This is a genomic window from Paraburkholderia sp. J76 (assembly GCF_905220295.1).
Classification (GTDB): domain Bacteria; phylum Pseudomonadota; class Gammaproteobacteria; order Burkholderiales; family Burkholderiaceae; genus Paraburkholderia.
Window position 1 is genome coordinate 56,669 of sequence record NZ_CAJMZJ010000011.1, and the last position, 112,815, is coordinate 169,483.

Consider the following 112,815-nt stretch of genomic DNA (forward strand, 5'->3'; position numbering starts at 1 on the left):
TGATCGACACGCACACGATGCCGGGCCGCAACTGCGCGAGCGCTTCAGGCGTGAAGCCGCGCGCCGCGAGCGCGCCCGGGCGGTAGCCTTGCACGAACACATCGGCGCCCCGAACCAGCGCGCGCAACTGCTCGCACGCGGCTTCGTCGCGCAGGTCGAGCGTGGCCGAGCGCTTGCTGCGGCCGTTGTCGATCACGAGCGGCGCAATGTTCGGCAAATGCGGGCCGTTGATGAGCAGCACGTCCGCGCCATGTTGCCCGAGCGTGCGCCCCGCCACCGGCCCCGCGATGATGCGCGTGAGGTCCAGCACGCGCACGCCTTCCAGAGGGCGCTCGCCCGCTGGCGGCGCTTCGGCGCTCGCATCGCCGATACGCTCGATCTCGAAAAGCGGCAGGCTCGCCACCGCCCCGGCCTGTTCGTGCGCGGCCCATTCGCGCGGCGTGCGCACGAGCGCGGCGCACAGGCCCGCTTGCGCGAGCGCGTCGTCGAGCGCCACGCCTTCCCAGCCGAGGATCGCGCGCGCCACGGCGTCGCGGTCGTCGGCGCACTGGAGCACGCGCAGGATGCCGGCGAGGTGATGGGGGAAGTTCGCGTGTAGTTGAACCCAGCGGCCGTCGCCGGTCGGAAAGTGGCCCGTCACCGGGTGACGCAGTTCCGTGGGCGGCTTGCCGTCCACGCTCAAATAACGCTCGCTGCGAAACGCGGCCAGCGCCCGGCGCACGTCGATCGCCACGCGTTGCGTGCGGCCCGTGCGCAACGCGTGCAGTTGCGCGGCCGCGAGGCCCGCCGCGCCTATGCTCGCCGCCGCGAGCGTACCCACGCGAAAGATCGACGGCAAACCCGGATCGCGGCCTTGCATGTCGAGCCAGTCGAGCGCGGACGGATCGCAGCCCGCCAGCATCCAGAGGTGTTCGAGGGCGTCGCGTGGCGTCATGGCGTGAAGTCCTTGTGCGAGAGAAGTGATGTCACGAATCCTCGCGCCGCTCGAATCCGGGATCAATCTTGATTATCATGATCAACATAGATTGATTTCTCCGGTTCCGGGAGGCGAGCCACCATGTCCAGCTATATGAACGCGCAGGAAGCCGCCGCCGAACTCGGCATCAGCCGGGCCACGCTTTACGCGTATGTGAGTCGCGGACTCATCGCTTCGGCGCCCTCGCCCCATGGCCGCCACAACCGCTACGACGCCGCCGAAGTAAGGCGTCTCGCGCGCCGCAAGGCCGATGGCAAGCGCGCGGGCAAGGTTGCGCAGAAAGTGCTCGACTGGGGCGTGCCCGTGCTCGAATCGTCGATCACGCTAATCGCCGACGGCAAGCTCTTCTATCGCGGGGAGGACGCCATCGCGCTCGCGCGCGAGGCCTCGCTTGAAGAAGTCGCGGCGCGACTCTGGCAATGCACGCCGCGCCGCGTGCTGCAGGCGCCCGAAGCGCCCATCGCGGCCGCTCAATGGTCGGCATGGCTGAAGATCTGGAGCGGACACACGCCGCTCGAACGCGCGCTCGTGCTGTTGCCCGCCGCAGCCGCGCAAATGCCGCGCATCTGGGCGCAAGGCCGCGACGCGCAAATCGATACCGGTGCGATGCTCATGCGCCTGCTCGCGGCGGCGCTCGTTTCGGCCGCGCCGTCGAGCGAGCCGCTGCACCGCCAGCTAGGCGAGGCGTGGGGCGTGCGCTCGCGCGCGCAGACCGACCTGCTGCGCGCGGCGCTCGTGCTGTGCGCGGACCACGAACTGAACGCCTCGACTTTCACGGTGCGCTGCATCACCTCGACCGGCACGCATCTGTTCGGCGCGGCAACGGGCGGCCTGGCCGCGCTGGCCGGGCCGCGCCACGGCGGCGAGACCATGCGCGTGGCCGCGCTCTTCGACGAAGCCGCGCGCGCCGACGACCTGCATCGCTATCTGGCCAGCCGTCTCGCGCCCGACGAACTCGGCGCGGCTGTGCCGCTGTCCGGCTTCGGCCATCCGCTTTATCCCGATGGCGACCCGCGCGCGCGTCTGTTGCTGGACCTGCTGGCGCAACGCGCGCCCGCGCGCTCGCCGATGGACGAAGTCGACGCGCTCGCCCAGGCCGTGGCCGAAACGAGCGGCGCGCGTCCGACGCTCGACTACGCACTCGCAGCGATCGAGCGCGTGCTGGGGCTGCCGCGCGGCGCGGCGTTTACGCTGTTCGCCGCGGGCCGCGTGACGGGCTGGATTGCGCACGCGCTGGAACAGACCGCCGATGGGCGGCTCATACGCCCGCGCGCTCGCTACGTGGGAGAAACGGCGGGCGATATGCGCAACGGTGCGAGGCACCTCGCCTAACACGAGCAGCAAGCTCAACTCGCCGCTCGCGCACCCCACTGCCCGCGCTGCGCCCACCCGCGCAACGCCTCGGCAACGCGCACCGCAACGCCGCTCGCCCCCGCCGCGCGTACGCGTTCCACGTCGACTGGCGCGATCGTCCACGCCGGCGCATCGGCGGTTGCGCCGCCCAGCGCCAGCACGAAACGCGCACCGTCGCGGCCCGCGCTCACGTGCACGCGCACGCCCGCCGCGAGCCCGATCGACTCGCCGGCGCGCAGCCAGTAGTCGCCCGCGTCGCCTGCGATCGTGAGCCAGAGTTCACCCTCGCTCACGTGCAATTGCATTGCCTGAGCGAGCCGCCAGGTTTCGACGGGCTCGCCGTGTTCCAGTTCGAAGATTCGGATTTCGCGCATGGCCGTGCTCCTTGCAGACTGGCCGCCGATCACCCCGGACGGCCGCCGGAAGGCTCGCTGCCAAGGACTTGAAGCGACTTCCCGGTAAGCGCATTATTGCGGTCAGTAAAGGACGGTCCCATGCACAGTTCCGAACAGTTCATCTGGAACTGTGCAGTGAAAAAACCGGACAGTCACCCGCCGCTTCAGCAAGACACCAGCGAGCCCATATGAAACTCGAACTCGACCGCGCGAGCGACGTGCCGCTCACCGACCAGATCGTCACCGGCGTGCAAACCTGGATCCGTTCGCGCGCGGCGCACGCGGGCTCGCGCCTGCCGTCTATCCGCCAGTTCGCCGCCGATTACGCTATCAGCCGCTTTCCCGTAATCGAGGCCTACGACCGGCTCGTCTCGCTCGGCTATCTCGACTCGCGCCACGGCTCGGGCTTCTACGTGAGCGAGCACGCGCGCGCGGGGCTGTCCGGCATGGGCACGTGCGACCTTACGAACGCCGCCGACGAATCCGGACATCTGCTCAACCAGCTCGAACGCGCGGACGAATCGCTCCAGCTCGACAGCGGCTCGATCCCCCAGGCGTGGCGCGATATCGACGCGCTCGGCCAGGCCATTCGCCACGTATCGCGCAGCGACCCGGCGAGCCTAGTCGACTACGGCACGCCAACGGGGGACGCCACGCTGCGCGAGCATTTGCGCAACCGGCTCGCGCCGCTCGGCATCGTCGCCGGGACGCAGCAGATTCTGGTTACCGAAGGCGCGAGCGAGGGCCTCGACCTGCTCATGCGCTACATGCTCAAGCCCGGCGATACGGCGTTCGTCGAAGACCCCGGCTATTACAACCTGTACGGGCTGCTCAAGCTGCACGGCGTGCGCCTCGTGGGCATCCGCCGCACGGCGAGCGGCCCCGATCTCGACCATCTGCACGCGATGCTCGCCGAACACCGCCCGCGCGCGTTCTTCGTCAACACGGTGTTCCACAACCCGACCGGCTCGACGATCTCGCCGCCCGTGGCGTTCCGCTTGCTGCAGCTTGCGCGGGAGCACCGCTTCACGATCGTCGAAGACGACATCTACGCCGATTTCCAGGCCGATCCCACCGACCGCCTCGCGGCGCTCGACCAGTTCGAACACGTCGTGTACGTGGGAGGCCTCTCGAAGACGCTCTCCTCGGCGCTGCGCGTGGGCTACGTGGTGGCCAGCCCGGCGATCGTGCGCGATCTCGCGGCCATCAAGGCGCTGACCACCATCAGCGGCTCGCGCTTCACGCAGGCCGTCGCCGCCACGCTGCTGGAACGGGGCGCGTACCGCAAATACCTGGAGCGGCTGCGACGGCGCATCGCCGAGGCGCAAGGGTCGGCCACGCGCACGCTCGAAGCGCATGGGTGGGAACTGTTCGGGGGCCCGGTGTCGGCGGCACCGGCGGCGCGCGGGTATGCGCAGACGGGCGGCAAGTTCGTCTGGGCGCGCGTGCCGCACGTGGAGGATTCCACGCGGCTCGCGGCCTGCGGCGAGCCGCTCGGCGTGGCGGTGTCGCCGGGCAGCCACTTCCGCCCGCACGGCGAGGCGAGCCCGTGGATCCGTATCAACGTGGCGCTCACGCTCGATCCGCGCGCCCAGGCGTTCTTCGCGGCGGCAACGCGTCTCGGCGAATAGCACACTAGCGCGGCGGGCGCGGTGGACAGGCTGCGCCCCGTGCCGTGCCGTCTGCGCGCGCACGCCATTTTCCCTACAATGGCGCTTGCCTGCGCGCCCCTCTCCTGCCCCATGTCCGAATCCATCGCTGCGTCCAGCAACGCCCCGTCGCCCCGCTCGTTGTCCGTGATGCTGTGGCTCGTCGCCACCGGCTTCTTCATGCAGACCCTCGATTCGACCATCGTCAATACGGCGCTGCCGGCAATGGCGAAGAGTCTTGGCGAATTGCCGTTGCGCATGCAATCGGTCGTGATCGCGTACTCGCTCACGATGGCCGTGATGATTCCCGTATCGGGCTGGCTCGCGGACAAACTCGGCACCCGGCGCGTATTTCTCGGCGCGATTTTCGTGTTCGCGCTCGGCTCGCTCCTGTGCGCGAGCGCGCATACGCTGAATCAGCTCGTGGCCTCGCGCGTCGCGCAGGGCGTGGGCGGCGCGATGCTGCTGCCGGTCGGGCGGCTCGCCGTGCTGCGCACGTTTCCCGCCGAGCGCTATCTGCCCGCACTCTCGTTCGTGGCGATTCCAGGGCTGATCGGCCCGCTCATCGGCCCGACGCTCGGCGGCTGGCTCGTGCAGATCGCCTCGTGGCACTGGATCTTTCTCATCAACGTGCCGGTGGGCGTGGTGGGCTGCATCGCCACCTTCATCTTCATGCCCGACAGCCGCAACCCCGACACGCCGCGCTTCGACCTGCCGGGCTACCTGCTGCTCGTCATCGGCATGCTCGCCATTTCGTTCGCGCTCGACGGGCGCAGCGAATTCGGCATCCAGCACGCCACCGTGCTCGTGCTTTTCATCCTCTCGCTCGCCGCGTTCGTGGCCTACGGATTGCACGCGGTGCGCACGCCGCAGCCGATCTTTTCGCTCGATCTCTTCAAGATCCACACCTTCAGCGTGGGACTGCTCGGCAACCTGTTCGCGCGCATCGGCAGCGGCGCGATGCCGTATCTGATTCCGCTGCTTTTGCAGGTGGCGCTCGGCTACACCGCCTTCCAGGCCGGCCTCATGATGCTGCCCACGGCCGCGGCGGGCATGTTCTCCAAGCGGCTCGTCACCTATCTCATCATGCGCTACGGCTACCGCAGCGTGCTGGTCGCGAACACGGTGCTCGTGGGCCTCATGATGGCGAGCTTCGCGCTCTCCACACCGGGCGAGCCGCTGTGGATGCGCATCGCGCAACTGGCGATTTTCGGCGCGGTGAACTCGATGCAATTCACGGCGATGAACACGCTCACGCTCAAGGATCTCGGCACGGGCGGCGCGAGCAGCGGCAACAGCCTCTTCTCGCTCGTGCAGATGCTTTCGATGAGTCTCGGCGTGACCGTCGCGGGCGCGCTGCTCACCACCTTCACGGGCATCATGAGTCACAAGACCGGCGAGAACGTGATTCCGTCGTTCCATGCGACGTTCATTTGCGTGGGCATCATCACGGCGGGGTCGTCGTGGATCTTCGCGCAGCTTTCTTCGGATGTGCGGCGCACGGCGAAGAAAACCGACCCGTCCGAGCGCACCTGACAAACCCGAGACTGCACTGAGCCTGCGCCGCTGCCGCGCGCACCGCGACGGTGCGGCGCGCCTCGCGGCCGTGCGTCGCCGGCGTTCGCGCCGGGTTTCAGGCACCAAGCCGGCACCCTCGCGGCACCCTCGCCGCTCCGTCCTGAAATAGCGCAGGCGCCAGCCCGCGGCGCTTTCGCCACGGGGCCTGGACTCGCATACTTTTTGCTGTCCTATCCTGTAAACTTGACGCTCACGCGTTCCGCCCGTCACGTCCGTCCCGCGCGCCATCGAAACGAAATGACCAGCATGATCGACATCGATCCTCCCGGCTTCCAGTCGCGCCCCATCGCGGGCGAAGAAGGCGCCCGCCGCACCGTGCTGTACGGCGGCTACACCGTCTTCAGCGTGTTCCAGCCCGTGTTTTCGGTCGCGCACCGGCGCGCGATCGGCTATCACGCCTCGCTGCGCGCGCACGATGAACAGGGTCAGCAGGCGCCGTCGCAGGAGGTGTTCACGCAGGCGGCGCGGCGCGGCGACCTGCTCGAACTGGGGCGTCTCGCGGAATCGCTGCATCTGGGCAACTTCAACGCGTTCGATTCGCATGACGAATGGCTCTTTCTGAGCCTGCATCCGGCCGCGCTGATGGACACGAGCTACGGCGACGCCCTGCTCGCCGGGCTCAAGGCGCTCGGCCTGCAGCCGCAGCGCGTGGTGCTCGAAGTGTCGGAGCAGGCGGGCGGCGAGAATTCGCGCTTCGCGGAGATCATCGACGGATTGCGCAAGGCGGGCTTCGTGATCGCGCTCGACGGCTTCGGCGCGAAGCATTCGAACATCGACCGCGTGTGGCAGCTACGGCCCGACATCGTCACGCTCGACCGCAGCCTGCTCGCCCAGGCGAGCCGCCACGCGCACATCGAGCGGGTGCTGCCGGGGCTCGTCTCGATGCTGCACGAGTCGGGGCAACTCGTGCTCGTGGGCGGTCTCTCGACCGAGCGCGACGCGCTGATCGCGCTGGAAAGCAACGCCGACTTCGTGCAGGGCGCGTATTTCGCGCGGCCCGACGTCGAGCCGGTGCCCCCGGCCAAGGCCGCGCAGCTCATGGACGATCTATCGGCGCGCCTGCGCGAGCGCGTGGCCGCGCGCGAGCGCTCGCAGTCCGCGCGCCTCGCGCCGTACGTGAGCGCCATCGAAGCGGCGGCAAAGCAGCTTGCCGAAGGCGTGAACATGAACGACGCCACACTGCCGCTGCTCGGTCTCGACGATACGGCGCGCTGCTTTCTGCTCGATGCGTCGGGCCGCCAGATCGGCGACAACGTGCTGCCCGACGGCCGCACGTCGCAACGCGCCAAGCGCTTCCGGCCGCTCCTGCATTCGGAAGGCGCAAGCTGGGAGCGGCGGCCGTACTTCATCGGCGCGATGAAAGCGCCGGGCCGCGTGCAGTTCACGCCTCCTTATCTGTCGATCAACGAGGCGCACCTGTGCGTCACGGCGTCGGCGGCCGTGCAGACGGAACACGGCGTGCACGTGCTGTGCGTCGACATCAACTGGGATGCGGCCTTGCGCGGCTAACGTTCAAGCCAGTACGAGCGGTTGCGCAAGCATCGTCGTGTAGTCGTGCGCGCTGGACGCGCGAGCGCTGACGGAAAGCGTGGAGACGCACGCCGCGCCGTCGCTCGCCGCAAGCCGGGCGAGCAGCTTGCGCACCGCTTCGCCGCCGAAAGCCGCATTGGCCGCCTGTAGCGCGCTACCCTCCTGCATTGCCGCCACGCAAACGACCGGCTCGGGCGAGCCGTCACGGTCGTCGCGCACATGCAGCCAGGCCGCCAGCACGCCATTCTGCGCGACAAGCGCCACGCCGGGCTGGCCGTCCAGCGCCAGCGCCTCGGCGCGCAGCGCACGCGCGGTTGGCGCTTCCCGTGTCGCGCGAGCAGGGTCCGCGGCTTCGGCCATGCTCGCCACGACCAGCGCCGTTGCCGTCACGCCCAGCAAATCCATCAATCCCGCGCGGTCCTGCGCATGCAGCACGTCGCGCAACCGCTCGACGGTACGCGCGTGCCGCGCCTTGTCCGCGGGAGCCGCTTGCGTCGCGGCCTCGCGGGCGAGCCGCACTCGGGCGCGCCGCACGATCTGGCGGCAATGTTCGCTCGTGCAACCGGTGAGCGCGCCGATCTGCGCGTAGTCGCACTCAAACGCCTCGCGCAGCACGAACACGGCCTGCTCGAGCGGCCCCAGCCTTTCGAGCAGGAGCAGCAACGCGTCCGAGAAGCGGCGCCCGCGCAAGCCGGCCTCTTCCGCCGAGGGCGCCGCGTCGTCGAGCCACGCCGCCTCGCTCGCCGCCCCGCTTGCCACCTCGTTGGCGCCCGCATTCTCGCGGCGCAAACGCCGCAGCCGGTCGATTGCGAGACGCACCGTGACCGTGGCGAGCCACGCCTGGGGCGCGCGCAAGGCTGGCGCGTCGGCGTCGCGCCAGCGGAACCACGCGTCCTGCACGACGTCCTCCGCCTCCGCGCGGCTGCCCAGCACGCGCGCGGCCAGCGCAATGAGCCGCCCGCGCGCCTCGCCGAAGGCGGCGGCGCGGCGCGCGTCCGTCCACGCCGCTTCTGCGCGCCCGGCATCCGCCGGACTGGCTGCTTCGATTGTGTCGATTTTGTCGATCGCGTGCGTCATTCGCTTCGCTCCTTCGCCATGCGTTCGCGTGCGTCCTTTCCCTCATGACGTTCGGCACGAGGCCGACGTGACAGCCCTGCGCAAAAATATTTTCGTCACGCGGCGCACGCGCCGGCCGTCATGGCAGGAGCGGCGCAATCGCGCCGCCAACGAGAAAACATCGAGGACACTCATGCCATCTTTCGCACACCATCATGCAGCAATGCCGCCGAGCGCGCTCAATCTCGTCCCGACCGTGATCGAAACCTCGGGGCGCGGCGAGCGCGCCTACGACATCTACTCGCGCCTGCTGCGCGAGCGCATCGTGTTCCTTGTCGGGCCGGTGACCGAGCAGAGTGCGAGCCTCGTGGTCGCGCAACTGCTCTTTCTCGAAGCGGAAAACGCCGACAAGGACATCAGCCTCTATATCAACTCGCCGGGCGGTTCGGTCTACGATGGACTCGCTATTTACGACACGATGCAATTCATCAAGCCCGACGTCTCCACGCTATGCACCGGCTTCGCGGCCAGCATGGGTTCGTTTCTGCTCGCTGCGGGCGCGCATGGAAAACGCTTCGCACTGCCAAACGCACGCATCATGATCCATCAGCCTTCGGGTGGCAGCCAGGGCACCGCCGCCGATGTCGAACTGCAGGCGCGCGAAATCCTTTATCTGCGCGAGCGCCTGAACGCGATGCTCGCCGCTCGCACCGGACGCAGCATCGAGCAGATCGCGCAGGACAGCGACCGCGACAACTTCATGTCGGCGCGGGCCGCGGCGGAATATGGCTTGATCGACCGCGTGATCGAGTCGCGCGAAGAACCGCTGCTGCGCTAGGGCCTGTTCACGCTCGTCACAGGCCCTAAGCGAGCCGCACCGCGAGCCAGGCTGCCAGCACGCCCTTGTACTCGGCGACCAGCAGCTTGCGCTCCTTCGGTTTCGCTGCGGCGTAGAGCGGATTGAGGCTCTTGATGACTTGCAGCATGACTTCGGCCACGCGATAGGCGTCGTCGGGCGAAAGCGCAGGCTGATAGCGCAAAAAGAGCGCCGTGAAACGCTGGCGCAGCAGATTGCGCACGGCCGCATCGCGCCTGAAGCCGAGCGGCACGGAAAGCAGGGGCAAATATGCGGGATAGTGGTGCATCAGATCGACCATCAGGTCGAACAGGCGCTCGACCAGCTCCGCGAGCGGCAGCTTGCCGGCATCGTCGTGCGCGGCGATGAGCGCGCTCCAGCGCGCGTCCATTTCGTCGCCGTAACGCTTGCGCAGCGCCAGCGCCAGCGCCTCCTTGTTCGGAAAGTACTGGTACGCCGCGCCCACCGAAACGCCCGCTTGCTGCGCGATCTGCGTCATCGTCGCCGCTTCGAAGCCGCGTTCGGCGAAGGCTTCGCCTGCGGCTTCGAGCAGCGCCTCAACCGTGCGCGCCGCGCGTTCCTGGCGCGGCACGCGCCGTGCGTTTTCGCGCGGATCCTCTTTTTGCGCCTCCTTGCGCGCGAGCGGGTCTGCCGCCATATCTGAAGCCTCCTTCATATTCGTGTATGATTATGTGAAGCCATCCTCACATACAGGTGAACCATGACGCAAGCACTTTCACTGAACGCGCGCACCACGGCGCTCGTGATGATCGACCTTCAGCACGGCATCGTGAGCCGCCCGGTCGCGCCCTATAGCGGCGCGCAGGTCGTGGCCAACGCCCGGCCGCTCGCCGACGCATTGCGCGCCAGGGGCGCCACCGTGGTCTGGGTTCACGTGCTCCTGAACGAACTGCTCGCCCTGCCCGCCGACGCACCAGGCCGCACGCCCGACACGCCGCGCGCCCCGGACGAAGCGTCGGAACTCGTGCCGGAGATCGGCGTGCAAGCCGGCGACGTGATCATCGCGAAGCGCCAATGGGGCGCGTTCTACGGCACCAATCTCGAACAGCAACTGCGCCGCCGCGGCATCGACACTATCGTGATCGGCGGTATCGCGACGAACTTCGGCGTCGAGTCCACCGCGCGCGCGGCGTTCGATCTCGGCTTCAGGCTCGTGTTCGTCGAGGACGCCACTTCCGGCCTGAACGAAGAGATGCATCACTTCTCGTTCAACAAGCTGTTCCCGCACATGGGTCACGTGCGCACGACGCAGGACACCATCGCGGCCTTTGCGTAAAACCGCTTTTGCACTAAAGCTTCGCGCCAAAACAAAAAGCCCTCGATTCGCATCGAGGGCTTTTTTGCATGCGCCGCAGCGAGTGCGGCGTACAACACAGGCTTCGTATTACGCGAAGTTTTGCGCTGCGAAGTCCCAGTTTGCGATGTTCCAGAACGCTTCGACGAACTTCGGACGCGCGTTGCGGTAATCGATGTAGTAAGCGTGTTCCCACACGTCGATCGTGAGGAGCGCCTTCGCGTCGGTCGTGAGCGGCGTGGCGGCGTTGCTGGTCGACACGATGTCGAGCGAGCCGTCTGCCTTCTTCACGAGCCACGTCCAGCCCGAGCCGAAGTTGCCCACGGCAGCCTTCGTAAAGGCTTCCTTGAACGCGTCATAGGAACCCCACTTCGCGTTGATCGCGTCGCCGAGCGCGCCCGACGGTGCGCCGCCGCCTTGCGGCGAGAGGCAGTTCCAGAAGAAGGTGTGATTCCAGACTTGCGCCGAGTTGTTGAACACGCCACCCGACGACTTCTTGACGATTTCTTCGAGCGAAAGCTTTTCGAATTCGGTGCCCGGAATCAGGTTGTTCAGATTCGTGACGTAAGCCTGGTGATGCTTGCCGTAGTGGTAATCAAGCGTCTCTTCCGACATATGCGGAGCGAGGGCATTCTTCGCGAACGGCAGCGGCGGGAGCGTAAATGACATGATGCGGTTCCTTCGTCGTGTTATGGGGAGTTCTGCGTGAAGTTCTACATAGTCGCCGGCATGGAGCACTCGATTGTAGGCGAGTTGGAATAACCCCGCAAACGCGCGGCCTTTATGGCGGATATCGTTTGGGCGGGGCTTTTGCGGATGAACCGCAATGCGGTTTTCGCCGATGCAATGGCGCTCGGGCAACGCATTCCATGCAATGCAACAACGATCGTTCGCTGCCGCGCTTTTTTCGTCGGGCAGCGAGCGATCGTGCGTTTGAGCCGGTGCTTTCGTGCAGCAAGCAGCGCGCCTGACTGCGCGCGCCTTTCAGAAACCGTCGGCGAGACGCGGCTGGACGTCGGCGAGCGAAACGTCGGCGCTGCCTTGGGCAAGGTGCACGGTGAGGCGCTTGCCGGGCTTGAGCGTGGCGGGCGAGCGCACGGCCGCGCCGCTTTGCGCGTCGAGCAGCGCCGCATAGCCGCGCTCGAACGTGCGTTGCGGGCTCAGCACTTCGAGCCGCGCCGTGAGTTCCGAAACGCGCGCCGCCTCGCGCTCGCGCTGGCGCGCGAAAGCGCCATCCAGGCGCCGTTCGAGCGACTCCAACCGGGCGCGCTGAGCGGCGGCGTCGGGCCGCGCGCGCTGCCAGCGCATCCGCACGACGTTCAGGCGCGCGCGCGCCTCCGCGCTGGCACGCGAGCCCGCCGACGCGAGCCGTATCGTCAACTGGCGCAAGTGCGTGCGCTGCTGCGCAAGCCGCTCGACGGGCGACACGAGCCGGCGCGCCAGCCAGTCGAGCTGCTGCGCGCGCCGTTCGAGCAGACGGCCGAAATCGCGCGCGAGCGCGGTATGGCGCTGGTCGAGGTCGCGCAGCAACAGCGTGCGTTGCGGACTGACGAGTTCGGCCGCGCCCGTGGGAGTTGGCGCGCGCACGTCGGCGGCGAAATCGGCGATCGTGAAATCGGTTTCGTGGCCCACGCCGCTCACCACGGGAATGGCGCTCGTGGTGATCGCGCGTGCCAGCGCTTCGTCGTTGAACGACCAGAGGTCCTCGATCGAGCCGCCTCCACGGCATAGCACGAGCACGTCCACTTCGTTGCGCGCGTTCGCGGTTTCCAGCATCGCCGTGAGCTTTTCCGCGGAGCCCGCGCCCTGCACCGGCGCCGGATAAATGATCACCGGCACGTGCGGCGCGCGGCGGCACAGCGTGGTGAGCACGTCGCGCAGCGCGGCGGCCTGCATCGACGTAATCACGCCGATGGCGCGCGGATGCGAGGGCAGCGCGCGCTTGCGCCCGGGGTCGAAGAGCCCTTCGGATTCGAGTTGCGCCTTCAGTCGCAAGAAGGCTTCATAGAGGCGGCCCTGACCGGTGCGCCGCACGGCCTCGACGTTGAGCTGGAGTTCGCCGCGCGGCTCGTACATCGTGACGAGCGCGCGCACTTCGATGCGGTCGCCTTCGCGCGGCGTGAATTCGGCGTATTGCGCGCGGCCGCGGAACATCACGCAGCGAATCTGCGCCTGGGCGTCCTTGATCGAGAAATACCAGTGGCCGCTCGCGGCGCGCGTAAAGTTGGACACTTCGCCGGAAATCCATGCAAGCGGGAACGTGCGCTCGAGCATCGAGGCGATCGCCCGGTTGAGGGCGGAGACCGGCACGACGACGTCGCCCGATGGCGCGGAGGAAGCGGAGAAGCGGTCGGATAGCATGCGAAAGGGTGTGGAGAAACATCAGCCGGACAGACGATAGACCGTTCGGGGGGCGGTAGTCCAGCACGAATGAGACCTGGCCCGCAAGTCCCGCGAAGTGTCCACATCGGCGCTGTCATGCGTCAAGATGACCGCACGCCGCCCGCAAACGCAGGAAAAACAGCCCATCTCTTTGATTTTTATACGATTTTTATCTCCATAATATACCGATAGGCCGATGGAGAGGCCGGATAACGGGGCTTTCAGCCTTCCCGGCACTGACTTCTCCACAAAGTTATCCACAAGCGGCGGTTTTTCGCGCGTTTCACGCGTTTCGCGCGGTTTGCGCGCAGCCGGCAAGGACGCCGGGCCCGGCAACTTGCCGCGCGGCGCCTACCCGCGCTAGAGTGCCGGGTTCCCTTGTCGCTCACCTGGAACCGGAGAACCGACCCGATGGCCGCCTTGCCTGTCTGCTTCCCGCATGCCGCGTGCGGCGCTTTGCCCGCAGTTCACCCCGCAGTTCGCCCCGCCATTCGCCCCGCCGTTCGCCGCGCAATTAACCGCGCAGCTAACCGATGAGCGGCCCCGTCTCCGGTCTGAAGGAACGCCTCGAAGCGCGGTTTGCGCACGCCTGGCAACGCCGTGGCCCGCTCGCCTGGGCGCTCACGCCGCTCGCCGCTGTGTTCGCCGCCGTAAGCGGCGCGCGGCGCGCCGCCTTTGCGGCGGGCTGGCTCAAGAGCGTGCGCGTGGGCGTGCCGGTGGTGGTGGTCGGCAACGTGACCGTGGGCGGCACGGGCAAGACGCCCACGGTAATCGCGCTCGTCGAGGCGCTGCGCGCGGCGGGCTTCTCGCCCGGCGTGGTGTCGCGCGGCTACGGCGCGAAAATCGCCCGCCCCACGCCCGTCACGGCGGATACGCCCGCGCGCCTGTGCGGCGATGAACCTCTGCTGATCGCCCGCCGCACCGGCGTGCCCGTCTGGGTTTCGCCCGACCGCGTAGCCGCGGCCACGGCCTTGTGCGGCGCCCATGCCGACGTCGACGTGATCGTGAGCGACGACGGGCTGCAACATTACCGCCTCGTGCGCGACGTCGAGATCGTGGTATTCGACCATCGCCTCGGCGGCAATGGCTTTCTGCTGCCCGCGGGCCCGCTGCGCGAACCGCTTTCGCGCCGGCGCGACGCCACGCTCGTCAACAATCCGTTCGAGCGCACGCTGCCGCCCTGGCCCGATACGTTCGCGCTCAAACTCGAACCCGGCGATGCCTGGCATCTAGCCAATCCGGCGCTGCGCCGTCCGCTCGCGCAGTTCGCCGCGGGCGCGGCCGCGCCGGGGCAAAGCCCCGGCGCGCAAGGATCGCAGGCCGCGCTGCGCCTCGTGGCGGCGGCGGGCATCGGTTCGCCGGAGCGTTTTTTCGCGACGCTGCGCGCGGCCGGCCTCGCGCCGCACACCCTGCCGCTGCCGGACCACTACGCCTATGCCACCAACCCGTTCGCCGACGTCACCGCCGACGCGATCCTGGTCACCGAAAAGGATGCAGTAAAATTGGGGGCCTGGAACGACGCGCGCATCTGGGTCGTCCCCGTGGAAGCCGCGCTCGATCATCGCCTCATTACCCTGGTTGTGGAGAAACTCCGTGGACGCTCGTCTGCTTGAAATCCTGGTCTGCCCGATCTGCAAGGGCCCGCTCAGCTATGACCGCGCCGCGCAGGAGCTGATCTGCAACGCCGACAAGCTCGCCTACCCGATCCGCGACGGCATTCCGGTCATGCTCGTCGACGAAGCGCGTCAAACCGTGGAAGGCACGCCGGTCGATCCGCACGGACCGGGCGCTGCGTAAGGCCATGACCGCTCCCGTGCAACCCTTCATCGCCGTCGTCCCGGCGCGCCTCGCGTCCACGCGGCTGCCCAACAAACCGCTCGCCGACATCGGCGGCAAGCCCATGGTGGTGCGCGTGGCCGAGCGCGCGCGCGACTCGGGCGCGCAGAAGGTGCTGATCGCCTCCGACGCCCAAACGGTGCTCGACGCCGCCCGCGAGCACGGTTTCGAAGCCGTGCTCACGCGCGCCGATCATCCGTCCGGCACCGACCGCCTCGCTGAAGTGGCCGGGCACTACGGCTGGAGCGACGACACGATCGTGGTCAACGTCCAGGGCGACGAGCCGCTGATCGACCCCGCGCTCGTGTGCGACGTTGCGTCGCACCTCGCCGCCCACCCCGAATGCGCCATCGCCACGGCGGCGCATCCCATCGCGGCGCCGGACGAAATCTTCAGCCCGAACGTCGTGAAGGTCGTGCTCGACGCGCGGGGCATGGCGCTCTACTTCTCGCGCGCGCCCATTCCCTGGGCGCGCGACGCGTGGCAGCCGCACTGGTCGCCGGCGCGCCTCGATCTCGGCGCAATGCCCGCCCCGCCGGCTCCCGCGACCGTTTATCGCCATATCGGCCTGTATGCGTATCGCGCGAAATTCCTGCGCAGCTACCCCTCGCTCGCGCATTCGCCGCTCGAGCAGGTCGAGGCGCTCGAGCAGCTTCGCGCGATGTGGCACGGCGAGCGCATTGCGGTGCTCGTGACGGCCGAAGCACCCGCGCCGGGCGTCGACACGCCCGCCGACCTCGCTCGTGTGCAGGCGTTATACCGGCCTTAATTCCGTCCGTGGGGCAAAAATCCCATGGCATAATCAATTGTTTGCGCGAGCCGTCTAAAGCCTTTGTGCGTCGGGGTTTCCCCGCTTTTCGGCACCATCCCGCAGCGCCGCCGCGTGTCCCGTGAGAATCGTGGACACCGGGCGAAAGCCGCGCGGGACGGGCCGTCGCCCCGCCAGCACTGCCCTCGACGGCCGTGAGCAAACCGGCGAGGAGACGCACGACGCTGACGACGCCGCCCCGCCGCGTGTGCAGGGGCCGCCGCCGCGCCGCAAGAATTCACACAGATCGGAGATTGTTCACATGCGTTTGATCCTGTTGGGCGCCCCGGGCGCGGGCAAGGGAACCCAGGCAAGCTTCATCAAGGAAAAGTTCGGCATTCCGCAAATCTCGACGGGCGACATGCTGCGCGCGGCCGTCAAGGCCGGTACGCCGCTTGGCCTGGAAGCAAAGCGATTCATGGACGCGGGCGAACTCGTGACCGACGAACTCATCATCAATCTCGTGAAGGAACGCCTTCAGGAGCCCGACTGCAAGAACGGCTACCTGTTCGACGGTTTCCCGCGCACGCTGCCGCAAGCCGAAGCGATGAAGCAGGCGGGCGTCGCCATCGACTACGTGCTCGAGATCGACGTGCCGTTCGACGAGATCATCACGCGCATGAGCGGCCGCCGCATGCACCCGGCTTCGGGCCGCACGTATCACGTCAAGTTCAATCCGCCCAAGGTCGAGATGACGGACGACGTCACGGGCGAACCGCTCGTTCAGCGCGACGACGACAAGGAAGAAACGGTGCGCAAGCGTCTGGACGTGTACGTTGCCCAGACCAAGCCGCTCATCGCTTATTACAGCGACTGGGCGAAGCGCGGCGAGGAAAACGGCCTGAAGGCGCCGCAGTATCGCGCGATCTCGGGCCTCGGCAGCGTGGACGAGATTCGCGAGCGCGCATTCGAAGCGCTCAAGTAAGCGATTCGACTTCCGGCTAAAAACACGATTCGAAGCCGCTTTCGGCTTCCTTGCTGGTTTGCCTGCGGGCCGGCTGGCGCCGCACTCCCGAGGCCGCTCGGGGCGCGACGTCAGCCGGCCCGCTTTGTTTTTGCGTAGCCTTGCGCGGGCGTGCGCTCCGCGCAAGGCATAGCCACAACGACAGGAGACGAAACATGCAGATCCGCGACACCGTATTTCTCATCACCGGCGGCGCGTCGGGGCTCGGCGCGGCCAGCGCGCGGCTGATCGCGGGCGAAGGCGGCAAGGTCGTCATCGCCGACCTCAACGAGGACGCCGGCAACGCGCTCGCGAAGGAACTGGGCGGCGTGTTCGTGAAGTGCAACGTTGCCAGCGAAGAGGACGGCGCGCGCGCCGTAGCCGCGGCGACGGGGCTCGGCACGCTGCGCGGCCTCGTGAACTGCGCGGGCATCGCGCCAGCCATCAAGACCGTGGGCAAGGACGGCCCGCACCCGCTCGACGCGTTCTCGAAAACCATCTCGGTGAACCTGATCGGCACCTTCAACATGATCCGCCTCGCGGCGGCCGCCATCGCCCAGACTGCGCCAGACGTTGGCGGCGAGCGCGGCGTGATCGTCAACACGGCTTCGGTGGCCGCTTACGACGGCCAGATCGGCCAGGCGGCCTACGCCGCGTCGAAGGGCGGCGTTGTCGCGATGACGCTGCCGATCGCGCGCGACCTTTCGCGCAGCGGCATCCGCGTGATGACGATCGCGCCCGGCATCTTCGAAACGCCGATGCTGCTCGGCATGCCCAAAGAGGTGCAGGATGCGCTGGGCGCGATGGTCCCGTTCCCGCCGCGCCTCGGCAAGCCCGACGAGTACGCGATGCTCGTCAAGCAAATCGTGGAGAATCCTATGCTCAACGGCGAAGTGATTCGCCTGGACGGCGCGATCCGCATGCAGCCGAAGTAACGGCGCGCCCTTTTCCGTGCGATAAAAAAGCCCGCGCAGTGAACTGCAGCGGGCTTTTTCGTCTGGGCGTTCAGTCGTTGTCGAGCGTGCGCTGGCGCAGCTCATGCAACTGCGACTCGACGACGGTCGCGTCTTCCGCGTCGGGACGCTCGTCGAGATAGTGTTCGAGGTCTTCGAGCGCCGGGCGCAGATAGTCGAGCCGCGCGTAGGCGAATCCGCGATCGCGTATTTCCTCGATATTTTCCGGCAGCAGGATCACGAGCCGCTGCTGGATGGCCAGCAGGCGCTGCCAGCGCTCGGTCTGCAAATACACCGATTTCAGGTTGCGCAGCATGCGCGCGACGATCTCGCGGCGCGTGGCCGGTTCGAGCAGCATGCGCAGCGCGCGCGCCACGGAGTCGCCCGCGTTGGCCACGAAGGGTTCGAGCATCTCCACCATGTCGGACTCGGTGAGCGTGCGGCCCGTGGTCGGGTCGACCATCTCGTCGCCTTCGGGCAGCGCGACGCGCAGCAGAAAATGCCCGGGAAACGACACGCCTTTCACCGGCAGCCCGAGCTGGGTCGCCATCTCCAGATACAGCACCGCGAGCGAGATGGGAATACCGCGCCGGCGCTTGAGCACGACGTTCAGATGACTGTTTTCGGGGTCGAGAAAATCGTTGAGGTTGGCCGCGAAGCCCATTTCGCGAAAGAAACAGCGATTGAGCACGGCCACCTGCTGGCGCACGTCCGCCCCTTCGGGCATGCGGCGACGCACGCGCAACGCGAGTTCGTCGATCTCGGCGAGCGTGCCTTGCAGATCGAGATCGGGATACGCGTCCTGCGCGATGGCGAGCGCCGCCTCGGTGAGCGGCAGGCTCTCGTCGTCGGCCACGAGCGCGCTGAAATAATCCAGAACTCGCGTAGTCATCGGTGTCACTTCGTCCGCCTCTTGAAGTACGCGTATTTGAAGCCCATGAGCCAAAGCATACCGAAATATAGCGCCGCGAACAGGACGAGGCACGCGCCGAGCAACGCGATGCGCGCAAGCGGTTCATGCCGCAGCGCGATCCAGTCGTAGCTGATCGCGCACCAGTGCATTGCCCCGGCCAGCACGAGACATGCCCCGAGCAACTGCACGAAGAACGTCGTCCAGCCCGCGGACGGCATGTAGATGCCGCGGCGGCGCAGCCCGATGAAAAGCAGCAGCGCGTTCATGCAGGCGCCAAGGCCGACGGAGAGCGTCAGGCCCGCGTGCGAGAAGATCGGCACGAAGACGTAGTTGCTGATCTGCGTGGCGATCAGCACGCCCACGCCGATCTTCACCGGCGTCTTGATGTCCTGGCGCGCGTAGAAGCCCGGCGCAAGAATCTTGATGAGGATGAGGCCGACGAGCCCCACCCCGTACGCCGCGAGCGCGCGGCCCGTCATGACGACGGAGGTCGCGTCGAACTTGCCATAGTGAAAGAGCGTGGCCGTGAGCGGCTCGGCGAAGAAAAAGAGCGCGACGGCCGAAGGCGCGGCGAGCAGGAACGTCACGCGCAGGCCCCAGTCGAGCAGCGCCGAATACTCGTGCGGATCGGCATCGACGTGTGCTTTCGAGAGGCTCGGCAGCAGGATCGTACCGAGCGCCACGCCAAGCAGCGCGGTGGGAAACTCCATCAGGCGGTCGGCGTAGTTGATCCACGACACCGCGCCCGGGCCGAGACGCGAGGCGATATTGGTATTGATGATGAGGCTGATCTGCGCGACCGAGACGGCGAACATGGCGGGCACCATTTTCGCGAGCACGCGCTTGACGCCCCGATGCGCAAGCGCCTTGAGCGGATTCAAGCCGATGCGCGGCATCATGTCGATGCGCTTGAGTCCCGGCAGTTGCACGATGAACTGCAGCACGCCGCCCACGATCACGGCCCAGGCGAGCGCGTAGACGGGTTGCTTCATGTGCGGCGCGAAGACCACGGCCGCCGTGATGAACGCGACGTTGAGCAGAACCGGCGCGAACGCGGGCAGCGAGAACTGCTTGTACGTGTTGAGCACGCCGGACGCGAGCGACGTCAGCGAGATGAACACGATGTACGGGAACATGATGCGCGTCATCGTGACGGCGAGCGGGAACGCCTGCCCGTCGCTCTTCAAGCCCGAAGCGACCACGATCACGACGAACGACGCGCCGAAAATGCCGAGCAGCGAGAGGATCGCGAGCGCCCAGGCGAGTACGGTTGAAGTCGCGTCGACGAGCGCGCGCGTGGCGTCGTGGCCCTGCTGGTTCTTGAATTCCGCGAGAATCGGCACGAACGCCTGCGAAAAGGCGCCTTCCGCCGAGATGCGGCGCAGCAGATTGGGAATGCGAAACGCGACGTAAAAGGCGTCGGTGTACTGGCTCGCGCCAAAGGCGCGCGCAATCAGCGTTTCTCGGGCCAGACCGGTCACGCGCGACAGCAGCGTGAAGCCGCTGACTGTCAGCAGGGCTCGGAATAGATTCATGGGGCGGCTATTATACGGGTGCCTTCCGCTTCATCGCGGATGCGCGGCGCGACAGCCGGCGCGAAACACCCCGCGAGGGCGCCTGCGCGCGGAAGGCCAGGACGAAGGGCGCTGATTGTGACCCCATCGCGTTAAAGGCGTTCACCTCCACGTGCGATTGTCATCCTGCTGATTCTGTTGCTATAATCTTCGATTCGAGTTCTCAATGAGGGCTCGAACGCGTCTTGGAAAGGGAGCAGGAACCCGCTCTGGCACAAAAGGCGCGGCCAGCTTCGAAAAACGCGAACTGGCAAATACCGTTTTGAACTGCTCCGCTCACGCGGGCGGCAGTTCAAATCCAGGCAAAGAGCGTCGGCAGGTCCGCGCTCCGCAATCACAAGGAATCGCAATGGCAAACTCCGCACAAGCACGCAAGCGCGCCCGTCAGGCCGCGAAGGCAAACTCGCACAACTCGGCACTGCGCTCGAAGTTCCGCACCGCCATCAAGGCTGTTCGCAAGGCAATCGACGCCGGCGACCAGGCCAAGGCCGCTGAAGTTCTGAAGGCTTCGGGCAAGACGCTCGACATCATCGCCGACAAGAAGATCGTTCACAAGAACAAGGCCGCTCGCCATAAGAGCCGCCTGGCTGCTGCCGTCAAGGCAATGCAAGCCGCGCAGTAAAGAGACTCCGACTGCCGGCCACGGCTGGCAGCGCTCTCTTTGAGCCGCACGACAAAAAACCCGCTTCGGCGGGTTTTTTGTTTCCGCTCCCCTGATCAGCACAGAAAAGGCACAAAAAAACCCGCCGAAGCGGGTCCATTCGTTGCCGCGCCTGCGGCCACCTAGCGCACAGCCGTTTGCTGCGTGGCGTGATCGTGCGGCAGCTCGCACGCCTCCGTCACCACGAGGTCGTTGTCCTTCGCGAAGTTCATCACGAAGTTGAAGGCCATCGGCTCGATATCTTTCAGACGCGAGTCCAGCACGACAACCTTGAGGTCGCCGATCATCGTCGGGCGCACATAGAGCGAGTAGCGCAGATAGGCGTTGGGGCCGCGAGCATTGGCCGACGCCTTCGGACCGAAGCTCGACATCACCCCGGCGAGGCGCTCCGACCAGTCGCTCGGACGAAACTTCTTCCCCGCGCTCGTGATGCCTTGAATGAAGTATTCGGTTGGAGCTTCGTCGGCCATGCAGGATTACCTGTGTGTGGGGCTGCAGGGTGTGTTTGCAGCATGTAACGGCGGCACGAGCGCGGCTGCCGCACCACGCCCCCGCCTGTATCTCGCGGGACCGCGGAACGCCGGCCGCGGGGATCGCCCGCCGCCACGCGCTTGTGGACAGTCCGATAGCCAGGAAAGGCCTGGAAGCGGCTGCCGCGCACCCCGCCTGGCGTCCAGTCTCGAAAATCGCCGCCGCACGTCACAAGCGGATCTTGCAATGGGAGCGACGGGACGATTTCGCGGCGCACTGCCAGTTGGCGCTCAGGGTTCCGCAGACCTGCCTGCCGTGGTTGCGAAGCGTTGCCGCCGCACGTTCAGGGGCCGCTTGTCGTGCCTAAGAAATCTCCGAGATTATAGCGCACCGACCGTTTTGACGCAGTGCACACAAGGCACCCGAAAGGGTGAATGCGGGACCGGACGATGCCGTCGAAACGGTCACGAAAGCCATTGCAAAAGCGCCCCGCGCCGCACGCCAGAGCGCGCTGCCCGATTTTTAGGCAACTCGTCAAATTGCGCAAAATCCTTTATGCTGCTTTGACTTACCACCAACCGCAGCGGCGTCGCCGGCCCAATCCTGCAGTTCGAGGCCGGATCGGGCGCCGTTTTTGTTTCATGACCTCCCGGACCATACGCCATTACCTGCAGTTCAAGGATTTCTCCCTTGACGAATATGAATATGTGCTGGAGCGCGCCCGCATCCTGAAGCGCAAGTTCAAGAACTACGAGACTTATCATCCGCTGCACGACCGCACGCTGGCGATGATCTTCGAGAAGAGTTCCACGCGCACGCGCCTCTCGTTCGAAGCCGGCATCTTCCAGTTGGGCGGCCACGCCGTGTTCATGAACACGCGCGACACGCAGCTCGGCCGCGGCGAGCCGATCGAGGATTCGGCGCAGGTCATCTCGCGCATGGTCGACATCATCATGATCCGCACATTCGGCCAGGACATCCTCCAGCGCTTTGCCGAAAGCTCGCGCGTGCCGGTCATCAACGGCCTCACGAACGAATACCACCCTTGCCAGGTGCTGGCCGACATCTTCACGTACTACGAGCATCGCGGCCCGATCCGCGGCAAGACCGTGGCGTGGATCGGCGACGCCAACAACATGCTCTACACGTGGATCGAAGCCGCGCAGATCCTCGGCTTCAAGCTGCGCATTTCCACGCCGCCGGGCTATCCGCTCGATCCAGCGCTGGTCGCACCGGAAAGCAAGCCGTTCCATGAAGTGTTCGAGGACCCGCACGACGCCTGCGAAGGCGCCGACCTCGTGACGACCGACGTCTGGACCAGCATGGGCTTCGAAGCCGAAAACGAAGCCCGCAAGACGGCGTTCGCCGACTGGTGCGTGGACGCGCCGATGATGGCTCGCGCCAACGCCGACGCCCTCTTCATGCACTGTCTGCCCGCGCACCGCGGCGAAGAAGTGAGCGCGGAAGTGATCGACGGCCCACAAAGCGTGGTGTGGGACGAGGCGGAAAACCGCCTGCACGTGCAGAAGGCGCTCATGGAGTTCCTGCTGCTCGGCCGCTTGAACCACTGAGCTTCGCGCACGTCCGCACGCCATCGCGGAAAAGCCGACCCCAAGCCGACCCCAAGGTCGGCTTTTTTGCGCCCGCTGCGGCTCGCGCGTCAGACCGTTTCGCCAAGACGCCGCGCCAGCGACTTCAGGAGCGGCGCCACGCGCTCGCGAAACACCTCGGGCCCCATCGACGAAGCCGGCCCGCTACAGCTAAGCACGAGCCAGCGACGCTCGCGCAGCTCGCGAAACGGCACCGCGACGGCATTGACGTCTTCGTGCCAATCGCGAAACGAATAGCAGCACCCTTCCCTGCCGAACACTTCGATCTCGCGCTTCGCGGCCTCCACGAGCGCCGGCCCTTCGGCGCCCGCCGCCTTCTCCAGTTCCGCGAAGAGCGCCATGCGCACGTCGATCGGCTGCACGGCGAGGTACGCGCGGCCCATCGAACTCGTGAGCATCGACAGGCGCGAGCCCGAGGCGAGGCCCAGCGTGAGCGCCGTCTCGCTGCGGATCGTCTCCAGATAGATCACGTCCATGCCGTCGCGGCACCCAAGCGACACCGCTGCGCCCACCTCGCGCGCGAACGCGCGCATATGCGGGCGCGCCAGTTCGAGCGTGTCCGTGCCCGACAACAGCGCAAAGCCGAGTGACAGCACCCCGGCGTCGAGCGCATATTTCCCGAGCGATTCGTCAAAACGCAGATAGCCAAGCACGGTGAGCGTGTACGCGAGCCGGTTCACGGTCGCCTTCGGCAAACCCGTGCGCTCCACGAAATCGCGGTTGCCGAGCAGCGTTTCGCCAGGGCGGAACGCCCGCAGCAGGTCGAGCCCGCGCGCCAGCGCCACGACGAACTTGCGCTCGTCGATCGGACCCTCGGCCAGCGCCGAAGAAAAAGAAGAAGTTGTCGTCGTTGCGGATGCAGACATGGGCGCCCTGGTGCTACACTAAGGTCAATTTGCAAAACATTGTTCCGCATAGCGGAACTCAAGTCAAGCGCAAATTCGCCCGTTCAAGGATTTGAGAAAGGAGAGACACCATGGCCGCACACGCCCAGTTCCATTGGGAAGACCCGCTTCTGCTCGACCAGCAGCTCACCGAGGAGGAGCGCATGGTGCGCGACGCCGCCGCCGCGTACGCCCAGGACAAGCTCGCGCCGCGCGTGATCGAAGCGTTCCGCCACGAGAAGACGGACGCCTCGATCTTTCGCGAGATGGGCGAAGTCGGCCTGCTGGGCCCGACGATTCCCGAGCAATACGGCGGCCCCGGCCTCAATTACGTCGCGTACGGTCTGATCGCGCGTGAAGTGGAGCGCGTGGATTCGGGCTATCGCTCGATGATGTCGGTGCAGTCGTCGCTCGTGATGGTGCCGATTTTCGAATTCGGCTCGGAAGCGCAAAAGCAGAAGTACCTGCCGAAGCTCGCGAGCGGCGAATGGATCGGCTGCTTCGGCCTCACGGAGCCGAACCACGGCTCGGACCCGGGCAGCATGGTCACGCGCGCGAAGAAGGTGAACGGCGGCTATTCGCTCTCGGGCGCGAAGATGTGGATCACGAATTCGCCTATCGCCGACGTGTTCGTTGTCTGGGCGAAGCTCGAGGAAGACGGCAAGGACGACATCCGCGGCTTCATTCTGGAGAAGGGCTGGAAGGGTCTCTCGGCGCCGGCCATCCACGGCAAGGTGGGCTTGCGCGCGTCGATCACGGGCGAAATCGTCATGGACGAAGTGTTCGTACCGGAAGAGAATCTCATGCCGGGCGTGAAGGGCCTGCGCGGTCCGTTCACGTGCCTGAATTCGGCGCGCTACGGCATCGCCTGGGGCGCGCTCGGCGCCGCGGAATCGTGCTGGCACACGGCGCGTCAGTACGTGCTCGACCGTAAGCAGTTCGGTCGCCCGCTCGCCGCGAACCAGCTCATCCAGAAGAAGCTCGCCGACATGCAAACGGAAATCACGCTCGGCCTGCAGGGTTGCCTGCGCCTTGGCCGCATGAAGGACGAAGGCACGGCGGCCGTCGAGATCACGTCGATCATGAAGCGCAACTCGTGCGGCAAGTCGCTCGACATCGCGCGTCTCGCCCGCGACATGCTGGGCGGCAACGGCATTTCGGACGAGTTCGGCGTGGCGCGTCACCTCGTGAACCTCGAAGTGGTGAACACGTACGAAGGCACGCACGACATCCACGCGCTGATCCTCGGCCGCGCGCAGACGGGCATCCAGGCGTTCTTCTGATCGCCGCCCTGCCCGGCATTGCCTGGGCATGAAAAAACGCCGCACGAATGGGTATCGTGCGGCGTTTTGCTTTGGCGCTGGCCGAACGGCTTACTTGTTCGGCTGCGGCGTCATGCGCAGATACGGACGCAGCGCTTTGTAGCCCTTCGGGAACTTCTGCTTGATCACTTCCTCGTCCTTCAGCGACGGGACGATCACCACGTCGTCGCCCTGCTTCCAGTTGCCGGGCGTGGCGACCTGGTAGTTGTCGGTGAGCTGCAGCGAGTCAATCACGCGCAGCACTTCGTCGAAGTTGCGGCCCGTACTCGCCGGATAGGTGATGATGAGGCGCACCTTCTTGTTCGGGTCGATCACGAAGAGCGAGCGCACGGTGAGCGTCTCGTTCGCGTTCGGGTGGATCATGTCGTAGAGCGTGGACACCTTGCGGTAGCCGTCCGCGAGAATCGGGAAACCGACGTTCGCCGCCTGCGTCTCGTTGATGTCCTTGATCCACTCGTTGTGCGACTGGGCGCTGTCCACCGAGAGCGCTATCGTCTTCACATTGCGCTTTTCGAATTCGTCCTTGAGCTTCGCCGTCAGGCCAAGTTCCGTCGTGCAGACCGGCGTGAAGTCGGCCGGATGCGAAAACAGCACGCCCCAGCTATTGCCGAGCCACTCATGAAACTTGATGCGGCCAATGCTCGAATCCTGCTCGAAGTCGGGTGCGATATCGCCAAGACGTAGACTCATGGTGCGGTTCCTTTGAACGAGATGAACGAAGTTGATCGAAACGGCGCGCGGCACGTTGATCCAGTGGACGTTTACAACGCTCAAGCATACAGGCCGCGGTTGTGCCCCGCGAACGAACATCGGCTCACACCGGTATGAGTTTTTGTAATTTTGAACCGGATGAGGGAAACTTTAGGTGCCGGACCAACTCAATGACTCTCTCACCCCGCGCTTTTTTGCGCGAAGTCCAACCCCGTCCATACGCGGTTTCGGGAACGGATCGTGCGAAGGCGGATGTCGAGGCGGCGCGTCACGCTTGCCAGCGCCCGTATCTTTGTTACGATTCACGCGTGATGTGACACGATGGGAGCCAGTCAATGTCAGAGGTCAATAAGGAGAGGCTAATGTCCGATATCAAAACCGTCCTCGCGGATGCAGAGGACCTGCTCAAGCAGGCTGCGAGCGCTACGGGCGAGCGCGCTTCGGAACTGCGCGAAACGGCACTCTCGCGTCTGAAACAGGCAAAAGAGAAGGCCGCCGACGTCCAGGTGGTCGTGGTCGAGAAAGGCAAGAAAGCGGCGCGCGCCACCGACGACTATGTTCACGAGCATCCGTGGGCGTCGATCGGCATCGCTGCCGGCGTGGGCGTGCTGGTCGGTCTCCTGATCAACCGCAAGTAACGCGGCGCTCACCGCGCCCCGGGCGGCTTCAGAGCCGCTCGCGCGGCGCGGCCGAACGCGCGGCCCAGCAGCCCCTGGCGGGGTGGTGTCCGACGACTTACGGGCCGCCCCGCCGCTCGATGTAAACGGGCGAAGCCGCCCGCGGTTTCCCTTGCGTTTTTCTTGCGCATTGTTCGGGCACACGCCTGCGCCACCTGCCATCGCCATGACGACAGATACCCACTCGCAGCGACACGAACACGGCCCCTTGCGCCGCCTGCTCGGCTCCGCGTCCGCGATGCTACAAACGCGGCTCGAACTGATCGGCATCGAACTCGCCGAGGAGAAGGACCGCCTGATCGGCGTGCTCTTCATTGGCCTCGCGGGGATGATGTTCGCGATGCTGGCGCTGATCGCGCTCACGGCGCTCGTGGCCATCGCCTTCTGGGACACCTACCGCTGGCAGGCGCTCGCCGGCCTGACGGTCGTCTATGCGCTCGCGGCGATTTTTTGCGGCCTGAAGGCGCGCCGCGGGCTGCACACCGCGCCGCTCGTGTTCCAGGCGACGCTCGAGGAATTCGAGAAAGACCGGGACGCCCTGCGCAACCCTTAGCCGCGAGCCGACGCCATGAACCAATCCCGAACGGACAACGCTTTTCGCCCGCGCCACGGTCGTGCGCACGACCTCTCGACGCCGCAACTGCGCGCGCTGCGCAAGGAACTGCTGCTGGTGCGAGCGAGCGTGGAGCGCGCCGAAATGGCCGAAGCGCTCATCGACATCCGCACGACCGTTACGAACTTTAGCTGGCTGCGCTTCGTCGTGCCCGGATTCGGCCGCATCGGCTCCGGCGGCGGCGTGGCTTCCGGACTCGGCAGCCTGCTTAAGGAATATCCACTGATCAGTTCGCTCGTCTCGCTCATTCTGGCGAAACCGCTGCGCACGACCATCGTTTCCGCCGCGCGCCCCGTCATCAAGTGGGGAGGCCTCGCCTTTACGGCGTGGGAGGCCTATCGCGTGTGGCAGCAGGTGCGGCGCCAGCGGGGCGCCTCCACGAACGCGCCAGCTCGCGCCAAGTCCGGCGAGGACGACCTCACAGGCTGATGGCCGGCCACGTTTCTGCCAGCCGTCTCGCCGTGCCGCGTCTCGCCGTGCCGGGAAGTTCATCGGTCCCTCCAGCACATTGATGTAGCCGCCGCGACCGCGCCGCCGTCCGCGGCGTGGTTGCTGCGCGCGCCGGTTGCATCGAGCACGAAAATACCGCACGCATCGCCGCGCATGGGCCCGGTTTCCACTGGATTCGCCGCGATGGCGTAGCCGCCATTGGATTCGTCTGCGGGCGTCAGGCGCAAGCGATAGACAGCCGCTCCCGTCGACGGCGCCTGGTCGAATCCCGCGGGTAGCGACGCTGCCGACGCGCCCTGCGTGTCGACAAGCTGCGCCGCGCGATAGAGCGCGGCCACGGCGTCGATGCGATGTCCCCGCGCAATGTGCGCGCTCCATCCCGGCAACGCGAAGACCGCGACGATAGCGGCTACCGCCAGCGCGATGACCAACTCGAGCAGCGTGAACGCGTTGTACCGATTGCTCCTCACCTCTCCTCCCGCTGGCTTCCTCAAAACGGCCTGGCGACGACATGACGCCAGTGATACTCGACGCGCGTCGCGTCACCCGGGGCTTCGAAAACCAACTGGTCCTGCAGCCAGCTTTGCGTGTCTTCCGAGGCGCCGAACCCTCGCGCCGTGACGAGATACGCGCGCACCCACGGGCGGCTCTCGATGCGCCAAGGCTCGACGACACATTGCGGCGGACGGCCGGACCCCGGCCACGAGGCAACGGGCACGATGGCCTGCCGCTCGAAGCTGTCCTGCCGCCGCCAGGCTTGCGGCTCGCCCGACTCGGCCGCGACAGTGGGCGGAATCAGCGAGCCATTCATAAGCGCCCGGGAGCACAGCACGAGCGCGGCGTCGGCGGCATGAAAGGACTGCAGATGATCGGCAACGGCATCAGCGTTGCGTCGCGCGAGCAGCGCTGCCTCGAACCACGCCGCCGAGGTCACGAGCATCATCGCGACGATGAGCAGCACGACCGGCAACGCGACACCGCGACGACGGGCGCATGGGCGACGCTTCACGCCGGGACTCGCTCTCATGACGCGACGGGCGCAACGACCGCCACAACGTTACGCAGCACAACGTGCCGCCAGAACGCCTGTCGCGCTCGCCCATCCGCGCCCACCACTTGCGCCCCCTCGCAATCGACGTAACGCACGCGCCGCGCAAAGACGGCCCCGCGCACCAGCACGCACAGATCGACCGCGACGACCGACGCCCACTGATCGCGCGCAATCGCCGAAGCCTCGACCGCCTGCGCCGCGCCCGCCTTCCAGTAGCGCACCCTTAACCGCTCGACGCCCTCGACGAGCGGTTGCGCTGTGCCGACTTTTCCGGAGCCCTCGCAGTAAAGCTCGGTCTCGCCGGTCGAACCGCTCACCTTGGCGTGATAGCGGTTCACGATTTCGACGCCCGCCGCGCCGATTGCCTGTCCAAGGCAATCGGTAACCTGGCCGTTCGCGGCGGCCCACGTCGATACGGCGTCGCCCTGGTAACGCACGGCAAGTCCATCGGAGCGGCTCGATAGCGACTCGCAGGTGAGCGCGGCGTCGGCGCCGCTCGGGCGTCCCGCCGCGCAGCCGAAGATCGCAGGGCCGGCTAGCGGCGAGCGTGCGTCCGCGGCTACAAAGCCGGCCATCTGGATCTGCTCGCCGATCAGCATCAACGCATTCATGCCGGCTTCGTGGATACGCGCGGCGTCGCTCGCCCGCGCATAGGCCTCACGCTGCGTGCGGTAAGCCGACAGCGCCCCGAGCGTCACCACGAGGCCGAGCGCGACGGCGATCGTCAGTTCGAGCAGTGTGTGGCCGGCCCGACGGTGCACATGGACAAGACGCGCGTTCATCGCAGGAACGCCAGAGCGATGCACGCGCGGCCGGAAGGCGCTGTGGCATCGATACACGGGGCGACACGGGAAACCGCTGCCGATGCCGACGCCGCGCCGAACGGTGCCGCCGCCCAACTGACGGACGCGATCGAGGCGTCGCCGCCCGCGCTCGACGTACTCAGCCGCGCATCCGGCACGACACTCGCCGTCAGCGCCTTCCATCGATCATTCGTGGCGCCCGTTGTGTCTGCCTCGCGTGCAGCTTCGGCAATCGCGTCGGCGGCAAACGCCGCGCGTTCGCGCGCCGCCGCCAGTTGCGCGTGTCGGCCCAAGCCGATCTGCGTGCTCATCAGACCGAGTCCGCACATCGCCATGACCCCGAGCGCGATAGCCACTTCGAGCAGCGTCGATCCGCGCACGCTTCGTCCGCTCGCCTGGCTCATGACGCCCCCGTGCATGCGCCGTCGCTGATGCGTGCCCGGCCGCCCGCCGCGATGCGTATGCAGCGCCGCCACCCCGCGCCGCGTTGCGCGGCCGACGTGATCCGCGGGCCGATCTCGAAGTTGCGCAAGCTGCCGATGGTCTGCCCCGCCGGCGGCGAAAACGCGATCGCGGTGAGCCCCGACGCCACACTGATTGCGTCGAGCGCAGGCTGGATGCGCAAGGGAATATACGCGCCGGCGCGCTCGATCATGACGGCCCAGCCGCACGACCAGTCGGCAACACCGGACGGACACGCCTTTGCCGCCGCAAGGCAGTTGCGCGCCGTATCGACGCGGCAAACGGTGATACGCGCCTTGCGCCGTATCGCCTCATTGCGCGCGTAAGCGAGCGTGCCGAGCATGGCGTTGGCGCGCGCGTCGACCTGATCGCGCACGCGCCACGCGGTGAAAACGGGCGTGGACACCGTCGCGCAGATCGCCAGCAAGGCGATTACGATCATGGTCTCGATAAGCGTGAATCCTTCGCACTTCATCAGCAATCCTTAATTTGAGCGGATTGCCATCAATCTACGGACGAAAGCGAAACGAAACAATTAGCCGAACGGCTAGCTGGTGCGCGCAGCGTCGGCTCGCGAAAATGCAAGCACTACGACAACGGCCAGGCAGGAGGGAAGAAAAATGCGAATGCGCTCAGCGCTTTTTCGTGGGGTTGTTGGCAGCACCCGCACGGCGGAATTCCTCGATCACGTCTTCGAATTCCGAGACGTCCTCGAAGCGTCGGTACACCGAAGCAAACCGCACGAACGCGACCTTGTCGAGTTCGCGCAATTCGCCCATTACGAGTTCGCCAAGGCGCTCGCTGCGCACTTCGCGCTCGCCGCTGCCGAGCAATTGATATTCGATACGGGCAACCGCCGCGTCGATCGCATCGGCCGCAACCGGACGCTTGCGCAGCGCCAGTTGCATGCTCGCCACGATCTTGCGGCGGTCGAATTCCGTGCGGCTGCCATCCTTCTTGACGATGGCCGGCATTGCCAGCTCCACCCGCTCGTACGTCGTGAAACGCTTGTCGCAGGCCGGGCAGCGGCGGCGGCGCCGGATCGCGGCGCCGTCTTCGGACACGCGCGAGTCGACGACCTGCGTGTCTTCATGCCGGCAAAAGGGGCAGCGCATGGCTTATCGCGCGGCTTAACGGTAAACCGGGAAACGCTTCGTCAGCTCGGCGACCTGCGCCTTCACGCGCTCGATCGTCGCGGCGTCTTCCGGATTGTCGAGCACGTCGGCAATCAGGTTGCCCACCTGCTCGGCTTCCTTCACGCCAAAGCCGCGCGTCGTCATCGCCGGCGAACCGAGACGGATGCCGCTCGTCACGAACGGCTTTTCCGGATCGTTGGGGATCGCGTTCTTGTTCACCGTGATGTGCGCGCTGCCCAGCACGGCTTCCGCCGCCTTGCCGGTAATGTTCTTGGCGCGCAGGTCCACGAGCATCACGTGGCTTTCCGTGCGGCCCGAAACGATACGCAGGCCACGCTTGACCAGCGTTTCCGCCAGCACGCGCGCATTCTCGACCACTTGTTGCTGATAGGTCTTGAATTCCGGCGCGAGCGCTTCCTTGAACGCGACCGCCTTGCCGGCGATCACGTGCATGAGCGGGCCGCCCTGGATGCCCGGGAAAATGGCCGAGTTGATCTGCTTCTCGAACTCCGCCTTCATCAGGATCACGCCGCCGCGCGGGCCGCGCAGGCTCTTGTGCGTGGTCGTGGTGACGAAGTCGGCGTGCGGAACCGGGTTCGGGTAGACGCCCGCGGCGATGAGGCCCGCGTAGTGGGCCATGTCGACCATGAAGTACGCGCCAACCGCCTTGGCCACCTTGGCGATGCGCTCGAAATCGATACGCAGTGCGAATGCCGACGCGCCAGCGATGATCAGCTTCGGCTTCGTTTCATGCGCGCGCTTTTCGAGCGCGTCGTAATCGATGTCTTCCTTCGCGTCCAGGCCGTAGCTCACGACGTTGAACCACTTGCCGCTCATGTTCAGCGCCATGCCGTGCGTGAGGTGGCCGCCTTCAGCGAGGCTCATGCCCATGATGGTGTCGCCCGGCTTGAGCACGGCGAAGAACACGCCCTGGTTGGCCTGCGAGCCCGAGTTCGGCTGAACGTTCGCGGCTTCGGCACCGAACAGTTGCTTGACGCGGTCGATCGCGAGCTGCTCGACGATATCCACGTTTTCGCAGCCGCCGTAATAGCGCTTACCGGGGTAGCCTTCGGCGTATTTGTTGGTGAGCTGCGAACCCTGCGCGGCCATGACGGCGGGCGAGGTGTAGTTTTCCGACGCGATAAGCTCGATGTGCTCTTCCTGGCGGCGGTTCTCGAGTTCGATCGCCTTGAAAAGTTCGGGATCGACGTTGGCGATGGTGCTTTCGGCTCTGTCAAACATACGGATTCCGTTAAGTGTGTTCAGGTTGACCAGGTCTCGCGCGGAACGCGTAGCGGGTACGCGGCGCTGCTGGCGAAGAGGCCAGCCTTGACGTGGCGGAAGGAGGCGCCGCACACGCGAGGCAGGACAGCCCCGGCAGCGCTAACGAAAGCGCGCGGAATCAGGCTGCCCAGGCGAACGGCAAAACGGCGCCCTGCGCTTCACGGTGGGTCGTTCCACCTTGAGTCCCCAATAGCGAGCGTGTTGCCGCCATGCCGGAACCCTATCGCCAGTCACGCAGGGATTGAGCGCGTTAGTGTATTGGAACGGCAGGGAATAGGCAACCGCCCGCGCCCGGGGCGTCCGGGCGCCACCTGCCTGTGGGCGCGGCGGCCAGGACCGCCGGCCATGCGGCCCGCGCGCGTACTGTCCCTTCCTTGTCGCAACGCAGCATTGCAAGTAGGCTTCCCTGTTTCCTCGCCTTCTACCGACCAGGGAGCCTCCATGATCGTTTTCGTCACCGGCGCGTCCGCAGGATTCGGCGCCGCCATTGCCCGGGCCTTCGTGAAGGGCGGCCATCGCGTCGTCGCCACGGCCCGCCGCAAGGACCGCCTCGACGCACTGGCCGCCGAACTCGGCGACGCCCTTCTGCCCCTCGAACTCGACGTACGCGACCGCGCGGCCGTCGAAGCCGCGCCCGGTGCGCTGCCGCCGGAGTTCGCCGCCGTCGACGTGCTCGTCAACAACGCCGGCCTCGCGCTCGGCGTGGAGCCGGCGCATAAGGCCGACCTCGACGAATGGGAAACCATGATCGAAACCAACTGCACGGGCCTCGTGCAAGTCACCCAGGCGTTCCTGCACGGCATGGTGGCGCGCAACCGCGGCCACATTTTCAACCTCGGGTCGGCGGCGGGCCGCTGGCCGTATGCGGGCGGCAACGTTTATGGGGCGACCAAGGCGTTCGTGCGCCAGTTCAGTCTGAATCTGCGCGCGGACCTCGCGGGCACCGCGCTGCGCGTGACCGACGTCGAACCGGGCCTGTGCGGGGGCACCGAGTTCTCGAACGTGCGCTTTCGCGGCGACGACACGAAGGCCGCCAACGTCTACAAGGACATGCAACCGCTCACGGCCGGGGACATCGCCGACTCGATCTACTGGATCGCTACGCGCCCCGCGCACGTCAACATCAACACCATCGAACTGATGCCCGTTGCCCAGACGTTTGCCGGTCTCAGCATCCATCGCGGCTAAAATTACCTTACAAATTTTATACTTACGTCAGTCGTACGAAAGACGTTGGGGGCGTGCGTTCCGGTAGAATGCGCGGCATGGAAAATTCCACCAGCAAGCCGGATGAGGCGTCAGCGCCGGCCGGGCGCGGTTTTACGTGGCCGGTACGCGTCTACTACGAGGACACCGACGCCGGTGGCATCGTGTTTTACGCGAATTACCTGAAGTTCTTCGAACGCGCGCGCACCGAATGGCTGCGCGCGTGCGGCGTCGATCAGCGTCGGCTCGCCGAGGAAACGGGCGTGCTCTTTGTCGTGCGCAGCACTGCGCTCGATTACCGCGCGCCCGCGCGCCTCGACGACGTCGTCACGACCGTGAGCCGCGTCGAGAAGCTGGGGCGCGCTTCGGTCGATTTCATGCAGGAAGCGTGGCGCGAGCACACGCTGCTCGCCACGGGCACCATTCGTGTCGCCTGCGTCGACGGCGCGGCCATGCGCCCCGCGCCAATTCCGGCCCGCGTTCATGAAGCATTGCAGCGTGGACCACAGAAAGACCTGTACGCCGTGTCAACGGCAGTGCAGTAATTACCGTTGATACGACGCCAGTGAACTCGCGCCGGTCAATGCAGGACCAAGCAGGGTTCGGCCGCGACGGCGCGAGAGCTTCCCAACCGCCTACAGGAAGCCTTGCGTTGTCTTGCAGCCGCTCGCCCCTTTCGGGACGTCACAACGAACCTATATGAACACTACACAAGATCTGTCGATCATTTCTCTCGTTCTTAATGCGAGCATACTGGCACAGGCGGTGATGGGGCTTCTTCTGCTCATGTCGCTGATTTCCTGGACTTTTATCTTCCGCAAGTGGTTTGCGATCCGCCGGGCGCGGTCCCAGACAGAGCGCTTCGAGCGCGACTTCTGGTCAGGCGGCGACCTGCAGGCGCTCTATCAAAGCGCAGCTAACAACCGTCACACGATCGGCGCGCTCGAGCGTATCTTCGAGTCGGGCATGCGCGAATTCCTGAAGGCGAAAGAGAAGCGCCTGAACGATCCGAGCCTGGTGCTCGACGGCGCCCGCCGCGCCATGCGCGCCGCGTTCCAGCGTGAAATGGATGCGCTCGAAGCGAACCTCTCGTTCCTCGCGTCCGTCGGCTCGGTGAGTCCGTACATCGGTCTTTTCGGCACGGTCTGGGGGATCATGAACGCGTTTCGCGGTCTCGCGAACGTGCAGCAGGCCACGCTCGCGAACGTCGCACCCGGCATTGCCGAAGCGCTGACGGCAACGGCAATCGGTCTGTTCGCCGCCATTCCGGCGGTCGTCGCTTACAACAGCTACGCGCACGACATCGACCGTCTGGCGATCCGCTTCGAAACCTTCATCGAAGAGTTTTCGAACATCCTGCAGCGTCAGGCCCACTAATCTTCACGAGCAAGGAGTCGAAGATGGGAGGCTCAGTCCGTTCGAGCATGCGAGGCAGCCGCTCGCGCCGTGCGATGGCCGACATCAACGTCGTGCCGTACATCGACGTGATGCTGGTATTGCTCGTGATCTTCATGGTGACCGCGCCGCTGGTCGCGCCGTCCATCGTCAATCTGCCGACCGTCGGCGGCGCGTCGCAGCAACAGCAGGTGCCACCCGTCGTTGTCAATATTCGCCCCGACGGCAATCTGAGCGTACGCTACAAGGATGACTCCGGCGCCACGCAGCAGGAAACCATGACGCGCGCCGATCTCAACGGCTTCGTCGCCGATCGCGAGCAAAGCCATCCCGACCAGCCCGTCGTGATCGCCGCCGACAAGTCCGTCAAATACGAGACGGTGATGAACGTGATGTCAGACCTGAAGTCGCATGGCGTCAAACGTGTCGGACTGCTCGTCAAATCGCAATGATCCGGAAGAACGATTCGTATCCGCTGCAGCCTCCGCGCGAGCGTGGCACGGGACGTGCTATCGCCCTCGCGGTGGTCATGCACGTGCTGCTCGGTCTGTTCCTCTATCACGGCATCCACTGGCAGAACAGCACGCCGGCGGGTGAGGAAGCAGAACTGTGGACCGAGGTGCCGGACCTGTCGACGCCGAAGCCGCTGCCGCCGCCCGCGCCGGTCGCCCCTGCTCCGCCGCCGCCTCAAACCGAGGACGCCGACATCGCGCTGCAACAGCAGAAGCGTAAGCAGCAGGAAGCGCAGCGCGAGGCGCAACTGGCCGAGCAGCAGCGTTTGAAGGCACAGCAGGAAGCCGATGCGAAGCGCCAGCAGCAGCTTGCGGCCCAGCAGGCTGCCCAGCTCGCCGCGCAGCAGAAGGCGGAAAAGCTCAAGCAGCAGCAGGAACAGCAACAAGCCGCGGCAGCGAAGCAAAAGCAGCAGCAACAGCAGGACGCGCTCAAGAAGCAGCAGCAGGAAGAGGACCAGCAGAAGCAGGCAAAGCTCGACGCACAGAAGAAGGCCGACGCCGAGAAGGCCGCGAAGGCGAAGGCGCAAGCCGACGCGCAGGCGAAGAAGCTCGACGCGGAACGCCGCGCCCGCATCGCGCAGATGCAAGGCTCGATGGGCGGCGGCGAAGGCACGAGCGGCAATGGTCTCGCGAAGAGCGGCACGGGCAGCGGCTCGGGCGGCAATGCGACGTCGCCGGGCTATGCGGACAAGGTGCGGCGCCGCGTGCGCCAGTTCATTGCATGGTCGGGCGAAACTTCGGGTCTTGAAACGGAAGTCTCCGTGCGATGCGCGCCGAGCGGCACACTGCTTTCGGCACAGATATCGCGGAGCAGCGGCAACCAGGCGTGGGATGACGCCGCGTTGCGCGCGGTTCAGCGCTCGGATCCGATGCCTGTCGATACCGACGGCAAGGCGCCTTCTAGCTTCAAGATCACCTTGCGTCCGGCGGGCTGACGGCGAGCGCAAGGCGCGGAAAGGTTGAGGAAAGCCGGCGCGCGGCAGTGGCCGACAAAGGAACGATTCGAACGTTTTCGGGTCAGTCTGCTGTTGCGCGTTATGACAAAATTGCTTTTTTCAGGAAATATCACAGCATGACATTGATGACGAAGCTTGGCCTGCGAACCCTCGTCGCGTCCTGCCTGATCACGGCGGGCGGCGCGGCGAACGCACAACTCAACGTCCTCGTCACCGGCGTGGGCTCCACCCAGTTCCCCATCGCCACGGCAAACTTTGCCGGTGAAGCGAATTCGCCCGAACAGGTCGCGGCCATCGTGCGCGCCGACCTGCAACGCAGCGGGAAATTCACCAACATCGACGCCGGCAGCGCGCCAGTCTCGGAAAACGACTCCGTCGACCTCGGTAGCTGGAAAGCCAAGGGCGCCAACGCGTTCGTTGCGGGCAGCGTGAACAAGCTCGGCAACGGCCAGTATGAAGTGCGCTTCAAGCTCTACGACACCGTGAAGGGCGAAAGCCTCGGCGGCCTTGTGCTCACGAGTCCGGCAAGCGGTCTGCGCATGAGCGCGCACAAGGTTGCGGACTACATCTATCAGAAGCTGCTCGGCGACCGCGGCGTGTTCGCCACGCGTCTTTCGTACGTGATCAAGACGGGCGGCCGCTTCCAGTTGCAGGTTTCGGACTCCGATGGACAAGACGCGCACATCGCGCTCTCCAGCCCCGAGCCGATCATCTCGCCGGCCTGGTCGCCCGACGGCACCAAGGTCGCTTACGTATCTTTCGAGAAGAAGAAGCCGATCGTCTACGTGCACGACCTGCCTACGGGTCGCCGCGTGATCATTTCGGACCAGAAGGGCAACAACTCGGCGCCGGCCTGGTCTCCTGACGGCCGCACGCTCGCGGTAGCACTGTCGCGCACGGGCAACACGCAGATCTTCGCCGTCAATGCCGACGGCTCCGGTCTGCATCGCCTCACGCAAGGCACGACGATCGACACCGAACCCAACTACTCTCCTGACGGACGCTGGATTTATTTCACGAGCGACCGCGGCGGCCAGCCTCAGGTTTACAAGATGCCGGCCCAGGGCGAAAGCGCCGGAGCGGCACAGCGTGTGACGTTCACCGGCAACTACAATACGAGCCCGAAGGTCAGCCCGGACGGCAAGCAACTGGCGTACATCTCACGCACGGGTGGCGGATTTAAGCTGTACATTCAGGATCTGCAATCCGGTGTCGCCACGGCGCTCACTGACACGACACATGACGAATCGCCCAGCTTCGCGGCGAACGGTCAGTACATTCTTTACGCCACACAGGTGAACGGCCGTGGCGTGCTGGCCGCTGTATCGACCGACGGTCGGACGCGGCAAATCCTGTCCGTTCAGGGCGGCAGCGTACGCGAGCCGTCCTGGGGTCCTTTTATGCAATAACACTTCAGGAGAGCAAAAATGATGTCGAAGAAAGTACGCCTGGCCTTGGCCGTTTTGATGATCGGTGCACTGGCAGCATGCAAATCGGGTGTCAAGGAAACGAACCCGAACGCCGGCGCGATGAACACCCAGCCGAACCCGAACGCGGTCGCCCAGGTGAACGTCGATGAGCTGAACAACCCGAACAGCCCGCTTGCCAAGCGCAGCGTGTACTTCGATTTCGACAGCTACGCCGTGAAGGACGACTACCAGTCGCTGCTGCAAGCTCACGCCCAGTACCTCAAGACGCATCCGGAACGTCACGTCCTGATCCAGGGCAACACCGACGAGCGCGGCACGAGCGAATACAACCTGGCGCTGGGTCAAAAGCGTGCTGAAGCAGTCCGTCGCGCCCTTTCGCTGATGGGCGTGCCCGATTCGCAAATGGAAGCTGTCAGCCTCGGTAAGGAAAAGCCGGTCGCAACGGGCCACGACGAAGCCTCGTGGGCGCAGAACCGCCGCGCTGACCTCGTGTATCAACAGTAATTGAGCATTGGATGAAGGGGCGTATGTCGCACCGTTTCTCCCCGCTGCGCGCAGCCGCAGCCGCCTGCGTGGCTGGCGTCGCCTTCGCGGCGCTGCCAGCCCACGCGGGTATCTTCGATGACGATCAGGCGCGCCAGGCGATCCTCGACCTGCGCGCGAAAACGGACAGTCTGTCGAGCCAGTTGTCCGCCGCTCAACGCACGATCCTCGACCAGTCCAACCGCCTCGACCAGCTCAACCAGCAGGTCGCGACGTTGCGCGGACAGAACGAGGACATGGCGAACCAGTTGGCGACCCTGCAGAAGCAACAGAAGGACTACTACACGGATCTCGACACGCGGCTCAAGAAGTTCGAGCCGCAGCAGGAGACCGTGGACGGCGTGCAGGGCACGGTTCAGCCGGGTGAGATGGACGCGTTCAACGCCGCTTCGCAGCAGTTCCGCAACGGCGACTTCAAGAACGCGGCGGCATCGTTCCGAAGCTTCATCGCGAAGTTCCCGCAGAGTCCTTACCAGCCGACCGCGCAGTACTGGCTCGGCAACGCGCTCTATGCGCTGAAGGACTACAAGGGGTCGACCGCGACTTGGCAGAACGTCGTCAGCAAGTACCCGCAGCATCCGCGCGCTCCCGAGGCGCTGCTGGCCATTGCGAACAATCAGATCGAGCAGGGGCAAAAGGCTGCGGCCAAGCGCACGCTCGAGCAGGTCGTTTCGCAATACGGCAGTTCGGATGTTGCCCAGACGGCGCAGAGCAAGCTTTCACAGCTCAAATAAGCGCTGCTGGCTGGTTTTGGCGTGATGTGGCGTTGGCGTATGCCGATGCCGCGAAATGCGCCTCTCGCGTACAGGAAAGCCCGGGGCACCGCGTGCCTCGGGCTCTTCCATCGGTTTTATGGCAGCAATGGTTGACGCTCTTGTCATTCATCGCTATAATCCCGCTTCTCTTTTGGGTCGTTAGCTCAGCTGGTAGAGCAGCGGACTTTTAATCCGTTGGTCACAGGTTCGAATCCCGTACGGCCTACCAAAGAATCAAACAGAAAGCCCAGTCTTCGGACTGGGCTTTTTGCGTTATGACATGCGCCCAGCATGTATACTCCCCGCTCCCCCGCCGTCCCATTCCCGCTGCACAGGCCAACGTCACCATGAAGTTCACGACCCTTGCCTGCGCTCTGCTCGCGCTTTTCTGGCTCAGTCTGCGCGTTCAGGCGCAAACCCAACCGCAACCCGAAGACTACGAATACCTGCGCCGCATTCGCGTGCCGGATGCCGTCGTCAACTGCGTTGCCGCGCTCGACCAATGGGTGCACAAGGCGCAGCGCTACGATTCGCTGCTCGTGCCCGATCGCCGTGCGCTTTCGGCGAAGATCGAGCAGCCCGTCAATGCCACGCCTGCGCCCGCCGCAAGCGAGCCACTCACGCCTGTCGCGTCGATCGACACGTTGATCCATCTGCACGCCTTCGCCAAGGTCCGCGGCAAGTACGCCTGGGTTCCGGTGAAGGCCACCTGCGGCATCTGGCATTCGCACGTCGTCGATGTCGCGTTGTCGCCGCGCGGCACGCACACAACGTCGCCGATCCACTGACGATACTTCGTCGTCCTTAGCGGCTTCAGCATAAAAAAGCGCGCACGCCAGGGGGCGCACGCGCTTTTTCGTATCGAGCGAGGCGCGGCCCATGCCGCGCGCAAACTCAGTCTGCCTTCACGCCTTCCACCTGGATCTGCAGCGTCGTGGCCGTCTTGAAGCCATACGACTGACCCCAGTTCACACCGTAATCCGCGCGGTCGAATTGCGCCGAGGCGTCCGCGCCGCACACTTCACGCTTGAGCATCGGGTTCTGGAAGCACTTGAACGAATCGATCTTCAGATTCAGCGGCTTCGTCACGCCGTGCAGCGTGAACGTGCCGATCACTTCCACCGGCTTGTCGCCGTCGAAGCGGATCGACGTGCCCTTATAGGTGGCCGTCGGATACTTCCCGGCGTCGAGGAATTCGGCCGAACTCACGTGCTTGTCGAGCTGCGCGTTGCCCGTGTCGATCGACGACGCGTCGATCGTCACGTCCACCGTGCCAGTCTTTGCCGCGCGGTCGAGCGTGACCGTGCCCGCGCTCTTCGTGAACTTGCCGCGCCACACCGACACGCCGCCGAAGTGATCGGCTTCGAAGCTCGGATAGGTGTGCGTCGGGTCGAGGTTGTAGGTCGTGGCGGCTGCGAGCGCCGGAGTGGCGACGAAAGCTGCGAGCGCGGCGGCGGTGGCCGCGGCGAAAATCGTGGTCTTCATGAATCGGTTCCTGGTGCGAGAGAAACTGGGTGAAAAAGCGATGCCGCGCGCGCGTCAGTGCGCGCCGGTCACGATGTGAAACTTGATCTGTACGTCGTCGGCGACGATCGAGGTGTCCTTCCACTCGCCCGAGCCGATGCCGTACGCGAGGCGCTTGATGGGCAACGTCCCGTCGAACACCTGGTTGGCGCCGTCCTTGCGGTACTGCACCGGTACGACGACGTCGGTCGTCTTGCCCTTGATGGTCAGCTTGCCGGCCACGCTGAACGCGCCGTTCGCGCCCGGTTTGATCTGCGTGGAGACGAAGGTCGCGTGCGGGAAATGCGCGGCGTCGAACCATTCGCCGCCGGCGACTTCCTGGTTATATTCCGGCGCGCCGATGTCGAAGCTCGCCACTTCCACGTCGAGCTTCGCGCTCGATGCCGCGACGTTCGCCGGATCGAAGCGCACGTCGGCGGTGAAGTGATTGAAGCGCCCTTCGACCGGCACGTTCATCTGCTTGAACACGGCAGTCACGGAGTTCTTCGCGGCTTCCGCCGCGGCGCTGGCGTTGGAAGCGAAAGTCGCGGTAAAAGCCGCGCCGGCGGCGAGCGCCGCGCCGAGCGTGACGACGGAAGCGGTATGGGCAAGACGCTGGATCATGGGCAGTCGGTCCAAGGTGGGAGGCATCGGGAAAGGGATACGACGCGTGCGCGCCGCGAAGTCAGTCGCGCGGCGTGCCGAACGGCAGCATGCGCGAGAGGATGTTCTGCCGGTCGATCAACTGATGCTTGACGACGGCGAGCACGTGCAGCACGACCACGATGAGCAACGTGTAGTTCAGCGAGATATGCACGACGCGCAGCACGCCCTTGAGCGCGGTGTCGGGGCCGATCAGCACGGGCAGCGGCCAGATGCCGAGGTACACGACCTGGATGCCCGCCGCCGAGCTATAGAGGTAGCCCGTCACCGGGATCGCGACCATCAGCACGTAGAGCGCGGCATGACCGAGGTGCGCGGCGAGCCGCTCCCAACCATGCATGGAGCGGGGCAGCGCGGGCGCGGCGTGCGTGACGCGCCAGAGAATGCGCACGAGCACGAGCGCGAGCACGGTCACGCCTATCCATTTGTGCCACGAGAAGTAGCGCAGCTTGGTGGGCGTGATGCCGGGAATGTCGGTCATGATCCAGCCGAGCGTGAAGCCCCAGACGATCAGCGCGGCGATCAGCCAGTGCAGCAGCATGGCGACGCCGCTGTAGCGGCCGGCGGGCTTGACGGTAGGATTCATCGGCATACGACTCCAATATTCGAGGTGTGCACTTTACCCGGCCAAACCTATTCAAACAATCGTCTAAAATGGATGGTTATCATCCACTTTTTCGATAGGTCGAAAAGGACCGCACCTCGTGGACCGCACCTCGGACCGCTCACCCAGCCTCGAACAATTGCGCGCGCTGATCGCTGTCGCCGAAACCGGCAGCTTCTCGGCGGCGGCGCGCCAGCTCGACCGCGCGCAGTCGGTGGTCAGCTATACGATCGCCAATCTCGAGGCGCTGCAGGGCGTCGCACTGTTCGAGCGGGGCAAGCGCAAGCCGGAACTCACGGCCGCGGGCCGCGCGATCCTCGCCGACGCGCGCCGCCTCGATCTGCTCATGGGTCAGCTTAACGCCAAGGCCGCTGGCCTGCAGAGGGGCCTCGAGGGCGAAGTTTCGCTCGCCGTCGACGTAATGTTTCCGTCGCAGCGCCTCGTCGAAGCGCTGCAGGCGTTCGCGTTCACGTTTCCCACCGTCGCGCTGAATCTCACCATGGAAGCGCTCGGCGGCGTGCTCAAGCTCGTGCTGGACGGCGACTGCGCCGTGGGCATCAGCGGGCCGAACCACAACTGGCCGCATGTGATCGAGGCGCAGTCCATCGGCACCGTTGAACTCGTGCTCGTGGCCGCGCCCTGCCATCCGCTCGCGAGGGCGGAGCACCCGGTGCGCATCTCGGATGCGCGCGAGCACACGCAACTGGTGCTCACCGACCGCAGCCGCCTCACCGAAGGCCAGAACTTCGGCGTGTACAGCAATCGGGCGTGGAAGCTCGGCGATCTTGGCGCCAAGCACCGGTTGCTGCTCGCGGGCCTCGGCTGGGGTTCGATGCCGAAGCACCTCGTGGAAGCCGATCTCGAAGCCGGGCGGCTCGTGCGCGTGGCGCTCGCGGACCGGCGCTCGGTGAGCTACAACATCTCGCTGATCCATCGCACCGACGCGGCCCGCGGCCCCGCCAGCGAGTGGCTCTGCCACTACCTGACGCAAGGCACGCCGCCCCAAGCGCCGCTGCCCGACGCCCGCTGAAATAGCGCCTCGGCGTTGCGCATGCGAGTTGTACGCATGCAACCCCGCGTACGCCTGACAATGCTTCACAATCCCGCGCGAACCGCGTCACGCGGGGCTCGCGCGAAGACAAGCGCCAAGCGGGCGCCTTCGGCCCTCACACGCCCGCATTTATCGAGATGGACCTCCGTGCCAGGATCGCGCCACCGCTCGCCCAGAACACCCGCGCGAGCTTTGCGTCACACGCCCGGTCACTTCGCATCATGGTCAACTTCGTCTGCTTTCTGCTCTGGAATCTCGCCTTGCTCTTCGCCGTGCGCGTGGGTTGCTGGCTCATTGGCTGTGCGCGGCCCGACGTCGCGCTCAATGGCACCCGCATCTTCGTCGGTTTGATGTCGATTGCACTCGCGTTCGACACGGCGGTCACCTTCCTCGTGTTCGCCGATGCCGGCGGCCCGTGGCAAGCGCACAACCCGAGCGAGACTTACCCCGAGCGCGCCTTCGCCTACGCGCTCGCCGCGTTGATGGCGCTGCTGATCGCGCGGCATGCGCGCCGGCAGGACTCACGCAAGGCGCGCAGTGAGCCGGCTGGCGAACAGGAAATCGAGACGTCTCCGTACAGCAAGTCGACGCTGCGGATGTAAGGCGCGCCGGCCGCTTTTGCTCTGTTTTTAACTCTTCCCCGCCTTGGCGGCCTTGCCCCCCTTGGGCGCCCTTGCAGCCTTGCCAGGCGCTTTGGCTGGCGCGGGAGGCAGCACGCCCGACCAGCCCGGCAGATAGCGCGCCTCGGGATCGTGTGCGTGCGAGAGCGCGTCGGCAAGCGCCGCGTCGAAGTCCTTGCGCAAGCGCGTTTCGGATACCTTGCGACGCAGATAATCGGCCCATAGAAATTCGCTGAACGGCGTCGTGTCCTTCGCATAGCCGCCCGACGTACGCAACTCGCCCGCGAGGCTGCGATACGGATCGTCGGCGAGGCCGAGGAGCTGCTTCGGCAACTGGTCGAATTCGCAGCGCTCGCCCGCGGCGTCGAACGGATGCACCCACTGGTTGTGCTCCATCATGCGCCAGAAGATGGTGGGCTCGAGCCACGAGAGATCCTTGAGCACGGTCACCCGCACGCTCTCCACCGATTCCTCGAGCCACGCCCGGCCAAGGTGGTGGTGGTCGACCACGTAGTAGCGCGACTTCGGCCCGAGCACGGCGGGAAACCAGTGCGAGTCGATGGCCGCCGCGCGGCCTTTCTTGTCGAGCGCCTGCCAGTGCGCGCGCTTCGCGCTCACTTCGCGAAAGCCCACGGTGATCTGCGTGGGGCGCAACTCGTCGAGCTTCACGGTAATGAGATGCAGATCGGTATTCTGAAGATTCATGGCGGGCCTCCTGTTTCGTTCCGGTACGTGCCAGTTTCGATCGCGCAACGATACAGCCGAACCGCCATGCATGCCGCATCAATCGAACGGGCGCAGCGCGCTGCGTGCGCAGGGTCAACCCCACGGCGCCCTGGGCACGTTGAATGCGCGCTTTTTCCACTTGGCCTATAAATGCTCCAGGTGACAAACCGGCGCCAGCCACGGCACAAGCGAGGGCATTGTGGATCTCGAAACCATCCGCGTATTCATCATGACCCGGGGCATCGACTTCGGGACGAAGGTCGTGGCGGCGATCGTCCTTTGGATCATCGGGCGCTGGGCCATCAGTCTCGTCGCCAGCTTGCTGCGCAAGGTGCTCGCGCGCAACGAGCGCGTCGATCCCACGCTCGCGCATTACCTCAGTTCAATTCTCGCCGCCATCCTGAACCTGCTGCTGGTTCTCGCAATCCTCCAGGTGTTCGGCGTGCAGACCACCTCGTTCGCCGCGCTCCTCGCCGGTCTCGGCCTTGCCATCGGTACGGCGTGGGGCGGCCTGCTCGCGCACTTCGCGGCGGGCGTGTTCATGCAGGTGCTGAGGCCGTTCAAGGTGGGCGACTTCGTGACGGCCGGGGGCGTGACGGGCACCGTGAAGGAACTCGGCATCTTCGGCACGACCATCATCTCGCCGGACAATGTGGTCAACATCGTCGGCAACAACAAGATCTTCTCGGACACTATTTCGAACTACAGCGCCACGTCCGTACGCCGCGTCGAGCTGACCGCGAAGATCGCCAACGGCGTGGATCCCGTCGATGCCGCCAGCCGCCTGCGCGCGGCCATCGCGAAAATACCCAACGTGTCGCAGGAACCGGCGCCCGACGTCGAGATCCTCTCGTTTACGCCCGAAGGCCCGCTGCTGGCCGTGCGGCCCTACACGAACAACGACACCTACTGGCAGGTCTACTTCGACACCAACCGCGCGATCGTCGAGACCTTCAAGGACGCGGGCTACCCCACGCCCGAAACGCCTTCGATCATTCGCCGCGTGGAGTCATAGCGCCGCGAGCCGGGTTCGACGCGCTCGACGCGCTCGCCAAAGCAAAACGGCATCGCCCTCGCAGGCGATGCCGTTTTTCATTGCGTTGCGGCGAGCAGGCGCCGCGCGCTCATCCGCGATTGGGCTTGCGCACGGCGGCGCCGCGCGACCCCTTGCGCAGCATCTTCCACAGCCCGCCGAGCAGGATCGGCACGATAGCCGCGCCGATGCCGATGAGCACGATCACGTTGAGGTACTGGCGAATGAACGGAATGTTGCCGAAGAAGTAGCCGAGCAGCACGAGCAGCAACACCCAGAACAGCGCGCCCGTGACGGTGAACAACTGAAAGCGTCGCATGCTCATTTGCGAGACGCCCGCGACGAACGGCGCAAACGTACGCACCACAGGGATGAAACGCGCGAGCACGATGGTCTTGCCGCCGTGGCGCTCGTAGAATTCGTGCGTTTTCTGCAGCGCGGCGCGATCGAGGAAGCGCTCGAGCACGGGAATATGCGAATTGAACACCTTCGGCCCGATGGCGCGCCCGATCAGATAGTTGACCGTATTGCCGAGGACCGCCGCCACGAGCAGCAGCACGATCAGCAGACCGAGATTCATCTCATGCGTAGCGGCAAACGCGCCGCCGATGAAGAGCAGCGAGTCGCCGGGCAGGAACGGCAGCACCACGAGACCGGTTTCGCAGAACACGATCAGGAACAGCACTGCGTAGACCCAGCCGCCGTACTGCTGGATGAAGACACCGAGAAACTTGTCGATGTGCAAGACAAGATTGACGAACTGCAGAAGCGTATCCAAAAGTGTCCCTTATTGATCGTGGGCCGCGCACCTGAAAAAGCGCGTTCGCCCTGTGTTGCGCGAGAAGCAAAATTGACCGCGCCATGATACCGAAAGTGCCCGGGCGTCACGAAAAATTCCCGCTAATTTCGGTGAATTCGCACACAAAGCGCGGCTAGATGGCGGTTTTAGGGGCGCACAAGCGCGTCGAGTCCGCGCGCGCCGACTCGCTATAATTGCGCGCATGTCTTCGAATTCCGAACCCACCGGCGCCGCGCCGGATTCCGCTCAAGCCGCCGCCGCTGCAAGTGCGGCCCGCGCCGCCCAACCCGCGCGCGCGATCCAGGCGCTGCCCGATCAGCTCATCAGCCAGATCGCCGCGGGCGAAGTGGTCGAGCGGCCCGCCTCGGTCGTCAAGGAACTGCTCGAAAACGCGCTCGATGCGGGCGCGAGCACGCTGCGCATCCTGCTCGACGAAGGCGGCGTGAAACGCATCTCCATCGCAGACGACGGCTGCGGCATTCCCGAAGCCGAACTGCCGCTCGCCCTCATGCGCCACGCCACGAGCAAGATCCGCTCGCTCGCGGAACTGGAAAGCGTCGCGACGCTCGGGTTTCGCGGCGAAGCGCTGGCGTCGATCGCCTCGGTGGCCGAGATGTCGATCACGAGCCGCAGCGCCGACGCACCGCACGCCGTGAAGATCGAGGGGCATACCGGCGCGGTCTCGCCGGCCGCGGGCGGCCAGGGCACCACCATCGAAGTGCGCGAGCTGTACTTCAACACGCCCGCGCGCCGCAAGTTTCTGAAGAGCGAGCAGACCGAACTGGGCCATTGCCTCGAGATGATCCGCCGCAGCGCGCTCGCGCGCCCGGACGTCGCGATCTCGGTGCTGCACAACGGCCGCGCGGTCGAGCACTGGAACGCGAGCGATCCGGCCACGCGCGTTTCGAAGATCCTCGGCGAAGTGTTCGCCACGGCGCACCTGCCGCTCGATGAGCGCGCCGGGCCGCTCGCCGTATACGGCTGCGCGGGTCTGCCCACAGCGAGCCGCAACCGCGCCGACCAGCAGTACTTCTTCGTGAACGGCCGCTTCGTGCGCGACAAGCTGCTCACGCACGCGGTGCGCTCGGCGTATGAGGACGTGCTGCACGGCGACCGCTATCCGTCGTACGTGCTGTTCCTCGACCTGCCGCCCGAAGCCGTCGACGTGAACGTGCATCCGTCGAAGATCGAAGTGCGTTTTCGCGATTCGCGCTCGATCCATCAGTTCGTGTTCCATGCCGTGCAGCGCGCGCTCGCGCGCCACGCGGGCGCGTCGCCCGAGACGACCTCGGGCGGCCACGCAGCCGCGCTCATCGAGCCGCGAGCGTTGCCGGGCGCAGGCGTGCTGGGCGCTTCGGTCGGGCTCGCATCGGGCGCGTCCGACCACGCGCGCTCAGGCGCCGCGTCCGGCGCCGCGGGCGGCTTCGGCGCGGACGGCAAGTTCGGCACCGCGAGCGTGGCGAGCAGCTTCGGCGGCGGCGCGGGCGGCGCGCTCTCGCGCGCTTCCGGCTTCGGCTCCGCAAACGCAGGCGGCGCCAACGCGAACAGCGGCAACACGTGGCTGCGCCAGTCGCGCATGACGCAAGGCAGCCTGCCCGTCGCGCAGCCGCTCGCGCTGTACGACGCGTTGTTCGGCCGCAAGGATGTCGGCGCGGGCACGGCGCAGGGTTCGACCGTGCCGCAGGCGCAGGACGGCGCCGCCGGCGCGTTCGCGGCCAGCACGCCGCACGCCGCGTTCCAGGCGGGCGAGGACCACCCGCTCGGCTTCGCGCTCGGCCAGGTGCACGGCATCTACGTGCTCGCGCAGAACGCGCGCGGCCTCGTGATCGTCGACATGCACGCCGCGCACGAGCGCATTCTCTACGAGCAGTTCAAGCAGGCGCTCGCCGAACGGTCGCTGGCCGTGCAGCCCTTGCTGATCCCGATTTCGATGCCGGCCGATCCTGTGGAAACCGGCACCGTCGAGGAAGAAAAGGCGACGCTCGAAGCGCTGGGCTTCGATCTCGCCGTCCTCTCGCCCACGTCCATCGCGATCCGCGCGGTTCCCGCGCTCCTTAAGGACGCCGATCTCCAGGCGCTCGCGCGCGCCGTGCTCGCCGATCTGCACGAGTACGGCGGCTCGCGCGTGCTGACCGAGCGCCAGCACGAGATGCTCGGCACGCTCGCCTGCCATCATGCGGTGCGCGCGAACCGGCGTCTCACGCTCGACGAGATGAACGCGCTCCTGCGCCAGATGGAAGCCACCGAGCGCGCCGACCAGTGCAACCACGGCCGGCCGACCTGGTATCAGCTCACGCTCGCCGATCTCGATCGGCTTTTCATGCGCGGTCAATGACGCAGTTCACGAAACACGAAGGCGGCGCGTTGCCGGTTGCCTGCCTGCTCGGCCCCACGGCCTCGGGAAAGACGGCGGCCGCGCTTGCGTATGCCGCGCAGGCGGCGGCTGGCGGGCGCACGGTGGAGATCGTGAGCGTCGATTCGGCGCTGGTGTATCGCGAGATGGACATCGGCACCGCGAAGCCGAGCGCCGCCGAGCGCGCGGCTGTGCCGCATCATCTGATCGATATCGTCGATCCTCTGGACGCGTGGTCCGCCGCCGACTTTCGCGCCGACGCGCTGCGCGTGACGGGCGAGATCGTCGCGCGCGGGAACGTGCCGCTGCTCGTAGGCGGGACGATGCTGTACTACAAGGCGCTCACGCAAGGTCTCAACGACCTGCCCTCGGCCGACCCGGCGGTGCGCGCGCAACTCGACGCGCAAGCCGCACGCGACGGCTGGCCCGCCATGCACGCCCGCCTCGCGCAAGTCGATCCGGCGACGGCCGCGCGCCTCGCCCCGAACGACTCGCAGCGCATTCAGCGCGCGCTCGAAATCTTCATGCTGAGCGGACAGCCGATGTCGGTGCTGCTCGCCACGCCCTCCACGCGCGAGGATGAAGCCGCGCGTTACCGCTTCGTGCCCGTTGCGCTGGAGCCGTCCGAGCGCGGCGTGCTGCACGCGCGCATCGAGGCGCGCTTCGACGCGATGCTCGCGGGCGGTCTCATCGACGAGGTGAAGGCGCTGCGCGCGCGCGGCGATCTGAATCCCAACCTGCCATCCATGCGATGCGTGGGCTACCGCCAGGTGTGGGAATACCTCGACGGCGACGTGGCTTACGACACCATGCGCGACAAGGGCGTGTTCGCCACGCGCCAGCTTTGCAAGCGCCAGCTCACATGGCTGCGCGCGATGCCGGAGCGCATCGTCGTGGATTGCTGCGCGCAAGACGCGACCGCGCAGGCAGTTGCGGCGATTGCGCGCATTGGCGGCTGACACCGCCGGCCCTTCTCGCCGCCGTCTCCTTTAGGGCGCTTTGTGCGCCACAACATCCCCAACAGCATTCACCCGACGCGCGTTCGACGATCGCGCGCGAGTCCTCCCCCGCCGCAGCGCGCCACCGAAAACGCCCTCGCCCGCTTGACTTTCGCTCGACCGGATACGATCATTCGTTCATCAATAGAGCAATTGCTCAGGCATGAGCCGATCACAAGCCAACCGGCCGCTTTGAGTAAGGAGACACCGAATGAACACCGAACGCAGCCAGGCGAACGTGATCCTGCACATCGGCGCCGGGTCGTTTCACCGGGCGCATCAGGCGTGGTACCTGCATCGCGTGAATCTCGCGCGCAAGCCCGACGAGCCCGCCTGGTCGCTCACTGTCGGCAACATCCGCTCCGACATGAACGCCGTGATGGACGCGCTGGCCGCGCAGAACGGCGCCTACACGCTCGAAACCGTCACGCCGCAGGGCGAGCGCGCCTACGAAACGATCCGCTCGATTACGCGCGTTCTGCCGTGGTCCGCCGATCTCGCCAACCTGATCGACGCGGGCGCCGATTCGAACTGCAAGATCATCGCGTTCACGGTGACCGAAGGCGGCTATTACCTCGACGAACACGACCGACTCGACACCGCGAATCCCGACCTCGCCGCCGACCTCCAAGGCGGCCGCACGACGATTTACGGTGCGCTCGCCGCGATCCTCGAAGCGCGCATGGCGCGCGACGGCGGCCCCGTCACGCTGCAAACCTGCGACAACCTGCGTAGCAACGGCAAGCGCTTTCATGCGGGCATGCGCGAGTTTCTCGCGCTGCGCGGCGCGATGGATCTGCGCGAATGGTTCGACGCGAACACGGCCTGCCCCGACTCCATGGTCGATCGCATCACGCCGCGTCCCACGCCCGACGTGCGCGAGCGCGTGAAAGCGGCGACCGGCGTGGACGATGCCTGCCCTGTGATGGGCGAGGCGTTCATCCAGTGGGTGATCGAGGATCACTTCTGCGCGGGACGGCCGGCCTGGGAGCGCGCGGGCGCGGAGATGGTCGAATCGGTGATGCCCTACGAGGAGGCGAAGATCCGCATTCTCAACGCCACGCATAGCTGCATTGCGTGGGCGGGCACGCTCGTCGGGCTCGACTTCATCCACGAGGGCACCAATGACGCCGACATCCGCACCTTCGCGCGCGAATACGTGAGCGAGGACGTGATTCCCTGCCTCACGCCCAGCCCGCTCGATCTCGCGAAGTATCGCGACGTCGTGCTCGAACGCTTCAGCAATCCCTACATCCAGGACACCAATCAGCGCGTGGCCGCCGACGGCTATTCGAAGATCCCCGGCTTCATCGCGCCCACGCTCGCGCAACGCATCGCCAGCGGCGCGACGCCCGCCGCCACGGCCATGCTGCCCGCGCTCTTCCTGCGCTTTCTGGAGCGCTGGCACAAGGGCACGCTGCCCTACACCTACCAGGACGGCGTGATGGACGAAACGGCCGTGCACCGCATGTTCGACAGCGGCGACCCCGTCTCGACGTTTCTCGGCGACAAGCTGCTGTGGGGCGGCCTCGCGGGCAACCCCACGCTCGGCGGCGCGGTGCGCGGCGCGCTCACGCGCGTCGACCAGTGGCTCGCCTCACGCGGTTGCAGCGTTTGAAGCGATACCGCGGCGGCGTCCGTCACATTCGCGCCGTGCGCGCCCTCCGGGTCGGCGCGCATGGCGCCGCGCCCGGCGCGCGGCTAAAGTAGCGCAACTCTCTTCACGGCTTTAGCGCGCCTATGTATCTCGGCATCGACCTCGGCACCTCCGAAGTGAAAGTCCTGCTGCTCGCGCCCGACGGCCGCGTGATCGGCACCGCCGGCACGCCCTTCGTCGTCTCGCGCCCCTACCCGCGCTGGTCCGAGCAGAATCCCGCCGACTGGTGGGACGGCACGCGCCGCGCGCTCGCCGCGCTGCGCGAGGCGCATCCGCACGAATTCGCGCAGGTGCGCGGCATCGGCCTTTCCGGACAGATGCACGGCGCCGTGCTGCTCGACGCGCACGACACCGTTTTGCGCCCCGCGATCCTCTGGAACGACATGCGCGCCGTGGACGAATGCGCCGAGCTCACCGCGCGCGCGCCGCAGTTGCATCGCATTGCCGGTAATCTCGCCATGCCGGGCTTCACCGCGCCCAAGCTGCTGTGGGTCGCGCGCCACGAGCCGCAGATCTTTCGCAAAACGGCCTGCGTGCTGCTGCCGAAGGACTATCTGCGCTTGCAACTCACGGGCGGCAAGGTCTCCGATCCCTCCGACGCGGCGGGCACGCTCTGGCTCGACGTGGCCAAACGCGACTGGTCCGACGCGCTGCTCGACGCCTGCAACATGACGCGCGCGCAAATGCCCTCGCTCGCCGAAGGCAGCGCGCCTTCCGGCACGCTCCTGCCCGCGCTCGCACGCGAATTCGGCCTGCGCGAGGACGTGGTGGTCGCCGCGGGCGGCGGCGACAACGCGACGAGCGCCATCGGCATCGGCGCAACCCAGCCCGGCGACGGCTTCGTCTCGCTCGGCACCTCGGGCGTGCTCTGCGTGGTGGGCGACCGCTTCCGGCCCAACCCGGCTTCCGCCGTACACGCGTTCTGCCACGCGATTCCCGACCGCTGGCATCAGATGAGCGTCGTGCTTTCGGCTGCGAGCTGCCTGCGCTGGGTTTGCAAGCTCACGGGCACGAACGAGCCCGCGCTGCTCGCCGAAGTCGAACAACTCCAGCCGCAAAGCCTCGCCGAAGCCCCGCTCTTCCTGCCGTATCTCTCGGGCGAGCGCACGCCGCACAACGACCCGTACGCGCAGGGCGTGTTCTTCGGCATGACGCACGCAACCGACCGCGCGCTGCTCGGCTACGCCGTGCTCGAAGGCGTGACGCTCGCGCTCACCGACGGCCTCGACGCGCTCGCGGCGGCCGGCACCGAAGTGGGCGCGCTGTCGATGCTGGGAGGCGGCGCGCGCAGCGGCTACTGGGCGCAACTGGTCGCGGACGCATTCAACACGCCCACGCGCCAGCACGGCGGCGGCGAAACCGGCGCGGCGCTCGGCGCGGCGCGCCTTGGCTGGCTCGCGGCGGGCGGCGACGCGCGTGAAGTGCTGACCAAGCCGCCCGTGGTGGCCGAATACACGCCGAACGCAGCGCGCCATGCGGCGCTGCGCGAGCGGCTCGCTGCCTACCGCGCGCTGTACCGTCACGTGCGCCCGCTCTTCGAGCCTTCGCGCGAACGCCACGCGTAAAGCTTGCAGTAAACTTCGGCCCCGAACCCTTACTCTCATCGTGCCCAAGTCCACCGAAAAACTCGATCTCGCGACCCGCGCCGCCTGGCTCTACTACGTGGCCGGCAACACCCAGAACGAAATCGCCGAGAAGCTGCAGGTGTCGCGCCCGGTCGCGCAGCGCCTCGTCGCGTTCGCGGTCGAGAAGAACCTCATTCGCGTGCGCGTCGATCATCGTCTCGCCGATTGCCTCGCGCTCGCCGATGCGCTTTCGAAGCGCTACGGTCTTTCGGTCTGCGAAGTGGTGCCCGTGGACAACGACACGCCCGAGGAAATCGACCGCAAGCTCGCGGTGGCCGGCGCGCAGGTGATGGAGCGTTACCTCACCGAAGAGCGGCCGATGGTGGTGGCGGTGAGCAGCGGACGCACGCTCAAGGCGGCCGTCGATCAGATCGCGCAGCTTGAGCGGCCGCAGCATCGGCTGGTTTCTATGGTGGGCGCGATCGCCCAGGACGGTTCGTCGAATCGCTATGACGTCGCACTGCATATTTCCGAGAAGACGGGCGGCAAGCACTTCCTGCTGCCCGCGCCGCTCATCGCCGATAACGAGGCCGAGCGCGCGCAGTGGTGCAATCACCGGCTCTACCGCATCGTCGAATCGCTTTCGGGCGAGGCCGATGTCGCGTTCGTGGGGATCGGCAACATCGGCGAGCACTGCCCGCTGCATGAGGACGGCTTCATCACGTCCGACGAAGTGCGCGAACTGATGGGCCAGGGCGCCGTGGCCGAAATGCTCGGCCTGCCGATCGACGCGGCGGGCAAGCGCGTCGATTCGCCCACGGGCCGGCGCGTGACGAGCGTGTACCTCGATTCCCCGCCGCGCCGCCCGACCATCGGCTTCGCCGGCGGCGCGCGCAAGCGCGAAGCGGTGATCGCCGCGCTCAACGGCGGCTGGCTCTCGGGGCTCGTTACCGATGAGTTGTGCGCGCGCGCGGCGATCGAGCGCTAAACTCTGCGCCGAGGCGAAAAAAAGCCCGCTCGAAGCGGGCTTGACAAAGGCAACCTCAGGTACCTCGCCACACAAAACACCGCCTCGCGCTTCGAGGCGATGCGTCCGGCAAGCCAGTTAAATCACGCAGCCAGTTGCTGCGCGAAGCGACGCTCGAACGCGAGACCGTCCGCGTTGAAAAGATGGCAATGGTCGGGCGTCGAGCCGACCTTGAACGCCTCGCCCCGTTCGTGCTGCTCGAGCGGCGGAATGCGCGCGATCAGGCCATCGGGCGCGACCGGACATTCGGCGTAGAGATAAGCGGCGTCGCCAAGGGACTCGACCGTCATCGCCTTCGCGCTCACACCTTCGCCGCCTGTCATGATGTGCAAATGCTCGGGGCGGATGCCCACGGTCACTTTGTCGCCTTCGCGCGCCGTGCCCGGCTCGACGGCCACCTTCTGCGTATCGCCCGTTTCGTAGCGAACGATAATGCCGTCGCTCGCAATCTGCTGCACCGTGCCGTCGAGGAAATTCATCTTCGGCGAGCCGATGAAGCCTGCCACGAACCGGTTCGCCGGCGCATGATACAAACGATTCGGACTGCCGACCTGTTCGACATTGCCCGCCGATAGCACGACGATCTTGTCCGCGAGCGTCATCGCCTCGACCTGATCGTGCGTCACGTAGATCATCGTCGTCTTGAGTTCGTCGTGCAGACGCGCGAATTCGAGGCGCATTTTCACGCGCAGCGCGGCGTCGAGGTTCGAGAGCGGCTCGTCGAACAGGAACACCTTGGGCTTGCGCGTGATCGCGCGCCCGATCGCCACGCGCTGACGCTGCCCGCCCGAAAGCTGCTTGGGCTTGCGGTCCAGCAGATGATCGATATGCAGGATCTTCGCGGCGTTCTTCACGGCCGCGTCGATCTCGGGCTTCTTCGCGCCCGCGAGCTTCAAGCCAAACGCCATGTTGTCGTAGAGCGTCATGTGCGGATAGAGCGCGTAGGACTGGAACACCATCGCGATGCCGCGCTTGGCCGGCGGCACGTCGTTCATGCGCGTGCCGTCGATCATCAAATCGCCGCCGCTGATGTCCTCGAGCCCCGCGATCATGCGCATGAGCGTGGTCTTGCCGCAGCCGCTCGGGCCGACGAACACGACGAACTCGCCGTCGCCGATGTCGAGATTCACGTCGCGCAGCACTTCGTTGTCGTCGTAGCGCTTCAGTACGTCTCTGAGGATCACGCTTGCCATGATGTGTCTCCGTTTCTGCACAAACCGTTCAGTTCGAACGCGTTCGCGCCTGGTTCATCCATTGCGCCACCCGCGCGGGCAGCGTCGTCATATCGTCGAAAATCTCGATTGCGCCAGCCTCGCGCAACTCGTGCGCGTGCGCGTCGCCGCCTACGTGCGTGCCGCCCACGAAGCCGAGCACCGTCATGCCGGCCGCGCGCGCCGCGCTCACGCCCGTCACGCTGTCCTCGACCACGAGGCACGCAGCGGGCGCGACGTCCATGCCCTGCGCCGCCGCGAGATAGACGTCGGGCGCGGGCTTCGGTCGGGCGACGATATCGGCGCAGTACACGCGCGGGCCGAAAAATCGCTCGAGCCCGTTGCGCGCCAGCACTTCGCGCACCACCGCCGTGTAGCTGTTGCTCGCGCACGCCTTGGTGAGCGTCACGGCTTCCAGCGCGGCGAGCACGCCCGGAAAAAGCGGCGCCTCGCGCGCTTCGGCTTCGGCCACCGTGCGGATCGCATCGACGTCGGCGGCCGTGAGGCTGCGCCCGAGCGCTTCGCCCGCGCCGCCCAGCACGCGCTCGATGCGCTGGCCGAGCAGCGGCATCACCACGGGCGCCGCGTCCGCGCCGGGCCAGCGCGCTTCGAGTTCGCGCACCAGCACGCGAGCGGCCACGGCTTCGCTGTCGATCAGCACGCCGTCGCAGTCGCAGATCAGGGCTTGAATGGACATCGCTTTGTCCATTACTTGACCGCACCGAACGTGAGGCCGCGCACCAGTTGCTTCTGCGAAAGCCAGCCGACGATCAGCACCGGTGCAACCGCGAGCAGCGACGCCGCGGAAAGCTTCGCCCAGAACAGACCCTCGGGACTCGAATACGACGCGATGAACACGGTGAGCGGCGCGGCGTTCGAACTGGAGAGGTTGATGCTCCAGAATGCTTCGTTCCACGAAAGAATGATCAGCAGCAGCGCGGTCGATGCGAGCCCGGGAACGGCCATCGGCATGAGCAGATAGACGATCTCCTGCCAGGTCGCGGCGCCGTCCATGCGCCCGGCTTCGAGAATGTCGCGCGGAATCTCGTTGAAGTACGTGAAGGTCATCCAAACCGCAATCGGCAAATTGATGAGCGTATAGACGATCACGAGGCCGGTCACGGTGTCGAGCAGACCGGAATTCTTCCACAGCAGATAGATCGGCACGAGCACGCCCACCGAAGGCATCATCTTCGTGGAAAGCATCCACAGAAGGATCTTCTGCGTGCGCTGGGTTGGGAAAAACGCCATCGCGTAGGCCGCCGGCACGGCAAGAATCAGGCAGACGATCGTCACGCCCGCCGAAATCAACACAGAATTCCACGCGAACGCGAAGTAGTTGCTGCGCGCGAACACCTCGCGGAAGCTGTCGAGCGTCGGCATGAAGAAGATCGTCGGCACATAGGCTTGCTGCTCGGTCTTGAATGCCGTGATCGTCATCCAGAAGATCGGGAAGAACAGCGCGAGCGCGATCAGCCATGCGAGCAGCCCCGGCAGAACGCGCCCGATGAACTGCAGCGGCGACGCACGGTCGACGGCGTGGGGCGACTGCGCGGGCGTAGCGGTAATCTGGCTCATTTTTCGTACTCCCCTTTGAGGTTGCGCGCGAGCATGCGCACGAGGAAGAACGACACGATGTTCGCGAGCACGACAGCGAGAATGCCGCCGGCCGAAGCGATGCCCACGTCGAACTGTTGCAGGCCCATCGAGTAGATCAGGTAAGTGAGGTTGGTGGTCGCGTTGCCGGGACCGCCGCCCGTGGTCGTGTAAATCTCCGCGAAAATCGACAGCAGGAAGATGGTTTCCATCATCACGACCACCGCAATCGCGCGCCGCAGGTGCGGCAGCGTGATGTAGAAAAACAGGGAGATCGGGCCTGCGCCGTCGATTTTCGCCGCTTCCTTCTGCTCCTGGTCGAGCGACTGGATGGCCGTGAAGAGAATGAGGAATGCGAACGGCAGCCACTGCCACGCCACGATCATGATGACGGCGGTGAGCGGGTAAACCGCGAACCAGTCGATCGGCGTGAGGCCTACGGAGCGCATCGCGATGGCGACAAGCCCGTACACCGGGTGCAGGATCATGTTCTTCCAGATCAGCGCGCTCACCGTGGGCATCACGAAGAACGGCGCGATGGCAAAGAGGCGCGCCACGCCCTGACCGATGAACTTGCGGTCGAACAGCACCGCCATCAGCACGCCGCCCACCACGGTAATCACGAGAACCGACACGATCAGCTCGATGGTGTGCACGATCGACGGCACGAACGAGGGGTCGGTGGCAAGGAACCGATAGTTGTCGAAGCCCGCGAAACCCTTGAGGTCGGGATTGAGCAGGTTGTATCGCGTGAACGAATACCAGATCGTCATCGCGAGCGGAATCGTCATCCACAGCAGGAGCACCGCTACGGACGGCGACACGAGCCAGCGTGACGCCGAGCGGCGTGATTCCACCTGCTGAGGCTTCTGTGGCGTGCGCGCTCGATTGAATATAGGCATGGGGAGATGGAGATGACGCATGAGGACCACCCTTCTCGTTTGCGCGCCGGCTCAAGGCGTCGGCGCGGCATCGGCTTCGCGAGGGCGCGCGCCGCGCCGGGTGGCCCGGCGCGCGCTCGCGTTGCTGCGCTGGCTGCCTGAACTTCGCAGCCTTTACTTCTCGCAGTTACTTCTGATATCCAGCTTGCGCCACGGCGCGGTTCGCGGCGGCGTTACCCGCGGTGAGCGCCTGATCGACGCTCATCTGCCCCGCCACGGCGCCCGCAATGCTCTGACCCACGACCGTACCGAACGACTGGAATTCAGGAATCCCGACGAACTGGATACCCGTGTACGGCACCGGCTTCGCGGTCGGATGATTCGGATCGGCGGTCTGGATCGCCTTGAGCACGAAGTCCGAGAACGGCGCGGCCTTCTTGTACTCGGGATTCTGATACGTCGAAATACGGGTGCCCGAGGGCACCGAAGCCCAGCCTTCGTCCTGCGCGACCATCTGCACGTATTCCTTCGACGTGGCCCATTCGATGAACTTCTTCGCGGCGTCCTGCGACTTCGACGACTTCGGCACCGCGAGCGCCCACGACCACAGCCAGTGCGCGCCGTTGGGCGTGACTTCGGTCGGCGCGGCCGCGAAGCCGATCTTGTCGGCCACCTGCGACTGCTGCTTGTTGTAGAGAATGCCGGCCGCGACCGTGGCGTCGATCCACATCGCGCACTTGCCCGAGGACATCAGCGTAAGGTTCTCGTTGAAGCCGTTCGAACTCGCTCCCGGAGGGCCGTCCTTTTTCAGCATGTCGACATAGAAGTTCACCGCCTTCTTCCACTCGGGCGACGTGAGCTGCGCCTGCCACTTCTCGTCGAACCAGCGGCCGCCGAAGGTGTTCGCGACCGTCGTCACGTACGCCATGTTCTCGCCCCAGCCGGCCTTGCCGCGCAGGCAGATGCCATACGTGCCGGCTGACTTGTCGGTGAGCTTGTCGGCGAAGTCGCGGATCTGGTCATAGGTAGGCTGCTCGGGCATCTTGAGGCCCTTCTTGTCGAACAGGTCCTTGCGGTAATACGTCATCGAGCTTTCGACATAGAACGGCAGCGCGTAAAGCGTGCCGTTGTACGAGAGGCCGTCGCGCGCGGTCTTCACCACGTCATTGATGTCGTAGCTCGCGGGCAGGTTCGTCATCGGCACGATCCAGCCGCGCTTGCCCCATTGCGGCGCCTCGTAGGTGCCGATCATCATCACGTCGAACTGGCCGCTATTGGTCGTGATGTCGGTGGTCGCGCGCTGGCGCAGCACGTTCTCTTCGAGAATCACCCAGTTCAGCTTGATGCCCGGATTGGCCTTTTCGAAGGCCGGCGAGAGCTTCTTCAGCTCGATCATGTCCGGGTTGTTCAACATGGCGATCGTGACGGTCTGCGCGTGAGCGGCGCTCGCCGCGGCGACGAGTGCGCCCGCACTCACCGCGCGGCTTATGCATTTCGCGGCGGTCTTCATTGCTGGCTTCATGACGTTGTCTCCTTGTTCGTTGCGTTATGTCTTGCTGCAGCCGTGCTGCTGTCGTGATGCGTCGTGCAAGGGTTGCGGCGAGGGTTGCGGGAAAATTCAGCTCATCCAGTTTCCGCCATCGACATTGAGCGTCTGCGCGGTGATGTAATCGGCGTCGGCGGAAGCGAGAAAGAGCGCGGCGCCCGTGAGGTCTTCCGGCAGACCCATGCGACCGAGCGGCACGGCCTCGCCCACGAGGCGCTTTTTCTCGCCGGGCGCACGATGCTCGTAGCGCGCGAAAAGCGCGTCGACCTGCTCCCACATGGGCGTGTCGACCACGCCCGGCGCGATGCCGTTCACGTTGATGCGATGCGGCGCGAGCGCCAGCGCCGCCGACTGCGTATAGCTCAGCACGGCGGCCTTGGTTGCACAGTAGTGCGAAACGAGTGCTTCGCCGCGGCGGCCCGCCTGCGACGACATATTGATGATCTTGCCGCCCTGCCCCTGCTCGACCATACGGCGCGCCACGGCCTGCATGAGGAAGAACATGCCCTTCACGTTCACCGCGAAGAGGCGGTCGTACACGTCCCAGGATTCGTCGAGGAGCGGGCGCATGTCGAAGAGCGCCGCGTTGTTGAAGAGGATGTCGATTCGGCCAAAGCGTTCGACCGTGCCCAGCACGATGCGCTCGATGTCCTCGCGGCGGGTAACGTCCGCGGAGATTGCGAGCACGCGCTCGGGATACGCGGCGGCCAGCGCGGGAGCGACGGACCCGGCGGCCTTTACGTCGACGAGCACGCAGCGCGCGCCCTCGTCCAGGTAGCGCTGCGCGACCGCCTCGCCAATACCGCTCGCCGCGCCCGTGAGCACGGCTACCTTGTCCTGCAAACGTCCTGCCGCTGGGCTCGCGGTGTGTGACACAGGTTGTCTCCAGTTTTCTGGTCGTGTGGGGCGCGCCCCGCAGGCATTCCGCGGAAGCATCGGAGCGATCGCCCGACATGTGAGCATTTGCTCTGTCGTTGATCGAATGATCGGATACGAGTAGGAGACTGTCAAGGCGAACAAACGCCATAGGACGAGATTTCGATGGTGCGACGCGCAAGCCCCGGCGCGCCGGGGCCCGCAGACCCGGCCCTGACCGGATGGCAAACCCGCCTCGCCAATCGAAGTGATACGTTATATCATCTCGCCTTCGCGACACCGACGCTTCCGCGCCCGCTTTCCGGCTCCTCTACAGACAAGGATAGAACCATGATCACGTTCAGCCGCGCCAACTGCACGCTCCGGCTTGCTACGACAGGCACGCGCCCAGGCTTCGCGCTGGCGCGCTTTGCGGCCGGCCTCGCGCTCGCGCTGGGCACGGCGTTCGGCGGCGCGAGCGTGGCGCACGCGGCCAGCGCCACGATTCCCGTAGTGGCGGCGGAAAACTTCTATGGCGACGTCGTCAAGCAGATCGGCGGCAATTACGTGGATGTGACGAGCATCCTGAGCAATCCCGACCAGGACCCGCACCTTTTCGAGGCGAGCCCGAAGACCGCGCGCGCGCTCCAGAACGCGCGCGTGGTGGTCTACAACGGCGCCGACTACGACCCGTGGATGACCACGCTGCTCGGCGCAACGGGCGGCGGCAAAAGCGCAAGCACGCGCACGACGATCGTCGCGGCGGACCTCGTCGGCAAAAAAGCGGGCGACAATCCGCACCTCTGGTACGACCCGAAGACGATGCCCGCTGTGGCGCGCGCCGTGAGCGCCGCGCTCGGCGCGGCGGACCCCGCGCACAAGAGCGTGTACGATGCCAACCTGGCAACGTTCCTCGCATCGCTGCAACCGGTCGACGCCAAAGTCGCGACGATGCGCGCGCGCTACCAGGGGCAACCGGTCACGGCGACGGAACCGGTGTTCGGCTATATGTCAGATGCGATCGGCCTCGACATGCGCAACCTGCGCTTCCAGCTCGCGACGATGAACGACACGGAAGCCAGCGCTTCGGACATCGCCGCGTTCGAGCGCGACCTGCGCGAGCGCCGCGTACGTGTGCTGATCTACAACAGCCAGGCGACCGAGGCGCTCACGCGGCGCATGCTGGCGCTGGCGAAGCAGTCGAAAGTACCGGCCGTGAGCGTGACCGAAACGCAGCCGGCCGGCGTGAACTTCCAGCAATGGATGCTCGCGCAGCTCGATTCGCTCGACAAGGCGCTGGCAGCGGGCGCACCCGCGCAACACTAACCGTATTCAGCAAGGACAGATGTCATGACCGGGGCCGGCCCTACGCCCACCGATATCGCTTCACACCACGCACAGCGCAACGGCGCCCACCGCGCGCCCGCGCCCGTGCTCACGCTCGCGGGCGTGACGCTCACGCTCGGCGATCGCACGATCCTGCGCGACGCGAACTTCGCGGTGAACCAGGGCGAATTCATCGGCGTGCTCGGGCCGAACGGCGCGGGCAAGACCACGCTCATGCGTGCCGTCCTCGGCCTCGTGCCGGCTTCGCACGGCGCGATCCGCGTGCTGGGCGAGCCGGTCGCGCGCGGCAACGCGAAGATCGGCTACATGCCGCAAACGCGTACGGCGCTCGCGAGCCGCCGCGTGCGCGGCCGCGACTTCGTGGCGATGGCCGCCGACGGCCACCGCTGGGGCCTGCCGCGCGCCGACGCCGCCACCCGGTCCGACGTCGCGCGCGTGCTCGATCTCGTCGGCGCGACGGCGCTCGCGGATCGTCCGCTTTCGGAGCTCTCGGGCGGCGAGCGCCAGCGCCTCCTGCTCGCGCAATGCCTGCTCGGCGACCCGAAGCTGCTGCTGCTCGACGAGCCGCTCATCAGCCTCGATCCGAACCATCAGCGCGGCGTGGTCGAACTCGTGCGCCGCGTGCAGCGCGAGCTTGGCATCGCGGTGCTGTTCTCCGCGCACGAACTCAATCCGCTCCTCAACGCGCTCGACCGCGTGCTGTATCTCGGCAACGGCGTGGCCGCGCTCGGCAGCGTGGACGAAGTCATCACCGCGCCCGTGCTCTCGCGCCTCTACGGCTCGCCTATCGAAGTGATGCGCATGAACGGCCGCATCTTCGTGATGTCGGGCGACGTGGAAGTGGAAAAGCACGATCACGAGCATGAGCACGATCATGGCCATGACCACGGCGGCCACGGCCACGCACATGGTCACACCCACGGCGACAACAACAACGCACACGGCCATACGCACGATGCTTGAATACGATTTCATGGTAAACGCCTTCGCGGCGTCGGGCATCGTCGCGGTGCTCGCAGGCATCGTCGGCTATTTCCTCGTGATGCGCGGCCAGACCTTCGCGGGCCACGCGCTTTCTCACGTAGGCTTCACGGGCGCGACGGGCGCCGTGCTGCTGGGCGTTTCGCCGATGTGGGGCATGGTGGGCTTCACACTCGCCGCGGGTGTCTCGATGGGCGCGCTCGGCGAAAAGCTCGCGGGCCGCGACGTGGCGATCGGCGTGATTCTTTCGCTCGCGCTCGGTTTCGGCCTGCTGTTTCTGCACTTCTTCACGTCGTACGCCACGCAGGTCACGGCGCTGCTGTTCGGCAACGTGCTGGGCGTGAACCGCGAGACGCTCGGCGTGCTCGCCGCGCTGGCGGCGGCGAGCCTCGCGGCGCTGGCCGTCATCATGCGGCCGCTGCTGTTCGCGTCGCTGCAGCCCGAACTCGCCGAAGCGAAGGGCGTGTCGCTGCGCGCGGTCTCGATGCTGTTCCTCGCCATCGCCGCGCTTGCGGTGGCCGCCTGCACGCAGATCGTCGGCGTGCTGCTCGTCTTCACGCTGATGGTCGGTCCCGCCGCCGCCGCGCAGAATCTCACCACGCGCCTTTCCACCGGCCTCGTGCTGGCCGCGCTGCTCGCGCTCGTGCAGGCGTGGCTCGGCGTGACGCTCGCGTTCTACACCGACTGGCCCACCAGCTTCTGGATCACCGCGCTCGCCGCGCTCGTCTACGGCGCGAGTCTGATCGGGCGTCGCTAGAACGCTGCGCGCAATGCCCATCGGGCAAGCCGACGCGGCTCCTCACGACGCCGGCGCAAACCACGTGCGAACGCGGCCATACAGGTCGATAAAGCGCGCATAGCGCTGGGCAAGCGCGGCGTCCTCGCGCGGCGACGCGACGTGTGTGGCAGCGGGCGCAAGCGCCGCGAGATCGCTCATGCGCCAATGCCCGCAGGCGAGGCCGCCCAGCATCGCCGCACCGCGCGCCGCCGCATTCGGGCAATCGATCGCGCGCAGGTCTGCGTCGAGCGTGTCCGCGAGCAACTGCCGCCAGCGCGCATCCACCGAGCCGCCGCCCGCCAGCTTGAGCGCCGGCACAGGGCGCGCCTCTCGCGTGCTTTCGATGGAACATTCGTAAGTACTGCGTACGGCATCGAGACCCGCGCGCAGTGAGAACGCGACGCCCTCGAACGCCGCGCGCATGAGCGTGCCGCGCGAATCGCCAAGGCTGGCGCCGAGCCAGCCGCCGCGCGCCGTGGGGTCGAGCCACGGCGAGCGTTCGCCGCTCAGGTAAGGCAGGAAGGCGAGCGTTGCCGATGGCGGCGCGGCGAACGCGTCCGCGTAGGCCTGCGCCCATTCGTAGGCCAGCCAGCCGCGCGCCGCTTCGAGCGCCACGCCCACGTTCTGCATGGCGGCCATGGTGTACCAGCCGCCCGTGGCCGAACGGTAGCGATGGAGTCCGCGCCGCGCGGGCGGCTCGCTGCGCGCGGTCACGACGATCTGGCCGCCGGTGCCCGTGGTGAGGAGCGCGTCGCCTTCGTCGGCGAGACCGCTGCCGAGCGCGGCGCAAGGCGTATCGCCCGCGCCCGTCGCGAGCACGACGCCTTCGGGCAGCCCGAGCGCGCTTGCGGCGGCCGCGCTTAGCGTACCGCTCGCTGCATGCGAAGCGGCCAGCGGCGCAAACCAGCGCCGGGGCAATCCCAGCCGCTCGATCAGCGCGAAATCCCACGCGCCATCGGGCGCGGCGAGCGCCGTCGCGCAGGCATCGGAAGGATCGGCGACGAGTTCGCCGCCCAACGCCGCGCGCAGCCAGTCTTTCGGCTGCAGCGCCCAGCGCGCGGCCTGTGCGACTTTGGGCTCATGCCGCAGAACCCAGCACAGCAGCGGCCCCGCCATGCCAGGTGCAACGGGATTGGGCTGCGGATGCGCGAGGTCGTCGGGCCACGCATCGAGCAGCGCATGCGCGCGCGTGTCGGGCCAGAGCATCGCGGGGCGCAGCGCGCGCCCCGCTTCGTCAGTGAGCACGACGCCATGCATCTGCCCGGAAAAGCCGATGGCGCGCACAGCGGCGCGCTCGCTCGCGGGCAGGCGCGCGCAGGCCTCGACCAGCGCGTCCCACCAGCGATCCACAGCGATTTCGGCCGCGCCGGGCTGCGGGGTGTCGAGCGCGTAGGCCACGCTCGCGGCGGCGCGCTCGACGCCGTCGCCATCGACGATGCCTAGCTTGAGGGAACCGGTGCCGAGGTCGATGCCGAGGAAACGCGTCTGCGATGGGCTCATGAGAAGCGGTGTGTGTGAAAAAGAGAAGCCATCATACCGGTGCGATGCGGGGACAGAGGCGTGTCTCAAATATGCGAGCATCAGCGGCGATTTCGACGCGAAAAATACGCGTTCGCGGGTTAACCCGGTCGCTAAATCCGCGATGCCAAATGACTCACATTCCGCATTCGAAATAGAGATCATAACGAGGCGGCCATATGTGACACGCCCTTTCGGCGTCGCCGGTCGCCGCCCCCTATATCCGCGCGTCGCACACGTGGCCGCAGCGCCACCCAACCAGCCCTGCTCCGTACGCCGCGCCAAAGCGTTCAACCGCCGCAAACACTGGGCTTGCCGCCTTGAGCCGCAACGCGCCCGAGCCGAAGCGGCGCTTGCCGAGGCTCCGCTAGAGCCGCCGCGCCCGCCGATCCCACCCTTATCTCACCCGCTTGTCCCCGCGTGCGCATATCGCCGCCGGAAAGCACGGAATAGTCTCCAGCGGTCTTGTTGCATATTTTCTTACCGCATACCTTGGAGGCCATATCCTTAAACAAAGAGACGGAGACAGACGACATGCAAGCCAAGGGCATTGAGGACCAGGCCGCCCAGCGGTCTGGCCAGAAGCAGGTTCATCCCTGCGACGAGCGCCTGCCGTTCAGCCAGTTGCTGACGCTCGGCATCCAGCACGTGCTCGTGATGTACGCTGGCGCGGTCGCCGTGCCGCTCATCGTCGGCGGCGCGATCGGGCTGCCGAAGGACCAGGTCGCCTTCCTCATCAGCGCGGATCTGTTCGCGTGCGGCATCGCCACGCTGATCCAGACGCTCGGCCTGTGGATTTTCGGCATCCGCCTGCCCGTCATCATGGGCTGCACGTTCGCCTCGGTGGGCCCGATGATCGCCATCGGCACCAATCCGTCGCTCGGCCTGCTCGACATCTTCGGCTCGACCATCGCGGCGGGCGCAATCGGCATCGTGATCGCGCCGATGATCGGCAAACTGTTGCGCTTCTTCCCGCCCGTGGTCGTGGGCACCGTGATCGCGGTGATCGGCCTCTCGCTCATGGAAGTGGGCATCAACTGGGCGGCCGGCGGCGTGGGCAACCCCGACTACGGGAACCCGACCTACCTCGGTCTCTCGCTGCTCGTGCTGATGCTGATCCTGCTCATCAACAAGTTCGGGCGCGGATTTGTCTCCAATATCTCGGTGCTGCTCGGCATTGTCGCGGGCTTCGCCATTGCGCTGGCGCTTGGCCGCGTGAATCTCGCGGGCATGGCCAGCGCACCGTGGGTCGGCATCGTCATGCCGTTCCACTTCGGCATGCCGCGCTTCCACATCCTGCCGATCGCGACGATGGTGATCGTGATGTTCGTGACCTTCATCGAATCGACGGGCATGTTCCTCGCCGTGGGCGACATGGTCGAGCGCCCCGTCGATCAGGCGACGCTCGTGCGCGGCCTGCGGGTGGACGGTCTCGGCACGATGATCGGCGGCATTTTCAACTCGTTCCCGCATACGTCGTTCTCGCAGAACGTGGGCCTCATCGGCGTGACGGGCGTGAAGAGCCGCTACGTTTGCGCGATGGGCGGCGTGATTCTCGTGCTGCTCGGCCTCTTTCCGAAGATGGCGCAGATGGTCGCCTCGGTGCCCGCCTTCGTGCTGGGCGGCGCGGGCATCGTGATGTTCGGCATGGTGGCGGCGAACGGCATCAAGGTGCTCTCGCGGGTGGACTTCGTGAAGAACCAGCACAACCTCTTCATCGTGGCCGTGAGCGTGGGTTTCGGCCTCGTGCCGGTGGTGTCGCCGCACTTTTTCGCCAAGTTGCCGCCCGCGCTGTCGCCGCTGCTCCATAGCGGCATCCTGCTCGCTTCGGTTTCGGCCGTGGTGCTGAACCTGATCTTCAACGGCGCGAAGAGCGAGAAAGCCGCCGAGCGCGCCATTCGCCGCGCCGGGCACGATCTCGAAGGCCGCCCCGACGCGAATCAAGCTCCGGATGCGGGCCACGAAATGCCGCGCTCGGCCGCGCACTGAGCCGATCGAATGAAGTCGAAAGTATCGAGTTGACGCGAGAGGTGCTCCGCTCGCAGGTGTTCACCTACATACACTTGCGGGCAGGGTCTTTTGCTGGTTCGGCGCCATGGGAAACCGTGGCGCCTTTTTTTTGCGACGGCGCCGCGGCAACGGCCCCGCGCTGGGCGGGATCGCAATCGACTTGCTCTGCCGCAACAACTTCGAAGTTCTCCGATAGAAACCCGATCGACGCCTGCCTAAGATGCGACCGGGCCCACGAAACCAGTGTGGACGCCCTCCATTCTTCTTTCGAGGCGAGCTTGTTCAAGAAAACTGTCGATTCGTGGGACCTTTTCGATACGCTCGTAGGCCGCTTCCATATCTCGGCCGAAAGCGTCTTCGATCTCATGGCGCCGAAAACCGGCATGCCAGGTTTCAAGGCGGCGCGCATGCAGGCGCAGCGCGATCTGGACGCCATCGGCAAACCGTACGATCTGCGCGAGGTCTACCGGCAGTTCTGCCGGACCACGGGCGCGGACGCACGCTCGACGGCGCCGGCATTGTTCGCGCTCGAAGTCGCGACCGAACTGGAGCAACTGATTCCCGTGCGCGCGCAAATCTCGCAGGTTGCGCGCGGCGACCTGATCGTGTCGGACATGTACCTGCCCGAAGACATCATCGTCGATATCCTCCGGCGCGTGTGCGGCCTCGCGCAGAACGGCTATCCGCCGGTGGTCGGCAACTGGGGCAAGCATACCGGCACCGTCTGGCCGGTTATTCAGCAGCACTACATGATTCGCTGTCACCACGGCGACAACCCGGTCGCCGACGGCGTCATCCCGCAGCGGTTCCGCATCCGGACGCGGCACGTCACCGATACCGGCGTCACGCCCTGGGAAAATGCGCTGCTGCAGGCCAACATGCGGGAAATGGCGCTGGCGCTGCGCGAGGTGCGCCTGCGCTGCATGCCCGCACAGGGCGGCCAGTTCGAATATGTGGTGGTCGGCGAATTCCTTGGCATGCTCCTGCTCTACGCGCTGTTCCTGCGTATCCATGCCGAAGAGCGGGACATTCGCCACTATCTCTTCGCGGCGCGCGAAGGGGTTCACCTGTCCGCCGTGTTCCGCGCGCTCATGCCGGGCTTCGACAGCGAGGTCATCGATTTCAACCGCCGTATGCTCGGGAGCGGGCGAGCCGATGGCTGGTTCCGTTCGCGGCTCACGCCGCACAGCGCCGCAGTCGATATCGTCAGCTCGGGGCGAAGCGTCGGGCAGTTTTGCGCCCGCACGGGTGTGACCGTGCCGCTCGTGACGCTCTTTTCGGTCGGAACCGCGACATTGGCCCCTGAGGAAATCGAGGCGCGCGAGCGAACGGGATTTCTCGCGGTCCTCGGGCCGGATGCGCCGGACGACCGGTTCCATGCGATCGAAGCGTTGACGGACCCGGGCTATCCGTCCGTTCACGATATCGCCATTGACGCCGGCTCGCGCGCCGTCGTCCGCGCGATGACGCCGGACGACCTGACGCCACGCGAGCGCGAATGTGCTGAGTTCGTCGGCAACGCGGTAACCGAACTGGTCGAAGTGATCCACCGGCGATCGCTGCGCTTCGATGGCGTGGACAAAACGCAGATCACGACGCTATTGCGGCAAGCGTCGCAAGCGTTGTTGAAGCTTCAGCACCACATCGAGTCTCCCAGCTATCTCGCGAAAAACATATTTCCGCAGAACAACGACGAAGCGAGGCAAGCAGCCGATGTATGAGCGAGCGAGGTAGCCGCCAAAGAAAAAACGCCACGGTCTCCCGTGGCGTTCCTGTTTCCTGCAGCCTAAGCCGTAACGCCGCTTAGCCAGCCGTTGCGGCCGAAGCCGCCGCCGGCGCGCTAGCCGCACCGTAGTCGGCGGGCGCATCGGGTTCGCGCGGCGTCTCGCCCGCGTGCTCGATCCAGCCGCCGCCCAACGCGCGATACAGATCGACGAGGTTGGTCAGCCGCGCGAGGCGCGCCGAGACGAGCGACTGCTGCGCGGTGTAGAGGCTGGTTTGCGCGGCGAGCACCGGCAGATAGCTGTCCACGCCGTTTTTGTAGCGCAGCTCCGAAAGTGTGAGCGAGCGCTGGTTCGCGAAGGTGCTGCGCTCGAGCGCCGCGATCTGCTCGTCGTAAGTGCCGCGCGCAGCCAAACCGTCGGCCACTTCGCGGAACGCGGACTGGATCGACTTCTCGTAGCTGGCGATCTCGATGCGCTTCTCGACGTTCGCGAGTTGCAGGTTCGCGATGTTCGAGCCGCCCTCGAAAATCGGCAGCGTGATCTGCGGCACGAAACTCCACGCCGCCGTGCCCGCCTTGAAGAGACCGCCAAGCGAAAGGCTTTCGGTGCCGAACGCCGCCGTGAGCGAGATCTTCGGGAAGAACGCGGCACGCGCCGCGCCGATGTTGGCGTTCGCCGCGAGCAGCGACTCCTCGGCCTGCATGATGTCCGGACGCCGCGTGAGCAGGTCCGAAGGCAGCCCTGCCGGAATGTCGTTGAGCAACGCCTGGCCGTCGAGCGGCAAGCCTTGCGGCAGGTCCGCCGGCAGCGGCTCGCCAATCAGCAGCACGAGCGCGTTCTCGGCCTGGGCCCGCGCACGCAGTTGAGCCTGCAAATTGGCCTGCGCGTTCTCGACCACGGTTTGCGCCTGGCGCAAATCGAGTTCGGTGCCCGTACCCGTATCGAACTGCGCCTTCGCGATGTTGTACGAGTCCTGCGCCGTCTTGAGCGTTTCCTGCGTGACCTTCAGCAGGTCGTCGTCGGAGAGCATGGTCAGGTACTGGTCCGCGACTTCCGACACCAGCGTGATCTCCGCCGCCTTGCGCGCATACGCGGTCGAGAGATACTGCGCCAGCGCCTGGTCCTTCAGGCTGCGGATGCGCCCCCAGAAGTCGATTTCCCACGACGCCTGCACGCCCACGTTATAGACGCTGTACGGATTGTTCGGCGTGGTCTGGAGGTCGCGGGGCACGCGCGTGCGCGAATCCGTGGCCACGCCGTTGATCGCCGGGAACAGATCGGCGCGCGCGATCTGATACTGCGCGCGCGCCGCCTCGACATTGAGCACCGAGACGCGCAGATCGCGGTTGTTCTTCAGCGCGATGTCCACGAGTTGCTGCAGGCGCGGATCGACGAAGAACTCGCGCCAGCCGATGTCGGTCGCCGCGGCGCCGTTGGCGCTGGGGGCGGCCTGGCCATTCTGGCCGTTCTGGCCGTTCGCGACGGGTTGCGTCGCGTAGACGCCGCCCTGCGGGAACGTCTGCGACACCGGCGCCTCAGGGCGGTGGTACCACGGTTCCATCGTGCAACCCGCGAGCACGGTGGTGGCCACCGCGGCGGCCACCGCAATTACGGATAGTTTATGCATCTCAATGTCCTTCCTTGCCCGGACCGTCGCCGTTGCCGCCATTGCCGCCCGCGCCGCCCTGGCCGCCGGCGCCACCGCCATTCGCGCCGTTGTCTTCGTCATGGTCGTGCGCGTGGTGCTCTTCGTAATGCTGGAGCGCGACGTCCGCGTCTTCCTTCTCGCCGGCGAACTTCGCGCGAATCACGACGAAGAACATCGGGATCATGAAGATCGCGAGGAACGTAGCCGTGATCATGCCGCCGATCACGCCCGTGCCGATGGCGTGCTGCGAAGCCGAACCCGCGCCGTTACTGATCGCGAGCGGCAGCACGCCGAGAATGAACGCCAACGACGTCATCAGAATCGGCCGCAGACGCAGTCTCGATGCTTCGAGCGCCGCCTCGATCGGTCCTATCTTCCCTTCGGCCTGCAGGTCGCGGGCGAACTCCACGATCAGAATCGCGTTCTTCGCCGACAGACCCACGGTGGTCAGCAGACCCACCTGGAAGAACACGTCGTTTTCGAGGCCGCGCAAGGTCACCGCGAGCAGCGCGCCGAGCACGCCGAGCGGCACCACCATGATGACCGCGAACGGGATCGACCAGCTTTCGTACAGCGCCGCAAGACACAGGAACACGACGAGGATGGAGATGCCGTACAGAATCGGCGCCTGCGAGCCCGACTGGCGTTCCTGATACGACAGGCCCGTCCATTCGTAGCCGATGCCCGCGGGCAGCTTCGCCGCGATCTGCTCCATGGCCGTCATGGCCTGGCCGGTCGATTTGCCCTGGCTCGCCTGCCCCTGGATTTCCATCGCCGAGATGCCGTTGTAGCGCTCGAGCTTCGGCGAACCGTAGGTCCAGTGGCCGCTTGCGAACGACGTGAACGGCACCATCCCGCCCGAACCGTTGCGCACGTACCAGAGACCGAGATCTTCCGGATTCATGCGGAACGGCGCGTCGGCCATGGCGTACACCTTCTTGATACGGCCGTCGGTGTCGAGGAAGTTGTTCACATACGCCGATGCCCACGCGATCGAGAAGGTCTGATCGACCGCCGCCGACGTCACGCCGAGCGCATTGGCCTTCTCGCGATCGATATCGACCTTGAACTGCGGCGTGTCGTTCAGGCCGTTCGGGCGCACGAGCGCGAGCGACGGGTCCTTCGCGGCCATGCCGAGCAGCATGTTGCGCGCTTCCATGAGCTTCTCGTGGCCGACGCCGCCGCGATCCTGCAGCTCGAAGTCGAAGCCCGACGCCGTGCCGAGTTCCGGAATCGAAGGCGGATTCACCGGGAAGATCGTCGCGTCCTTGTAACCCGCGAAGTGGCCGTACATGCGGCGCACCAGCGCCTGGACCTTCTGGTCCGCGTGCTGACGCTCCTTATAGTCCTTCAGGCGCACGAACACGAGACCCGAGTTCTGGCCGCGGCCCGCGAAGCTGAAGCCGTTCACGGTAAAGGTCGACTCGACGATGCTGCCTTCGTCCTTGAGCAGCCAGTTCTGGATGTTCGCGAGCGTGCGGGCCGTGGTTTCCTGCGTGGAGCCGGACGGCGTTTGCACGATCACGAACATCGTGCCCTGGTCTTCATCGGGCAGGAACGACTTCGGCAGGCGTACGAACAGCAGGCCAACCGCGACGATCACCGCGAGATAAATGATGAGCCAGCGGCCCGAGCGCTTGATGACGTGGTAGACGCCGCTGTGATACTTATCGCGGCTCTTTTCGAACGTGCGGTTGAACCAGCCGAAGAAGCCCTTCTTCTCTTCGTGATGGCCCTTCGGAATCGGCTTGAGGATGGTCGCGCACAGCGCCGGCGTGAGAATCAGCGCGACGAGCACGGACAGCACCATCGCCGCCACGATCGTGAGCGAGAACTGCCGGTAGATGGCGCCGACCGAGCCGCCCGAGAACGCCACCGGCACGAACACCGCGGAGAGCACGAGCGCCACGCCCACCAGTGCGCCGGTGATCTGGCCCATGGCCTTGCGCGTGGCTTCCTTCGGTCCCAGCCCCTCTTCCACCATCACCCGCTCGACGTTCTCCACGACCACGATCGCGTCGTCCACCAGCAGGCCGATAGCGAGCACGAGACCGAACATGGACAGCGTGTTGATGGAGAAGCCCACCATCGCCATGATCGCGAACGTGCCCAACAGCACCACCGGCACCGCGATCGTCGGAATCAACGTCGCGCGCAGGTTCTGCAGGAACAGGTACATCACGAGGAACACCAGCACGATGCCTTCCAGCAGCGTCTTGATCACTTCCTCGATCGATAGGCGCACGAACGGCGTGGTGTCGTACGGGTACTTCACGACGAGACCGTGCGGGAAGTACTTAGAGAGATCGTCGATCTTCTGGCGCACGAGCTTCGCGGTTTGCAGCGCGTTGGCGCCCGTGGCGAGCTGAATGCCGAGGCCGGCCGTCGGCGCGCCGTTGTACTTCGTGTCGAAGTTGTAGTTTTCGCCGCCCAGCGTGATGCGCGCCACGTCCTTCAGGCGCACCTGCGAGCCGTCCTGGTTCACCTTCAGCAGGATGTCGCCGAACTGCTCGGGCGTCTGGAGCAGCGTCGACTCCGTGATGGTCGCCTGGAACGATTGCCCCGCCACCGCCGGCGTGCCGCCTAGCTGGCCGCCCGCGATCTGCACGTTCTGCGCGGTGATCGCGGCTGTGACGTCGCTTGGCGTCAAACTGAAGTTCGTGAGCTTGTTCGGATCGAGCCACACGCGCATCGCGTACTGCGACCCGAACAGCGTGACCGTACCCACGCCGTCGATACGGCTGATCGGATCCTGGATGTTCGACGCCACGTAGTTCGCGAGGTCGTACTTGGTCATGCTGCCGTCTTCGGACACGAACGCGAGCACCAGCAGGAAGCTGCTGCTCGACTTCGTGACCTTGATGCCGAGCTGCTGCACCACCTGCGGCAGAATCGGCGTGGCGAGCTGCAGCTTGTTCTGCACCTGCACCTGCGCGATGTCCGGGTCGGTGCCCGCGGCGAAGGTCAGCGTGATGGTGGCCGTGCCCGAGTCATCGGAGGTCGACGAGATGTACAGCAGATGGTCGAGACCGCTCATCTGCTGCTCGATCACCTGCGTGACCGTGTTTTCCACCGTCTTGGCCGAGGCGCCCGGATAGTTTGCGCTGATCTGGATGGACGGCGGCGCGATGGTCGGATACTGCGCGACCGGCAGCGTGAACACCGACGCCACGCCCGCCAGCATCAGAATGATGGCGATCACCCATGCAAAGATTGGGCGATCGATAAAGAACTTTGCCATGAAGCAGGCTCCCGGTTATTGCGCTGCGGAGGCGGCAGGCGCAGCCGAGGCAGCCTTCGCGCCCGAAGCCGCTCCCGATGCCGCGCCGGCACCGTTCGCAGAACCCGAGGCCGAAGACATGTCGGCCGAAGGCGCGCCCGGGGGCGGCGGCGGCGGCAACTGCGCGGCGACCGGCTTGACCTGCAAGCCCGGCTTCACCTTGTCGGTGCCCTGCACGATCACGCGGTCGCCCGCGTTCAGGCCGCTCTGGACGACCCAGTCCTGGCCCTGCGTGCCCGAGGTGACGATCGGCGTCGGCACCACCTTGTTGTCCTGGTTGACGACGTACACGGACGCCTGGCCCTTCTGGTCGTGCTGAACGCCAACCTGCGGCACGAGGAACGCGTTGTTGTTGATGCCTTCCTCGATGCGCGCGCGCACGAACATGCCCGGCAGCAGCACGTGGTCGGCGTTCGGGAACAGCGCGCGGATCGTGACCGAACCCGTGGTCTGGTCGACCGTGATGTCGGTGAACTGCAGCTTGCCCTTTTCCGAATAGACACGGCCGTCTTCGAGAACGAGCGAAACCTTCGCGGCGTTCGGACCGCTCGTCTTCAGGCGCCCTTCCTGGATCTCGCGGCGCAGCTTCAGGCCTTCGAGGCTCGACTGCGTGACGTCGACATACATCGGGTCGAACTGCTGAACCGTCGACAGGAGCGTCGCGGCGCTCGCCTGGACATAGGCGCCCGGCGTGACCTGCGAAATGCCGACCTGGCCCGTGACCGGCGAAACGACGTCGGTGTAGCCGAGGTTGATCTGCGCGGTGTCGACGGCGGCCTTGCCGGAGGCGACGTCCGCGACCGCCTGACCCTGCGCGGCGATGGCGTTGTCGTAATCCTGCTTGCTAACCGCGTTGGCCTGCACCAGCACCTTGTAGCGCGAGACCAGTGCGTTCTGCGTGACGACGTTGGCCTGGGCTCTCGCGAGCGTGGCCTTGGCGGTGTTGAGCGAGGCGATATACGGCGCGGGATCGATCTTGTAGAGCCGCTGCCCGGCCTTCACGATCGCGCCTTCGGTGAACTCGCGGCGCAGGACGATGCCGTCCACCCGTGCGCGCACTTGCGCGACGAGGAAGGCACTGGTGCGGCCAGGAAGCTCGGAGACGACCGGCACGGCGGTCGGCTGGACGGTGACGACACCCACTTCGGGGGTTTGCGGCGGCGGCGCCGACTGCTTTTGCCCGCAGGCTGCGAGCACGATGGCAGCCGTCGCGACACTGATTAGGCGGAATGGAACCCGTTCGACGCGCATGGAGCGACCTCTGTCTATAACTGACAATAAAAGCGTGCGGCGTCCTGCAACGAGGAGGACGGCCACGCACGCCAGCATCTGGCAAATACCTGACGGATAAGCCCGGTACTTCTTCTAGAAAGGCGCGTTCCGGTCCGTCCGGGCGATACTGCCGCGCGCCGCTGCGAGTAGCGTCGCGCATTGGGGTTTCTACGACCACTTGGCCAAGGACGGATATTAACCGGACATCCCCACTTGAGGCACCCAAGTGGTGGGGTGCTATTATAGATACATTCGCGAACGAATGTAAAAGGACGTTACGTAACCGTGGAATGGGACTGCGGGTGCGAACCGCGCATCATATCCATATTACAAATCAATACATTACGGTTCGCACCCTATTATGTTTAGCCGCTGCAATACACCCACTTAAGAACATGGTCCGCCGAACGAAAGAGGAAGCGCTGGAGACGCGCAACCGGATCCTCGACGCCGCCGAACACGTCTTTTATGAGAAAGGCGTGTCGCGCACGTCGCTCGCCGAGATCGCTCAGACCGCGGGCGTGACGCGCGGCGCGATTTACTGGCATTTCGAAAACAAAGGCGACCTGTTCACGGCCATGTTCGACCGCGTGGTGCTGCCGCTCGACGAACTGAAAGTGGCCTCGACGGACCCGGGCGAGCCCGACCCGCTCGGGCGCATGCGCGAACTTTGCATTCTGTGCCTGCGCAACACGGCGACCGACGTGCGCCGTCGCCGCGTGTTCGAGATCCTGTTTCTGAAGTGCGAATTCGTCGAGGAGATGGGACCGGTGATGGCGCGGCATCAAACCGATATGCGCGAGGGCCTGGCGAGCATCGAACAGGGGTTGCGCAATGCGATGTCGAAGGGCCAGTTGCCCGCCGACCTCGACCCCAAGCGCGCCTCGCGCGTGCTTCATTCCTTCATCGGCGGCGCGCTGCGCGACATGGCGATCCTGCCGGACGTGTTCGACGTGGCGAGCAACGCCGAACGGCACGTCGACGCGATGCTCGACGCGCTGCGCTACAGCTCGTCGCTGCGCGTGGGCGCGAACGACCCGGATAGCTGAGCGAACGTCCGGGTTCCGCGCACGCGGGACTCGGCCCGATCGAGGCGGCCCGCTGGCGAGGCCGCCTTTTCCTTGCCCCTCAGGCCGGCACGCGATTCGCGCGGGCCCGCTGGTTCGACGCGTAGATGTTGTCGCACGCGAGCCGCGCGCCCGACTTGACGGCGGCAAGCCATGCATCCGTGGTCACGACCGCGGCGAAACGCGAGTGCATCACCACGCCGAACACGCGGTGGATGTCCTCGGCGCTCGCGGCGCCCGCCTCGTTCGCGTACGGCACCGAGCCCGTCGCATCGGCGAGAAACTCCACCGCCATACCCGCGTGCGTCGCCTCGAATACCGTCGAGGCGTCGCAGTTGTGCGTCATGTAACCCGTCACCGTGAGCGTATCGATGCCGCGCTCGGCGAGCCACGCCTTGAGATCGGTGCCCGCGAAGGCGCTCGGCAGCGATTTTTCGACGTGGTGATCGTGCTCGCGCGAAGCCACGACCGGATGCAGTTCTGCGCCCACGCTGCCGCGCGCGAAGAGCGGCGAGTCCGCCGGGGCGACGTTCTGCACCACCACGACCGGCACGCCAGCCGCACGCGCCGCGTCGATCGCGCGGCCGATGTTGGCGAGCGATGTTTCGATGGGCGGATATTCGATCGGCAGATCGCCGCTGACATATTCGTTCTGCACGTCGATGACGACGAGCGCCCGGCGCGGATTTTCGGACATGGCCATGCCTCCTGAAGTTGAAAAGATTCGACCGCTCCCGAGAAGTGAAGTCGGTGGCAGGATTGTGGCGCTGCGAGCCCGCGCGCGACAGTGGCCCGAATGACAACTTTCGCTAGAATCGGGCCATTCATCCTGGAGATTCTCCATGGCCAACGCTGCCCGTCAAACTCCTTCGGTCGCCCCGCTGCGCGTCGCGGTGATCGCATTCGACCGCATCAGTCCGTTCCATCTCTCAGTGCCTTGCGTCGTGTTCGGCGAGGACCGCAGCGAAGGCGGCGTGCCGCCTTTCGAACTCGCCGTCTGCGCGGCGGAGCCCGGCGCGCTCACGACCACGGCAGGCTTCACGATTGGCGCGCCGCAAGGCCTGGAGGGGCTGCGCGGCGCGGACGTGATCGTCGTGCCGAGCTGGCGCGACACGCACGAGGCACCGGGCGCCGCGCTTTGCGAGGCGCTGCGCGAAGCGCACGCGAGCGGCGCGATCCTCGTGGGCCTATGCCTCGGCGCCTACGTGCTCGCGCACGCGGGCCTGCTCGACGGCCGCCCCGGCACCACGCACTGGGCCGCCGCCGACGATTTCGCGCAGCGCTTTCCGGCCGTGCGCTTCGATCCCGGCGTGCTCTACGTCGACGACGGCGATCTGCTCACTTCGGCGGGCACGGCGGCGGGACTCGACTGCTGCCTGCATCTCATGCGCCGCCTGTGCGGTTCGAGCGCCGCGAACTATGTAGCGCGGCGGCTCGTCGTGCCGCCGCATCGCCAGGGCAACCAGGCGCAGTACGTGCAGCAACCGCTCGCGGCCACCGGACGCGGCGACCGGCTGCCCGGTCTGCTCGACTGGATTCGGGCCCATCTCGACGCGCCCCACACGCTTGACTCGCTCGCGCAACGCGCGCTGATGAGCCGGCGCACGTTCACGCGCCAGTTCCGTTTGACGACGGGTTCAACGGTGAGCGCGTGGCTGCTCGGCGAGCGCCTCTCCCGCGCGCAGCAGTTGCTCGAAAGCACGGATCAGCCTATCGACGCGATCGCGCAACGCGCGGGCTTCGGCTCGGCCGCGTCGCTGCGTCAGCATTTCGTGGAGGCGTTCAGGATTTCGCCGTCGGCGTGGCGGCGCGAGTTTCGGGGAGCTTGAGGGAGTGTGCGGTTCGGCGCGCGGCACGACTCGCGCGCGCCGCGCGCCGGCGAATCAGGTGGCGGTAAACCATCGTGCCGCATAAAGCAGCAACGCCACGAAGAAGATCATCGCCGCCCACGCCCAGTAAGGCATGGCATGCGGCGGCGGCTCGTGATGCAGCGTGCTGGCCGCGCGCCCCGAGAGCGTGCCGCCCGTGTGGTGGTGCGGCAGGATATGCGCGCGCCGCGCGAGACCGGCAAGGTTGATCGGCCGCAGGAACACATGCTGCCGGCGCGGCTGCGCTCCCGCCACGCGGTTCGGCGCCTGGCCGTGCTTGGCCGCGACCACGGCGCAGAACTCCGTGAAGAAGTCGTCGGCGAGTTCGTGCAGGGCGTTTTCGATCTGGCGCGGCGGCAACTCGGAAAGCGGCCCCGTGAGCGTGGCCCAGACCGAATAGTCGATGCGCGTGCTCATGTCCTTGTCCGTGGCCGGCTCTTTCGCCGTGGCGCGCTCTTCCGGACGCAAGGCGACGTCGATCTGTCCGCGCAGCGAGCCGATGCCGTCCGCGCGGGCGCGAAAGCTCAGCACGCGCCGGGGCGTGAGTGGCACCTGAGCGGTGTCACTGGCGATGTGAGCGCGCACTTCGTAGCGTGCGCGCAGCGGCCCGAGCGGTACGGTGAGCGTGATCGCGTATTCGCCGGGACCGAGCCGCCGGAACGACTCGCAATGCTCCATGCTCGCGCGCACGAGCGCCACGTCCTGCAACGCGGTCCAGACGGCGGCCGGTTCGAGCGGAATTCTCAACGCATCGTTCAGTTCCATGGCGGCTTCCCCTGTGCAAGCTACCGGCCAAATTCAGGAGGTCTGGTCGATCCGGTCCACGCGAGTCGCGTAGAAAGCCAGATATCCCTTAATGCCGGCTGCGTTATCGAGCGGCGCTTCGTAACTCCAGGCCGCTTCTTCAACGCGTCCGTCTTCGGTACGCAAATGGAAATACGTGGCCTCGCCCTTGAACGGGCAATGCGAGGTGTGTTCCGAGCGTTCGAGCCGCGCCATGTTCACATCGGCGCGCGGAAAATAGTAGACGTCGGGGTAGCCGGTTTCGCAAAGGGTGATGGCGTGCAGCGTGTCGGCAACGGTGATGCCGCCGTGAATCACGCGCACGCGGTGACGGTTCTCGACGAGGTCGATGCGATGGGCCGCATCCGGTTCGACCGCCATGTTCGGCTCCCCTGTTGTGGTGCCCTTCTGGTGCCCTGCTGCTGACGGGCGGCGCCCCGCCCTGGCCGGGCGGCAGGCCGCGCGGGGTCGCGCGGCACGCTCACGTCACACCTGTACGCTCGCGGCCTCCCTCTGCTTCATTATCGGCCAAAGTCGGCCGCGCTGCGCGAATCTTATACGCGGCGCGCGTGCGGCAGCGCTCTCACACGAGCGAGCCGCACAAGCGCGGCTGCGCCAAGCGCCCTTACCAGATGAAGGCTGCCCGCGCGCTGCCGTTCGAGCCCACCGTCACGGTGCTCGTCTTGTCGACGCCCGCATGGCTCACATGCACGCTGTAACGGCCCGGACGCACCTTCACGAGCATATAGGGCCCGCGGGAAGTCGTATCGAGCACGCTCGCGCCATGCGAGTCGGTGATCTGCACGTGGACGTCCGCCACGTACTCGCCGTTGCGCTGCGTGAAACGCAACGCGAGCGGCCACTGGCGCTCGGCGCTGAGGAGCGCCTTGGATTCGTCGAGACCCACGCCGCCGGAGACGTACGACACGTCGCCCTGTTGCTGCACCTGCGGCATGCCCCCGCCGTTGGTGTTGCCGGCGCTCGTGTTGTCGGTGGTCGTGCCGCCGACCGTGCCCGATGCCTCGGCTTGCTGCGCCGCGGCGCCGCCCGCATAGCCGAACGCAAGCGTGGCCGCGAGGATCGTCGCATAAGCGGTGGTATGGACGGGGCGCGAGTTGCGGGAATTCTTCATCGATTCGCTCCTTTCAGGTAGTCCGGTCCAACGCAGTAGCAAGGGGCGTGCCCATCAGCCGACGGGAAGATCGGCGTGCGCCCAAAACGCCGCTGCCGCCGCAGGCACAAGGCCAACGGCGGCAGCGAACAACGACGTAATGAAACCTGCTCTCGCCGCGAATCCGGCGCACGGAGCCGGATTCGCAGCAGCAGGGATCAGCCGAGATCGACGGGCACGAAAATCTGTGCGTCGTCTCGCTGGATCAGGAGCGCAATGCTGTTGCCAGCTTTGGAAACCATCTGCTTGAGTTGATCGGCGTTCGTCACCGGGCGGCCATTCACGGCGAGAATCACGTCGCCGGGCTGAACACCCGCGTTTTCGGCCGCGCCGCCCGACTGCTCGACGAGCAGGCCGTGATCGAGCGAACCGTTGCTCTTTTCTTCCGGCGTGAGCGGGCGCACCGCGACGCCGAGGCGCCCCTGCATCTGCGCCTGCGGCCCATCGTTCGACGCCACCTTCGCGTCGCCCAGCGCGCCGATGGTCGCGGTGAGGTCCTTGGTGCTCTTGTCTCGCCACACCTGCACATCGGCCTTCGTGCCCGGTTTCATGCCCGCGATGAGCGACGGCAGATCGGACGAGTCGTCCACGGCCTGGCCGTTCACGGAGAGGATCACGTCGCCGGGCTTCAGGCCCGCCTTCGCAGCCGGACCGCTTGCGTCCACCGAACTCACCAGCGCGCCGCGCGGCTTGTCCATGCCGAACGAATTAGCGAGCGTCTGGTTCATCGACTGCACCGCGACGCCGAGGCGCCCGCGGCTCACATGGCCGGTCTTGACGAGTTCGTCCTTGACCTTGATCGCCTCGTTGATCGGGATTGCGAACGAAAGGCCCTGGAAGCCGCCTGTCTGCGAGTAGATCATCGAGTTGATGCCGATCACTTCGCCCTGCAGATTAAACAGCGGGCCGCCCGAATTGCCGGGGTTCACCGGTACGTCGGTCTGGATGAACGGCGTGTAGTTCTCGTCGGGCAGCGAGCGCGACTTCGCGCTGATGATGCCCGAGGTCACCGTATTGTCGAAGCCGTACGGCGAGCCGATCGCCACCACCCACTGGCCGACCTTGCTCTGGCGCGGGTCGCCGATCTTCACGGTCGGCAGGTCCTTCGCGTCGATCTTGAGCACGGCGACGTCCGACTGCTTGTCGGCGCCCACCACCTTCGCCTTGTATTCGCGCTTGTCGGTGAGCTTCACCGTCACGACGTTCGCTCCGTCCACGACGTGCGCGTTCGTGAGGATGTAGCCGTCCGGGCTGACGATGAAGCCCGAGCCGAGGCTCGCGCTCGGCTGGTCGGCTTGCGGACCGTTGTCGCCGCCGCCCATGCCGGGCGCGCCGCCGTAGAAATGCTTGAAGAACTGGTAGAACGGATCGCTCGGATCGATCGGCAGTTGCTGCGGGCCGCTGCCGCCGCTGCGCAGCGCCGTCTGCTTCACGACGTGCTTCGCGCTGATGTTGACCACCGCCGGCCCGTAGGTTTCCACGAGACCCGAGAAGTCGGGAATGCCGGTCTTGGCTGCGGCTTCGGCGGGCATCATGGCCGCGGCCTGCGCCTGCGAAATGACCTGCGGGGCAGGCATGTCCCGGTGCCCGGCTACGTAGCCCGCCGACAATGCGACGACCACGGCGGCTGCCACGGCACTGCGGGAAAGAACTTTTGTATTCATTGCGGACTCCTTGCGCGGGGTACTCATCTCGACGTACCGAAGAGTAAGCCGTGTCTCTTAAAGGAGTCTTAAGTACGCAGAAATCGCAATAATCGCGCAAACGCCCGCGCGACGGGCATTTGCGGGCGATGAACAATCAGAAGCGCACGTCCACAAGGAGGCCCCCGGCAGGCGAATCGCCGAGCGTGATGGTGGCGTCGTGCTGGTCCGCAATTCGCCGCACGATAGCGAGCCCAAGCCCCGTGCCGGCGATATCGGTGCGCGCGCGGTCCACGCCCGCGCCCACGCGATAAAAGCGATCGAACACGCGCGCGCGCTCCTGCGCGGGAATGCCCGGTCCGCTGTCTGCGATGCGCACGCGCGGATGCCCGTCGACGACGGCGAGGCTCACGTCCACGCGACCGCCCGCGGGCGTGTATTTGGTGGCGTTGTCGAGCAGATTGTTGAGCATGACGCGCAACGCGTCGGCGTCGCCGTGCACGCTCGCCGCCGCGCTTTCCTCGATGCCGAGATCCACGCCGCGCTGCTGCGCGAGCGGCGCATAGTTGAGCACGCAATCATCGAGCAGCGCATGCAGATCGACGTTCTGCGCGCGTGCGTGCGCGTCGGGCTCCGAGCGCGCGAGCGCGAGCAGTTGCTCGGCAAGACGCGTGGCGCGCGTGACACCCGCCTGTAGATCGGCCAGCGCTTCGCGGCGCGTTTCATCGTCCCTTGCGCGCGCAACGAGTTGCGCCTGAATCTGCACGGCCGCCAGCGGCGTGCGTAGCTCGTGCGCGGCGTCGGCGACGAAGGCCTTTTGCGTGTCGAGGGCCTGCGCGAGGCGTTCGAGCAGCGCGTTCAATGCATGCACGAGCGGCGTGACTTCGCGCGGCAGACGCTCTTCGGGCAACGGGTCGAGCGCTTCGGGATGACGCGTGTCGAGCGCGCGCGCGACGCGCGAGAGCGGCCTGAGCCCGCGCCCCACCACGATCCACACGGCCGCGCCGAGAAACGGCAGCACCACGATGAGCGGCCAGAGCGTGCGCAACGCGACGTTCGCGGCGAGCCGGTTGCGCACCGACACGGGCTGTGCGAGCTGCACGACATTGTCGCCGACGATCGCGCCATAGACGCGCCAGTCGCCGCGATCGGTGCGCTCCGTCGAAAAGCCGAGTTCCGCGCGCGGCGCGAGCGGCGCGCGCGGATGCGAGTAGTACATGAGCACGCCGTTGCGGTTCCAGATCTGCAGCACGATGCCTTCGTCGCCCGTGTCGCGCGAACTGAGAATCTCGTTGAACGGCTCGGAAGGCAGCGCCTCGGCGATTTCCTGCAACTGGTAGTCGAACAGCTCGTTGGCTTCGGCGAGCGCCTGGCGATAGATCAGCCAGCCCGCGAGCCCCACGCCCGCGACGACGAACGCGAGCAGCCAGAACAGCAGTTGTCGTCGGATGGAACTCATCGGCTAAACGGGTCTCCCGCGCGCTTCAGGCGTCTTTGGCGATCATGTAGCCGAGGCCGCGCACGTTGCGGATCAGATCGGCTCCGAGCTTTTTGCGCAGCGCGTGAATATAGACCTCGACGGTATTGCTGCCGATCTCCTCGCCCCAGCCGTACATCTTCTCTTCGAGCTGGGTTTTCGAAAGCACTGCGCCCGGCCGCGCGAGCAACGCTTCGAGCAGCGCGAATTCGCGCGCGGAAAGCGCGACGGGCGAGCCGTCCTGGGTCACCTGGTGCGAGGCGGGATCGAGCGTGATCGAGCCGTGGCGGATGGTCGAATCGCTGCGGCCCGCCTGACGGCGGATCAGCGCGCGCATGCGTGCGCCGAGTTCGTCGAGATCGAAGGGCTTGATGAGGTAGTCGTCCGCGCCGGCGTCCAGACCCTTCACGCGGTCGGCCACGGCGTCGCGCGCGGTGAGGATCAGCACGGGCAGCGCCGCGCCGCGCGCGCGCAATGTGCGCAGCACGTCGATGCCGTCGCGGCGCGGCAAACCGAGATCGAGCAGCATGAGATCGTAAGAATCCGCGCTCGCGGCCGAGAGGGCGGCGTCGCCGTCTTCAACCCAGTCGACCGCAAAGCCTTCGCCGCGCAGCGCCTTGCGCACGCCTTCGGCGATCATCCGGTCATCTTCGACTAGCAGTATGCGCATCGTAAAGTTGGCGAGGCGGCGAGACTGCGCCGCGCTGCGTAATGTATGGCGATGCGTGCATTCTAGCGCCTGAACAGCGGCGCGGCGCCGCCGCGGCGCGCGCCTGGCCGCGATGCAACGGCGCGCGTGGCGGCCGGTATTCGAACCACGCCGCACAATGTGCAACGTTTTCTCGCCTGCAATGCGCGCACGCGGCGCGAGGTCTTTACAATGTGCGCTTTTGCGGCGCGCGACGTCGCGATGCGCGCGCGCCGGCTTGCATGGCACGCTCAAACGAGCGCATCGCGCATGCATCACGACGCACACGCCGCCCCTAATTTTCGCGCCCGCGCGCGGCCCCGGCGAGTCTCCCTCTTTCCGTGCGCCACGTGCGGCCCATGTGTCGACCGGAGTTCGCTCCGATTCCGGTCCCGCCCCGCACTCGCCCGAATGCTTTTCATGCTGCCCGCTTCGCTGTCCCGCCTACGCTCCTTGTTCCGACTGCCTGCTTCGCATATCGACCGCGCGCCAGACCGTACGCATTTCGCCGCCACAGCGCGTCTTCCCAGGCCGCTCGCCCTCGCGTTGGCGTGCGCCACGCTCGCCGCCGCACCCACGGCGTACGCGCAGCCCGAAGGCGCGCGCGTGCCCACGGTCAACGTGACCACCGTGCTGCCGCCCACCGTGATGGCGGGACTGGAGCGCGCGCACGTGCCGCTTTCGTCGGTCAGCGTGGTCATCGAAAAGGTGGGCGACCGCCAGCCGAGCGTCGCGGTCAATGCCGGCCAGCCCATGATGCCCGCCTCGACGATGAAACTCGTCACGACGTGGAGCGGCCTCGCGATGCTCGGCCCCGACTTTCGCTGGAAAACGAGCGCTTATACCGACGGCGAAATCGATGCAAACGGCACGCTGCACGGCAATCTCTATATCAAGGGCACGGGCGATCCGAAGCTCGTGCCCGAAGAACTGATCGACCTCGTGCAGAAGATTCGCGCGGCAGGCGTCGCGCGCATCGACGGCGCGCTCGTGCTCGACAAGAGCGAGTTCGATCCGTCCACGCGCGACCTGCCCTCGTTCGACGGCGACGACAGCGCGCCCTACAACGTCGGCCCCGATCCGCTGATGTACGCGTTCAAGTCGGTCTCGTTCACGTTTTCGCCTTCGCGCGAGGGCGTATCGATCGACGTGGTGCCGCCCGTCGCGCAGTGGCAGATCGACAACCAGATCCGCGAGCGCGCCGGCGCGTGCGGCGGCATGCTGCCAAGCCCGCAGGTTTCGCCCGGCGGCAACGGCATCGTTACCGCGAGCTTCGCGGGCAGCTACGCCGCGCGCTGTGGCGAGCGCACGCTCAACATGGCCGCGCCCGTGGACCACAGCACGTTCTTCGCGGACGGCTTTCTCGCGCTTTGGCAACAAACCGGGCAGCAGTCGGGCGGCAGCCTCTTCGCGACGCCGGCGGGCGCGGTGCGCGAAGGCGTCGTGCCGCCGCGCGCGCGGCTTCTCGCCGTGCACCAGAGCCCGCCGCTCGCGGACGTCGTGCACGACATCAACAAGTTCAGCAACAACGTGATGGCGCGCAACCTGTTCCTCACGCTCGGCGCCGTCGAAGGCCGGCCGCCTTCGACCACGGCCAAGGCCGCCACGGCCGTCAACGCGTTCCTGCGGCGCAGCGGCCTGAACATGCCCGAACTCGTGCTCGACAACGGCTGCGGTCTCTCGCGCGAAGAGCACATCAGCGCGCTCTCGCTCGCGAATCTGTTGCAGAACGCGAATGCTAGCCCCGTCGCGCAGGTGTTCATCGACTCGATGCCGATCGTCGGCGTGGACGGCACCATGCGCAACCGCCTCACCAACGCGGGTGTGGAAGGCAACGCGCATATCAAGACGGGCACGCTGCGCGACGTGCGCGCCATCGCCGGTTACGTGGCGGCCGAGAACGGGGAAAGCTGGATCGTGGTGAGCCTCATCAACGATCCGCGCGCCGAGGCCGCGCGCGCCGCGCACGACGCGCTGCTCGAATGGGTCTACAAGGGCATGCCCGAAGAAAAGCCCGTGTACGTGGAGCCGCACCCGAAGCGCGCGGCCAGGGAACCGAAGGTGGCGAATGCCTCGCACAAGGCTGCGCCCAGGCGGCGCGGCGCGCATTGACGCCGCGGTTGTGCGAACACCGTTCGCAGGCCGGGCGAGGCGTGCGGGGCTCGAAGTTTTCCTCTAGCAAAGCGCCGCCCGACTTGGGCGCGAGGCGTGTACCCTGACGGGCAAAGGCCGTAGGCGTGTCACAATAATCTGTCAAACGCGTACGGTAATCGAGCCGCGCGACGCGAAGAACGCGCAACAACGCGGCCGAAAGACACGAGAAGATACGAGACTACAACCGCCGCGCTGACCACCAGCGCCGCCCACGGGACAAGGAGGACGACGTTCGTGCAGTTCGACGCGCAATGGCTGCTGCTCGCCCTCGCTCCCGTGTTTCTCGCCTGCATCGGCTGGGAAGCGTGGCATCTCTCCCGCACGCGGCCGCGCGCTGCATCGAACGATCCCCCCGACAGCGCCCGCTACGCGTGGCCCGATACGCTGTGCAACGCCGCGCTCGCGCTCATGCATCAGGGCGCCGACAAGCTTGCGTGGCTCGTTGCGATCCCCGTCTACGCCTATGTGTACCGGCACTTCCGGCTCGTTTCGTGGCAGCCGGGGCTCGTCGCGTGGTTCGCGCTTTTTATCGCGCAGGACCTGCTCTACTACGTGTTTCATCGCGCGAGCCATCGCGTGCGCTGGCTTTGGGCCGCGCACGTCGTCCACCATTCGTCGGAGCGCTTGAATCTTTCGACGGCGTTTCGTCAGAGCCTCATGTATCCCGTCGCGGGCATGTGGATCTTCTGGATTCCGCTCGCCATGCTCGGCTTCACGCCCGAGCAGATCGTCGCGATCGTGCTCGTCAATCTCGCGTTCCAGTTCTTCGTGCACACGCAGGCCGTCGGCGGGCTCGGCTGGCTCGAATACGTGTTCAACACGCCGTCGATGCATCGCGTCCATCACGCGCGCAACACACGCTATATCGATCGCAATTACGCCGGCGTGCTCGCGGTCTGGGATCGCCTGTTCGGCAGCTATGTCGTGGAAGACGCCAGCGACGCGCCCGATTACGGCATCGTCAAGCCGCTTGAATCGTCCAATCCGCTCAAGGCAACGTTTCACGAATGGCTCGCGATGGCGCGGGACTTCGCGCGCATGCCCGACTGGCGCTCGCGTCTCGCGGCGCTGTTCGCGCCGCCAGACTGGTGCGAGCGTCGTGACGCGCTGGGCATTGCAAGCTCGACATCGACGGGAACGCGCTATGGCGTGCCGGAAAACAACACCGAGGGTGAGTTGGGGTCGCGCAGTCGCTGAGAGATTGCGTAGTCTGTCGGCCTTGGTTGCGTGCAAGGTCCGCGAGCGACGACAACCCGGTGAGGATATCGACAACGGAGCAGCCGCTCGTGGCACCGTTGCGTGAGGAAGCAGATGAGCAGGCAGGCATGGCATCAAAGGCCACACACAGAGGAGATGAAGTGAATATGAAGCATCAAGGACCGAGACACCGTACGTTGTTGCGCGCCACCCAGATCGCTGCCGCGAGCGCCGCCTTTGCGCTGCTCGCCGCCTGCGGCGGCGGCAGCGGAGGGAACAACAATGCGAGCACGCCGCCGCCGTCGGGCGTCAACATGCAGGTGGTGGCGTTCGGCACGAGCCTCACCGACGCGGGCACGTATTCGGAGCAGATTCTGCCGGGCTTCGGCGGCGGCCGCTTCACGACCAACCCGGGCGAAGTCTGGGCGCAGCATGTGTCCGAGTACTTCGGCAACACGCTTTCGCCGGCCTTCGAAGGCGGCTTCGGTCTGCCGCTCACGGCAACGGGCGGGCTCGACTACGCGCAGGGCGGCGCCCTCGTGACGGGCGGCGGCGTTGCGAATACCAGCGCCGTGATTCCCGCTGCGAGCGAGCAGCCGGTCGACTGGCAGGTTCAGCAGTATGTGGCCCAGCACGGCAGCTTCAACGCGAATCAGCTCGTGCTGGTTGAAGGCGGCGCGAACGAAATCCTGAACCTGCTGGACGTGCCCGCGAACGGCAGCCCGACGAATCTCGGATTGTTCGGCGCCGCGCTCGTCGCGAACAATTTCACGGCCGCCGTGAATGCGAACGGCCCCACCGCCGTCGCGACGCTGATGCAGGAAGGCTTCACGCAAGCGCAGGCCACGGCGCTCGCGCCCGCGGCGGTCGCGCTGCAACTGGTGCAACTGAATCCGTCGGCTTTCGCGTCGATCATCCCCGTCATCACGGCGGCGAAGACGTTGGGCGGGATCGTCCATTCGGAGATCGTCCCCGGCAATCCGAAGATCGCTGTCGTCACGGTTCCCGACATCGGCAAAACGCCCGCGGCGCTGAAGGCCGATGCAGCCGTCGGCGCGACGCCCGGCTCCGCGACCTCGGCCGACCAGGCGCTCTCGCTTATTTCGGCGATGTACAACCTGACGCTGATCCAGGCGACGGCGGCCGACGTGCAAGCGAAGAAGGTCGTGGTGGTCGATACGTTCTCTTGGCTCGACCAGTCGATCCAGAACGCGGCAAGTCTCGGCTTCACCGTGACGAACACGGACACGGCCTGCAACCTCACGGCAATGACGAACAGCGCGACCAACTACGCGATCGCCAACCCGCAGGCCACGCTCGGGCTGAATCCGGCGACGACGCCGCAAGCCACCATCAACGCCTACGCGCAGGTGTACGGCCAGAACTTCGGCAGCTCGCTGTTCTGCTCGCCGCAAACGCTGACGACGCCCAACGCGCCCACGACCTACATGTTCGCGGATCTCGTGCACCCGACCACGGCGCTGCACTCGCAATTCGCGACGTACGTCGAAAAGCAGCTCGCGGCTGCGGGCATCGGCAAGGCGCCGTGATAACGCGCGTTTGAGTCTTGCGCACCGGATTTTCCGGTGCACAAAAAAACACCCCGCGGACCGTGAGGTTCGTGGGGTGTTTGTCATTTCTGCCGGACTGGCTTCGTGTTCACGTCCCCGCCGATTCCGCCTCTGGCCATAACCGTGGAAAAAGCCAGCGAAACAGCGATATCGGCAACGCTAGCTGTACGGGACCGCGCGGGCTCGGTGAGTCGAGAACTCCGATCTTGAAAAGGTCTGCGAGCAGGCGGTCCGCGGTGCGGGCGGCGAGTCCAGTCATTGCCTTGAACCGCGCGCGCTCCATGGATTCGACCGTACCGAGCATGGCGAGCGGCAACGCGGCCTCAGTCCGCAGATAGCGCGTATCCGGCGTTTGCGCGAGCGCAGCGAGCATTTGCGTCAACCGGTTTTCGAATGCGCCCAGGTCGAGCATGCCTTGCATAAAACCGATCTGGTCGAGGCAGACCTCCAAGAAATACTCGATAAAGCGCACGAGGCCCGCTTCCGTCAGATTGCCTCGCCCGTCGAGATCGCCCTGGCGAGGCTGATCGGCTTCGGCAAGCGCGGCGTAATACTGAGGCTGCGAGCGGGCAAATCCGCGCATGGGCGACCAGATGCCATGCGTCAGTCCGAGCGCGGCAAGGCCGATATGACTATGGAGCCTGGCCACCCGCCCGTTGCCATCGAGAAAGGGATGAATCCAGGCAAGCCGGTGATGCGCGGCGGCCAATGCAATGACGGCAGTTTCGCCCGCCCGGGCGTGCCGATAGCCTGCATGCCATGCGTCCATGAACGCGGGAATCGAGACAGGATCGGGGGGAATATGGCGTCCCACCTGAACGCCCTGCGTGCGCCATTCACCGGCAATCACACGGGAAACGCTGCCCTCGTCGTCGCTTTGCCGCAAATCGTCGGGGTGCAACTGTTCGTGCAAATGGCGATGAATGTCGCGCACGGTCCTCGCGCTAAAGAACAGGCTGGAATCGAACAAAGGCCACGCTGCCTCGCTCCAGCGCTCCGTTTCGATATGCGCGATCGCAATACGCTGGCGACGCGCTTCGTCCGGCTTGCTGGAAAAGTCGCGCTGCAAGGCCTGCTCGATGAGCAATGGCTCGGTATGCTGCCCTTCGATCTTGTTCGTGTAATAGGAGTTCATTGGCCGCAGGGCCTCGCGCAGAGCGGCGCGAAGCTGTGGCATGCCGTGCGATGCTAGCGCGCCGGCCCCTGCAATGAGTTGAGCCGCGAGGGGGCGCAACGTATCCAGCCGATGCTCGCCGGGCAGGAGCGGCTGCATCTGATGAGGATTTTCGTAGGGGTAGCGGCGTGCAATCTGTGTCATGAATCCGGCGCCCGAAACGCGGCATATGGCGCGTTTCGTGGCGACTAATCAGGCGACTATCGGACTCGCATTCTATCTGAAATTTTTCTTTATTTACAATCAGATAGCTAAAATTTGGCGAGAAAACCGGCGCCTACGGTGGCGACTATCTTGGCGGCAACGGCCGGCCCTACACCCCTACTGCTGCGCCTCGAACGCCGCCGCCGCCCGCCCCAACCGGTCATTGACCGCGATCCACTCGACCGTATCCGGCAGCTTTTCAATGAGAATGCGCGCGACATTCGCGCGGTCGAGCGCGCGCAGCAAGCCATACAGCTCGCGCGCATATTCCTGCGGCTCTTCCGGCGCGGCGACGAAATGCACGCCCTGAGCCTGCGCCCAGGCGCGCGCACGCGAGGCGCGCGCCACCAGCGCCACGGTTTCGCCGGCATCGCGCGCCGCCGCGAGCAAGGGCTCCAGCGCTTCGAACGGCAGCAGCGCGAGCGGCGTGCGCGGCGCATAGTGCGCCTTGAGCGTGCCCGAGGCGCGCGGAGCCGTGGCATCGGAACCGTCGGGCAGACGCGGCGCCTCGCCCAGCACGCGCGCGATATCCTGCGGCGTCACATGGCCGGGCCGCAGCAGCGCGGGAAAACCACGCGAGAGATCGAGAATCGTCGATTCGATCCCGACGTCGCATGCGCCCCCATCGAGTACATGCACCGCCTGACCGAATTCGTCGCGCACGTGTTGCGCCGTAGTCGGGCTCACGTGGCCGAAGCGGTTCGCCGATGGCGCCGCCACGCCGCCGTGTCCGCCGCGACGCGCCGAAAACGCCGCCAGCAGCTTCTGCGCGACCGGATGCGACGGGCAGCGCAGCCCCACCGAATCCTGGCCGCCGCTCACGGCGTCGGGAATGCGTTGATGGCGCTTGACGATCAGCGTGAGCGGGCCGGGCCAAAAGGCATCGACGAGCTTCTGCGCCGCCTGCGGCCACTCCGCCGCCCAGTACTGCGGATCGCCGCCGGGCGGCAGGTGCACGATGACGGGATGGTTCGCCGGCCGCCCCTTCGCCGCGTAGATACGCGCCACGGCTTCGGGCGAAGCCGCATCGCCGCCGAGGCCATAGACGGTCTCCGTCGGGAATGCGACCAGCTCGCCCGCGTCGAGCAGCGCGGCGGCGTGCTCGATATCGGCGGCGGTCGGATGCGGCGCGTTCTGCTGATCGGACATGATGCGGTCCAACCTCAGCTCGTGGCGATGTGCAGCAGGCGCGCGCAGTCGCGTGCGGCCGTGCGCGCTTCGTCGAGCGTCGGCGCGGTGAAATTCACGTGGCCCATCTTGCGGCCCGGACGCGCTTCTTCCTTGCCATACAGATGCAGCCGCGCGGCCGGCATCGCGGCCACCTGGTCCCACGGCGGCGTCACGGGCGCGGCGCCCTTTTGCGGCTTCGCCTCGCCCGCGCCGCAGGGGAACCACACGTCGCCGAGAATGTTGAGCATCACGGCCGGCGAGTGCTGGCGCGTGTCGCCAAGCGGCATCGCCGTCATCGCGCGCACCTGCTGCTCGAACTGGCTCGTGGCGCATGCATCGGTCGTATAGTGGCCCGAGTTGTGCGGGCGCGGCGCCATTTCGTTGGCGACGAGCGAGCCGTCTTCGAGGATAAAGAATTCCACGCACAGCACGCCCACATAGCCGAGCTTCGCCGCGATCTGGATCGCGGCCTGCTGCGCCTGCTGAACGAGCGCCGGGCTCGCGTCGGGCGCGGGCACGATGGTGTGCGAGAGCACGCCGTTGCGGTGCGTGTTCTGCGCGAGCGGGTAGACCACGGCCGCGCCGTTCGCGCCGCGCGCGATCAGCGCGCTCACTTCGAATTTGAGCGGCAGGCGCTTTTCCAGCACGCAAGGCACGCCGCCGAGCGACGCATGCGCCTCGCGCACCTCCTCGGCGTTCGACACGCGAATCTGGCCTTTGCCGTCGTAGCCCATGCGCGCGGTCTTGAGAATGCCCGGCAGCACGGCGGCGAGCGCCTTGTCGTCGATACTGGCCAGCGCCTGCGACGACTCGATCACCACGTGCGGCGCGACCGGCACGCCGGCGGCCGCGATAAAGCGCTTCTCGGCGATGCGGTCCTGGGCCACGGCCACGCAACGCCCGGCCGGGCTCACGAAGGTCGACTTCGCGAGCGTGTCGAGGCTCGCGGCGGGCACGTTCTCGAACTCGGTCGAGATGGCCGCGCACAGGCGCGCGAGTTCGGTGAGCGCGGCTTCGTCGTCGTACGCGGCGCAGATGTGGCGGTCGGCCACGGTGCCCGCGGGGCTCGTGGCGTCGGGATCGAGCACGGCGACACGATAGCCCATCGCCTGCGCGGCAAAGCAGAACATGCGGCCAAGCTGGCCGCCACCCACCATACCCAGCCAGGCGCCGGGCAGGATCGGTGAAACAGGAGAATTGTCAGGAGTCATCTTCGTGGTCGGCCGCGGGATGGCCGCGGCGCGTGGGGATGATCAAAGCGAAACGATCAAAGCGCGGGCAGCGCCATGGCGTGCGCCGCTTCGTTCTGGCGCACGCGGAAGGCCGCGAGCTTGTTCGCGTATTCGGTGTCGGTCACGCTCAGGATCGCGACGGCGAAGAGCGCCGCATTAGCCGCGCCGGCCTCGCCGATGGCGAAGGTCGCGACCGGCACGCCCTTGGGCATCTGCACGATCGAATGGAGCGAATCCACGCCCTTCAAATACTTGCTCGCCACCGGCACGCCGAGCACGGGCACCGTGGTCTTGGCCGCGAGCATGCCGGGCAGGTGCGCCGCGCCGCCCGCGCCCGCGATGATCGCGCGCAGGCCGCGCTCGCGCGCTTTTTCCGCGTACTCGAACATCTCGTCGGGCATGCGGTGCGCCGACACCACCCTGGCCTCGTACGCGACGCCGAACTCCTGCAGGATCGCGACCGCGTGCTTCATCGTGTCCCAGTCGGAGCTGGAGCCCATCAAAACGCCGACGAGCGGCGCCGCATGCTGGTGAGCCGTCTGAACTTCGCTCATTGTGCTTCCTTCATCCCTCTTTCGCTTTTCTTTAAGCGAGCTTTTGACCCGTGAGACGCTCGAGCGCCTCCTGATACTTCGCCGACGTCTTCGAGACCACTTCATCGGGCAGCTTCGGCGCGGGCGGCTCTTTCTTCCAGTCCTGGTTTTCGAGCCAGTCGCGCACGAACTGCTTGTCGAACGAAGGCGGGTTCGAGCCCACCTGATACTGGTCGGCCGGCCAGAAACGCGACGAGTCGGCGGTAAGCGCCTCGTCCATCAAATAAAGCTGGCCGTGGTTGTCGAGGCCGAATTCGAACTTCGTGTCGGCGATGATGATGCCGCGCGTGGCCGCGTAGTCGGCGGCTTCCTTGTACAGCTTGATCGAGATTTCCTTGATGGTGCGCGAGAGTTCCGTGCCGATGCGGCGCTCCATCTCCTCGTACGTGATGTTCTCGTCGTGGTGGCCCATTTCGGCCTTCGCCGCGGGCGTGAAGATCGGCTCGGGCAGCTTCTGCGCGTTTTGCAGGCCCGGCGGCAGTTCGACGCCGCACACCGCGCCGGTAGCCTGGTAGTCTTTCCAGCCGCTGCCGGCCAGATAGCCGCGCACCACGGCTTCCACGAGAATCGGTTCGAGGCGCTTCACCACGACCGCGCGGCCCTTGACCTGCTCGACTTCGTCGGCGGCGACCACGGTTTCCGGCGCGACGCCCGTGAGGTGGTTCGGCACCACGTGCTTGAGCTTCTCGAACCAGAAGTCGGCCATCTGGTTGAGGACCTCGCCCTTGCGCGGAATCGGCTCGCCCATGATGACATCGAACGCCGACAGACGGTCGGTGGTGACGATCAGCAGCTTGTCGTTGCCCACGGCATAGTTGTCGCGGACCTTGCCGCGGCCGAGAAGCGGCAGCGAGCGGAGCGTGGATTCGTAGAGGGTAGACATCGTCGTGATTCGCTAAAAGGACTATCGAAACGGAGGGGGGTTCGGTTCGGAACCGCGGTGGCAACCGCGCGGCGGAAAACCGTAAAACCGAAGGTATTGCGAGGGTAAACCAAAAACCGGCAAATTTCCCGGAAAAGCCCATCGCCGTTCCCCCAAACAGGCGGAAACGGCGATGTTTTTTACTACGTCGGGCGCGGGGGAACGAATCCGCCGCGCCGCGCGCTCAAGGCACGCTTAGCGGACGATCTGCGCGAGTTCGCCCGACTTGTACTTCTCGGCGATCTTGTCGAGCGACACCGGCTTGATCTTGCCGGCCTGGCCTTCGCAGCCGAACGCGAGGAAGCGGTCGAGGCACACCTTCTTCGCGGCTTCGCGGGCCGGCTTCAGGTAGTCGCGCGGGTCGAACTTCGCCGGGTTTTGATACATATAGCGACGGATCGCGCCCGTGATCGCGAGGCGCAGGTCGGTGTCGATATTGATCTTGCGCACGCCGTGACGGATGCCTTCCTGGATCTCCTCCACCGGCACGCCGTACGTTTCCTTCATGTCGCCGCCGAATTCGCGGATCTCGGCCAGCAGTTCCTGCGGCACCGACGACGAACCGTGCATCACGAGGTGCGTGTTCGGAATGCGCGCGTGGATTTCCTTGATGCGCTGGATCGACAGAATGTCGCCCGTGGGCTTCTTGGAGAACTTGTACGCGCCGTGCGAGGTGCCGATGGCGATGGCGAGCGCGTCGCACTGCGTGAGTTTCACGAAGTCGGCGGCCTGCTCCGGGTCCGTCAGAAGCTGCTCGCGCGTCATGGTGCCTTCGGCGCCGTGACCGTCTTCCTTGTCGCCCTTCATCGTTTCCAGCGAACCGAGCACGCCCAGTTCCGCCTCCACCGTCACGCCGATCGAGTGCGCCATTTCGACAACTTTACGCGAGACTTCGACGTTGTAGTCGTACGATGCAACCGTTTTGCCGTCGGCTTCAAGCGAACCGTCCATCATCACGCTGGTGAAACCGCTGCGGATCGCCGCCATGCAAACTGCCGGCGACTGGCCGTGATCCTGGTGCATCACGACGGGAATATGCGGATACGACTCGACCGCGGCTTCGATCAGGTGGCGCAGGAACGGCTCGCCCGCGTACTTACGCGCGCCGGCCGATGCCTGCATGATCACCGGCGAACCGACCTGGTTCGCTGCTTCCATGATCGCCTGAACCTGTTCCAGGTTGTTCACGTTGAACGCGGGCAGGCCATAACCGTGTTCAGCCGCGTGGTCGAGCAGTTGACGCATTGATACGAGAGGCATTGTTGCTACTCCTTTGATTTGAAACGAATTTCTTCTGCCGCCGACTGTCTTGCGCAGCCGGTCGAGGGCGGCCTGGCAGCCGCCTTCCGCGTGACCTGACGCGGATTCGATGGGGTGATTTTATCGCGAAGCGGCTCCCTTCCCGGCGCCTGGCACGTAACTGGCATGAAATTGGCGTATCGGAACGTCAAAACCGCGAGAAGGTGCAAAAAGAGTTGACAGCCTGCACGCCGTTGCTACGGCGTACAGGCTGCAATTACGGGGAAAAGTGGCCTAAATAGCCCTGAACTGGCGCCGATCTGATACCAATGTGATACCAATGTGAACCAGGTGGTCAGCCCGGACGCCAGTGCGGAATTTATTTTCGGGAGCGATCCCAAAAATAAGGCGAAAAATCGCCGCGAAGTCGCGAAGTTAAAGCCCGGTTACAGCACCGGGTTACAGCACGTCGCCCACGCGCACGATCTTCAGCGTGTTCGTGCCACCCGGCTGCCCCATCGGCTCGCCCACCGTGAGCACGACCATGTCGCCGCGCGATGCATAGCCCTTGCTCACCACCACTTCGATGGCTTGCTGGAGCGCCGTGTCGCGGTCGCTGCTGGTGTCCAGATGCAGCGGCGTGACATTGCGGTAGAGCGACATCGCGCGCTCGCTGCCCGCGCGCGGCGTGAGCGCGAAGATCGGCACATGCGTCCAGTGCCGCGACATCCACAGCGCGGTCGAGCCCGACTCCGTGAGCGCGACGATCGCCTTTGCGCCCAGATGGTAGGCCGTGAACAGCGCGCCCATGGCGATCGACTGGTCGATGCGCGTGAAGGTGCGGTCGAGGAAGTCCTTGTCCAGTTCGGAGTGCTCGGACTTTTCGGCTTCGAGACAGATCGCGGCCATCGCCTCGATCGTCTGCACGGGGTATTTGCCCGCCGCCGATTCGGCCGAAAGCATCACGGCGTCGGTGCCGTCGAGCACGGCGTTGGCGACATCCGAGACTTCGGCGCGCGTGGGCACCGGCGCGTGAATCATCGACTCCATCATCTGCGTGGCCGTGATGACGAGCTTGTTCGACTCGCGCGCCATGCGGATCATGCGCTTTTGCAGCGCCGGCACCGCGGCGTTGCCCACTTCCACGGCCAGGTCGCCGCGCGCGACCATGATGCCGTCCGACGAGTCGAGAATTTCCTGCAGCGCCGGAATCGCTTCGGCGCGCTCGATCTTCGCGATCATCTTCGGCTTGATGCCGTAGGGCGCGCCCGCGATGTTCGCGAGCTGGCGCGCCATTTCCATGTCGGTGGCGTTTTTCGGAAACGACACGGCCACGAAGTCCGCGCCGAGCGACATGGCCGTGCGGATGTCTTCCATGTCCTTGGCGGTCAGCGCGGGCGCCGTGAGGCCGCCGCCCTGGCGGTTGATGCCCTTGTTGTTCGACAGGTCGCCGCCCACGCGCACGACCGTGTGAATCTCGCTGCCGATCACGCGCTCGACGTCGAGCACGATCAGGCCGTCGTTGAGCAGCAGCACGTCGGCGGGCTTCAGGTCGCGCGGGAGGTCTTTATAGTCGAGACCGACGCGCTCGTCGTTGCCGAGTTCGCATTCGGCGTCGAGGATGAACGGCTGGCCCGGCTCAAGCGTCGTCTTGCCGTTCTCGAATTTGCCGACGCGAATCTTCGGGCCTTGCAGGTCGGCCATGATCGCGACTTCGCGGCCAGCCTGGCGGGCGCAGTCCCGCACCATTTCGGCACGCTGACGGTGGTCGTCGGCGGTGCCATGCGAGAAGTTGAGGCGCACCACGTCCAGTCCCGCGCGGATCATTTTCTGCAGGATGTCCGGCGTGCTGGAAGCCGGACCGATGGTGGCGACAATCTTGGTGGCGCGATGCATGAGTCTCCTCGTCTGGATAGGATCGCTGGGAAAACCGTTGCTGCGAGAAGTGCTGGCCGGCTGCGCCGCGGATGCGGATGCGGATGCGCCGGAACGCGCACCGGGTGTACCCGGCGTCGCTTTCTTGGAGGGCGCCGCCTGACTCACATGAGCCGCCGCGGCGCTTTTTACCTGCGTAGTCGTATTCGGTTCGGGCGTGGCTGTGCGCCCTGCCGGAGTCTGTGCGGCTGTCGATTCAGCGGTCGACTGCGTCGCCGCAATGTCCGGTTCGGCGGCGGGCGTCGCGTGCGCCCGCGCCTTATCCGTGTCTGTCCGGGGCGCTGCGCGCCCCGTCTGTTTTGCTGCGGCCCCGGCTGCGCTGCGCGACTTCTGTGCAGCGTCACGAGGAAGTTTGTTCGTGGCAGCGGCCTTTGCCAACTTCCCGGCCGGGACGCGCGGCGCCACTTAGCCGGCCGCCCGCGTTTCGAGCACCTCGACCGCCGGCAGCTTCTTGCCTTCGAGGAATTCGAGGAAGGCGCCGCCGCCGGTGGAGATATAGCTGACCTTGTCGGCAATGTTGTACTTCGCGATGGCCGCGAGCGTGTCGCCGCCGCCTGCGATCGAGAACGCGCCCGAGTTGGCGATGGCGTCCGCGAGCGTCTTCGTGCCGTTGCCGAACTGATCGAACTCGAACACGCCGACCGGGCCGTTCCACACGATCGTGCCGGCCTGCGCCAGTTGCGCGGCAAGCGCGTTGGCCGTGACCGGGCCGATGTCGAGGATCATGTCGTCGTCCGCCACGTCGGCCACGTTCTTCGTCTCGGCCTTGGCCGTCGGCGCGAATTCCTTCGCGGTCACGACGTCGGTCGGGATCGGCACCGAAGCCCCGCGCGCGCGCGCCGCTTCGATGATGGCCTTCGCATCGTCAACGAGATCCGCTTCGGCGAGCGACTTGCCGATCTTCAGGCCCGCCGCCAGCATGAACGTATTGGCAATGCCGCCGCCCACGATCAACTGGTCGACCTTCTCGGCCAGCGACTTGAGGATGGTGAGCTTGGTCGAAACCTTCGAGCCGGCGACGATCGCCACCAGCGGGCGCTTCGGCGCGCCGAGCGCCTTGCCGAGGGCGTCGAGTTCGGCCGCCAGCAGCGGGCCCGCGCAGGCGACGGGGGCGTACTTCGCGATGCCGTAGGTCGTGGCTTCGGCGCGGTGGGCGGTGCCGAACGCGTCGTTCACATAGATATCGCAGAGCTTCGCCATTTTTTGCGAAAGCTCGTCCGAGTTCTTCTTCTCGCCCTTGTTGACGCGGCAGTTTTCGAGCAGCACCACGTTGCCCGGCTCGACGTTCACGCCGTTTTCCACCCAGTTCGCGACCAGCGGCACGTCGCGGCCAAGCAGTTCGGCGAGGCGCTTCGCGACCGGCGCGAGGGAGTCTTCAGGCTTGAATTCGCCTTCGGTCGGGCGGCCCAGGTGCGAAGTGACCATGACGGCCGCCCCGGCGTCGAGCGCGGCCTTGATGGCCGGCACGGAGGCGCGCACGCGGGTGTCTTCGGTGATGTTGCCGTTGTCGTCCTGCGGCACGTTCAGGTCGGCGCGGATGAATACGCGCTTGCCTTTCAATTTGCCTTCGGAGATCAGATCGGAAAGACGCAGAACCTTGTTCATGGGCATGTCATCTTGATGGTGGGAAGGCGGTGGCAAGGCGATGCGGCGCCGCGGGCCGTATCTGGCGCGGCAGGACGTGCTCGTCGCTGGCACGAGCCCGCATCGAATTGCGAGATCGGTATTTTAGCTGATAGCCAGGAGGATCTGAGACGTGTCCTGGCGAATCTCCCGTATTTGGGCAGACGCTGCTCGCCCGGCGGGCCTTCACGCGATTTGCTGCGCCGCAGTATGGACGAGGGCTGAAAAAAAATCCGTGGCATGCGCCCGAAACGTCCCTGAAATCGCCCGAAGACCCCGCCCCACGCGCCCGCGGGCGCGCTGAGAGGCGTCAAATGACGCTAAAATAGAAATCTTTGCCAGACGCAGCCACGCGGCGCGCGGCGAAGCCCCTGCATCAGCCCGATATTTACTGCACTTGTCTGGAGAATCGTATGTCAATGGCCGACCGCGACGGCAAGATCTGGATGGACGGCAAGCTGATTGATTGGCGCGACGCCAACATTCACGTGCTGACCCACACGCTGCATTACGGCATGGGCGTTTTCGAAGGCGTACGCGCCTACAAGACGGCCAACGGCACCGCCATCTTCCGTCTCGCCGAGCATACGAAACGTCTGCTCAACTCGGCCAAGATTTTCCAGATGGACGTACCGTTCGACGCAAAGACGCTCGCCGACGCCCAGCTCGAAGTCGTGCGCGAAAACAAGCTCGAGTCGTGCTACATCCGCCCGATCATCTGGGTCGGCTCGGAAAAGCTCGGCGTTTCGGCCAAGGGCAACACCATTCACGTGGCCATCGCCGCGTGGCCGTGGGGCGCCTACCTCGGCGAAGACGGCCTCGCCCGCGGCATCCGCGTGAAGACGTCGTCGTTCACGCGCCATCACGTGAACGTGTCGATGGTGCGCGCCAAGGCTTCGGGCTGGTACGTGAACTCGATCCTCGCCAACCAGGAAGCCACCGCCGACGGCTACGACGAAGCGCTGCTGCTCGACGTGGACGGCTACGTGTCGGAAGGCTCGGGCGAGAACTTCTTCCTCGTGAACAACGGCAAGCTGTACACGCCGGACCTCTCGTCGTGCCTCGACGGCATCACGCGCGACACGGTCATCACGCTCGCGCGCGACATGGGCATCCCGGTGATCGAAAAGCGCATCACGCGCGACGAGGTCTACACCTGCGACGAAGCGTTCTTCACCGGCACCGCCGCCGAAGTCACGCCGATCCGCGAACTCGACAACCGCACCATCGGCAGCGGCTCGCGCGGCCCGGTCACGGAGAAGCTGCAATCGGCGTTCTTCGACGTCGTTTCGGGCAAAAGCGAGAAGTACGCGCACTGGCTCGCCAAGGTCCAGGAATGAAAGGGCCGGGCGAACCAACGCCCGGCCTCCACAGCTACACAGAGAATCGTCCTCATGAGCGAAATCAAGGAAATGCCTCTGGTCGAACTTTCGGCCAAGGATCTGCCCGCTTACTGCCCGAATCCGTCGATGCCGCGCTGGAGCAACCATCCGCGCGTATTCCTCGACGTGACCCACGGCGAAGCGAAGTGCCCGTACTGCAGCACGCGTTACAAGCTGCGCGCGGGCGAGGTCGTTCACGGCCACTGAGCCGCATCGCTTGCGGCGCTCCGCCATCGTCGCGTACGGCGCGTCACTGGACCGGCGCGCTCGCCGCCATTTTTTCCAACCGCGTTTCGCGCGCCGCCCGTTACGGGAAAGCGCGCGCTCAACCTCTACCCTCTCCAGGACCCTGACTCCCGATGCGCCGCGCGCTGGTAATCGCACCGAACTGGATCGGTGACGCACTGATGGCGCAGCCGCTTTTTTCGCGGCTCGTGAAACTGCACCCACGCATTCAGATCGACGCGATCGCGCCGACGTGGGTTGCGCCTGTGCTCGAGCGCATGCCCGAGATCCGCGACGTCTACGCCACCGACCTCGGCCACGGCAAGCTGCAACTGGTGCGCCGCTGGCAACTGGCGGGCGATTTGCGCGCCGAGCGCTACGACGCCGCCTACGTGCTGCCCAATTCGCTCAAGTCCGCTCTGATCCCGTGGCTCGCCAATATCGGGCTTCGCATCGGCTATACGGGCGAGAACCGCTACGGTCTCCTGAACGTGCGCCATGCGAATCCGTCGAAGGACGAGCGCCCGCCCATGGTCAGGCACTACGCCGCGCTCGCCTACGCGCCCGGCGCGAGCGTGCCCGACGACCTGCCCATGCCGCGCCTCGAGTCGGACCCGAACGAGGCTTCGCGCGTGTCGGCGCGCTTCAATCTCGACACGCGCGTGCCGCTGCTCGTGTTCTGCCCAGGCGCCGAGTACGGGCCGGCCAAGCGCTGGCCGCCCGAGCATTTCGCGGCGCTCGCGAAGATGGTGGGCCAGTCGTTTCCGTACACGCAGATCGTCGCGCTCGGCTCGCCGAAGGACGCTCCGCTCGCCCAGGCCATTGCCGATCGCGCGCCGAACGTGCGCAACCTGTGCGGGCAGACCGCGCTCGGCGAAGCATGCGCGCTGATCTCGCGCGCGAACGCCGTGGTGACCAACGATTCGGGCCTGATGCACGTGGCCGCCGCGCTGCGCCGCCCGCTGGTCGCGCTCTACGGTTCGACGGATCCGCGCCACACGCCGCCCTTGTCCGAGCTTGCAAAGGTACAATGGCTACACCTCGAATGTAGTCCCTGCTTTGCCCGCGAGTGTCCGCTCGGGCATCTGAACTGCCTGCGCGAACTGAGCCCGGAGCAGGTTTTCGGCGATCTGCGCGGCATGCTGCTCGGGCAGCGATAAGCAGAGTAAGCAGCGAGCATCGCCGGCCAGCATCGGGCGGCCCTGTGCCGCCCGCCACGCCGGAAACATCGCACACCCCAATGGATGTGCGCCACGCAACGGACGCCACGCGCGTTGCGCGCGCCCAATAGAGACATCGAGGCGCGGGAGGGACCAAAGCGCCGCATCGGAGCACGTCACAGGCCTGTCTCGCGAAAGCCGCATGCTCGCGCGTATTCGTAGCGAAGCGCGCGGGCAGCGCAGCGACAGACGCGAAGCGACGCAACCGATCATCCGCCAACCCGCGCCAGGTACACGCCGAGTGCAACACCGAGCGCACAAGACCAACGAGCCATGCCACGTTTTGCCCACATCTTCGAAGCCGCCGCGGACACCCTCAACGCCTACTACCAGGCCGTCGCGGAAGCCAACATCGACAGCTTGATGGGTCTGTGGATCGATGAAGAATTCGTGAGCTGTATCACCGCGGAAGGCGCGCATCTGCATGGCCTGTCGAGCATCCGCGCGGGCCTTGCCACGCAGCTCGAAGCGGCGCCGGTGTCGATCGAGCCGCTCGACATCCGCGTATACGACAGCCTCGGCACCGTGGTCTACGCGATCGTGGAAGCGCATCGCCCCGTCGATCCCGGCGCGATTCCCGCCATGGTCTTCACGACCTACGTGATGGTTCACGAACGCGGCGAGTGGCGTATCGCGCACATTCACGCGAGCCGCATGCCCGACGACGCAGCCACTCAGTTCTCGGCCAAATTGCGCCACGGCCAGGGCGCGCTGCATTGAAATAAAGGCGCAAAGCAGGGGGCAGTCATGAGTACGACCGACGACACCAGCAAGCCCGGCGAGGCGGCCCGCGTCGCCGCCGCGCTCGAAGCCCAGGCCGCCCTGCTTGGCCCCCACTACGACGACGACTACCGCGCGCCCTTCTGGCTGCCCGGCGCGCACATCCAGACCATCGTCCCGGCGCTCTTCTCGCGCCTGCCCGCGCCCGCCTACCGGCGCGAGCGATGGGACACGCCCGACGGCGATTTCATCGAAGTGGACTGGCTGGACGGACAAAGCGCCGGCGCGGATTCAGGCGGCGCGCGCGGTGGACGTGACGCCCCGCTCTTCGTGCTTTTCCATGGCCTGGAAGGCGGCTCGAGTTCGCACTACGCGCGCGCGCTCGCGGCCGCCGCCCACGCGCGCGGCTGGCACGCGGCGATTCCCCACTTTCGCAGTTGCAGCGGTCCGCTGAATCTGCTGCCGCGCTTCTATCATCTCGCCGATTCCGACGAGGTGGACTGGGTGCTGCGCCGCTTCGCCGCGCGTCACGCCGGGCCGATCGTCGTCGCGGGCGTGTCGCTCGGCGGCAACGTGCTGCTGCACTGGCTCGCGCAGCGCCGCGAAGACGCCGCGATCGTCGCGGCCGCCGCCGCGATCTCCACGCCGCTCGACGTGCATGCGGGCAGTCAGATGCTCACGCAGGGCTTCGGCATGGTCTACACGCGCAGCTTCCTGAAGACGTTGAAAGTCAAGGCGCTCCAGAAACTCGTGCAGTACCCGGGTCTCTTCGACGCGCAAGCCGTGCTCGCGAGCCGCACGATGTACGAATTCGACAATGTCGTGACGGCGCCGCTGCACGGTTTTCGCAACACCCACGACTATTACACCCAGGCGACGATCCGCCCTTTGCTTGGCGAAATCGTCGTCCCCACGCTCGTGCTGAACGCGCGCAACGATCCGTTCCTGCCGGGCCGCGCGCTGCCCGCGCGCCACGAAGTGAGCGCGTCCGTCGAGCTGGATCAGCCTGCGCACGGCGGCCACGTCGGCTTCATGACGGGACCGTTCCCCGGCCGCAGCAACTGGCTCGCGCAGCGCGTGTTCACTTATCTCTCGCCTTTCGTCTCTCATGGATGACATCGTCAAACAGGCGCTCGCGCGCTGGCCCAACGTCCCGCATTGCACGGGCTGGCTGCTGCTCGACGCACGCGGCAACTGGCGCATGCGCGACGAAGCCGCGCAAGCGCAGAACGCGCCCGGCACGGCGATCCGCCACGAAGCGCTGCTCGGCTTCATCAACCGCAACTACGAGCGCGACGAACACGGCCAGTGGTACTTCCAGAACGGCCCGCAGCGCGTGTATGTCGAACTCGAATACACGCCGTGGGTCGTGCGTCTCGCTGTCGACGAGGGCGGCTTGACGCTCACGGATCAGGGCGGTCAAGCATTTGAGCCCATAGCCGCATACCTCGACGAAGCCGGCAGCGTGATCTTCGCCGATGCGAACACGCCGCCGCGCGCGGCGCTGCTGCACGACCACGACCTCGATCTCTTCACCGATCACGCCACGCTCGCCGACGACGCCCATAGCGGCACGTTTCACTGGCGCGCCGACGCGGCGTTGCCGCTGCAGCCAATCAAACGCGACGAGGCAAGCGCACGCTTCGCTTTCGTGACGAGTCCGGCCCGCGCCGGGCGCGAAGCACAAGCGGCGCAGCACGCCGGCACGCCGCCTGCGTCCAGCGCAGGCGGCTAAAGACCGGCTCAGCCGCGGCCCTCGTCTTTCTCGTCCTGGCGCTCCTGCTTGTAGCGCGCCTCGAAGTCGTGCAGGCGTGCCTCGATGGTCGACAGGTCGTAGTAGCCCACCGATTTCATGTCGCGCGCCTCCTTGAGCTGGCGAATGGCCGAGGGCCACGCGCCGTCGAGCGCGAGCTTCTCGGCCATCGCGCGATGCTGCGTGAGCGCATCGCCGAGTCCCGCGCTCGCCTGCGCCAGATAAAGCCACCATGCGTCTTGCTGCGGTTCGGCCTCGGCCTGGCTGCGCGCGAGCGTCTGCGCCTCCTTGAACCGGCGCGCCGCGATGAGCGCTTGCAGCAGCGAGTCGGTGGCTGCGTGGGAACCCGGCCACGCCTTGTGCGCGGCCTCGCCTAGCCGTACGGCGTCGTCGGCGCGGCCCGAGCGGCGCGCGATATCCACGGCAAGCACGTCGAGACTCGGCGAATTCCGCGTTTTGCTGCCGTCCGCGGCCTCGAACCGCACGAACGCCGCGCGCGCGTTCGCGAGCGAGGCCGTGGCGTCGTCGTAGCGCTCCAGCAGCGTTTGTGCGCAGGCAATGCCGTACCAGTTCGCGGCGACGTTGAGCGCCGTGCGGTCCTCCAACTCCGAGCGCAGGCGCGCAACCTCGTCGATGTACTCGTTACGCGAGCGGTCCTGAAGCACGCGCACGCGTGCGCGCACGAAGCCGTATTCGGGCGCCTGGCGCGGCTGCCGGTAAGCGGCGCGGCGCGCGCGGTCCTGCATGTCCGCGATGCGCTCGCCCGTGAGCGGGTGCGTGCGCGCGTACGCGGGCACGCCCGTGTCCTCCATCGAATCGCGATCGAGCCGCTCGAAAAACGCCACCATGCCCCACGGGTCGTAACCCGCGCCCGTGAGCAACTGGAAGCCGACGCGATCGGCTTCGTGCTCGGCGGCGCGCGAGAAGCGCAACTGGCTGTCCACGGCGGCCGCCTGGCTGCCGAGCGCGATCCCGGCGCCCAGGTCGCCGCTATGCGCGAGCACGCCCGCGAGAATGCCGAACAGCACGCCTGCGAGCGCGGCAAGACCGCTGCGCTCGCTTTGCGAAAGCATGCGCGCGATGTGCCGCTGCAATACGTGGCCCATCTCGTGAGCCAGCACGGAGGCAAGCTCGGATTCCGTCTGCGTGACGACGATGAGCCCCGAGTTCACGCCGATGAAACCGCCCGGCAGCGAAAACGCATTGATCTGGCCGTCGCGGATCGCGAACAGATCGAAGTCGGGCCGATAACCGCCGATGAACTGCGCGTTCGCAGCCGCGGCCAGGCGCGCGGCGACCGAATTGAGGTAGTCGCGCACGAGCCAGTCGCCGATATAGTCGGGGTCGCGGCGAATCTCGCGCATCACGCGCTCGCCGATACGGCGCTCGGCCTGCGGCGTGAGCGCGCCGCCCGAGCCGTCGCCGAGGTCCGGCAGTTGCGGCACCCAGGCGGGCGCACGCCCGCTGGCGTTGCCGCCGGAGGAAGCCGCGCCGGTCTGGCCCGGCGCCGAAAAGCGGCTCTGCGCGCCGCCATAAGTGCCGAACACGCCCTGCGCGATCGAAGCGGGAATGACGGGGTCCGCGGTGTCGTTGAAGGGGCCGCTGACCAGCGCGGGCGCCGCATGGGTTGCGGCGCCAGAGGGGGCCGGGGCGACCTTCGCGGCCGCCGGCTGCGCCGCGCCGGCATCGAGCACGGCAGCTTTCGACGCCTGCGCGTGCGCTTGCGGGGAAACCGCGAGCGAGGCGCACAACCATGCAGCAAGCAGCCGTTTCAGACGCATTGATGACAGGATCGGGGAGGCGGAACACGGGCGCTGCGGCGCGCCCGATGCGGACCGCCTGCGCTCGCGTGTGCTGAGCGACTGATTGTAGCCCGTGCTGCCGCCCGCCTTACAGCCCTTGCCGCACTGTTAAGATAGGTACCCCTCAAGGAAGAACCGACCATGCCTGAACTCACGCATTTCGACGCAGCCGGCGACGCCCATATGGTCGATGTCGGCGGCAAGGCAGAGACGAAGCGCATTGCGCTCGCGAGCGGCACGATCCGCATGTTGCCGGAAACCTTCGCGCTGATCCGCGACGGCCACGCGAAAAAAGGCGACGTGATCGGCGTGGCGCGCATCGCCGCGATTCAGGGAGCGAAGCGCACCTCGGATCTGATTCCGCTATGCCATCCGCTCGCGATCACGCGCGTCAAGGTGGACTTCGCGCTCGACGAAACGCTGCCCGGCGTCCACTGCACGGCGCAGGTCGAAACGCTCGGCCGCACCGGCGTGGAGATGGAGGCGCTGACCGCCGTGCAGGTCGGGCTGTTGACCGTCTACGACATGTGCAAGGCGGTGGATCGCGGCATGACGATCACCGATGTGCGCGTGCTGGAGAAGCACGGCGGGAAGTCGGGGGATTGGGTGGCGGAGCGCTGAAATGACGACTCTCGACGAACTGCGGGCGCAGATCCTCGCGTTTCGGGACGAGCGCGACTGGCAGCAGTTTCACACGTTGCGCAACCTGATCGTCTCGACGAGCATCGAGGCCGGCGAGCTGCTGGAAACGGTGCAGTGGAAAACCGACGCGCAGATCGACGCCCTCCTCGCCGATCCCGCGCAACTCGCGCATCTCAGGCACGAATGCGCGGATGTCTTCATCTACCTTTTGCTGGTCGCGCATACCGCCGGTATCGATCTCGTCGATGCGGCCGCGGAAAAGCTCAAGCTCAACGCGCAGCGCTACCCAGTGGAAAAGGCGAAGGGCAGCGCCGCGAAGTACTCCGAGCTTTGACTCGCGCGCCGCCGCTTCACGCCCGAGCCGCGAGGCTCAATCGTCCGAATCGTCCTCGTCGTCTTCTTCGACCGACTTCGCCGGCGTCCCGTATTTCTTGACGAGTTGCGCCTTGAAATCAGCAAGCGTGGGCTGCTCGTCGAGCAGACCGTAGAGCGAAGCGAGCTGCGTCGGCCAGTCGTGCAGTTCTGTCGCGAAAATGCGCAGGCGCTCCACTGTATCGAATGCGCCCGCCGTGTCGCCGTCCAGCGCCTGCAAAACGGCATAACGGCGCAGCACCGTTTCGCCGGGCAGCAGCGCGATGGCCCGCTGGTGCGCGTAAAGCTTGCTCGAAAGGCTCGCGGAATTCATCGGCAAGAGCGTAGCCATGCCATAGTCGCCCCACGCGCCGAACAGGCGTGAAGGATCGTCGCCATAGTCGCGCGCCGGATGCTGCCCGTAATAGAGCACCTCGGCGCGGTTGTAGTCACGCAGCACCGGATACAGCGCCGCCACGCCGCCGAACACTACCACCGCATACACGCCGAACGAGACGCGTGACGGCACGATCCGCAGCGGCTTCGTCTCCAGCAAGCCGAACACGAACATCGCCGGCAGCAGGAAGAACATGTACTGCTGCGGATATTCGACGAGCGCATGCATGACGAGCACGCCGATCAGCATGAAGCCGAACACGCGCTCGGCGGTGTGCGGCGCGCGCAGCCCGCGCACGAACCACGCGACGAGCCCGATCACGACGATGCCAAGCCCGACAAGGCCGGTTTTCGCGAGCAGGTCGAGGAAGATATCGTGCGCGTTGTTGGCGATCTCGACGCCGCCAAGCGAGCGCACGAGTTCGAACTGATGCACCGGGAAATCGCCCCAGCCGACGCCCAGCACCGGATGCGACCTGAACATCGTCCAGCCGTAGCGCCACAGCGCGAGGCGCGGCGCGATCTGGCTCGCGTCCTGCATGCGCTCGGCGGCCGACTGCGCAAGGTCGAGGCCATAGTGGACGTTGGCCCAGCGCACGAACGCATTCATGCCGAAAAAGATCAGCACGAGCACGACCGGAATGATCCAGGCGCGCACGCCGCCGGCTTTACGGTCCTCGCCTGTTTCGCTGCGGCAGCCCGTGAGGGCGATCCACAGGCCGGCGACGAAAATCACGCCCATCTGCAGCCACGGCCCGCGCGAGACCGTGAGCGCGAGGCCACCCGAATAGATCGCCGTCAGGATGCCCCATAGCAGAACGTTCAGACGCCGCGTGAGCGCGAGATACATCGCACCGGCCATCGCGAACGCGATATAGGTGGCGAGGTGATTGGCCTGCGCCATGTTGCCGAACGGCCGGCGCTCCACCGTCACGTTGTACGCGACGACGAGCGGCGTGACCTTCGTTTCCAGATGAAAGAGCTGGATCACCTGGCTGAACACCGCGAAAAGGCCGCCGAACTGCAGCGCAAACGCCCCCCAAACGAGCGCCGACTGCATGAGGCGCGCACGCGTGATGGTGTAGCCCGCGTGCGTCGCGAGGAAAGCGGCGAGCAGATAACCCGCGCCGAGCCAGTTCATCGATGGCTCGGCGAGCGGCAATGCGAACGTCTGCACGACCAGCAGCAGGCCGAAGAAAAGCGGCACGAGCGCGACCGTGGGCGACGCAAAGCCCTCGCCCGCGCGCGCCGGACGAACGAGCAGCAGCGTCGCGGCGCCCATCAGCACATAGAGTGTCAGTGCAACGAATTCCGCGTAGAACGTGGGAATCGGATAGGTGTGGTTGACGACCGCATAGGGCAGCGTCAACGCGAGGGCCAGCAAGACGAACGTAAGGTAACGCGCAAAATTGGAGGGCATGGTTGGGCGGGGGCGTTCAGCAACGGGGCACTATACAAAACTTTTCCCCCGCTGTGCGGTTGCGGCCGGTTGAGCCACCTCCGCACGCGCCGCGCGAGCTTGCTGCAAGCGCTTGCTGTTGCCCCCGCACCTGGGCCTGAACCTTATGCGCGGCACTCCGGCGGCGCGAGATTGCCCGCGAGCGTTGCGGCGTCCACCGGCGACGGTCCCGCGCCGGGCGCGCCAAGCGACGAAGCCGCCTTGCCCGCTGCGAAGCACTCCCACGTGAGCGTGCCGCCTTGCACGCTGCCCTGTGCGAGCGCGACGCGCGCGGTGGGCGCATCGGCGTTGTCGGGCACCGAAGGCACCAGCACGATCGTATTGCTGCCCTCGGGCGCCACGCGCGAGGTGAAGGCAATCGTGATCTGGCCGGTCGTGTCGTCGATATGCAGCGACTCCACGTTGCGCGTCGCGGGCGGCACCGTGTAGCCCGCGCCGAACGCGTTGCCGCTCGCGGCGTTTTCCGCCACGGCAAGGCGCGCGGAAGCCGCGAGCGAAAGACCCTCGCCCACGCGGCTGCGGGCGAGGTAGTCCTGGTACGCGGGAATGGCGTAAGCGGCGATCACGCCGACGATCGCGAGCACGATCATCAGTTCGATCAGCGTGAAGCCGCGCGCCGTCCAGCGGGCGGCAAGGCTTGCGAGGCGGGAAAAGCGGGCGAGGCACGCGCCGGCGTTGCGCGGCGGCGCACTCAAGGGTAGTACGGATACGATCATCGTCAGGGCTCCTGAAACAAGAAACGCCTGCTCACACTCGTGAACAGGCGTCTTGATCGTATCGGCGGCCCGCTTCGCGCATCAGTCGGCCAGACGGCCTATGCGCAATGGCACAGCCACAGGCGTGCAGTACTCAGTGCGACTGCGGCCCAGCCGTCCCGCCGCGCCGCGCGTTGCGGCGCCTGAGCCAGGTCCCGAGCGCGACGACGAACACCGCGCCCGCCACGCACATGCCGTATTCGGCCACCGGCGTATCGAGCAGCGGCCAGCGGTCGCCGGCGGGATCGTTGACGATCAGGCCGCCCGCAATCCAGCCGAGCAGCGCCGCGCCGAGCGTGACGATCACCGGGTAGCGGTCGAGCAGCTTGAGCACGAGCTGGCTGCCCCACACGATGAGCGGAATACTCACCATCAGCCCGAAGATCACGAGCGCGATGCGATGGCGCGGGTCGGCCGCTTCGGCCGCGCCGGCAATCGCCACCACGTTGTCGAGGCTCATCACCGCGTCGGCGACGACGATCGTCTTGATCGCGCCCATCAGCTTGTCGGCGGGCTTCACGTTGGCGTGTTCGAGATGGCTGGGCGCGAGCAGCCGCACGCCGATCCAGAGCAACAGCAAGCCGCCCGTGAACTTGAGAAACGGCACGTTGAGCAGCACCACCGCGAAGGCGATCAGCACCACGCGCAGCGCGATCGCGCCGGCGGTGCCCCACAGAATGCCGCGCATGCGCTGCTGCGAAGGCAGGTCGCGGCAGGCGAGCGCGATCACCACGGCGTTGTCGCCGCCGAGCAGGATGTCGATGACGATGATCTGGATGACAGCGCCCCAATGGAGCGTCGCGAAGAAGTCGAGCATGGAAGCCGCAGAACGTGAGAAAAGCGCGTGCGGAGCAGGCGCAAATAAAAAAGCGAGGAGGCCATGACTGGCTCCCTCGCTTTTTGTTCGGAAACCTCGTGAAAGGATTCCGCAAGCATATCAAAAAACGCTGGCCGCCCGCGCATGCATGATGCACGAGCGGCGGCGCAATTTGAAATTACAGGATCGACTTCAGCAGACGGCCCATTTCCGACGGGTTGCGCGTGACCTTGATGCCGCACGCGTCCATGATTTCCAGCTTCGCGTCGGCCGTGTCCGCACCGCCCGAGATCAGCGCGCCGGCGTGGCCCATGCGCTTGCCCGGAGGCGCCGTGACGCCCGCGATGAAGCCGACGACCGGCTTCTTCATGTTGCCCTTGATCCACTCCGCTGCCGTGGCTTCGTCCGGACCGCCGATCTCGCCGATCATGATCACGGCGTCCGTCTCCGGATCGTCGTTGAACATCTTCATGACGTCGATGTGCTTCAGACCGTTGATCGGGTCGCCGCCGATACCGACTGCCGACGACTGGCCGAGGCCGAGCGCGGTCAGTTGGGCAACCGCTTCGTACGTGAGCGTGCCCGAACGCGACACGACGCCGATGCGGCCCTTGCGGTGGATGTGACCCGGCATGATGCCGATCTTCAGCTCGTCCGGCGTGATCGTGCCGGGGCAGTTCGGGCCGAGGAGCAGCGTCTTGCGGCCTTCGCGGCGCATACGGTCCTTCACTTCGATCATGTCGCGAACCGGAATGCCTTCCGTGATACAGATCGCGAGATCGAGGTCGGCTTCGACAGCTTCCCAGATCGCAGCAGCAGCGCCTGCCGGCGGCACGTAGATGACCGAAACGGTCGCGCCGGTGGCGTCCTTGGCTTCACGCACGTTCGCGTAGATAGGAATGCCTTCGAAATCTTCGCCGGCCTTCTTCGGGTTCACGCCAGCGACGAACGCTTCGCGGCCGTTCGCGTACTCGCGGCAAGCGCGGGTGTGGAACTGACCGGTCTTGCCGGTGATGCCCTGCGTGATGACCTTGGTGTCTTTGTTGATCAGAATCGACATGTATTGACCTCTGTTCGTCTGGCGCCATGCCGCACTGCCACATTCTTTGCGGTGGCCGCGCCGGCATCACGCCATTCGTGTCCCGTGAAAATTACTTGCCTTCGGCAGCCGCGACAACCTTCTGCGCGGCCTCTTCCATGCTGTCTGCCGAGATGATCGGCAGGCCCGATTCGGCCAGCATCTTCTTGCCGAGGTCCTCGTTCGTGCCCTTCATGCGCACGACGAGCGGCACGTTCAGGTTCACGGCCTTCGAACCGGCGATCACGCCTTCCGCGATCACGTCGCAGCGCATGATGCCGCCGAAGATGTTCACGAGGATCGCCTTCAGGCCCGGGTTCTTGAGCATGAGCTTGAACGCTTCGGTGACCTTCTCGGTCGTGGCGCCACCGCCCACGTCGAGGAAGTTCGCCGGCTCGCCGCCGAACAGCTTGATGGTGTCCATCGTCGCCATGGCCAGACCTGCGCCGTTCACCAGACAGCCGATGTTGCCGTCGAGCGAGATGTACGCGAGGTCGAACTTCGAGGCTTCGATTTCGGCCGGATCTTCTTCGTCCAGATCGCGGTAAGCGACGATTTCCGGGTGACGTGCCAGCGCGTTCGAGTCGAAGTTGAACTTCGCGTCGAGTGCGGTCACGGTGCCGTTGCTCGAGACGTTCAGCGGGTTGATTTCGGCCAGCGATGCGTCCGTTTCCCAGAATGCCTTGTACAGGCCTTGCAGGATCGTACGCGCTTGCGGAATCGATGCAGCCGGCACGCCGATCTTCGTGGCGAGGTCGTCGGCTTGCGCGTCGAGCAGACCCGTGTTCGGATCGACGATGACCTTGTGGATCAGTTCCGGGTGCTTTTCGGCGACTTCTTCGATGTCCATGCCGCCTTCGCTCGAACCCATCAGAACGATCTTTTGCGACACGCGGTCGACGACGAGGCTGACATACAGTTCCTGCTTGATGTCGGCGCCTTCTTCGATCAGCAGACGGTTGACCTTCTGGCCTTCCGGACCGGTCTGGTGCGTGACGAGCTGCATGCCGAGGATCTGGTTCGCGTACTCGCGAACCTGCTCGAGCGTCTTGGCAACCTTCACGCCGCCGCCCTTGCCGCGGCCGCCCGCGTGGATCTGCGCCTTGACGACCCAAACCGGACCGCCCAGCTCTTCAGCGGCCTTGACCGCGTCATCCACCGAAAACACCGGGATGCCGCGCGGGACGGCGACTCCGAATTTCCGCAGGATTTCCTTACCCTGGTACTCGTGAATCTTCATGCGTGATTCCTTCAGTCTGAGAGTTGGAGTGAACTTCGATTCCGCTGTTGTTATTCATGCGAGACGGCGTCGGCCCTGCCCTCTTGGCCCGGGCTCCGGCTGTCGCGCACGCTGGCGGTTTGCGCGCCGCGCTCTATTGAACGCGGCACATGGCCATACCAGCGCGGATAAAACTGCTTCACCGCCTCCCCGTCGAACCGCAGCGCGTGGCAGCGGCCAAGCTGGAAGGGCGGCTTTTCACCTTCGGCCTCATTGCCTCCGGCGGTCTTGCCTGGTTCCGGTCCGGGCGCTTCACCCGGCGAGCCATTCGATGTGTCCCACACTTCTCCAACGAACGCCTGGATCGCAGCAGTCGGCAAAACGCCCAACATTTCTGTGAGATGCGTGCAGCCAACCGTGCCGGCGAGCAGCCGGCCCGCTTCGCGGCGGAAGTTCTGGAGGAGATTGAGCCCGATAAGGGCCCGATAGGCGGGATTTGCGTTCTGGCACTGACCGTCGTAAGGCACCCAGTCGGACGACGCTTCTGCGTCGACGACGTTGAGCTTGCGATCGATCGTAATACGCAGCCAGAGTTCATGGATCGGCAGACCATTGGGCCGGACACCGGCGGCGAGCGGCACGTCGCGTGGCTTGTGGTCGGTCAGGCACGCGTCGATGTCCCACAGGCCGTCTTCGCGCTCATAGGCAACCGCCCGGATGGCGCGCTGATGGCGCAACTGGCGGGGCACGGGCGGAGAAAGCGGCATGCTAAAGGTAAGACCGGATTGGAAAACCTCGCGATTTTAACATACCGGGTATTTGAGACAGCCGCGAACACACAGGCTGGGCATGGACTTGCCCACGAGACTTTTCGAGACGACCGGCTCAGTTATCGGACCAGTCTTCCTCGATTCCCTTGAGGATCTTGCCGATGATCGACATCGAGAAGCCGCGCGCCGCGAGAAAGCGGGCCTGGCGCGCGCGTTCGGC

107 protein-coding genes, 1 tRNA gene, 1 pseudogene and 1 riboswitch (2 of these 110 only partly in view) are annotated in these 112,815 nt (G+C 66.1%); of the genes and pseudogenes, 53 read left to right on the forward strand and 56 right to left on the reverse strand.

Translation table 11 applies throughout. From position 1 onward, the window contains the following. Positions 1-934: the 5' portion of a CoA transferase gene (locus U5768_RS20950; protein WP_322032315.1), read on the reverse strand. It extends 506 nt beyond the left edge of the window; the window shows 934 of its 1,440 coding nt (coding positions 1-934); its start codon is at positions 932-934; its stop codon lies off the left edge, out of view. 123 nt (positions 935-1,057) lie between these two features. On the opposite strand from U5768_RS20950, the gene U5768_RS20955 reads away from it, so the two are divergent. Next, positions 1,058-2,308 carry a citrate synthase family protein gene (locus U5768_RS20955; protein WP_322032316.1) on the forward strand — a complete coding sequence of 417 codons (1,251 nt, stop codon included), beginning with the start codon at positions 1,058-1,060 and terminating at the stop codon, positions 2,306-2,308. A gap of 14 nt (positions 2,309-2,322) precedes the next feature. Here the strand turns inward: U5768_RS20955 and U5768_RS20960 are convergent, their stop codons facing one another. Then, complete coding sequence (locus U5768_RS20960; RefSeq protein ID WP_322032317.1) at positions 2,323-2,703, reverse strand: DUF2917 domain-containing protein; 381 nt, start codon at positions 2,701-2,703, stop codon at positions 2,323-2,325. Positions 2,704-2,912: 209 nt separating this feature from the next. Here U5768_RS20960 and U5768_RS20965 point away from each other — a divergent pair, with 209 nt between their 5' ends. The 3 genes from U5768_RS20965 (at position 2,913) to U5768_RS20975 (ending at position 7,460) form a co-directional block, all read left to right on the forward strand. Next, on the forward strand, positions 2,913-4,355 hold the full coding sequence (locus U5768_RS20965; RefSeq protein WP_322032318.1) for a PLP-dependent aminotransferase family protein: 1,443 nt from the start codon (positions 2,913-2,915) through the stop codon (positions 4,353-4,355). A 111-nt stretch (positions 4,356-4,466) separates the two neighbouring features. Then, a complete protein-coding gene (mdtD, locus tag U5768_RS20970; protein WP_322032319.1) occupies positions 4,467-5,909 on the forward strand; it encodes a multidrug transporter subunit MdtD in 1,443 nt (480 codons plus the stop codon). A 279-nt stretch (positions 5,910-6,188) separates the two neighbouring features. Next, the gene (locus tag U5768_RS20975; protein ID WP_322032320.1) at positions 6,189-7,460 is read left to right on the forward strand and encodes an EAL domain-containing protein; all 1,272 of its coding nucleotides are present in this window, start codon (positions 6,189-6,191) and stop codon (positions 7,458-7,460) included. A 3-nt stretch (positions 7,461-7,463) separates the two neighbouring features. On the opposite strand, the gene U5768_RS20980 is transcribed toward U5768_RS20975, so the two are convergent. Continuing rightward, positions 7,464-8,558, reverse strand: a complete 1,095-nt coding sequence (locus tag U5768_RS20980; protein ID WP_322032321.1) for a sigma-70 family RNA polymerase sigma factor — start codon at positions 8,556-8,558, stop codon at positions 7,464-7,466. 172 nt (positions 8,559-8,730) lie between these two features. Between U5768_RS20980 and clpP the strand changes: the two genes are divergently transcribed. Further along, on the forward strand, positions 8,731-9,375 hold the full coding sequence (gene clpP, locus U5768_RS20985; protein WP_322032322.1) for an ATP-dependent Clp endopeptidase proteolytic subunit ClpP: 645 nt from the start codon (positions 8,731-8,733) through the stop codon (positions 9,373-9,375). A 25-nt stretch (positions 9,376-9,400) separates the two neighbouring features. Here clpP and U5768_RS20990 read toward each other — a convergent pair whose 3' ends face one another. Continuing rightward, on the reverse strand, positions 9,401-10,051 hold the full coding sequence (locus U5768_RS20990) for a TetR/AcrR family transcriptional regulator (RefSeq protein WP_322032323.1): 651 nt from the start codon (positions 10,049-10,051) through the stop codon (positions 9,401-9,403). Positions 10,052-10,114: 63 nt separating this feature from the next. Between U5768_RS20990 and U5768_RS20995 the strand changes: the two genes are divergently transcribed. Further along, on the forward strand, positions 10,115-10,690 hold the full coding sequence (locus U5768_RS20995; RefSeq protein ID WP_322032324.1) for an isochorismatase family protein: 576 nt from the start codon (positions 10,115-10,117) through the stop codon (positions 10,688-10,690). Between the two features lie 108 nt (positions 10,691-10,798). Here U5768_RS20995 and sodB read toward each other — a convergent pair whose 3' ends face one another. After that, a complete protein-coding gene (gene sodB, locus U5768_RS21000; protein ID WP_322032325.1) occupies positions 10,799-11,377 on the reverse strand; it encodes a superoxide dismutase [Fe] in 579 nt (192 codons plus the stop codon). Between the two features lie 315 nt (positions 11,378-11,692). Beyond that, complete coding sequence (gene xseA / locus U5768_RS21005; protein ID WP_322032326.1) at positions 11,693-13,069, reverse strand: exodeoxyribonuclease VII large subunit; 1,377 nt, start codon at positions 13,067-13,069, stop codon at positions 11,693-11,695. Positions 13,070-13,623: 554 nt separating this feature from the next. Here xseA and lpxK point away from each other — a divergent pair. The 5 genes from lpxK to U5768_RS21030 all read left to right on the forward strand — a co-directional run bounded on the left by lpxK (position 13,624) and on the right by U5768_RS21030 (position 17,612). Next, positions 13,624-14,703 carry a tetraacyldisaccharide 4'-kinase gene (lpxK, locus tag U5768_RS21010; protein WP_322032327.1) on the forward strand — a complete coding sequence of 360 codons (1,080 nt, stop codon included), beginning with the start codon at positions 13,624-13,626 and terminating at the stop codon, positions 14,701-14,703. Further along, the gene (locus U5768_RS21015) at positions 14,684-14,887 is read left to right on the forward strand and encodes a Trm112 family protein (RefSeq protein WP_028205303.1); all 204 of its coding nucleotides are present in this window, start codon (positions 14,684-14,686) and stop codon (positions 14,885-14,887) included. The genes lpxK and U5768_RS21015 overlap by 20 nt, the downstream gene beginning before the upstream one ends. Positions 14,888-14,891: 4 nt before the next feature. Then, positions 14,892-15,695, forward strand: coding sequence for a 3-deoxy-manno-octulosonate cytidylyltransferase (gene kdsB / locus U5768_RS21020; RefSeq protein WP_322032328.1), 804 nt, complete (start codon positions 14,892-14,894; stop codon positions 15,693-15,695). A gap of 301 nt (positions 15,696-15,996) precedes the next feature. Then, the gene (gene adk, locus U5768_RS21025; protein ID WP_322032329.1) at positions 15,997-16,659 is read left to right on the forward strand and encodes an adenylate kinase; all 663 of its coding nucleotides are present in this window, start codon (positions 15,997-15,999) and stop codon (positions 16,657-16,659) included. Positions 16,660-16,853: 194 nt separating this feature from the next. Further along, on the forward strand, positions 16,854-17,612 hold the full coding sequence (locus tag U5768_RS21030; RefSeq protein WP_322032330.1) for a 3-hydroxyacyl-CoA dehydrogenase: 759 nt from the start codon (positions 16,854-16,856) through the stop codon (positions 17,610-17,612). Positions 17,613-17,682: 70 nt separating this feature from the next. On the opposite strand, the gene U5768_RS21035 is transcribed toward U5768_RS21030, so the two are convergent. Both U5768_RS21035 and murJ read right to left on the reverse strand, forming a co-directional pair. After that, the gene (locus tag U5768_RS21035) at positions 17,683-18,522 is read right to left on the reverse strand and encodes a SirB1 family protein (RefSeq protein ID WP_322032331.1); all 840 of its coding nucleotides are present in this window, start codon (positions 18,520-18,522) and stop codon (positions 17,683-17,685) included. Between the two features lie 5 nt (positions 18,523-18,527). Continuing rightward, positions 18,528-20,078 (reverse strand): murein biosynthesis integral membrane protein MurJ, encoded by a 1,551-nt coding sequence (gene murJ, locus U5768_RS21040; protein WP_322032332.1) that lies wholly within the window; start codon positions 20,076-20,078, stop codon positions 18,528-18,530. Positions 20,079-20,466: 388 nt separating this feature from the next. On the opposite strand from murJ, the gene rpsT reads away from it, so the two are divergent. After that, complete coding sequence (gene rpsT, locus U5768_RS21045; protein ID WP_069262794.1) at positions 20,467-20,739, forward strand: 30S ribosomal protein S20; 273 nt, start codon at positions 20,467-20,469, stop codon at positions 20,737-20,739. 161 nt (positions 20,740-20,900) lie between these two features. Here the strand turns inward: rpsT and U5768_RS21050 are convergent, their stop codons facing one another. Further along, entirely contained in the window at positions 20,901-21,248 is a 348-nt protein-coding gene (locus tag U5768_RS21050) for a DUF3579 domain-containing protein (protein WP_322032333.1), read from the reverse strand. Between the two features lie 642 nt (positions 21,249-21,890). Here U5768_RS21050 and argF point away from each other — a divergent pair. Further along, on the forward strand, positions 21,891-22,820 hold the full coding sequence (gene argF / locus U5768_RS21055; protein WP_322032334.1) for an ornithine carbamoyltransferase: 930 nt from the start codon (positions 21,891-21,893) through the stop codon (positions 22,818-22,820). 89 nt (positions 22,821-22,909) lie between these two features. Here the strand turns inward: argF and U5768_RS21060 are convergent, their stop codons facing one another. Beyond that, the gene (locus tag U5768_RS21060) at positions 22,910-23,725 is read right to left on the reverse strand and encodes an IclR family transcriptional regulator (RefSeq protein WP_322032335.1); all 816 of its coding nucleotides are present in this window, start codon (positions 23,723-23,725) and stop codon (positions 22,910-22,912) included. Between the two features lie 110 nt (positions 23,726-23,835). On the opposite strand from U5768_RS21060, the gene U5768_RS21065 reads away from it, so the two are divergent. Next, complete coding sequence (locus U5768_RS21065) at positions 23,836-25,026, forward strand: acyl-CoA dehydrogenase (RefSeq protein ID WP_322032336.1); 1,191 nt, start codon at positions 23,836-23,838, stop codon at positions 25,024-25,026. 90 nt (positions 25,027-25,116) lie between these two features. Here the strand turns inward: U5768_RS21065 and U5768_RS21070 are convergent, their stop codons facing one another. Next, on the reverse strand, positions 25,117-25,755 hold the full coding sequence (locus U5768_RS21070) for a peroxiredoxin (RefSeq protein ID WP_322032337.1): 639 nt from the start codon (positions 25,753-25,755) through the stop codon (positions 25,117-25,119). A 356-nt stretch (positions 25,756-26,111) separates the two neighbouring features. Between U5768_RS21070 and U5768_RS21075 the strand changes: the two genes are divergently transcribed. From U5768_RS21075 to U5768_RS21085, 3 genes are all read left to right on the forward strand, one after another. Further along, entirely contained in the window at positions 26,112-26,414 is a 303-nt protein-coding gene (locus tag U5768_RS21075) for a DUF883 family protein (protein ID WP_007584918.1), read from the forward strand. Between the two features lie 205 nt (positions 26,415-26,619). Beyond that, positions 26,620-27,006 carry a phage holin family protein gene (locus U5768_RS21080; protein WP_322032338.1) on the forward strand — a complete coding sequence of 129 codons (387 nt, stop codon included), beginning with the start codon at positions 26,620-26,622 and terminating at the stop codon, positions 27,004-27,006. 15 nt (positions 27,007-27,021) lie between these two features. Next, positions 27,022-27,495 carry a DUF3318 domain-containing protein gene (locus U5768_RS21085; RefSeq protein ID WP_322032339.1) on the forward strand — a complete coding sequence of 158 codons (474 nt, stop codon included), beginning with the start codon at positions 27,022-27,024 and terminating at the stop codon, positions 27,493-27,495. Between the two features lie 59 nt (positions 27,496-27,554). Here the strand turns inward: U5768_RS21085 and U5768_RS21090 are convergent, their stop codons facing one another. The 7 genes from U5768_RS21090 to glyA all read right to left on the reverse strand — a co-directional run bounded on the left by U5768_RS21090 (position 27,555) and on the right by glyA (position 32,210). After that, entirely contained in the window at positions 27,555-27,986 is a 432-nt protein-coding gene (locus U5768_RS21090; RefSeq protein WP_322032340.1) for a type IV pilin protein, read from the reverse strand. A 20-nt stretch (positions 27,987-28,006) separates the two neighbouring features. After that, on the reverse strand, positions 28,007-28,525 hold the full coding sequence (locus tag U5768_RS21095) for a hypothetical protein (protein WP_322032341.1): 519 nt from the start codon (positions 28,523-28,525) through the stop codon (positions 28,007-28,009). 14 nt (positions 28,526-28,539) lie between these two features. Continuing rightward, complete coding sequence (locus tag U5768_RS21100; protein ID WP_322032342.1) at positions 28,540-29,349, reverse strand: PilW family protein; 810 nt, start codon at positions 29,347-29,349, stop codon at positions 28,540-28,542. After that, on the reverse strand, positions 29,346-29,681 hold the full coding sequence (locus tag U5768_RS21105) for a hypothetical protein (RefSeq protein ID WP_322032343.1): 336 nt from the start codon (positions 29,679-29,681) through the stop codon (positions 29,346-29,348). The genes U5768_RS21100 and U5768_RS21105 overlap by 4 nt, the downstream gene beginning before the upstream one ends. Before the next feature lie 89 nt (positions 29,682-29,770). After that, the gene (locus tag U5768_RS21110) at positions 29,771-30,307 is read right to left on the reverse strand and encodes a GspH/FimT family pseudopilin (protein WP_322032344.1); all 537 of its coding nucleotides are present in this window, start codon (positions 30,305-30,307) and stop codon (positions 29,771-29,773) included. 157 nt (positions 30,308-30,464) lie between these two features. Then, the gene (gene nrdR, locus U5768_RS21115; RefSeq protein ID WP_158758509.1) at positions 30,465-30,947 is read right to left on the reverse strand and encodes a transcriptional regulator NrdR; all 483 of its coding nucleotides are present in this window, start codon (positions 30,945-30,947) and stop codon (positions 30,465-30,467) included. Between the two features lie 15 nt (positions 30,948-30,962). Continuing rightward, on the reverse strand, positions 30,963-32,210 hold the full coding sequence (glyA, locus tag U5768_RS21120; protein ID WP_322032345.1) for a serine hydroxymethyltransferase: 1,248 nt from the start codon (positions 32,208-32,210) through the stop codon (positions 30,963-30,965). A 160-nt stretch (positions 32,211-32,370) separates the two neighbouring features. After that, positions 32,371-32,496, reverse strand: a riboswitch (ZMP/ZTP riboswitch). 197 nt (positions 32,497-32,693) lie between these two features. Here glyA and U5768_RS21125 point away from each other — a divergent pair. From U5768_RS21125 to U5768_RS21170, 10 genes are all read left to right on the forward strand, one after another. After that, on the forward strand, positions 32,694-33,440 hold the full coding sequence (locus U5768_RS21125) for an SDR family NAD(P)-dependent oxidoreductase (RefSeq protein ID WP_322032346.1): 747 nt from the start codon (positions 32,694-32,696) through the stop codon (positions 33,438-33,440). Between the two features lie 68 nt (positions 33,441-33,508). Further along, a complete protein-coding gene (gene ybgC, locus U5768_RS21130) occupies positions 33,509-34,003 on the forward strand; it encodes a tol-pal system-associated acyl-CoA thioesterase (protein ID WP_322032481.1) in 495 nt (164 codons plus the stop codon). A gap of 154 nt (positions 34,004-34,157) precedes the next feature. Then, on the forward strand, positions 34,158-34,835 hold the full coding sequence (gene tolQ, locus U5768_RS21135; protein WP_028205324.1) for a protein TolQ: 678 nt from the start codon (positions 34,158-34,160) through the stop codon (positions 34,833-34,835). Between the two features lie 23 nt (positions 34,836-34,858). Continuing rightward, the gene (gene tolR / locus U5768_RS21140; protein WP_158758513.1) at positions 34,859-35,305 is read left to right on the forward strand and encodes a protein TolR; all 447 of its coding nucleotides are present in this window, start codon (positions 34,859-34,861) and stop codon (positions 35,303-35,305) included. Further along, positions 35,302-36,300 carry a cell envelope integrity protein TolA gene (gene tolA / locus U5768_RS21145; protein WP_322032347.1) on the forward strand — a complete coding sequence of 333 codons (999 nt, stop codon included), beginning with the start codon at positions 35,302-35,304 and terminating at the stop codon, positions 36,298-36,300. The genes tolR and tolA overlap by 4 nt, the downstream gene beginning before the upstream one ends. Positions 36,301-36,437: 137 nt before the next feature. Continuing rightward, on the forward strand, positions 36,438-37,730 hold the full coding sequence (tolB, locus tag U5768_RS21150) for a Tol-Pal system beta propeller repeat protein TolB (protein WP_322032348.1): 1,293 nt from the start codon (positions 36,438-36,440) through the stop codon (positions 37,728-37,730). 18 nt (positions 37,731-37,748) lie between these two features. Then, the gene (pal, locus tag U5768_RS21155) at positions 37,749-38,255 is read left to right on the forward strand and encodes a peptidoglycan-associated lipoprotein Pal (RefSeq protein WP_042266217.1); all 507 of its coding nucleotides are present in this window, start codon (positions 37,749-37,751) and stop codon (positions 38,253-38,255) included. 23 nt (positions 38,256-38,278) lie between these two features. Further along, positions 38,279-39,028, forward strand: coding sequence for a tol-pal system protein YbgF (ybgF, locus tag U5768_RS21160; protein ID WP_322032349.1), 750 nt, complete (start codon positions 38,279-38,281; stop codon positions 39,026-39,028). Positions 39,029-39,202: 174 nt separating this feature from the next. Then, positions 39,203-39,278: transfer RNA gene (locus tag U5768_RS21165), tRNA-Lys, on the forward strand. Positions 39,279-39,396: 118 nt separating this feature from the next. Further along, positions 39,397-39,837 carry a BspC domain-containing protein gene (locus U5768_RS21170; RefSeq protein WP_322032350.1) on the forward strand — a complete coding sequence of 147 codons (441 nt, stop codon included), beginning with the start codon at positions 39,397-39,399 and terminating at the stop codon, positions 39,835-39,837. A 106-nt stretch (positions 39,838-39,943) separates the two neighbouring features. Here the strand turns inward: U5768_RS21170 and U5768_RS21175 are convergent, their stop codons facing one another. The 3 genes from U5768_RS21175 to U5768_RS21185 form a co-directional block, all read right to left on the reverse strand. Next, on the reverse strand, positions 39,944-40,534 hold the full coding sequence (locus tag U5768_RS21175) for a YceI family protein (RefSeq protein ID WP_322032351.1): 591 nt from the start codon (positions 40,532-40,534) through the stop codon (positions 39,944-39,946). Between the two features lie 54 nt (positions 40,535-40,588). Further along, complete coding sequence (locus tag U5768_RS21180) at positions 40,589-41,176, reverse strand: YceI family protein (protein ID WP_322032352.1); 588 nt, start codon at positions 41,174-41,176, stop codon at positions 40,589-40,591. Between the two features lie 61 nt (positions 41,177-41,237). Then, a complete protein-coding gene (locus tag U5768_RS21185; protein ID WP_322032353.1) occupies positions 41,238-41,801 on the reverse strand; it encodes a cytochrome b in 564 nt (187 codons plus the stop codon). A 118-nt stretch (positions 41,802-41,919) separates the two neighbouring features. Between U5768_RS21185 and U5768_RS21190 the strand changes: the two genes are divergently transcribed. Then, positions 41,920-42,849, forward strand: a complete 930-nt coding sequence (locus tag U5768_RS21190; protein ID WP_322032354.1) for a LysR family transcriptional regulator — start codon at positions 41,920-41,922, stop codon at positions 42,847-42,849. A gap of 242 nt (positions 42,850-43,091) precedes the next feature. After that, entirely contained in the window at positions 43,092-43,472 is a 381-nt protein-coding gene (locus tag U5768_RS21195; protein WP_322032355.1) for a hypothetical protein, read from the forward strand. Between the two features lie 108 nt (positions 43,473-43,580). Here U5768_RS21195 and U5768_RS21200 read toward each other — a convergent pair. After that, a pseudogene (locus U5768_RS21200) lies at positions 43,581-44,195 on the reverse strand (ParB-like protein); the annotation flags it as partial. Positions 44,196-44,415: 220 nt separating this feature from the next. On the opposite strand from U5768_RS21200, the gene U5768_RS21205 reads away from it, so the two are divergent. Beyond that, complete coding sequence (locus tag U5768_RS21205) at positions 44,416-45,231, forward strand: mechanosensitive ion channel family protein (RefSeq protein WP_322032356.1); 816 nt, start codon at positions 44,416-44,418, stop codon at positions 45,229-45,231. 109 nt (positions 45,232-45,340) lie between these two features. Here U5768_RS21205 and U5768_RS21210 read toward each other — a convergent pair whose 3' ends face one another. Further along, entirely contained in the window at positions 45,341-46,027 is a 687-nt protein-coding gene (locus U5768_RS21210) for a DedA family protein (RefSeq protein WP_322032357.1), read from the reverse strand. Between the two features lie 223 nt (positions 46,028-46,250). Between U5768_RS21210 and mutL the strand changes: the two genes are divergently transcribed. The 5 genes from mutL to U5768_RS21235 all read left to right on the forward strand — a co-directional run bounded on the left by mutL (position 46,251) and on the right by U5768_RS21235 (position 53,609). Further along, entirely contained in the window at positions 46,251-48,383 is a 2,133-nt protein-coding gene (gene mutL, locus U5768_RS21215) for a DNA mismatch repair endonuclease MutL (RefSeq protein WP_322032358.1), read from the forward strand. Next, positions 48,380-49,360: a tRNA (adenosine(37)-N6)-dimethylallyltransferase MiaA gene (miaA, locus tag U5768_RS21220; RefSeq protein WP_322032359.1), complete on the forward strand. Its 981-nt coding sequence runs from the start codon at positions 48,380-48,382 to the stop codon at positions 49,358-49,360. The genes mutL and miaA overlap by 4 nt, the downstream gene beginning before the upstream one ends. 250 nt (positions 49,361-49,610) lie before the next feature. Then, positions 49,611-51,017: a D-arabinitol 4-dehydrogenase gene (gene dalD, locus U5768_RS21225; protein WP_322032360.1), complete on the forward strand. Its 1,407-nt coding sequence runs from the start codon at positions 49,611-49,613 to the stop codon at positions 51,015-51,017. Between the two features lie 122 nt (positions 51,018-51,139). After that, the gene (gene xylB, locus U5768_RS21230; RefSeq protein ID WP_322032361.1) at positions 51,140-52,621 is read left to right on the forward strand and encodes a xylulokinase; all 1,482 of its coding nucleotides are present in this window, start codon (positions 51,140-51,142) and stop codon (positions 52,619-52,621) included. Between the two features lie 40 nt (positions 52,622-52,661). Then, on the forward strand, positions 52,662-53,609 hold the full coding sequence (locus U5768_RS21235; protein ID WP_158758530.1) for a sugar-binding transcriptional regulator: 948 nt from the start codon (positions 52,662-52,664) through the stop codon (positions 53,607-53,609). A 122-nt stretch (positions 53,610-53,731) separates the two neighbouring features. Here the strand turns inward: U5768_RS21235 and U5768_RS21240 are convergent, their stop codons facing one another. The 6 genes from U5768_RS21240 to U5768_RS21265 all read right to left on the reverse strand — a co-directional run bounded on the left by U5768_RS21240 (position 53,732) and on the right by U5768_RS21265 (position 59,758). Further along, positions 53,732-54,841, reverse strand: a complete 1,110-nt coding sequence (locus U5768_RS21240; RefSeq protein WP_322032362.1) for a sn-glycerol-3-phosphate ABC transporter ATP-binding protein UgpC — start codon at positions 54,839-54,841, stop codon at positions 53,732-53,734. 28 nt (positions 54,842-54,869) lie between these two features. Next, complete coding sequence (locus U5768_RS21245) at positions 54,870-55,556, reverse strand: HAD family phosphatase (protein ID WP_322032363.1); 687 nt, start codon at positions 55,554-55,556, stop codon at positions 54,870-54,872. An 11-nt stretch (positions 55,557-55,567) separates the two neighbouring features. After that, positions 55,568-56,437 carry a carbohydrate ABC transporter permease gene (locus tag U5768_RS21250; RefSeq protein ID WP_322032364.1) on the reverse strand — a complete coding sequence of 290 codons (870 nt, stop codon included), beginning with the start codon at positions 56,435-56,437 and terminating at the stop codon, positions 55,568-55,570. Then, positions 56,434-57,378: a carbohydrate ABC transporter permease gene (locus U5768_RS21255; RefSeq protein WP_415913952.1), complete on the reverse strand. Its 945-nt coding sequence runs from the start codon at positions 57,376-57,378 to the stop codon at positions 56,434-56,436. Before U5768_RS21255 ends, U5768_RS21250 begins: the two co-directional genes overlap by 4 nt. Before the next feature lie 145 nt (positions 57,379-57,523). After that, on the reverse strand, positions 57,524-58,858 hold the full coding sequence (locus U5768_RS21260; RefSeq protein ID WP_322032365.1) for a sugar ABC transporter substrate-binding protein: 1,335 nt from the start codon (positions 58,856-58,858) through the stop codon (positions 57,524-57,526). Between the two features lie 96 nt (positions 58,859-58,954). Next, positions 58,955-59,758, reverse strand: a complete 804-nt coding sequence (locus U5768_RS21265; RefSeq protein ID WP_322032366.1) for an L-iditol 2-dehydrogenase — start codon at positions 59,756-59,758, stop codon at positions 58,955-58,957. A gap of 330 nt (positions 59,759-60,088) precedes the next feature. Here U5768_RS21265 and U5768_RS21270 point away from each other — a divergent pair, with 330 nt between their 5' ends. The 3 genes from U5768_RS21270 to U5768_RS21280 are packed head-to-tail and all read left to right on the forward strand — an operon-like array spanning position 60,089 to position 62,822. Next, entirely contained in the window at positions 60,089-61,063 is a 975-nt protein-coding gene (locus tag U5768_RS21270; protein WP_322032367.1) for a metal ABC transporter solute-binding protein, read from the forward strand. A gap of 24 nt (positions 61,064-61,087) precedes the next feature. Then, positions 61,088-62,047, forward strand: a complete 960-nt coding sequence (locus tag U5768_RS21275) for an ABC transporter ATP-binding protein (protein WP_322032368.1) — start codon at positions 61,088-61,090, stop codon at positions 62,045-62,047. Further along, a complete protein-coding gene (locus tag U5768_RS21280; protein WP_322032369.1) occupies positions 62,040-62,822 on the forward strand; it encodes a metal ABC transporter permease in 783 nt (260 codons plus the stop codon). The genes U5768_RS21275 and U5768_RS21280 overlap by 8 nt, the downstream gene beginning before the upstream one ends. Positions 62,823-62,864: 42 nt before the next feature. Here the strand turns inward: U5768_RS21280 and U5768_RS21285 are convergent, their stop codons facing one another. Continuing rightward, positions 62,865-64,343 carry a xylulokinase gene (locus U5768_RS21285; protein ID WP_322032370.1) on the reverse strand — a complete coding sequence of 493 codons (1,479 nt, stop codon included), beginning with the start codon at positions 64,341-64,343 and terminating at the stop codon, positions 62,865-62,867. 552 nt (positions 64,344-64,895) lie between these two features. Between U5768_RS21285 and U5768_RS21290 the strand changes: the two genes are divergently transcribed. Both U5768_RS21290 and U5768_RS21295 read left to right on the forward strand, forming a co-directional pair. Continuing rightward, on the forward strand, positions 64,896-66,350 hold the full coding sequence (locus tag U5768_RS21290; RefSeq protein ID WP_322032371.1) for a nucleobase:cation symporter-2 family protein: 1,455 nt from the start codon (positions 64,896-64,898) through the stop codon (positions 66,348-66,350). A gap of 299 nt (positions 66,351-66,649) precedes the next feature. After that, positions 66,650-68,092 carry a hypothetical protein gene (locus U5768_RS21295; protein WP_322032372.1) on the forward strand — a complete coding sequence of 481 codons (1,443 nt, stop codon included), beginning with the start codon at positions 66,650-66,652 and terminating at the stop codon, positions 68,090-68,092. Between the two features lie 82 nt (positions 68,093-68,174). Here U5768_RS21295 and U5768_RS21300 read toward each other — a convergent pair whose 3' ends face one another. The 3 genes from U5768_RS21300 to U5768_RS21310 are packed head-to-tail and all read right to left on the reverse strand — an operon-like array spanning position 68,175 to position 74,274. Further along, complete coding sequence (locus tag U5768_RS21300; protein WP_322032373.1) at positions 68,175-69,722, reverse strand: efflux transporter outer membrane subunit; 1,548 nt, start codon at positions 69,720-69,722, stop codon at positions 68,175-68,177. A gap of 1 nt (position 69,723) precedes the next feature. Next, the gene (locus U5768_RS21305) at positions 69,724-72,984 is read right to left on the reverse strand and encodes an efflux RND transporter permease subunit (RefSeq protein ID WP_322032374.1); all 3,261 of its coding nucleotides are present in this window, start codon (positions 72,982-72,984) and stop codon (positions 69,724-69,726) included. Positions 72,985-72,999: 15 nt separating this feature from the next. Next, the gene (locus U5768_RS21310) at positions 73,000-74,274 is read right to left on the reverse strand and encodes an efflux RND transporter periplasmic adaptor subunit (RefSeq protein ID WP_322032375.1); all 1,275 of its coding nucleotides are present in this window, start codon (positions 74,272-74,274) and stop codon (positions 73,000-73,002) included. Positions 74,275-74,690: 416 nt separating this feature from the next. On the opposite strand from U5768_RS21310, the gene U5768_RS21315 reads away from it, so the two are divergent. After that, positions 74,691-75,344: a TetR family transcriptional regulator gene (locus U5768_RS21315; protein ID WP_322032376.1), complete on the forward strand. Its 654-nt coding sequence runs from the start codon at positions 74,691-74,693 to the stop codon at positions 75,342-75,344. 79 nt (positions 75,345-75,423) lie between these two features. On the opposite strand, the gene U5768_RS21320 is transcribed toward U5768_RS21315, so the two are convergent. Further along, a complete protein-coding gene (locus U5768_RS21320) occupies positions 75,424-76,059 on the reverse strand; it encodes a cysteine hydrolase family protein (RefSeq protein ID WP_322032377.1) in 636 nt (211 codons plus the stop codon). Positions 76,060-76,204: 145 nt separating this feature from the next. Here U5768_RS21320 and U5768_RS21325 point away from each other — a divergent pair, with 145 nt between their 5' ends. Then, positions 76,205-77,191, forward strand: coding sequence for a helix-turn-helix domain-containing protein (locus U5768_RS21325; RefSeq protein ID WP_322032378.1), 987 nt, complete (start codon positions 76,205-76,207; stop codon positions 77,189-77,191). Between the two features lie 54 nt (positions 77,192-77,245). Here U5768_RS21325 and U5768_RS21330 read toward each other — a convergent pair whose 3' ends face one another. The 6 genes from U5768_RS21330 to U5768_RS21355 form a co-directional block, all read right to left on the reverse strand. Next, positions 77,246-77,995 carry a CoxG family protein gene (locus U5768_RS21330; RefSeq protein WP_322032379.1) on the reverse strand — a complete coding sequence of 250 codons (750 nt, stop codon included), beginning with the start codon at positions 77,993-77,995 and terminating at the stop codon, positions 77,246-77,248. A gap of 33 nt (positions 77,996-78,028) precedes the next feature. Beyond that, positions 78,029-78,394, reverse strand: coding sequence for a DUF427 domain-containing protein (locus U5768_RS21335; protein WP_322032380.1), 366 nt, complete (start codon positions 78,392-78,394; stop codon positions 78,029-78,031). Between the two features lie 244 nt (positions 78,395-78,638). Continuing rightward, positions 78,639-79,145, reverse strand: a complete 507-nt coding sequence (locus U5768_RS21340; RefSeq protein ID WP_322032381.1) for a carboxypeptidase regulatory-like domain-containing protein — start codon at positions 79,143-79,145, stop codon at positions 78,639-78,641. 197 nt (positions 79,146-79,342) lie between these two features. Further along, on the reverse strand, positions 79,343-80,848 hold the full coding sequence (locus tag U5768_RS21345; RefSeq protein WP_322032382.1) for a DegQ family serine endoprotease: 1,506 nt from the start codon (positions 80,846-80,848) through the stop codon (positions 79,343-79,345). A gap of 136 nt (positions 80,849-80,984) precedes the next feature. Then, on the reverse strand, positions 80,985-82,286 hold the full coding sequence (locus tag U5768_RS21350; protein ID WP_322032383.1) for an ATP-binding protein: 1,302 nt from the start codon (positions 82,284-82,286) through the stop codon (positions 80,985-80,987). 25 nt (positions 82,287-82,311) lie between these two features. After that, on the reverse strand, positions 82,312-82,974 hold the full coding sequence (locus U5768_RS21355; RefSeq protein WP_322032384.1) for a response regulator: 663 nt from the start codon (positions 82,972-82,974) through the stop codon (positions 82,312-82,314). A 429-nt stretch (positions 82,975-83,403) separates the two neighbouring features. Here U5768_RS21355 and dacB point away from each other — a divergent pair, with 429 nt between their 5' ends. The 3 genes from dacB to U5768_RS21370 all read left to right on the forward strand — a co-directional run bounded on the left by dacB (position 83,404) and on the right by U5768_RS21370 (position 87,893). Continuing rightward, entirely contained in the window at positions 83,404-85,104 is a 1,701-nt protein-coding gene (dacB, locus tag U5768_RS21360; RefSeq protein ID WP_415913953.1) for a D-alanyl-D-alanine carboxypeptidase/D-alanyl-D-alanine-endopeptidase, read from the forward strand. 276 nt (positions 85,105-85,380) lie between these two features. Further along, positions 85,381-86,343, forward strand: a complete 963-nt coding sequence (locus U5768_RS21365) for a sterol desaturase family protein (RefSeq protein WP_322032386.1) — start codon at positions 85,381-85,383, stop codon at positions 86,341-86,343. Between the two features lie 167 nt (positions 86,344-86,510). After that, positions 86,511-87,893, forward strand: coding sequence for an SGNH/GDSL hydrolase family protein (locus U5768_RS21370; protein WP_322032387.1), 1,383 nt, complete (start codon positions 86,511-86,513; stop codon positions 87,891-87,893). 109 nt (positions 87,894-88,002) lie between these two features. Here the strand turns inward: U5768_RS21370 and U5768_RS21375 are convergent, their stop codons facing one another. The 8 genes from U5768_RS21375 to U5768_RS21410 all read right to left on the reverse strand — a co-directional run bounded on the left by U5768_RS21375 (position 88,003) and on the right by U5768_RS21410 (position 97,988). Beyond that, positions 88,003-89,232, reverse strand: coding sequence for a Fic family protein (locus U5768_RS21375; RefSeq protein ID WP_322032388.1), 1,230 nt, complete (start codon positions 89,230-89,232; stop codon positions 88,003-88,005). Between the two features lie 177 nt (positions 89,233-89,409). Next, positions 89,410-90,441 carry an L-threonylcarbamoyladenylate synthase gene (locus tag U5768_RS21380; protein WP_322032389.1) on the reverse strand — a complete coding sequence of 344 codons (1,032 nt, stop codon included), beginning with the start codon at positions 90,439-90,441 and terminating at the stop codon, positions 89,410-89,412. Positions 90,442-90,455: 14 nt separating this feature from the next. After that, a complete protein-coding gene (locus U5768_RS21385) occupies positions 90,456-91,673 on the reverse strand; it encodes a 5-(carboxyamino)imidazole ribonucleotide synthase (protein ID WP_322032390.1) in 1,218 nt (405 codons plus the stop codon). Between the two features lie 56 nt (positions 91,674-91,729). Next, a complete protein-coding gene (gene purE / locus U5768_RS21390; RefSeq protein ID WP_322032391.1) occupies positions 91,730-92,248 on the reverse strand; it encodes a 5-(carboxyamino)imidazole ribonucleotide mutase in 519 nt (172 codons plus the stop codon). A 31-nt stretch (positions 92,249-92,279) separates the two neighbouring features. Next, on the reverse strand, positions 92,280-93,170 hold the full coding sequence (locus U5768_RS21395; protein ID WP_322032392.1) for a phosphoribosylaminoimidazolesuccinocarboxamide synthase: 891 nt from the start codon (positions 93,168-93,170) through the stop codon (positions 92,280-92,282). Between the two features lie 234 nt (positions 93,171-93,404). Continuing rightward, positions 93,405-94,469 carry a class II fructose-bisphosphate aldolase gene (gene fba, locus U5768_RS21400; RefSeq protein WP_322032393.1) on the reverse strand — a complete coding sequence of 355 codons (1,065 nt, stop codon included), beginning with the start codon at positions 94,467-94,469 and terminating at the stop codon, positions 93,405-93,407. 438 nt (positions 94,470-94,907) lie between these two features. Continuing rightward, the gene (gene pyk, locus U5768_RS21405; RefSeq protein WP_322032394.1) at positions 94,908-96,344 is read right to left on the reverse strand and encodes a pyruvate kinase; all 1,437 of its coding nucleotides are present in this window, start codon (positions 96,342-96,344) and stop codon (positions 94,908-94,910) included. Between the two features lie 444 nt (positions 96,345-96,788). Next, positions 96,789-97,988, reverse strand: coding sequence for a phosphoglycerate kinase (locus U5768_RS21410; protein WP_322032395.1), 1,200 nt, complete (start codon positions 97,986-97,988; stop codon positions 96,789-96,791). Between the two features lie 431 nt (positions 97,989-98,419). Here U5768_RS21410 and U5768_RS21415 point away from each other — a divergent pair, with 431 nt between their 5' ends. From U5768_RS21415 to U5768_RS21440, 6 genes are all read left to right on the forward strand, one after another. Beyond that, positions 98,420-99,346: a branched-chain amino acid transaminase gene (locus tag U5768_RS21415; RefSeq protein ID WP_322032396.1), complete on the forward strand. Its 927-nt coding sequence runs from the start codon at positions 98,420-98,422 to the stop codon at positions 99,344-99,346. A 54-nt stretch (positions 99,347-99,400) separates the two neighbouring features. After that, positions 99,401-99,595, forward strand: a complete 195-nt coding sequence (locus tag U5768_RS21420; protein WP_028205950.1) for a zinc-finger domain-containing protein — start codon at positions 99,401-99,403, stop codon at positions 99,593-99,595. Positions 99,596-99,747: 152 nt separating this feature from the next. Beyond that, complete coding sequence (waaF, locus tag U5768_RS21425) at positions 99,748-100,773, forward strand: lipopolysaccharide heptosyltransferase II (protein WP_322032397.1); 1,026 nt, start codon at positions 99,748-99,750, stop codon at positions 100,771-100,773. 333 nt (positions 100,774-101,106) lie between these two features. Beyond that, entirely contained in the window at positions 101,107-101,553 is a 447-nt protein-coding gene (locus tag U5768_RS21430) for a nuclear transport factor 2 family protein (protein WP_322032398.1), read from the forward strand. Between the two features lie 27 nt (positions 101,554-101,580). Further along, positions 101,581-102,669, forward strand: a complete 1,089-nt coding sequence (locus U5768_RS21435; protein ID WP_322032399.1) for a YheT family hydrolase — start codon at positions 101,581-101,583, stop codon at positions 102,667-102,669. Next, the gene (locus U5768_RS21440) at positions 102,662-103,288 is read left to right on the forward strand and encodes a DUF2946 family protein (protein WP_322032400.1); all 627 of its coding nucleotides are present in this window, start codon (positions 102,662-102,664) and stop codon (positions 103,286-103,288) included. The genes U5768_RS21435 and U5768_RS21440 overlap by 8 nt, the downstream gene beginning before the upstream one ends. Before the next feature lie 8 nt (positions 103,289-103,296). Here U5768_RS21440 and U5768_RS21445 read toward each other — a convergent pair whose 3' ends face one another. Continuing rightward, entirely contained in the window at positions 103,297-105,087 is a 1,791-nt protein-coding gene (locus U5768_RS21445) for a M48 family metalloprotease (RefSeq protein WP_322032401.1), read from the reverse strand. A gap of 162 nt (positions 105,088-105,249) precedes the next feature. Between U5768_RS21445 and moaC the strand changes: the two genes are divergently transcribed. Together moaC and U5768_RS21455 are read left to right on the forward strand one after the other, a co-directional pair. Next, a complete protein-coding gene (moaC, locus tag U5768_RS21450; RefSeq protein WP_254336372.1) occupies positions 105,250-105,729 on the forward strand; it encodes a cyclic pyranopterin monophosphate synthase MoaC in 480 nt (159 codons plus the stop codon). 1 nt (position 105,730) lies between these two features. Continuing rightward, positions 105,731-106,084 (forward strand): nucleotide pyrophosphohydrolase, encoded by a 354-nt coding sequence (locus U5768_RS21455; RefSeq protein WP_322032402.1) that lies wholly within the window; start codon positions 105,731-105,733, stop codon positions 106,082-106,084. A 36-nt stretch (positions 106,085-106,120) separates the two neighbouring features. Here the strand turns inward: U5768_RS21455 and U5768_RS21460 are convergent, their stop codons facing one another. The 7 genes from U5768_RS21460 to recX form a co-directional block, all read right to left on the reverse strand. Continuing rightward, the gene (locus U5768_RS21460; protein ID WP_322032403.1) at positions 106,121-107,917 is read right to left on the reverse strand and encodes a PglL family O-oligosaccharyltransferase; all 1,797 of its coding nucleotides are present in this window, start codon (positions 107,915-107,917) and stop codon (positions 106,121-106,123) included. A gap of 143 nt (positions 107,918-108,060) precedes the next feature. Next, complete coding sequence (locus U5768_RS21465; RefSeq protein WP_322032404.1) at positions 108,061-108,672, reverse strand: pilin; 612 nt, start codon at positions 108,670-108,672, stop codon at positions 108,061-108,063. A 133-nt stretch (positions 108,673-108,805) separates the two neighbouring features. Beyond that, entirely contained in the window at positions 108,806-109,528 is a 723-nt protein-coding gene (locus tag U5768_RS21470) for a TerC family protein (protein ID WP_322032405.1), read from the reverse strand. 178 nt (positions 109,529-109,706) lie between these two features. Next, positions 109,707-110,588, reverse strand: coding sequence for a succinate--CoA ligase subunit alpha (sucD, locus tag U5768_RS21475; protein ID WP_322032406.1), 882 nt, complete (start codon positions 110,586-110,588; stop codon positions 109,707-109,709). 91 nt (positions 110,589-110,679) lie between these two features. Then, positions 110,680-111,846, reverse strand: a complete 1,167-nt coding sequence (gene sucC / locus U5768_RS21480) for an ADP-forming succinate--CoA ligase subunit beta (protein ID WP_322032407.1) — start codon at positions 111,844-111,846, stop codon at positions 110,680-110,682. Positions 111,847-111,896: 50 nt separating this feature from the next. Next, positions 111,897-112,592: a DUF2889 domain-containing protein gene (locus U5768_RS21485; protein ID WP_322032408.1), complete on the reverse strand. Its 696-nt coding sequence runs from the start codon at positions 112,590-112,592 to the stop codon at positions 111,897-111,899. A 118-nt stretch (positions 112,593-112,710) separates the two neighbouring features. Beyond that, on the reverse strand, positions 112,711-112,815 hold the 3' end of the coding sequence (gene recX / locus U5768_RS21490) for a recombination regulator RecX (protein WP_322032409.1). The gene runs 702 nt beyond the window's last position; only the last 105 of its 807 coding nucleotides appear in the window; its start codon lies beyond the right edge, outside the window; it ends in the stop codon at positions 112,711-112,713.

Excerpts from the sequence above, each read along its gene's own strand:
- U5768_RS20955 (WP_322032316.1), top strand. The coding sequence starts at position 1,058 with ATGTCCAGCTATATGAACGCGCAGGAAGCCGCCGCCGAACTCGGCATC.
- U5768_RS20960 (WP_322032317.1), bottom strand. The coding sequence starts at position 2,703 with ATGCGCGAAATCCGAATCTTCGAACTGGAACACGGCGAGCCCGTCGAA.
- U5768_RS20965 (WP_322032318.1), top strand. The coding sequence starts at position 2,913 with ATGAAACTCGAACTCGACCGCGCGAGCGACGTGCCGCTCACCGACCAG.
- mdtD (WP_322032319.1), top strand. The coding sequence starts at position 4,467 with ATGTCCGAATCCATCGCTGCGTCCAGCAACGCCCCGTCGCCCCGCTCG.
- U5768_RS20975 (WP_322032320.1), top strand. The coding sequence starts at position 6,189 with ATGACCAGCATGATCGACATCGATCCTCCCGGCTTCCAGTCGCGCCCC.
- U5768_RS20980 (WP_322032321.1), bottom strand. The coding sequence starts at position 8,558 with ATGACGCACGCGATCGACAAAATCGACACAATCGAAGCAGCCAGTCCG.
- clpP (WP_322032322.1), top strand. The coding sequence starts at position 8,731 with ATGCCATCTTTCGCACACCATCATGCAGCAATGCCGCCGAGCGCGCTC.
- U5768_RS20990 (WP_322032323.1), bottom strand. The coding sequence starts at position 10,051 with ATGGCGGCAGACCCGCTCGCGCGCAAGGAGGCGCAAAAAGAGGATCCG.
- U5768_RS20995 (WP_322032324.1), top strand. The coding sequence starts at position 10,115 with ATGACGCAAGCACTTTCACTGAACGCGCGCACCACGGCGCTCGTGATG.
- sodB (WP_322032325.1), bottom strand. The coding sequence starts at position 11,377 with ATGTCATTTACGCTCCCGCCGCTGCCGTTCGCGAAGAATGCCCTCGCT.
- xseA (WP_322032326.1), bottom strand. The coding sequence starts at position 13,069 with ATGCTATCCGACCGCTTCTCCGCTTCCTCCGCGCCATCGGGCGACGTC.
- lpxK (WP_322032327.1), top strand. The coding sequence starts at position 13,624 with ATGAGCGGCCCCGTCTCCGGTCTGAAGGAACGCCTCGAAGCGCGGTTT.
- kdsB (WP_322032328.1), top strand. The coding sequence starts at position 14,892 with ATGACCGCTCCCGTGCAACCCTTCATCGCCGTCGTCCCGGCGCGCCTC.
- adk (WP_322032329.1), top strand. The coding sequence starts at position 15,997 with ATGCGTTTGATCCTGTTGGGCGCCCCGGGCGCGGGCAAGGGAACCCAG.
- U5768_RS21030 (WP_322032330.1), top strand. The coding sequence starts at position 16,854 with ATGCAGATCCGCGACACCGTATTTCTCATCACCGGCGGCGCGTCGGGG.
- U5768_RS21035 (WP_322032331.1), bottom strand. The coding sequence starts at position 18,522 with ATGACTACGCGAGTTCTGGATTATTTCAGCGCGCTCGTGGCCGACGAC.
- murJ (WP_322032332.1), bottom strand. The coding sequence starts at position 20,078 with ATGAATCTATTCCGAGCCCTGCTGACAGTCAGCGGCTTCACGCTGCTG.
- rpsT (WP_069262794.1), top strand. The coding sequence starts at position 20,467 with ATGGCAAACTCCGCACAAGCACGCAAGCGCGCCCGTCAGGCCGCGAAG.
- U5768_RS21050 (WP_322032333.1), bottom strand. The coding sequence starts at position 21,248 with ATGGCCGACGAAGCTCCAACCGAATACTTCATTCAAGGCATCACGAGC.
- argF (WP_322032334.1), top strand. The coding sequence starts at position 21,891 with ATGACCTCCCGGACCATACGCCATTACCTGCAGTTCAAGGATTTCTCC.
- U5768_RS21060 (WP_322032335.1), bottom strand. The coding sequence starts at position 23,725 with ATGTCTGCATCCGCAACGACGACAACTTCTTCTTTTTCTTCGGCGCTG.
- U5768_RS21065 (WP_322032336.1), top strand. The coding sequence starts at position 23,836 with ATGGCCGCACACGCCCAGTTCCATTGGGAAGACCCGCTTCTGCTCGAC.
- U5768_RS21070 (WP_322032337.1), bottom strand. The coding sequence starts at position 25,755 with ATGAGTCTACGTCTTGGCGATATCGCACCCGACTTCGAGCAGGATTCG.
- U5768_RS21075 (WP_007584918.1), top strand. The coding sequence starts at position 26,112 with ATGTCAGAGGTCAATAAGGAGAGGCTAATGTCCGATATCAAAACCGTC.
- U5768_RS21080 (WP_322032338.1), top strand. The coding sequence starts at position 26,620 with ATGACGACAGATACCCACTCGCAGCGACACGAACACGGCCCCTTGCGC.
- U5768_RS21085 (WP_322032339.1), top strand. The coding sequence starts at position 27,022 with ATGAACCAATCCCGAACGGACAACGCTTTTCGCCCGCGCCACGGTCGT.
- U5768_RS21100 (WP_322032342.1), bottom strand. The coding sequence starts at position 29,349 with ATGAACGCGCGTCTTGTCCATGTGCACCGTCGGGCCGGCCACACACTG.
- U5768_RS21105 (WP_322032343.1), bottom strand. The coding sequence starts at position 29,681 with ATGAGCACGCAGATCGGCTTGGGCCGACACGCGCAACTGGCGGCGGCG.
- U5768_RS21110 (WP_322032344.1), bottom strand. The coding sequence starts at position 30,307 with ATGAAGTGCGAAGGATTCACGCTTATCGAGACCATGATCGTAATCGCC.
- nrdR (WP_158758509.1), bottom strand. The coding sequence starts at position 30,947 with ATGCGCTGCCCCTTTTGCCGGCATGAAGACACGCAGGTCGTCGACTCG.
- glyA (WP_322032345.1), bottom strand. The coding sequence starts at position 32,210 with ATGTTTGACAGAGCCGAAAGCACCATCGCCAACGTCGATCCCGAACTT.
- U5768_RS21125 (WP_322032346.1), top strand. The coding sequence starts at position 32,694 with ATGATCGTTTTCGTCACCGGCGCGTCCGCAGGATTCGGCGCCGCCATT.
- ybgC (WP_322032481.1), top strand. The coding sequence starts at position 33,509 with ATGCGCGGCATGGAAAATTCCACCAGCAAGCCGGATGAGGCGTCAGCG.
- tolQ (WP_028205324.1), top strand. The coding sequence starts at position 34,158 with ATGAACACTACACAAGATCTGTCGATCATTTCTCTCGTTCTTAATGCG.
- tolR (WP_158758513.1), top strand. The coding sequence starts at position 34,859 with ATGGGAGGCTCAGTCCGTTCGAGCATGCGAGGCAGCCGCTCGCGCCGT.
- tolA (WP_322032347.1), top strand. The coding sequence starts at position 35,302 with ATGATCCGGAAGAACGATTCGTATCCGCTGCAGCCTCCGCGCGAGCGT.
- tolB (WP_322032348.1), top strand. The coding sequence starts at position 36,438 with ATGACATTGATGACGAAGCTTGGCCTGCGAACCCTCGTCGCGTCCTGC.
- pal (WP_042266217.1), top strand. The coding sequence starts at position 37,749 with ATGATGTCGAAGAAAGTACGCCTGGCCTTGGCCGTTTTGATGATCGGT.
- ybgF (WP_322032349.1), top strand. The coding sequence starts at position 38,279 with ATGTCGCACCGTTTCTCCCCGCTGCGCGCAGCCGCAGCCGCCTGCGTG.
- U5768_RS21170 (WP_322032350.1), top strand. The coding sequence starts at position 39,397 with ATGAAGTTCACGACCCTTGCCTGCGCTCTGCTCGCGCTTTTCTGGCTC.
- U5768_RS21175 (WP_322032351.1), bottom strand. The coding sequence starts at position 40,534 with ATGAAGACCACGATTTTCGCCGCGGCCACCGCCGCCGCGCTCGCAGCT.
- U5768_RS21180 (WP_322032352.1), bottom strand. The coding sequence starts at position 41,176 with ATGATCCAGCGTCTTGCCCATACCGCTTCCGTCGTCACGCTCGGCGCG.
- U5768_RS21185 (WP_322032353.1), bottom strand. The coding sequence starts at position 41,801 with ATGAATCCTACCGTCAAGCCCGCCGGCCGCTACAGCGGCGTCGCCATG.
- U5768_RS21195 (WP_322032355.1), top strand. The coding sequence starts at position 43,092 with ATGGTCAACTTCGTCTGCTTTCTGCTCTGGAATCTCGCCTTGCTCTTC.
- mutL (WP_322032358.1), top strand. The coding sequence starts at position 46,251 with ATGTCTTCGAATTCCGAACCCACCGGCGCCGCGCCGGATTCCGCTCAA.
- miaA (WP_322032359.1), top strand. The coding sequence starts at position 48,380 with ATGACGCAGTTCACGAAACACGAAGGCGGCGCGTTGCCGGTTGCCTGC.
- dalD (WP_322032360.1), top strand. The coding sequence starts at position 49,611 with ATGAACACCGAACGCAGCCAGGCGAACGTGATCCTGCACATCGGCGCC.
- xylB (WP_322032361.1), top strand. The coding sequence starts at position 51,140 with ATGTATCTCGGCATCGACCTCGGCACCTCCGAAGTGAAAGTCCTGCTG.
- U5768_RS21240 (WP_322032362.1), bottom strand. The coding sequence starts at position 54,841 with ATGGCAAGCGTGATCCTCAGAGACGTACTGAAGCGCTACGACGACAAC.
- U5768_RS21245 (WP_322032363.1), bottom strand. The coding sequence starts at position 55,556 with ATGTCCATTCAAGCCCTGATCTGCGACTGCGACGGCGTGCTGATCGAC.
- U5768_RS21250 (WP_322032364.1), bottom strand. The coding sequence starts at position 56,437 with ATGAGCCAGATTACCGCTACGCCCGCGCAGTCGCCCCACGCCGTCGAC.
- U5768_RS21255 (WP_415913952.1), bottom strand. The coding sequence starts at position 57,378 with ATGCGTCATCTCCATCTCCCCATGCCTATATTCAATCGAGCGCGCACG.
- U5768_RS21260 (WP_322032365.1), bottom strand. The coding sequence starts at position 58,858 with ATGAAGCCAGCAATGAAGACCGCCGCGAAATGCATAAGCCGCGCGGTG.
- U5768_RS21270 (WP_322032367.1), top strand. The coding sequence starts at position 60,089 with ATGATCACGTTCAGCCGCGCCAACTGCACGCTCCGGCTTGCTACGACA.
- U5768_RS21275 (WP_322032368.1), top strand. The coding sequence starts at position 61,088 with ATGACCGGGGCCGGCCCTACGCCCACCGATATCGCTTCACACCACGCA.
- U5768_RS21280 (WP_322032369.1), top strand. The coding sequence starts at position 62,040 with ATGCTTGAATACGATTTCATGGTAAACGCCTTCGCGGCGTCGGGCATC.
- U5768_RS21285 (WP_322032370.1), bottom strand. The coding sequence starts at position 64,343 with ATGAGCCCATCGCAGACGCGTTTCCTCGGCATCGACCTCGGCACCGGT.
- U5768_RS21290 (WP_322032371.1), top strand. The coding sequence starts at position 64,896 with ATGCAAGCCAAGGGCATTGAGGACCAGGCCGCCCAGCGGTCTGGCCAG.
- U5768_RS21300 (WP_322032373.1), bottom strand. The coding sequence starts at position 69,722 with ATGCATAAACTATCCGTAATTGCGGTGGCCGCCGCGGTGGCCACCACC.
- U5768_RS21305 (WP_322032374.1), bottom strand. The coding sequence starts at position 72,984 with ATGGCAAAGTTCTTTATCGATCGCCCAATCTTTGCATGGGTGATCGCC.
- U5768_RS21310 (WP_322032375.1), bottom strand. The coding sequence starts at position 74,274 with ATGCGCGTCGAACGGGTTCCATTCCGCCTAATCAGTGTCGCGACGGCT.
- U5768_RS21315 (WP_322032376.1), top strand. The coding sequence starts at position 74,691 with ATGGTCCGCCGAACGAAAGAGGAAGCGCTGGAGACGCGCAACCGGATC.
- U5768_RS21320 (WP_322032377.1), bottom strand. The coding sequence starts at position 76,059 with ATGTCCGAAAATCCGCGCCGGGCGCTCGTCGTCATCGACGTGCAGAAC.
- U5768_RS21325 (WP_322032378.1), top strand. The coding sequence starts at position 76,205 with ATGGCCAACGCTGCCCGTCAAACTCCTTCGGTCGCCCCGCTGCGCGTC.
- U5768_RS21330 (WP_322032379.1), bottom strand. The coding sequence starts at position 77,995 with ATGGAACTGAACGATGCGTTGAGAATTCCGCTCGAACCGGCCGCCGTC.
- U5768_RS21335 (WP_322032380.1), bottom strand. The coding sequence starts at position 78,394 with ATGGCGGTCGAACCGGATGCGGCCCATCGCATCGACCTCGTCGAGAAC.
- U5768_RS21340 (WP_322032381.1), bottom strand. The coding sequence starts at position 79,145 with ATGAAGAATTCCCGCAACTCGCGCCCCGTCCATACCACCGCTTATGCG.
- U5768_RS21345 (WP_322032382.1), bottom strand. The coding sequence starts at position 80,848 with ATGAATACAAAAGTTCTTTCCCGCAGTGCCGTGGCAGCCGCCGTGGTC.
- U5768_RS21350 (WP_322032383.1), bottom strand. The coding sequence starts at position 82,286 with ATGAGTTCCATCCGACGACAACTGCTGTTCTGGCTGCTCGCGTTCGTC.
- U5768_RS21355 (WP_322032384.1), bottom strand. The coding sequence starts at position 82,974 with ATGCGCATACTGCTAGTCGAAGATGACCGGATGATCGCCGAAGGCGTG.
- dacB (WP_415913953.1), top strand. The coding sequence starts at position 83,404 with ATGCTTTTCATGCTGCCCGCTTCGCTGTCCCGCCTACGCTCCTTGTTC.
- U5768_RS21370 (WP_322032387.1), top strand. The coding sequence starts at position 86,511 with ATGAAGCATCAAGGACCGAGACACCGTACGTTGTTGCGCGCCACCCAG.
- U5768_RS21375 (WP_322032388.1), bottom strand. The coding sequence starts at position 89,232 with ATGACACAGATTGCACGCCGCTACCCCTACGAAAATCCTCATCAGATG.
- U5768_RS21380 (WP_322032389.1), bottom strand. The coding sequence starts at position 90,441 with ATGTCCGATCAGCAGAACGCGCCGCATCCGACCGCCGCCGATATCGAG.
- U5768_RS21385 (WP_322032390.1), bottom strand. The coding sequence starts at position 91,673 with ATGACTCCTGACAATTCTCCTGTTTCACCGATCCTGCCCGGCGCCTGG.
- purE (WP_322032391.1), bottom strand. The coding sequence starts at position 92,248 with ATGAGCGAAGTTCAGACGGCTCACCAGCATGCGGCGCCGCTCGTCGGC.
- U5768_RS21395 (WP_322032392.1), bottom strand. The coding sequence starts at position 93,170 with ATGTCTACCCTCTACGAATCCACGCTCCGCTCGCTGCCGCTTCTCGGC.
- fba (WP_322032393.1), bottom strand. The coding sequence starts at position 94,469 with ATGCCTCTCGTATCAATGCGTCAACTGCTCGACCACGCGGCTGAACAC.
- pyk (WP_322032394.1), bottom strand. The coding sequence starts at position 96,344 with ATGCATCGCGCCACCAAGATTGTCGCCACCATCGGTCCGGCTTCCAGC.
- U5768_RS21410 (WP_322032395.1), bottom strand. The coding sequence starts at position 97,988 with ATGAACAAGGTTCTGCGTCTTTCCGATCTGATCTCCGAAGGCAAATTG.
- U5768_RS21415 (WP_322032396.1), top strand. The coding sequence starts at position 98,420 with ATGTCAATGGCCGACCGCGACGGCAAGATCTGGATGGACGGCAAGCTG.
- U5768_RS21420 (WP_028205950.1), top strand. The coding sequence starts at position 99,401 with ATGAGCGAAATCAAGGAAATGCCTCTGGTCGAACTTTCGGCCAAGGAT.
- waaF (WP_322032397.1), top strand. The coding sequence starts at position 99,748 with ATGCGCCGCGCGCTGGTAATCGCACCGAACTGGATCGGTGACGCACTG.
- U5768_RS21430 (WP_322032398.1), top strand. The coding sequence starts at position 101,107 with ATGCCACGTTTTGCCCACATCTTCGAAGCCGCCGCGGACACCCTCAAC.
- U5768_RS21435 (WP_322032399.1), top strand. The coding sequence starts at position 101,581 with ATGAGTACGACCGACGACACCAGCAAGCCCGGCGAGGCGGCCCGCGTC.
- U5768_RS21440 (WP_322032400.1), top strand. The coding sequence starts at position 102,662 with ATGGATGACATCGTCAAACAGGCGCTCGCGCGCTGGCCCAACGTCCCG.
- U5768_RS21445 (WP_322032401.1), bottom strand. The coding sequence starts at position 105,087 with ATGCGTCTGAAACGGCTGCTTGCTGCATGGTTGTGCGCCTCGCTCGCG.
- moaC (WP_254336372.1), top strand. The coding sequence starts at position 105,250 with ATGCCTGAACTCACGCATTTCGACGCAGCCGGCGACGCCCATATGGTC.
- U5768_RS21455 (WP_322032402.1), top strand. The coding sequence starts at position 105,731 with ATGACGACTCTCGACGAACTGCGGGCGCAGATCCTCGCGTTTCGGGAC.
- U5768_RS21460 (WP_322032403.1), bottom strand. The coding sequence starts at position 107,917 with ATGCCCTCCAATTTTGCGCGTTACCTTACGTTCGTCTTGCTGGCCCTC.
- U5768_RS21465 (WP_322032404.1), bottom strand. The coding sequence starts at position 108,672 with ATGATCGTATCCGTACTACCCTTGAGTGCGCCGCCGCGCAACGCCGGC.
- U5768_RS21470 (WP_322032405.1), bottom strand. The coding sequence starts at position 109,528 with ATGCTCGACTTCTTCGCGACGCTCCATTGGGGCGCTGTCATCCAGATC.
- sucD (WP_322032406.1), bottom strand. The coding sequence starts at position 110,588 with ATGTCGATTCTGATCAACAAAGACACCAAGGTCATCACGCAGGGCATC.
- sucC (WP_322032407.1), bottom strand. The coding sequence starts at position 111,846 with ATGAAGATTCACGAGTACCAGGGTAAGGAAATCCTGCGGAAATTCGGA.
- U5768_RS21485 (WP_322032408.1), bottom strand. The coding sequence starts at position 112,592 with ATGCCGCTTTCTCCGCCCGTGCCCCGCCAGTTGCGCCATCAGCGCGCC.